At 67.6% G+C, this 99,658-nt stretch carries 90 protein-coding genes, 1 tRNA gene and 2 pseudogenes; 56 read left to right on the top strand and 37 right to left on the bottom strand.

Translation table 11 applies throughout. The features are described from left to right. The 3 genes from AKJ13_RS19140 to AKJ13_RS19130 all read left to right on the top strand — a co-directional run. On the top strand, nt 1–626 hold a 626-nt coding region (locus AKJ13_RS19140; RefSeq protein WP_200905664.1), incomplete at its 5' end, for a CoA transferase. A 336-nt stretch (nt 627–962) separates the two neighbouring features. Beyond that, entirely contained in the window at nt 963–3,347 is a 2,385-nt protein-coding gene (locus AKJ13_RS19135) for a hybrid sensor histidine kinase/response regulator (protein WP_050734790.1), read from the top strand. 397 nt (nt 3,348–3,744) lie between these two features. Then, the gene (locus tag AKJ13_RS19130) at nt 3,745–5,538 is read left to right on the top strand and encodes an EAL domain-containing protein (protein ID WP_050734789.1); all 1,794 of its coding nucleotides are present in this window, start codon (nt 3,745–3,747) and stop codon (nt 5,536–5,538) included. Here the strand turns inward: AKJ13_RS19130 and AKJ13_RS19125 are convergent. Next, nucleotides 5,535–5,792: pseudogene (locus tag AKJ13_RS19125) on the bottom strand (FAD-dependent oxidoreductase); the annotation flags it as partial. The gene AKJ13_RS19130 and the pseudogene AKJ13_RS19125 sit on opposite strands and share 4 nt — an antisense overlap. A gap of 477 nt (nt 5,793–6,269) precedes the next feature. Between AKJ13_RS19125 and AKJ13_RS19115 the strand changes: the two are divergent. Together AKJ13_RS19115 and AKJ13_RS19110 are read left to right on the top strand one after the other, a co-directional pair. Then, nucleotides 6,270–7,217 (top strand): lytic transglycosylase domain-containing protein, encoded by a 948-nt coding sequence (locus AKJ13_RS19115; RefSeq protein ID WP_244471658.1) that lies wholly within the window; start codon nt 6,270–6,272, stop codon nt 7,215–7,217. A gap of 134 nt (nt 7,218–7,351) precedes the next feature. Continuing rightward, nucleotides 7,352–8,254: an alpha/beta hydrolase gene (locus AKJ13_RS19110; protein ID WP_050734786.1), complete on the top strand. Its 903-nt coding sequence runs from the start codon at nt 7,352–7,354 to the stop codon at nt 8,252–8,254. A 19-nt stretch (nt 8,255–8,273) separates the two neighbouring features. Here the strand turns inward: AKJ13_RS19110 and AKJ13_RS19105 are convergent, their stop codons facing one another. Both AKJ13_RS19105 and AKJ13_RS19100 read right to left on the bottom strand, forming a co-directional pair. Continuing rightward, on the bottom strand, nt 8,274–8,894 hold the full coding sequence (locus tag AKJ13_RS19105) for a GNAT family N-acetyltransferase (RefSeq protein WP_050734785.1): 621 nt from the start codon (nt 8,892–8,894) through the stop codon (nt 8,274–8,276). Nucleotides 8,895–8,948: 54 nt separating this feature from the next. Next, nucleotides 8,949–9,968 (bottom strand): NAD(P)-dependent alcohol dehydrogenase, encoded by a 1,020-nt coding sequence (locus AKJ13_RS19100; protein ID WP_050734784.1) that lies wholly within the window; start codon nt 9,966–9,968, stop codon nt 8,949–8,951. Between the two features lie 434 nt (nt 9,969–10,402). Between AKJ13_RS19100 and AKJ13_RS19095 the strand changes: the two genes are divergently transcribed. Next, nucleotides 10,403–11,722 (top strand): O-antigen ligase, encoded by a 1,320-nt coding sequence (locus AKJ13_RS19095; RefSeq protein WP_050734783.1) that lies wholly within the window; start codon nt 10,403–10,405, stop codon nt 11,720–11,722. 25 nt (nt 11,723–11,747) lie between these two features. Continuing rightward, a pseudogene (locus AKJ13_RS19090) lies at nt 11,748–12,134 on the top strand (aldo/keto reductase); the annotation flags it as partial. 73 nt (nt 12,135–12,207) lie between these two features. Here AKJ13_RS19090 and AKJ13_RS19085 read toward each other — a convergent pair. Together AKJ13_RS19085 and AKJ13_RS19080 are read right to left on the bottom strand one after the other, a co-directional pair. Beyond that, nucleotides 12,208–12,639, bottom strand: coding sequence for an acyl-CoA thioesterase (locus AKJ13_RS19085; RefSeq protein WP_050734782.1), 432 nt, complete (start codon nt 12,637–12,639; stop codon nt 12,208–12,210). A gap of 59 nt (nt 12,640–12,698) precedes the next feature. Next, nucleotides 12,699–14,465, bottom strand: coding sequence for a PQQ-binding-like beta-propeller repeat protein (locus AKJ13_RS19080; RefSeq protein ID WP_050734781.1), 1,767 nt, complete (start codon nt 14,463–14,465; stop codon nt 12,699–12,701). A 109-nt stretch (nt 14,466–14,574) separates the two neighbouring features. Between AKJ13_RS19080 and AKJ13_RS19075 the strand changes: the two genes are divergently transcribed. Beyond that, nucleotides 14,575–14,868 (top strand): type II toxin-antitoxin system RelE/ParE family toxin, encoded by a 294-nt coding sequence (locus tag AKJ13_RS19075; RefSeq protein WP_050734780.1) that lies wholly within the window; start codon nt 14,575–14,577, stop codon nt 14,866–14,868. 11 nt (nt 14,869–14,879) lie between these two features. Beyond that, nucleotides 14,880–15,191: an addiction module antidote protein gene (locus AKJ13_RS19070; RefSeq protein WP_050734779.1), complete on the top strand. Its 312-nt coding sequence runs from the start codon at nt 14,880–14,882 to the stop codon at nt 15,189–15,191. A 4-nt stretch (nt 15,192–15,195) separates the two neighbouring features. Here the strand turns inward: AKJ13_RS19070 and AKJ13_RS19065 are convergent, their stop codons facing one another. Beyond that, complete coding sequence (locus tag AKJ13_RS19065) at nt 15,196–15,729, bottom strand: ankyrin repeat domain-containing protein (protein WP_050734778.1); 534 nt, start codon at nt 15,727–15,729, stop codon at nt 15,196–15,198. 140 nt (nt 15,730–15,869) lie between these two features. Here AKJ13_RS19065 and AKJ13_RS19060 point away from each other — a divergent pair, with 140 nt between their 5' ends. After that, nucleotides 15,870–16,088, top strand: coding sequence for a hypothetical protein (locus AKJ13_RS19060; protein WP_050734777.1), 219 nt, complete (start codon nt 15,870–15,872; stop codon nt 16,086–16,088). Nucleotides 16,089–16,099: 11 nt separating this feature from the next. Here AKJ13_RS19060 and uvrB read toward each other — a convergent pair whose 3' ends face one another. Continuing rightward, nucleotides 16,100–18,841, bottom strand: a complete 2,742-nt coding sequence (gene uvrB, locus AKJ13_RS19055; protein ID WP_050734776.1) for an excinuclease ABC subunit UvrB — start codon at nt 18,839–18,841, stop codon at nt 16,100–16,102. A gap of 81 nt (nt 18,842–18,922) precedes the next feature. Between uvrB and AKJ13_RS19050 the strand changes: the two genes are divergently transcribed. The 10 genes from AKJ13_RS19050 (at nt 18,923) to AKJ13_RS19005 (ending at nt 29,516) form a co-directional block, all read left to right on the top strand. Then, nucleotides 18,923–19,408 (top strand): VOC family protein, encoded by a 486-nt coding sequence (locus AKJ13_RS19050; protein ID WP_050734775.1) that lies wholly within the window; start codon nt 18,923–18,925, stop codon nt 19,406–19,408. Nucleotides 19,409–19,566: 158 nt separating this feature from the next. Continuing rightward, nucleotides 19,567–20,184: a hypothetical protein gene (locus tag AKJ13_RS19045; protein WP_050734774.1), complete on the top strand. Its 618-nt coding sequence runs from the start codon at nt 19,567–19,569 to the stop codon at nt 20,182–20,184. Continuing rightward, nucleotides 20,171–20,560 carry a transcriptional regulator gene (locus AKJ13_RS19040; RefSeq protein WP_050734773.1) on the top strand — a complete coding sequence of 130 codons (390 nt, stop codon included), beginning with the start codon at nt 20,171–20,173 and terminating at the stop codon, nt 20,558–20,560. The genes AKJ13_RS19045 and AKJ13_RS19040 overlap by 14 nt, the downstream gene beginning before the upstream one ends. A gap of 77 nt (nt 20,561–20,637) precedes the next feature. Further along, the gene (locus AKJ13_RS19035) at nt 20,638–21,360 is read left to right on the top strand and encodes a di-trans,poly-cis-decaprenylcistransferase (protein ID WP_007564642.1); all 723 of its coding nucleotides are present in this window, start codon (nt 20,638–20,640) and stop codon (nt 21,358–21,360) included. Nucleotides 21,361–21,411: 51 nt separating this feature from the next. Further along, on the top strand, nt 21,412–22,680 hold the full coding sequence (coaBC, locus tag AKJ13_RS19030) for a bifunctional phosphopantothenoylcysteine decarboxylase/phosphopantothenate--cysteine ligase CoaBC (protein ID WP_050734772.1): 1,269 nt from the start codon (nt 21,412–21,414) through the stop codon (nt 22,678–22,680). Between the two features lie 632 nt (nt 22,681–23,312). Then, nucleotides 23,313–24,527: a carbohydrate porin gene (locus AKJ13_RS19025; protein ID WP_050734771.1), complete on the top strand. Its 1,215-nt coding sequence runs from the start codon at nt 23,313–23,315 to the stop codon at nt 24,525–24,527. 355 nt (nt 24,528–24,882) lie between these two features. Beyond that, nucleotides 24,883–26,982, top strand: a complete 2,100-nt coding sequence (locus AKJ13_RS19020; protein WP_050734770.1) for a HAMP domain-containing methyl-accepting chemotaxis protein — start codon at nt 24,883–24,885, stop codon at nt 26,980–26,982. Between the two features lie 94 nt (nt 26,983–27,076). After that, nucleotides 27,077–27,493 carry an FKBP-type peptidyl-prolyl cis-trans isomerase gene (locus AKJ13_RS19015; protein ID WP_050734769.1) on the top strand — a complete coding sequence of 139 codons (417 nt, stop codon included), beginning with the start codon at nt 27,077–27,079 and terminating at the stop codon, nt 27,491–27,493. A gap of 33 nt (nt 27,494–27,526) precedes the next feature. After that, nucleotides 27,527–28,897 (top strand): Wadjet anti-phage system protein JetA family protein, encoded by a 1,371-nt coding sequence (locus tag AKJ13_RS19010; protein WP_050734768.1) that lies wholly within the window; start codon nt 27,527–27,529, stop codon nt 28,895–28,897. Continuing rightward, nucleotides 28,890–29,516, top strand: a complete 627-nt coding sequence (locus AKJ13_RS19005; protein ID WP_050734767.1) for a DUF4194 domain-containing protein — start codon at nt 28,890–28,892, stop codon at nt 29,514–29,516. Before AKJ13_RS19010 ends, AKJ13_RS19005 begins: the two co-directional genes overlap by 8 nt. Nucleotides 29,517–29,629: 113 nt before the next feature. On the opposite strand, the gene AKJ13_RS19000 is transcribed toward AKJ13_RS19005, so the two are convergent. Beyond that, entirely contained in the window at nt 29,630–31,306 is a 1,677-nt protein-coding gene (locus AKJ13_RS19000; protein WP_050734766.1) for a HAMP domain-containing methyl-accepting chemotaxis protein, read from the bottom strand. Between the two features lie 174 nt (nt 31,307–31,480). On the opposite strand from AKJ13_RS19000, the gene AKJ13_RS18995 reads away from it, so the two are divergent. Further along, nucleotides 31,481–34,918, top strand: coding sequence for an SbcC/MukB-like Walker B domain-containing protein (locus tag AKJ13_RS18995; RefSeq protein WP_050734765.1), 3,438 nt, complete (start codon nt 31,481–31,483; stop codon nt 34,916–34,918). A 70-nt stretch (nt 34,919–34,988) separates the two neighbouring features. On the opposite strand, the gene AKJ13_RS18990 is transcribed toward AKJ13_RS18995, so the two are convergent. After that, nucleotides 34,989–35,204 (bottom strand): hypothetical protein, encoded by a 216-nt coding sequence (locus tag AKJ13_RS18990; RefSeq protein WP_007569315.1) that lies wholly within the window; start codon nt 35,202–35,204, stop codon nt 34,989–34,991. A gap of 406 nt (nt 35,205–35,610) precedes the next feature. Between AKJ13_RS18990 and AKJ13_RS18985 the strand changes: the two genes are divergently transcribed. The 3 genes from AKJ13_RS18985 to AKJ13_RS18975 are packed head-to-tail and all read left to right on the top strand — an operon-like array spanning nt 35,611 to nt 37,736. Continuing rightward, a complete protein-coding gene (locus AKJ13_RS18985; RefSeq protein ID WP_050734764.1) occupies nt 35,611–36,741 on the top strand; it encodes a trypsin-like peptidase domain-containing protein in 1,131 nt (376 codons plus the stop codon). Beyond that, a complete protein-coding gene (locus tag AKJ13_RS18980) occupies nt 36,738–36,986 on the top strand; it encodes a hypothetical protein (protein WP_144426305.1) in 249 nt (82 codons plus the stop codon). The genes AKJ13_RS18985 and AKJ13_RS18980 overlap by 4 nt, the downstream gene beginning before the upstream one ends. 3 nt (nt 36,987–36,989) lie before the next feature. After that, nucleotides 36,990–37,736 (top strand): DnaJ domain-containing protein, encoded by a 747-nt coding sequence (locus AKJ13_RS18975; RefSeq protein WP_050734763.1) that lies wholly within the window; start codon nt 36,990–36,992, stop codon nt 37,734–37,736. A 110-nt stretch (nt 37,737–37,846) separates the two neighbouring features. Here the strand turns inward: AKJ13_RS18975 and AKJ13_RS18970 are convergent, their stop codons facing one another. Further along, nucleotides 37,847–39,316, bottom strand: a complete 1,470-nt coding sequence (locus tag AKJ13_RS18970; RefSeq protein ID WP_050734762.1) for an SPOR domain-containing protein — start codon at nt 39,314–39,316, stop codon at nt 37,847–37,849. 821 nt (nt 39,317–40,137) lie between these two features. On the opposite strand from AKJ13_RS18970, the gene clpS reads away from it, so the two are divergent. The 4 genes from clpS (at nt 40,138) to AKJ13_RS18950 (ending at nt 44,821) form a co-directional block, all read left to right on the top strand. After that, the gene (gene clpS, locus AKJ13_RS18965; protein WP_007566913.1) at nt 40,138–40,539 is read left to right on the top strand and encodes an ATP-dependent Clp protease adapter ClpS; all 402 of its coding nucleotides are present in this window, start codon (nt 40,138–40,140) and stop codon (nt 40,537–40,539) included. A 37-nt stretch (nt 40,540–40,576) separates the two neighbouring features. Continuing rightward, nucleotides 40,577–43,069, top strand: coding sequence for an ATP-dependent Clp protease ATP-binding subunit ClpA (clpA, locus tag AKJ13_RS18960; RefSeq protein WP_050734761.1), 2,493 nt, complete (start codon nt 40,577–40,579; stop codon nt 43,067–43,069). Between the two features lie 91 nt (nt 43,070–43,160). Next, nucleotides 43,161–43,445 (top strand): hypothetical protein, encoded by a 285-nt coding sequence (locus tag AKJ13_RS18955; RefSeq protein ID WP_007566909.1) that lies wholly within the window; start codon nt 43,161–43,163, stop codon nt 43,443–43,445. Nucleotides 43,446–43,522: 77 nt separating this feature from the next. Beyond that, nucleotides 43,523–44,821 carry an NAD(P)/FAD-dependent oxidoreductase gene (locus AKJ13_RS18950; RefSeq protein WP_050734760.1) on the top strand — a complete coding sequence of 433 codons (1,299 nt, stop codon included), beginning with the start codon at nt 43,523–43,525 and terminating at the stop codon, nt 44,819–44,821. Here the strand turns inward: AKJ13_RS18950 and AKJ13_RS18945 are convergent. Genes AKJ13_RS18945 through egtB form a run of 3 tightly spaced genes read right to left on the bottom strand, consistent with a single transcriptional unit; the run spans nt 44,818 to nt 48,137 of the window. Further along, complete coding sequence (locus tag AKJ13_RS18945) at nt 44,818–45,834, bottom strand: adenylate/guanylate cyclase domain-containing protein (protein WP_050734759.1); 1,017 nt, start codon at nt 45,832–45,834, stop codon at nt 44,818–44,820. The genes AKJ13_RS18950 and AKJ13_RS18945 overlap by 4 nt on opposite strands. Before the next feature lie 41 nt (nt 45,835–45,875). Further along, nucleotides 45,876–46,850, bottom strand: coding sequence for an L-histidine N(alpha)-methyltransferase (gene egtD, locus AKJ13_RS18940; RefSeq protein WP_050734758.1), 975 nt, complete (start codon nt 46,848–46,850; stop codon nt 45,876–45,878). Between the two features lie 18 nt (nt 46,851–46,868). Continuing rightward, nucleotides 46,869–48,137 (bottom strand): ergothioneine biosynthesis protein EgtB, encoded by a 1,269-nt coding sequence (gene egtB / locus AKJ13_RS18935; RefSeq protein ID WP_050734757.1) that lies wholly within the window; start codon nt 48,135–48,137, stop codon nt 46,869–46,871. A 260-nt stretch (nt 48,138–48,397) separates the two neighbouring features. Between egtB and murI the strand changes: the two genes are divergently transcribed. Together murI and AKJ13_RS18925 are read left to right on the top strand one after the other, a co-directional pair. Beyond that, on the top strand, nt 48,398–49,273 hold the full coding sequence (gene murI, locus AKJ13_RS18930; RefSeq protein ID WP_050734756.1) for a glutamate racemase: 876 nt from the start codon (nt 48,398–48,400) through the stop codon (nt 49,271–49,273). A gap of 154 nt (nt 49,274–49,427) precedes the next feature. Continuing rightward, complete coding sequence (locus AKJ13_RS18925) at nt 49,428–49,649, top strand: hypothetical protein (RefSeq protein ID WP_050734755.1); 222 nt, start codon at nt 49,428–49,430, stop codon at nt 49,647–49,649. 29 nt (nt 49,650–49,678) lie between these two features. Here the strand turns inward: AKJ13_RS18925 and AKJ13_RS32300 are convergent, their stop codons facing one another. After that, entirely contained in the window at nt 49,679–49,840 is a 162-nt protein-coding gene (locus tag AKJ13_RS32300; protein ID WP_200905663.1) for a hypothetical protein, read from the bottom strand. A gap of 363 nt (nt 49,841–50,203) precedes the next feature. Between AKJ13_RS32300 and AKJ13_RS18920 the strand changes: the two genes are divergently transcribed. After that, complete coding sequence (locus tag AKJ13_RS18920) at nt 50,204–50,416, top strand: hypothetical protein (RefSeq protein ID WP_050734754.1); 213 nt, start codon at nt 50,204–50,206, stop codon at nt 50,414–50,416. A 132-nt stretch (nt 50,417–50,548) separates the two neighbouring features. Next, nucleotides 50,549–50,818, top strand: coding sequence for a hypothetical protein (locus tag AKJ13_RS18915; protein WP_050734753.1), 270 nt, complete (start codon nt 50,549–50,551; stop codon nt 50,816–50,818). Between the two features lie 52 nt (nt 50,819–50,870). Here AKJ13_RS18915 and mqo read toward each other — a convergent pair whose 3' ends face one another. The 5 genes from mqo to AKJ13_RS18895 form a co-directional block, all read right to left on the bottom strand. Next, nucleotides 50,871–52,601 (bottom strand): malate dehydrogenase (quinone), encoded by a 1,731-nt coding sequence (gene mqo / locus AKJ13_RS18910; RefSeq protein ID WP_050734752.1) that lies wholly within the window; start codon nt 52,599–52,601, stop codon nt 50,871–50,873. Nucleotides 52,602–53,098: 497 nt separating this feature from the next. Further along, complete coding sequence (locus AKJ13_RS18905) at nt 53,099–53,620, bottom strand: lipocalin-like domain-containing protein (protein ID WP_050734751.1); 522 nt, start codon at nt 53,618–53,620, stop codon at nt 53,099–53,101. 549 nt (nt 53,621–54,169) lie between these two features. Next, nucleotides 54,170–54,403 carry a hypothetical protein gene (locus AKJ13_RS31425; RefSeq protein ID WP_144426304.1) on the bottom strand — a complete coding sequence of 78 codons (234 nt, stop codon included), beginning with the start codon at nt 54,401–54,403 and terminating at the stop codon, nt 54,170–54,172. A gap of 82 nt (nt 54,404–54,485) precedes the next feature. Next, nucleotides 54,486–55,502 (bottom strand): transporter, encoded by a 1,017-nt coding sequence (locus AKJ13_RS18900; RefSeq protein ID WP_050734750.1) that lies wholly within the window; start codon nt 55,500–55,502, stop codon nt 54,486–54,488. 471 nt (nt 55,503–55,973) lie between these two features. Beyond that, a complete protein-coding gene (locus AKJ13_RS18895) occupies nt 55,974–56,900 on the bottom strand; it encodes a hypothetical protein (RefSeq protein ID WP_050734749.1) in 927 nt (308 codons plus the stop codon). A gap of 146 nt (nt 56,901–57,046) precedes the next feature. On the opposite strand from AKJ13_RS18895, the gene AKJ13_RS18890 reads away from it, so the two are divergent. The 7 genes from AKJ13_RS18890 (at nt 57,047) to AKJ13_RS18860 (ending at nt 60,025) form a co-directional block, all read left to right on the top strand. Next, nucleotides 57,047–57,301, top strand: coding sequence for a hypothetical protein (locus tag AKJ13_RS18890; RefSeq protein WP_050734748.1), 255 nt, complete (start codon nt 57,047–57,049; stop codon nt 57,299–57,301). Next, complete coding sequence (locus AKJ13_RS18885) at nt 57,301–57,693, top strand: hypothetical protein (protein WP_050734747.1); 393 nt, start codon at nt 57,301–57,303, stop codon at nt 57,691–57,693. Before AKJ13_RS18890 ends, AKJ13_RS18885 begins: the two co-directional genes overlap by 1 nt. 231 nt (nt 57,694–57,924) lie before the next feature. Further along, nucleotides 57,925–58,122, top strand: coding sequence for a hypothetical protein (locus AKJ13_RS18880; protein WP_144426303.1), 198 nt, complete (start codon nt 57,925–57,927; stop codon nt 58,120–58,122). Nucleotides 58,123–58,519: 397 nt separating this feature from the next. Next, nucleotides 58,520–58,711 (top strand): hypothetical protein, encoded by a 192-nt coding sequence (locus tag AKJ13_RS18875; RefSeq protein ID WP_050734745.1) that lies wholly within the window; start codon nt 58,520–58,522, stop codon nt 58,709–58,711. Between the two features lie 44 nt (nt 58,712–58,755). Then, a complete protein-coding gene (locus AKJ13_RS18870; RefSeq protein WP_050734744.1) occupies nt 58,756–58,947 on the top strand; it encodes a hypothetical protein in 192 nt (63 codons plus the stop codon). Continuing rightward, entirely contained in the window at nt 58,944–59,330 is a 387-nt protein-coding gene (locus AKJ13_RS18865) for a hypothetical protein (protein WP_050734743.1), read from the top strand. Before AKJ13_RS18870 ends, AKJ13_RS18865 begins: the two co-directional genes overlap by 4 nt. 59 nt (nt 59,331–59,389) lie before the next feature. After that, complete coding sequence (locus AKJ13_RS18860) at nt 59,390–60,025, top strand: hypothetical protein (RefSeq protein WP_144426302.1); 636 nt, start codon at nt 59,390–59,392, stop codon at nt 60,023–60,025. A gap of 599 nt (nt 60,026–60,624) precedes the next feature. On the opposite strand, the gene AKJ13_RS18855 is transcribed toward AKJ13_RS18860, so the two are convergent. Further along, on the bottom strand, nt 60,625–61,245 hold the full coding sequence (locus AKJ13_RS18855) for a recombinase family protein (RefSeq protein WP_050734741.1): 621 nt from the start codon (nt 61,243–61,245) through the stop codon (nt 60,625–60,627). 430 nt (nt 61,246–61,675) lie between these two features. Between AKJ13_RS18855 and AKJ13_RS18850 the strand changes: the two genes are divergently transcribed. The 6 genes from AKJ13_RS18850 (at nt 61,676) to AKJ13_RS18830 (ending at nt 70,066) form a co-directional block, all read left to right on the top strand. After that, entirely contained in the window at nt 61,676–65,524 is a 3,849-nt protein-coding gene (locus AKJ13_RS18850) for a phage tail tape measure protein (RefSeq protein WP_050734740.1), read from the top strand. A gap of 706 nt (nt 65,525–66,230) precedes the next feature. Continuing rightward, nucleotides 66,231–66,797 (top strand): hypothetical protein, encoded by a 567-nt coding sequence (locus AKJ13_RS18845; RefSeq protein ID WP_050734739.1) that lies wholly within the window; start codon nt 66,231–66,233, stop codon nt 66,795–66,797. A 553-nt stretch (nt 66,798–67,350) separates the two neighbouring features. Further along, entirely contained in the window at nt 67,351–67,875 is a 525-nt protein-coding gene (locus AKJ13_RS18840) for a hypothetical protein (protein WP_050734738.1), read from the top strand. A gap of 281 nt (nt 67,876–68,156) precedes the next feature. Beyond that, nucleotides 68,157–68,297, top strand: a complete 141-nt coding sequence (locus AKJ13_RS31940; protein WP_160320616.1) for a hypothetical protein — start codon at nt 68,157–68,159, stop codon at nt 68,295–68,297. A gap of 366 nt (nt 68,298–68,663) precedes the next feature. After that, the gene (locus AKJ13_RS18835) at nt 68,664–68,900 is read left to right on the top strand and encodes a hypothetical protein (protein WP_050734737.1); all 237 of its coding nucleotides are present in this window, start codon (nt 68,664–68,666) and stop codon (nt 68,898–68,900) included. A gap of 53 nt (nt 68,901–68,953) precedes the next feature. Further along, complete coding sequence (locus tag AKJ13_RS18830) at nt 68,954–70,066, top strand: hypothetical protein (RefSeq protein ID WP_144426301.1); 1,113 nt, start codon at nt 68,954–68,956, stop codon at nt 70,064–70,066. 337 nt (nt 70,067–70,403) lie between these two features. On the opposite strand, the gene AKJ13_RS30585 is transcribed toward AKJ13_RS18830, so the two are convergent. The 6 genes from AKJ13_RS30585 to leuC all read right to left on the bottom strand — a co-directional run bounded on the left by AKJ13_RS30585 (nt 70,404) and on the right by leuC (nt 79,273). Continuing rightward, the gene (locus tag AKJ13_RS30585; RefSeq protein WP_082317020.1) at nt 70,404–73,712 is read right to left on the bottom strand and encodes a type ISP restriction/modification enzyme; all 3,309 of its coding nucleotides are present in this window, start codon (nt 73,710–73,712) and stop codon (nt 70,404–70,406) included. Between the two features lie 721 nt (nt 73,713–74,433). Further along, nucleotides 74,434–74,853, bottom strand: a complete 420-nt coding sequence (locus tag AKJ13_RS18825) for a hypothetical protein (RefSeq protein WP_050734735.1) — start codon at nt 74,851–74,853, stop codon at nt 74,434–74,436. 361 nt (nt 74,854–75,214) lie between these two features. After that, on the bottom strand, nt 75,215–75,670 hold the full coding sequence (locus AKJ13_RS30580) for a hypothetical protein (protein WP_082317019.1): 456 nt from the start codon (nt 75,668–75,670) through the stop codon (nt 75,215–75,217). Nucleotides 75,671–75,804: 134 nt separating this feature from the next. Next, nucleotides 75,805–77,613: a tyrosine-type recombinase/integrase gene (locus AKJ13_RS18820; protein WP_050734734.1), complete on the bottom strand. Its 1,809-nt coding sequence runs from the start codon at nt 77,611–77,613 to the stop codon at nt 75,805–75,807. 81 nt (nt 77,614–77,694) lie between these two features. Further along, nucleotides 77,695–77,779 (bottom strand) — tRNA-Leu (locus AKJ13_RS18815). Nucleotides 77,780–77,860: 81 nt separating this feature from the next. Next, entirely contained in the window at nt 77,861–79,273 is a 1,413-nt protein-coding gene (leuC, locus tag AKJ13_RS18810) for a 3-isopropylmalate dehydratase large subunit (RefSeq protein ID WP_050734733.1), read from the bottom strand. 242 nt (nt 79,274–79,515) lie between these two features. Between leuC and AKJ13_RS18805 the strand changes: the two genes are divergently transcribed. Both AKJ13_RS18805 and AKJ13_RS18800 read left to right on the top strand, forming a co-directional pair. After that, complete coding sequence (locus AKJ13_RS18805; protein WP_050734732.1) at nt 79,516–80,481, top strand: 2-hydroxyacid dehydrogenase; 966 nt, start codon at nt 79,516–79,518, stop codon at nt 80,479–80,481. Next, entirely contained in the window at nt 80,478–81,377 is a 900-nt protein-coding gene (locus AKJ13_RS18800) for an AprI/Inh family metalloprotease inhibitor (protein WP_050734731.1), read from the top strand. The genes AKJ13_RS18805 and AKJ13_RS18800 overlap by 4 nt, the downstream gene beginning before the upstream one ends. Here the strand turns inward: AKJ13_RS18800 and AKJ13_RS18795 are convergent. The 4 genes from AKJ13_RS18795 to AKJ13_RS18780 form a co-directional block, all read right to left on the bottom strand. Then, nucleotides 81,374–81,988 carry a cytochrome b gene (locus AKJ13_RS18795; protein WP_050734794.1) on the bottom strand — a complete coding sequence of 205 codons (615 nt, stop codon included), beginning with the start codon at nt 81,986–81,988 and terminating at the stop codon, nt 81,374–81,376. The two genes, AKJ13_RS18800 and AKJ13_RS18795, sit on opposite strands and share 4 nt — an antisense overlap. A gap of 148 nt (nt 81,989–82,136) precedes the next feature. After that, nucleotides 82,137–82,709: an NAD(P)H-dependent oxidoreductase gene (locus AKJ13_RS18790; RefSeq protein ID WP_244471657.1), complete on the bottom strand. Its 573-nt coding sequence runs from the start codon at nt 82,707–82,709 to the stop codon at nt 82,137–82,139. A 239-nt stretch (nt 82,710–82,948) separates the two neighbouring features. Then, nucleotides 82,949–83,608: a methyltransferase gene (locus AKJ13_RS18785; RefSeq protein ID WP_050734792.1), complete on the bottom strand. Its 660-nt coding sequence runs from the start codon at nt 83,606–83,608 to the stop codon at nt 82,949–82,951. Nucleotides 83,609–83,610: 2 nt separating this feature from the next. Continuing rightward, entirely contained in the window at nt 83,611–84,735 is a 1,125-nt protein-coding gene (locus tag AKJ13_RS18780; protein ID WP_244471656.1) for a glycosyltransferase family 4 protein, read from the bottom strand. Nucleotides 84,736–84,908: 173 nt separating this feature from the next. On the opposite strand from AKJ13_RS18780, the gene AKJ13_RS18775 reads away from it, so the two are divergent. Next, nucleotides 84,909–86,174, top strand: coding sequence for a DNA topoisomerase IB (locus AKJ13_RS18775; RefSeq protein ID WP_050734791.1), 1,266 nt, complete (start codon nt 84,909–84,911; stop codon nt 86,172–86,174). A 36-nt stretch (nt 86,175–86,210) separates the two neighbouring features. Here AKJ13_RS18775 and AKJ13_RS18770 read toward each other — a convergent pair whose 3' ends face one another. Both AKJ13_RS18770 and AKJ13_RS18765 read right to left on the bottom strand, forming a co-directional pair. Further along, on the bottom strand, nt 86,211–86,882 hold the full coding sequence (locus AKJ13_RS18770; protein ID WP_050734729.1) for a response regulator transcription factor: 672 nt from the start codon (nt 86,880–86,882) through the stop codon (nt 86,211–86,213). A 214-nt stretch (nt 86,883–87,096) separates the two neighbouring features. Next, entirely contained in the window at nt 87,097–87,993 is an 897-nt protein-coding gene (locus AKJ13_RS18765; protein WP_050734728.1) for a diguanylate cyclase, read from the bottom strand. A gap of 77 nt (nt 87,994–88,070) precedes the next feature. Between AKJ13_RS18765 and AKJ13_RS18760 the strand changes: the two genes are divergently transcribed. Beyond that, entirely contained in the window at nt 88,071–88,424 is a 354-nt protein-coding gene (locus AKJ13_RS18760) for a hypothetical protein (RefSeq protein ID WP_050734727.1), read from the top strand. Here AKJ13_RS18760 and AKJ13_RS18755 read toward each other — a convergent pair. Then, nucleotides 88,399–88,776, bottom strand: coding sequence for a hypothetical protein (locus tag AKJ13_RS18755; protein WP_050734726.1), 378 nt, complete (start codon nt 88,774–88,776; stop codon nt 88,399–88,401). The two genes, AKJ13_RS18760 and AKJ13_RS18755, sit on opposite strands and share 26 nt — an antisense overlap. A 119-nt stretch (nt 88,777–88,895) precedes the next feature. Next, nucleotides 88,896–89,135, bottom strand: a complete 240-nt coding sequence (locus tag AKJ13_RS18750) for a hypothetical protein (protein WP_050734725.1) — start codon at nt 89,133–89,135, stop codon at nt 88,896–88,898. Between the two features lie 253 nt (nt 89,136–89,388). Between AKJ13_RS18750 and ruvB the strand changes: the two genes are divergently transcribed. From ruvB to ybgC, 3 genes are all read left to right on the top strand, one after another. Continuing rightward, entirely contained in the window at nt 89,389–90,438 is a 1,050-nt protein-coding gene (gene ruvB, locus AKJ13_RS18745) for a Holliday junction branch migration DNA helicase RuvB (RefSeq protein ID WP_050734724.1), read from the top strand. 368 nt (nt 90,439–90,806) lie between these two features. Further along, nucleotides 90,807–91,532, top strand: coding sequence for a DUF4142 domain-containing protein (locus AKJ13_RS18740; RefSeq protein ID WP_007566860.1), 726 nt, complete (start codon nt 90,807–90,809; stop codon nt 91,530–91,532). A gap of 140 nt (nt 91,533–91,672) precedes the next feature. Continuing rightward, the gene (gene ybgC / locus AKJ13_RS18735) at nt 91,673–92,101 is read left to right on the top strand and encodes a tol-pal system-associated acyl-CoA thioesterase (protein WP_050734723.1); all 429 of its coding nucleotides are present in this window, start codon (nt 91,673–91,675) and stop codon (nt 92,099–92,101) included. Here ybgC and AKJ13_RS18730 read toward each other — a convergent pair. Beyond that, the gene (locus AKJ13_RS18730) at nt 92,098–92,886 is read right to left on the bottom strand and encodes an aldolase/citrate lyase family protein (protein ID WP_050734722.1); all 789 of its coding nucleotides are present in this window, start codon (nt 92,884–92,886) and stop codon (nt 92,098–92,100) included. The genes ybgC and AKJ13_RS18730 overlap by 4 nt on opposite strands. A 316-nt stretch (nt 92,887–93,202) precedes the next feature. Here AKJ13_RS18730 and tolQ point away from each other — a divergent pair, with 316 nt between their 5' ends. From tolQ to tolB, 4 genes are all read left to right on the top strand, one after another. Beyond that, nucleotides 93,203–93,919 carry a protein TolQ gene (gene tolQ / locus AKJ13_RS18725; RefSeq protein WP_007566854.1) on the top strand — a complete coding sequence of 239 codons (717 nt, stop codon included), beginning with the start codon at nt 93,203–93,205 and terminating at the stop codon, nt 93,917–93,919. 25 nt (nt 93,920–93,944) lie between these two features. Next, nucleotides 93,945–94,391, top strand: coding sequence for an ExbD/TolR family protein (locus tag AKJ13_RS18720; RefSeq protein ID WP_050734721.1), 447 nt, complete (start codon nt 93,945–93,947; stop codon nt 94,389–94,391). 10 nt (nt 94,392–94,401) lie between these two features. Further along, on the top strand, nt 94,402–95,688 hold the full coding sequence (tolA, locus tag AKJ13_RS18715) for a cell envelope integrity protein TolA (RefSeq protein WP_050734720.1): 1,287 nt from the start codon (nt 94,402–94,404) through the stop codon (nt 95,686–95,688). A 65-nt stretch (nt 95,689–95,753) separates the two neighbouring features. Beyond that, nucleotides 95,754–97,100, top strand: coding sequence for a Tol-Pal system beta propeller repeat protein TolB (gene tolB / locus AKJ13_RS18710; RefSeq protein ID WP_050734719.1), 1,347 nt, complete (start codon nt 95,754–95,756; stop codon nt 97,098–97,100). A gap of 24 nt (nt 97,101–97,124) precedes the next feature. Here tolB and AKJ13_RS18705 read toward each other — a convergent pair whose 3' ends face one another. Further along, nucleotides 97,125–98,090, bottom strand: coding sequence for a nucleotidyltransferase domain-containing protein (locus AKJ13_RS18705; RefSeq protein WP_244471655.1), 966 nt, complete (start codon nt 98,088–98,090; stop codon nt 97,125–97,127). A 280-nt stretch (nt 98,091–98,370) separates the two neighbouring features. After that, a complete protein-coding gene (locus AKJ13_RS18700) occupies nt 98,371–99,603 on the bottom strand; it encodes an MFS transporter (RefSeq protein WP_050734718.1) in 1,233 nt (410 codons plus the stop codon). Between the last annotated feature and the right edge of the window lie 55 nt (nt 99,604–99,658).

Genomic DNA, 99,658 nt, shown 5'->3' with positions numbered 1-99,658 from the left:
ACCTGCGGCGGGCCGCCGACCGGGCCACCTTCGAGGCGCTGCTGGCGGGGGCGGACGTGCTGGTCCACGGCTACCGTCCCGGCGCCCTGGACGGCCTCGGCTATGACGCGTCGGCGCGGCGGGCGCTCGCCCCCGGCCTGATCGACGTGTCGCTGGATGCCTATGGCTGGACCGGCCCCTGGGCCGGACGGCGCGGCTTCGACAGCCTGGTCCAGATGAGCTGCGGCCTCGCCCAGGCCGGCCAGGCCTGGCGGCAGGCCGAGGGGCCGGTGCCCTTGCCGGTCCAGGCGCTCGATCACGCCACCGGCTACCTCATGGCGGCTTCCGTGCTCCGCCTGCTGGCCCGGCGCCTCTCGGACAGGACCGGCGGCCAGGCCCGCCTGTCGCTCGCCCGGACGGCGGCGTTCCTGATCGCGGCCGGCCCGGCCGAACCGGAGCCGGCGCTCGCCCCCGAGACGCCGGAGGATCACGCCCCGGAAGTCGAGCCAACCTCCTGGGGCCCGGCCCGTCGCCTGCGCCCGCCGCTGACAGTGGCCGGCGCCGCGCTGCGCTGGGACCGGGCCGCCCGCAACCTCGGGGATGACGCGCCGGCCTGGGCGTCGGAGCCGGGGAGCCGCGTGCGGTAGACAGCGGGTTCGCGATGAATCGGGATCGGGCCGATGGCGCAAACGGGTCTACTGCTCGGCCGCGCCCGGTTCCGGCCCGTTTCGCGCAATCCGAGGATCGCCCGGGCTAACCGAACGCGGCCATCGGTCGGTGGCCCTCCCGTGGCCGCACGAGGCGACGCGCCGTCGTCAGATCCCGGTTACGAAATCCAGCCTTCGCTTCTCGGCTCCCCCGGAGAGACCCGAGGCGGACCGGACGGCGCTGGGAATGGGCCTATTCGCAAGAATTTCGGGGCGCGGAGAGTTTCGAATTAACCGCCTCGTGCCATCACCGCGCGTCTCAGGTCTGTTGTCGTCATGCGGCTGCGCACGCTCCTTGCCCTCATCTTCGCAGTCGGAGCCCTGCTGCTCACCGCTGCCGCCACGACCGTGGTCTCGCAATTCGTCTCCGCACGTGTTCAGATCCGCGCCGAGGCTCACGCGGCCGAACTCGCCGAGCACCTGCGCCAGATCATCGACGCGAACATGACCGAGCGGCTCGGCGACATGGCCGTGCTGTCCTCGGTCGCGCGGACGAACGCCACGGCGCCAGAGACACGGCGCGCTTGGGTGGATGCCCTGCACCAAAGCTACCCGGCCTATGCCTGGATCGGTTTCGCAGACCAGGCCGGCACGGTCGTGGCCAGCACCGGCGGCATGCTGGAAGGCGAGAGCGTCGCGGCGCGCCCGTGGTTCCAGCAAGGCATCCGGGCGCCGTCCGTCATCGACATTCATGAGGCCAAACTTCTCGCGACGCGGTTGCCGGCGCTGCTCTACGGTGAGCCCCGACGCTTCGTCGACGTAGCGGTGCCGCTGCGCGATTCGACCGGTGCCCATGTCGGCGTTGTCGGCGGGCATCTCAGTGTGACGTGGATGCGCGAGATGAGCCGGGCAGCTATCGCCACGGCCCTGAAGCGCGAGCCGAGCGTCGAGGTGCTCATCCTCGCGGGTGACGGGACCGTCATCCTCGGCCCCGGCGACCAGGCGGGACGGAGGATCGAGGCCGAACTGCCGACGCTCCCAGCCTTGACCGCCGGCGCCGAACTCACGAGTACCCGCGGCACATGGCCCGAAGGCGGCGATTACTTCATCGGCGCGAGTCGCGCACGACCATCCGTCGATCGACCGACGTTGCCCTGGACCGTCCTCGTCCGTCAGCCCGTCGAGGTCGCCAAGGCGATCTCCAGTCCGATCGTCAACCGGCTGATGCTCGGCGGCGCGGCCTTCACGCTGCTGTTCGCGTTGCTCGGTTGGTGGGCGGCCGAGTGCCTGGCCGAACCGCTCCGCGCCCTCGCAGGCGCTGCCAGCACGATCGGCCACGACACCGCCGAGGCTCGTCTGCCGAAGCCGCACGGGTATCTGGAGATCTCCGAGCTGACGGGCGCTCTGACCGGATTGCTGACGCGCTTGGGCGAACGCGATCGCGCGCTCGCACAGGCCAATTGTGATCTCGAACGGCGGGTGTCCGAACGTACCGCGGAGTTGGCCCAGGCACGGGACCGGGCCGAAGCGGCACAGGCGCGCGCAGAAGCCGGTGAACGGGCCAAGAGCGATTTCCTGGCGACGATGAGCCATGAGGTGCGCACGCCGCTGAATGCCATCGTCGGGTTCGGTGACCTGCTGCGCGACGAGACCAGCCTTACCCCGCACCAGAAACGCTGCATCGATCAGATGCGCGTGGGTTGCGAGGTTCTGACGAGTGTCGTCAACGACATCCTCGACTACGCCCGCATCGCAGCAGATGGCGTCGTGCTCGAGGCCGAGCCGTTCTCGCCGCGCGCGCTCGTGGAGGAAACCGTCGCGCTCGTGGCCGGCACCGCCGAGCGCAAAGGGCTCGACCTGCGATGCGAGGGCGACGCGAACGACGAGCCGCGCGTCATGGGGGACAAGACCCGGCTGAGGCAGGTGCTTCTCAACCTCGTCAACAACGCGGTCAAGTTCACGCAACATGGCGCCGTGACCGTCGTTCTGACACGGGCCACGACGGCGGCGGGGATCGATCTGCGCGTCGCTGTTCGCGACACCGGCATCGGCATCCCGGTCGAGGCCCAGGCGCGGCTCTTCACCCGCTTCGTACAGGCCGACAGCAGCACGACCCGGCGCTTCGGCGGAACGGGACTGGGCTTGGCCATTGCCAAGGGCCTGATCGAGGCGATGGGCGGCACCATCGGCCTGGAGAGCCGGGATGGCGAGGGCTCAACGTTCTGGTTCAGCGTCACGCTTCCGAGTGAGCCGGTGAGCAGTCAGGCGCTCGATCACGTCACCGGCACGGCTCCGCCTGTTACAAGCGAGAGCGGCACGCCGCGGCGCGCGCACCTGCTGCTCGTCGAGGACGGAGCGATCAACCGTGAGATCGCCCAGATGGTTCTGGAGGCGATGGGCTATCGCATCTCCACGGCCTGCGACGGGCAGGAAGCCGTGACCATGGTCCGGGAGCAGGCCTACGATCTGGTTTTGATGGATGTCGAGATGCCTGTGATGGACGGCATGACTGCCATTCGGCACATTCGTGATCTGGATGGGACGGCGCGCCATGTGCCGATCATCGCGATGACCGCGCACGTCCTCCCGGAGCAGGTCCAGAACCTTCTGGCAGCGGGCGCGAACGGGCACGTTGGAAAGCCGTTCGATCGCGCCCATCTGTGCGCCGTCATCGAGCGCAGCCTCGGCGCGGTGCCCCTTCAGGAACGCTCGGCCGCATGACCGCGCGCCGGAGCCCGAGCGATCCATCCCGCGGCTCTCTCACCCGTCCCCTCGTCTTCAGGGGGCAAAGCCAGCGGTGCCCGCCCAGGAGCCCTCCAGGGAGCGCGTGGCTGGCCGGAGGGCGCCCGCGAGGCGCGCGGGTGTTCGCGGTCGCGTGAAGGGGGTTCGACGGACCACGTCAGGTTACTCAGCTCCCCCGCAATGCTGCCTCGAACCAGCGATCCGCTTTGGGGAGATCAATCACAAATTACGGAATTTTCAGCCTCTTCGGCGGCTGTTCTCTCGAAAACAGGATTTGGCAACGTCTGGGCCGTCAGATGGACCTGGGCGAGCCGAGGCCGGGACCTGGAGACAATCCCGCCCGTCGCTTCGCCGCACGGAGGCACGCCGTCGTTCGATGTCCCAAACCCTGTACCGAGACCGTCGTGAGGACGCGCGCCTGGGCGCGCTGCTCCAGCTCGACCTCCTCGACACGCCGCCGAGCGAAAGCTTCGACCGCATCACGCGGATGGCGAGCCAGATCTTCAATCTGCCGATCTCCGCGGTGTCGCTGACGGACCGCGACCGGCAATGGTTCAAGTCGCGCGTCGGCGTCGACCATGGGTCGATCCCGCGGGAAGGCGCGCCCTGCGCGCAGGTGGCCGAGACCACCGACGTCCTGGTGATCCCCGATTTCCGGCAGGATGCCGATTACGCCGACAGCGTGCTCGGCGTCGCCGGCATCCGCTTCTATGCCGGCGCGCCGCTGGTGACCCGCGACGGGTACGGGCTCGGCGCCCTGTGCGTCCTGGGAACCGAGCCGCGCTCCGTGGTCGAGTCCGAGATCGTCGCCCTCAAGGATCTCGCCGCGATGATCATGGCGCAGATCGAGCTGCAGCACGCCTTCGGGCGGATCGACCCGCTGAGCGGCCTGCCGAGCCGGAATCAGTTCCTGGATGACCTCGCCGATCTGGCGGCCGAGCGCCCGGACGAGTCGCGGCTCGCCGTGCTGATCGATCTCGCGCGTCCCGAGCAGATCAATGACTATGCCCGCGTCATGGGCCTCGGCCGGATCGACGATCTGATCCGGGACGCGGCGCTCGGCATACCGCGGGCCATCGGCTCGGAACTCAAGCTCTATCACACGGCGGCCACGCAATTCGCCTTCCTGGCGCCCCGGGGCGTCGTGCAGGACGCGTATGTCCGTTACCTCACGGAGGGACAGCGGCAGGAGCAGCAGCGCTCCATCACTGGGATGCTCCTGACCAGCGCCATCGGCGTCACCGCCTTCGTGCCCCGCGCGACGGGACCCCAGGACGTGCTGCGCGCCCTCTACGGCGCGGTCCAGGAGGCGCGCTCGTCGCCCGATCTCGTCGGTGTCTATTCGTCCGTGGCCGATGCCGCCTATCGGCGCCGATACCGCCTGCTGCGGGATTTCGGGCCGGCTCTGCTCGCCGGCGACCAGCTGCGCCTCGTGTTCCAGCCGCGGATCGATCTGCCCACGGGTCGGTGTATCGGCGCGGAGGCGCTGCTGCGCTGGAACCACCCGGATTTGGGGGCCGTGTCCCCCGGCGAGTTCGTCCCGGTCATCGAGCATTCGCCCCATGCGCAGGCCATGACGGCCTTCGTCCTGGAGACGGCCCTGGCGCAGGCGCGCCGCTTGCGGGCGGTAGGCCGCGAGATCGTGATCTCGGTCAACGTCTCGGCGGCCAACCTGCACGAGACGGATTTCGGCACCTCCGTCCGGGACGCCTTGCGGCGCCACGATCTCGAGCCGGCACAGCTGGAATTGGAGATCACCGAGAGCGCGATCATGCAGGATGCCACCCATGCGCGGCGCCAGCTGGATGAGCTCGCCGCCGCCGGCATCCGCCTCGCCATCGACGATTTCGGAACCGGCTACAGCAGCCTCGCCTATCTCCAGGACTTGCCCGCCCATGTCGTGAAGATCGACCGCAGCTTTGTGCTGAAGCTCGGTGACGGCGAGAAGGAGGTGTCGCTCGTCCGCTCGATGATCGGCCTCTCGCACGATCTCGGCTACCGCGTGGTCGCGGAAGGCATCGAGACCGCCGAGGCGGTCGATCAGCTCCTGGCGATGCAGTGCGACGAGGCGCAGGGCTACTTTTTCGCGCGCCCGCTGGAGGCCGAGCCCTTCCAGGCCTGGCTTGTCGACCACGAACGGGTCGCCTGGGCGCGGCGTGAGGCGACGTAGGTGTCGCCGCCGCGCAGCGACCAGTTCCGGCCGCCGGCGCGGGTGTTGTACTCGAGGATCTGCACCCGGTACCCGGCCCGGTGCAGCTCCAGCGCCGCAGTCATGCCGGCGAGCCCCGCCCCCAGGATCAGGACCGAGGCGCCCTTGGGGTCGCCGTCGAGCCGGATTGGCCCGCGATACGGCGATTCCTCGGCAAAGCCGAGGCTGGTCATGACCTGATAGGCGGCCGCGCTCCCGGCCGCGGCGCCGACCATGGCGATCAGGTTGCGTCGACTGAATTCCGATCCCTCTGCTATCTAGCTCTCCATCCCCCGATCCGGATGCGTTAAGGACGCGGTCGGCTAAGAAAGCCCGGGGCCAAGGCAGAGAGCGGCGAGGAAAAACGTGCCTTGCACTGTTGAGTTAAAGATAAGCCTATGCGGTCGGGTCAGATATATTCGGATCATTATCTAGGTGTTTGCTTCGGATCGCGGCTTTGCGCGCAGGATTTGTCTATACCGGCCCAGGCCTGATCCTGAGATGACGAAGCGAAGCGGCGACCGCGAAGGAGGGCTCCAGTCGGCTGCGCGGTTCTCGGCGGGTTCGTTCGAGGCTGCGGCGCAGCACCTGAGGATGCGGGAAGCGCCTGGGAGAGGCGTGGCGCTCACCGCGCGGGCCGGCTCTGCCCGCCGCGTCATCACCCCCCAACCGTACGGATTGATCCGCCCGTGCGTCCCGCTACAAGCGGTTGTGTGATTAACCCTCGCCTGCGCTTCGGCGCGCTCCTCGCCCTCCTCCCGCTCCTCTGGGCCGGACCGGCCGCCGCCGCCCCCTCCGAGGGCGCAACCGAGACCGTCGAGCAGGCGCTCTGCCGGCTGATCGACAATTCCGCCAAGGCGCGCGGGCTGCCGGTGCCGTTCCTGACCCGGCTGATCTGGCGCGAGAGCAGCTTTCGTGTCGGCGTCGTGAGCTCGGCCGGCGCGCAGGGCGTCGCGCAGTTCATGCCCGGCACGGCGCGGGAGCGCGGGTTGCTCGATCCTTTCGATCCCGAGCAGGCGATCCCGCACGCCGCCCATCTGCTGGCCGACCTGAAGCGGCAATTCGGCAATCTCGGTCTCGCGGCCGCCGCCTATAACGGCGGTGCCGCCCGCGTGAGCAAATGGCTTACCGGCGAGGGCGGCCTGCCCGCGGAGACCCGGGCCTACGTCGCCGCCATCACCGGGGCGCCGGCCGAAGATTGGCGCGGCGGCGCCGCTGCGACGGTCACCGATCCCGAAAGCGGGGCGCCGGAGGCGAAGGCCAAGCCGGACGTCAAGCCCGAGCCGAAACCGGATGCCAAAGCCGAGACCAAGCCCGAGGCGCCGGTCACCTGCATGCAGGTCACCGCCAGCCTGCGCATCCCGTCCCGCGGCGACCGCTTCGCGCTCGGGCCGAACGAGGGTCCGGCGGCGCCCTGGGGCATCCAGCTCGCCGGCAACTTCTCGAAGGCGCTGGCGCTGCAGAGCTTCAACCGCGCCCGCAACGCCTATGCCGGGGTGATCGGCGAGGCGCGGCCGATGATCATCGGCACCCGCCTGCGCAACCGCGGCACCCGGGCGTTCTACCGGATCCGCCTCCCGGCCCAGAGCCGGCAGGCCGCTGACGATCTGTGCGGCCGCATCCGCAAGGTCGGGGGCGCCTGCATCGTTCTGCGAACCTAGCGCCGCCTCCAGCCCGAAACCCGGCCTCCACCCTTCGCGCGGCGGCGCTGATTTTTTACCTGTCGCCCCGCTCCCGTCATCAAACCGCCCCGAGCGACGCCTTGAATGGACCAATCGGGGCAACCGGACGGGATATGACACGACTCCTCATCGCGCTCGCCAGCCTCCTCGGCCTGGGCCTGGCGGCGTTCGGCTTCACCGCCGCCTCGCCGCTGACCCTGTTCGACGCGATCGGCCCGCGCGATGCCGGCGGCCGCCTGGCGGTGCGCGACCAGGCCTTCGGCGAGGGGCAACGGCGCCGGCTCGACGTCTACGTCCCCACGGTCGCGGCCGAACGGGCACCGGTGCTGGTGTTCTTCTACGGCGGCTCCTGGCAGAGCGGCTCCAAGGACGATTACGCCTTCGTCGGCCACGCGCTGGCCGCGCAGGGCTTCGTGACCGTGCTGCCGGATTACCGCCTGTTCCCGGAGACGGCCTTCCCGGGCTTCCTCGAGGACGGCGCCGCCGCGCTCGCCTGGGTGCGCGACAACATCGCGGCCTATGGCGGCGACCCGCGCCGCATCGTCCTAGCCGGCCACTCGGCCGGGGCCTACAATGCGGTGATGCTCGGGCTCGACCCGCGCTACCTCAATGCCGCCGGGGTCGACCCGAAGGCGATCAAGGCGGTGGCCGGCCTGTCCGGTCCCTACGACTTCCTGCCGCTCGATCAGGACACCACGGTCAAGGTGTTCGGCAAGGCCCCGGACCTGCCGCTGACCCAGCCGACGACCTTCGCGGGCCCGCTCTCGCCCCCGACCTTCCTGGCCACCGGCGACGCCGACACGGTGGTGAAGCCCCGCCATACGGTGAGCCTCGCCGCCAAGCTGCGCGCCGCCCACGTGCCCGTGCAGGAGCGGGTCTATGCCGGGCTCGACCACAAGGACACGCTGCTCGCCCTCTCGGTGACCTTCCGCTCCAAGGCTCCCGAACTCGCCGAGATGGCCGCGTTCCTGATGCGCCAGGCGGCCGGGCGGTCGCAGTACACGATGCGGCGGTAAGGGGTTCGACGCGCGGCGGTCACGCCAGCAGCGGCACGTGCGGGGCGCATGTCCGGGGCAGGAGGCCTGTGAGCCGGGGATCGGCGGCCACTTCGACCGCGGCCGCGCAGGGCGTGAAGCCAGAGCGCCGATAGAGGCCGAGCGCCCCGGGATGGTCGAACGTGCAGGTATGCACCCAGAACCGCCGGATCGGCCGCGACCAAGCTTTCTCGATCGCCGCGTTGACCAGGGTGCGGCCGAGCCCATGCCCGACTGCGCCCGGGATGAGGCCGAGGAAGGCGAGCTCGCAGGTCTCCGGCTCGCGGAAATCCAGCTCCAAAAGGCCGAGATCCGCCCCGTCCCGGCGGAGCGCCAGAATCTCAACCTGCGGGTCGTCGAGAATCGCTTGCAGCGTTTCGTCCGACAGAGTCAGGCGCGAGAACCACAGCCAGTCGGCTCCCGCCGCCCGATAGAGGGCGCGATAGGTCTCGCAATCGGGTCGGACGAGCGGGTGCAGCGCGATCCCGTCCGGGAAAGGTCTGGCCGGCCGCAAAGCCGGCCGGCCCAGCATCTCAAGGCTGGTGACGATGGCGGCGATCCGGCCCGGCGGGACGGCCGAGAAGCCAAGGGGGAGCGCCGGGGCGGCTGGGTCTGTGGGCATCGGCTCGGAGGGGTGGCGACCGCGGAGGCCACCACCCTACCTGATCCCGGCCCCTCAGATCTGGACGCAGATCTTGCCGAAATGCCGATTGCTCTCCTGGTGCCGGAACGCCGCGACGAGTTCGTCCAGCGGGTAGACGCTGTCCACCACCGGCCGCAGCCCGCAGGCCTCGATCCCGCGGATCATCGCGATCTGCTGGCTGCGGCTGCCGACCAGCACGCCCTGGAGCCGGATCTGGCGGATCAGCGCCGGGACCAGCGGCAGCGGCCCGGCCACGCCGGTGAGGATCCCGATCACCGAGATGTGGCCGGCGACCCGCACCGCCGCCATCGACTGTTCCAGGGTCCCCGGCCCGGCGACATCGAGCACGTGGTCGACGCCCCGCCCGTCGGTCAGGCGCCGTGCGGTCTCGCCCCAGGCCGGATCGGCGCGGTAGTTGATCAGGTGGTCGGCGCCGAGGCCGCGCAGGCGCTCGAGCTTGGCGTCGCTCGACGAGGTGGCAATCACGGTCGCGCCGGCCGCCTTGGCGAATTGCAGCGCGAACAGCGAAACGCCGCCGGTGCCCTGCACCAGCACAACGTCGCCGCTCTTGAGCCGGGCATCGTCGTGGAGCGCCCGCCACGCGGTGAGCGCCGCCGTGGTCAGGGTCGCGGCCTCGGCGTGGTCCCAGCCCCGGGGGGCGTGGGTGAAGGCGGTCTCGGGCGCCGTGACGCGCTCGCGGGCATAGCCGTCGATTCCGTCGCCCGGCACGGTGGCGAAGCCCTCGACCTGCGGCGTGCCGTCGAGCCAGGTCGGGAAGAAGGTGCTGACCACCCGGTCCCCGACCGCGAACCCGTCCACCCCGGGGCCGATTGCCTCGACCTCGCCCGCCCCGTCGGACATCGGCACCCGCGCCTCGCTCGGCCCCCAGGTGCCGCTGACCACGGCGTAGTCGTGATAGTTGAGCGAGCTTGCCCGCAGCCGCACGGTGATCTCGCCGGGGCCCGGTGCGGGCACGGGCCGCTCGCCGAACCCCACCTTGTCGAAGCCGCCGCCGGGCTGGACGATGACCGCCCGGGATACCGATTGGGTCATGATGCACCTGTTTCTTGCGCGGGACCGGGTATGCCCCGGTGTTTCGCGAGCGCAGCCATGGAGGGCCGCGACGAGGCCGTCCCGCATCCGCTGCAGCCCGGCGTCGTCTGTAGACGCGACGCCGCCGTGATGGTTGCAGGGCGGCCCGGCACCTCGCCGTCATTGCGAGCGCAGCGAAGCAACCCAGGGAAACACCACATTCGGAGAACGCGCGCCGCACTGGGTTGCTTCGCTGCGCTCGCAATGACGGACTGAAAAATTCGGCATTCGTGCGGCGCCCAAACGCGCGGGACGCGGCGCATGCCTGGATCCGGCCACGCCGCTAAGGTTATCGCCAGATCCTCCGCCGCAATTGCGGATCCCCCCATCGCCCCGGCGGCCGCAGCCGCTACAATGAGGAGCGCCGCATCCCGCGGCTCCGGCGGTGGGACGGCATGGCTTCGGCGGACGCGGCGATCGGGATCCCGGCCGGGAGGGTTCGGCCCGGCGCGGCCTCGCGCGACGTGCCGGATGTGCTGCGCGTGCTCCTGAACGGGGCGGTGTTCGTCCTGCTGTGGAACCATGTCTGGTTCGAGGACCTGTCCGACCGCTCCTCGCTCGCCGCCTCCGAGGCGGGCAGCCTGCTGACCCAGATCCTGTTCGTCGCGGCCGGGCTCGGCATGGCGGCGGCGATCCACCGGATCGGGTTCCGCCACCTGCGCCCGCTGGCGACCTGGCCGATGATGCTCTGCGCCGGCTGGCTCGGGGTCACCGCGCTCCTGTCGGTCGAGCCGAGCCTGTCGCTGCGGCGGCTCGTGCTGTTCGTCATCGCGGCGATGCTGTCCGCCGGGGTGCTGCTGGTCGCCCGGTCGCCGCGGCAGCTGGCGCTGACCCTGGCCGGCTCGGCCCTGGTGATCCTGATCTCGTCCTATCTGTCGGTGGCCCTGGTGCCGAACCTGGCGATCCACTCGGCCTTCGACGTCAATTCCGATCCGAGCCATCCGGGCCTGTGGCGGGGCATCTTCCCGCACAAGAACGAGGCCGGGGCCGCCATGGTGATCCTGGTGATCGTCGGGCTCTACGTCGCCTCCGCGGCGAGCCGCGTGCTCGGCTGGACGATCGTTGCTCTGGCGATCGGCCTGCTGGTGGCGAGCGGCTCCAAGACAGCAATCCTGCTTCTGCCGGTGATCCTGGCGGTCACCGGCCTGTGCCGGGTCTTCACCGGCGGCGGCCTGCGCGGCCTGCTGCTGCTCGGGCCGATCCTCGGGTTCTCGCTGATCTCGATCGGCTCGATCCTGGTCCCGGCGATCCAGGACGCGATCGGCGCGCTCCTGACCGACGCGACCTTCACGGGCCGTAGCGAGATCTGGCAATTCGCCCTCGACAACATCATGGTCCGCCCCTGGCGGGGCTGGGGCATCGGCGCCTTCTGGATGACCGAGCGGACCATGTATGGCGGCTCCGAAGCGCTGACCTGGGTCAACACCGCCAACCACTCGCACAACGCCTATCTCGACACGGCCTTAATCGGCGGCTTCCCGTTCCTGGTGCTCACCGTCTGGGCCTTCGTGCTGGCCCCCGTGCGCGACCTGCAGCGCGGCGGCCGGGAGCTCGACGCCGAGACGCTGCTGTTCCTGCGCCTGTGGTTCCTGGGGCTGGTCTCGGCCTCGTTCGAGACCGTGCTCTACAACGGCAACAACGCCACCTGCTGCATGTTCATGATGGCGGTGTTCGGCCTGCGGTTGCGGACGCGCTACGCGATCGCGCGCGGGTGAGGTCGGGACGCCCTACGTGACCCGGCCGCGCGGTTGGGGCCGTCTGACCGGGAAGATCCGGCGGGGCTTGGAGCTGCCCGAAGGCAGCCGGCTGCACGAGACGGCGCGTTTCGGGCCCCCGGTCGATGACGAGCATCTCTACCGCGTGGTCGCGGCGCTGGACCGGGTCGCCGCTGAGACCGGCAGGACCGTGCCGCAGGTGGCGCTCAACGGGCTGATCCAGCGGCCGACGGTGTCCTCGGTCATCATGGGTGCCCGCGACGAGGCGCAGCTTCGCGACAATCTCGGCGCCATCGGGTGGACGCTCACCGCCGCGCTCGACGCCGCCAGCGCCGTCACCGCGCGCTACCCGCACTTTCCCTCTTACCGGCAGGAGGGGTTCGCCCGCCTGAACCCGCCGCTCGTAGCGTAGGCCGCCATGCCGGTGCCCCGCCCCGGTAGCACGTCCCTGGCATCGTAAAGCCCTGACGCACCACGCAGGCGAATCACATCCCGCCCGCTTCCGGCGGCACCGGGCGCGGGCGGCGGTCGTCGCCGATCGCCACGAAGGTGAAGGTCGCCTCGGTGACCTTCATGGTGGTCTCGCTCGCCCGCTCCCGTCGCCAGACCTCGACCTGGATGCGCAGGGACGAGCGCCCGACCTTGATCAGCCAGGCGTAGAGGCTGACCTCGTCGCCGACGAAGACCGGGTGGTGGAAGGTGATCGCGTCGACCGCAATGGTGGCGCAGCGCCCGCGCGAGCGCCGCGCCGCGACGTTGCCGGCGGCGAGATCCATCTGGGCCATCAGCCAGCCGCCGAAGATGTCGCCCGCCGGGTTGGTGTCGGCCGGCATCGCGATGGTCCGGATCACCGGCGCCCCGCGGTGGGTCGGCTGGCCATCCGCAATCCCGCCGCCCCTGCCCTGCTCGTGCATCATCGTCCGGACGAATCCCCGCCGCCAAAGGCTGGAACTCCTCCAGTCAAGCTCGGCGGGCGTCAATCGGGCAGCGCGAAGACCAGCAGTGCGTCGCCGGTGCCGAACCCGGAAGCCTTGGTGAAGGACGCGCCGCCCGCCGCCACAGCCAGGTACTGCTTGCCGTCGAGCGCGTAGGTCATGGCCGGGCCGCTGATGCCGGCGCCGCACTGGAAGCGCCAGAGCAGCGTGCCGTCGCGGGAATCGTGGGCATCGAGATGCCCGTCCTCCTCACCGGAGAAGACCAGGCCGCCCGCCGTCGCCAGGGTGCCGCCGGAGAGCCGGCTGCCCGAGCGCATCGTCCAGGCGATCTTGCCGCCATCCGCGAGGTCGACCGCCGTCAGGGTGCTGAAGGACGGCTCGCCCTTGGCCTCGCCGGTCTCGGTGTAGCGGATCTCCGGCCTGTCCCCGGCGGCCGGCACGGTCTTGACCGTGTAGGTCGTCGCCCCGTGGCGGACCTGCACGTAGGCGAGGCGCCCGTCATAGGCGGTGGGCGGCCACGAGACGGCGCCTAGCGGCCCCGGCGCCACCACGGTGCCCTGCGGGGTCGGCGGCGCGAACAGGTTCTTCTGCTCGATCAGCGGGGCCGAGCGGGTGAGCAGCTTTCCGGTGGCACGGTCGTGGACGTAGATCCAGCCGGTCTTGCTGGCCGAGGCCACGGCCTTGGCGCCGTTCGGCCCATCGAGCAGGAACGGCGGCGCGGCGACGTCGTAGCCCCATTCGTCATGCGGCACCTGCTGGGAATACCAGCGCAGCTGTCCGGTGCGGACGTCGAGGGCCACCAAGCACATCGTGTAGAGGTTGTCCCCCGGGCGCGAGAGGCCGAAATTCTGCGGCGCCGGGTTGCCGGTGCCGAGAAAGATCAGGCCGAGATCCGGATCGTAGGCCGGGGTCATCCAGAGGGAGCCGCCGCCCACCCGCCAGGCCTCGCGGTTGGCCGGCGCCGCCGCCTTCTCGGCGGCGATGTCCCGCTGGAGCGGCACGCCGTCCACGGTCTGCGCGACGAAGCCGCCCTCCCAGCCCTCCGACGGGGTGACGTACCAGCGCCAGCGCTCCGCGCCGGTCTTGGCGTCGTAGGCGGCGAGCCAGCCGCGCCGGCCGTAGCCGCCCTCGATCCCGACCACGGCGCCGCCATCGAGCCCGCCGGCCTCGTCCTCGACATGCAGGCCGTAGCCCGCCCCGGTGACCCCGACGATCACCAGCCCCTCGGCCACCAGCGGCGGCATCTTGAAGCCGAGCCGGCTCGAGCCCTGCACCGCCTTGCCGCCGAGCTTGCCCGCGAGATCCGAGGCGGTCTCGCTCTCCCCCTCTTCCGGGCGCACCGCCTCCTTGTCCCAGACCACCCGGCCGGTCTTGGCATCGAGCGCGATCAGGCGCCCGTCCATGGTCGCCTCGAACACGAGGCCGTCCGACACCGCGACCCCGCGGTTGGAGGGCGGCCCGAAGATCTTTTCCGTGCGCGGCTTGTGCGTGTAGGTCCAAAGCGGCCGGCCGGTGCGGGCATCGAGCGCCGCGACGTTGTTCTGGGTCGTGGAGAGGTAGAGCGCGCCGTCGACCATCACCGGCTGCGCCTGGAAATAGCCGGTCACCCCGGTCTGGAACAGAAAGGCCGGCCGCAGCCGCCCGACGTTGGCGCGATCGATCTGGGTCAGGTCGGAGAAGTTACGGTTGCTGTGATCGTGCCCGAAGGCCGGCCAGGGGGTCTCGGCGGCGATGACCGGGATGGGTGCCGCGACCAGTGCCGCGCAAGCAACACGGAATCCTTTGTCGATCCAGACGGCGTACGGCATGGCGTTTCGGTTCCCGAATGTCTTGTGACCGCCCGTTCTGGTGACGGGCGCGATTTGGCAAGGGATCGATCCTGCTTGCCACCGTTGTATCTTATGGGATACGAGCGCGATGGCTGAGGTCTCCACCACGGAGATTTTCGACCGATGGATCAATAACCTGCGCGACCTCGCAGGTCGCTCCCACATCCTGAGCCGGATCGTCCGTCTTCAGGAGGGCAACCCCGGTCCTGTTGTACCGGTCGGCGGCAGTGTCCGCGAAAGGAAGATCGATACCGGGCCCGGGTATCGTGTGTATTTCGTCGAACGCGCCGATGGCGCCATCGTGATCCTGCTCTGTGGTGGCGATAAGCGTTCGCAGGTTCGAGACATCGCCCGTGCTCACAAACTCGCGCTGACGGTTTGAGGAGGCCGCCTATGGCTGGTTCCGAGACTTCCACCCGGCCCTTCGACGTGGCGACGTATCTGCGCACGCCCGAAGATGCTGCCGCCTACCTGTCCGCCGCCCTGGAGGAGAGCGATCCCGCCGCCTTCCGGCGCGCCTTGGGTGACGTGGCGCGGGCCCGGAGCATGGCGGCCGTCGCGGAGGCCAGCGGCCTCGGCCGCGAGAGCCTGTACAAGGCACTCTCGCAGACCGGGAATCCGAGCCTCGACACGGTTCAGCGCGTGGTCTCGGCCCTCGGCCTGACCCTCGCGGTCCTCCCCGTAGCGCCCGCCGAAAACTCCTGACCCCTCACCCCGCCTTCCGCGCCGCTGCGTCGAGCTGGCCCGGGGTCGCCTGCGCGCCCATGGCCCGGGCCATGTCGGCGGCGCTCTGGCCGGCGGCGTCGCGAAAATCCGGGTCGGCGCCGTGCTCGAGGAGCAGCGTGACCATTTCGGTGCGGTCGAACATTGCCGCGGTCATCAGGGCCGTGCGGCTGCCGGTGCCGGTGCCGTCTACCGCGGCGCCGTGCTGGAGCAGCAGCCGGGCGACGGCGAGGTCGTTCTTGAAGGCGGCGCCGGCCAGCGGGGTCTGGCCGCGGTCGTTGGCGAGTTCGGGGTCGCCCCCGGCCTCCAGAATCACCCGGGTTGCCTCCGCCTGGCCGTTATAGGCTGCGAGCATCAGCAGGCTGTCGCCCTTGTCGTTGCGCAGGTTCGCCGGAAGGCCCTGCCCGAACAGTTCGGCCAGCTCATCGGCATGGCCCATCCGAGCGAACTGGAAGACCCGGCCCGCGAAGGCCAGGGTCGCGTCGTCGAGGACCGGCGGTGGATTCGTCTCGGAAGTCATCGTCGCTCGCCTGCTTCAACCGAAGCCGATCTGGGACGCGGCCGCGGCCCTGTCCAGCGTCAGCGGGAACACTTTTGCCCGCAAGGCCGTTGCAGCCGCCACCCGGGCCATCATGGCCCGATGCCGCCGGAGCGACGACCATGCCGCGCCCCTATGAGCCGTTTGCCGATGCCCTGCGCATCGCCCGTGAGATCGTCCGCGACCGGGTCGGCGCGGTGACGCGGGCGGCCGTCCAGGCGGATCCCCACGCCTATGACGAGGCCTGCAACGCCCTTGCCCTCCGGATCGCCGAGGCGATCGTGGACGAGGGCGAGGCGGTGGCGAGCCGCTATGGCGGGCGGGACGACCGGGCTGCTTGAAGCCCAAACGCTCAGCCGCGCTTGCGGCCGCCCCCGCCCTTGTATTTCGGCTTCTGGCCGCCAAGGCCCTGGGTCGAGCGCGGCTTGGGCCGCTCCTGCCACGGTACTGCACCGGCCGGCATCTCGCGGTCGGTGCCCGGGCCCATATTGTCGAGGTCGGGCTTCGAGATCCGGGTGGGGCCGGCGCCACGGGGCGCCTTGCGGCCGTACTTGCCGGCTTCGCGCTCGACATCGCCTTGCCGGGCCATGGGATCGTCCGAGACCAGCAACTCCGTGGCCTGGAGCCGCTTAAGCTCGTCGCGCAGGCGCGCCGCCTCCTCGAAGTCGAGGTCGGCCGCAGCCGCACGCATCCGTTTCTCCAGGTCGGCCAGCACCGCCTTGAGATTGTGGCCCACCGTGATCGCGTCCTTGGCGAGGCCGGTATCGACCTGCACGTGGTCGCGCTCGTAGACGCTGTTGAGGATGTCGCTGATCCCGCGCTTCACGCTCTGGGGCGTGATGCCGTGCTTCTCGTTATAGGCGAGCTGTTTCGTGCGCCGCCGCTCGGTCTCGGCCATCGCCCGCTCCATCGAGCCGGTGATGGAATCCGCGTACAGGATGCAGCGCGCGTCGGCGTTCCGGGCCGCCCGGCCGATGGTCTGGACCAGGGAGGTCTCGGAGCGCAGGAACCCCTCCTTGTCGGCGTCGAGGATCGCCACCAGGGCGCATTCCGGGATGTCGAGGCCTTCCCGGAGGAGGTTGATGCCGATGAGCACGTCGAAGGCGCCGAGCCGCAGGTCGCGGATGATCTCGATCCGCTCCAGCGTGTCGATGTCGGAGTGCATGTAGCGCACCCGCACGCCGTTCTCGTGCAGGTATTCGGTGAGATCCTCGGCCATGCGCTTGGTCAGCGTGGTCACGAGCGTCCGATAGCCGGCCTGGGACACCGCCTTGACCTCGCCCAGCAGGTCGTCGACCTGAGCGCGGGCCGGGCGGACCTCGATCACCGGGTCGACCAGGCCGGTGGGGCGGATCACCTGCTCGGCGAAGACGCCGCCGGTGCGCTCCATCTCCCACTTGCCGGGCGTCGCCGAGACGTGGACCGTCTGGGGCCGCATCGCGTCCCATTCCTCGAAGCGCAGCGGCCGGTTGTCCAGGCAGGACGGCAGGCGGAAGCCGTACTCGGCCAGCGTTGCCTTGCGGCGGAAGTCGCCCCGGTACATGCCGCCGATCTGGGGCACGGTGACGTGGCTCTCGTCGGTAAAGACCAGGGCATTGTCGGGCAGGTACTCGAACAGGGTCGGCGGCGGCTCGCCGGGCCGGCGGCCGGTGAGGTAGCGCGAATAGTTCTCGATGCCGTTGCAGGCGCCCGTGGCCTCGATCATCTCGATATCGAAGGTGCAGCGCTGGTCGATGCGCTGGGCCTCGATCAGCCGGCCCATCTTGGTCAGCTCTTCGACGCGCGCGTTCAGCTCATTCTTGATCCCCTTGATCGCCTGCTGCAGCGTCGGCCGCGGCGTGACGTAGTGGGAATTGGCGTAGACCTTCACGAATTTCAGCTCGGCGATCTTCTTGCCGGTGAGCGGGTCGAACTCGACGATCGACTCGATCTCGTCGCCGAACATCCCGATCCGCCAGCCGCGATCCTCCAGGTGGGCCGGCCAGAGCTCGATCGAATCGCCGCGCACCCGGAAGGTGCCGCGGGCGAAATCCGCCTGGATCCGCTTGTACTGGAGGGCCACGAGATCCGCCACGAGCTGGCGCTGCTCGATCTTCTCGCCCAACGTCACGGTGAACGACATCGCCGTGTAGGTCTCGACCGAGCCGATGCCGTAGATGCACGAGACCGAGGCCACGATGATCACGTCGTCCCGCTCCAGCAGGGCGCGGGTGGCGGAGTGGCGCATCCGGTCGATCTGCTCGTTGATCGAGGATTCCTTCTCGATGAACGTGTCCGAGCGCGGGACGTAGGCCTCGGGCTGGTAGTAATCATAGTAGGAGACGAAATACTCGACGGCGTTGTCGGGGAAAAACGCTTTGAACTCCCCGTAGAGCTGCGCGGCGAGCGTCTTGTTCGGCGCCAGGATCAAGGCCGGCCGCTGGGTCTCCTCGATGATCTTGGCCATCGTGAAGGTCTTGCCCGAGCCGGTGACGCCGAGCAGCACTTGGTCGCGCTCGTGGGCCTGCACGCCCTTCACCAGCTCGGCGATGGCGGTGGGCTGGTCGCCCGCGGGCTCGAACTCGGATTTCAGCGTGAACCGGAGCCCACCCTCGGATTTCTGCGGCCGGTCCGGCCGGTGCGGCACCCAAGTCTGGCCGTCCTTGAACAGCGGGTTGCCCTCGGTGAGCAGCCGCTCCAGGGCCGTCACCGTGGCCGAGGCGCCGCCGTCGCCGCCCGGATCCGGCAGCTCCGCGCCCTCGGGCACCGGACCGTCCTCGGGCGGGGTCAGCCCGAGCGCCTGGGCGAGGCGCGGATCCACATCGGCCGCGTCGCCGAGCGCGTAGCCGGCCTGGGGCGCCTCGGCGAAGCCGTCGCGGGCGATCTCGACCTTGCGGGTGGCCGCCTTGCTGATCGGCTCCTTGGCGGGTCGGCCTTTCGGCTTGCCCGGCCGCGGCGTCTCCGGCTCCGGCGCGATCGGCGGCGGCCGGTTGCGGTTCAGCGCCGGGTTCAGCAACGCGGCCAGATAGGTATCGAGCGGCTTCAACTCGGGCTTCGACGCCTTGGCGGAGGAGGCCGAGACGGAGGCGGCGCGCGGTTTCTTCGGAGCGGGCATGGGATCAATATGGGCCCCGCACGTCCCGCGAGAAACCCTCTGCGGCGCGGAGTTTTCAAGCTTTCACGGACGGGACCGTCGATGACCGCACCGATCCATCCTGAGACCCGCATCGGGCATGTCCACCTGAAGGTCGCCGACCTCGACCAGGCGCTGGGCTTCTATTGCGGCGTGCTCGGCCTCGGCCTGACCCAGCGCTACGGCGAACGGGCCGCCTTCGTGGCGGCCGGGGGCTACCACCATCATATCGGGCTCAACACCTGGGAGAGCCTCGGCGGGTCGCCGCCGGCGCCGAGCACCACCGGCCTGTACCATCTCGCCCTACTCTACCCGACCCGGGCCACCCTGGCGGACGCCCTGCGCCGGGTCGAGGCGGCCGGCATCCCGCTGGACGGCGCCAGCGACCACGGCGTCAGCGAGGCCCTGTACCTGCGCGATCCCGACGGCAATGGCGTCGAGCTGTACCGGGACCGGCCGGAGGCGGAGTGGCCGCGCGATCCGGATGGCGCCCTGCGGATGGTCACGGCGCGGCTCGATCTCGATGCTCTCCGGCGTGAAATCGGGTAATTACAACTCTTAGGTAGAATTCACCCGGCCTTGGCCTCGACCAGGCCGTCCGATGCTGAGAAAAAACGGTATCATCACCCGGCGAATTGGCTTGCGGTGGCCGGGGCCCACCGGTACTTTGCAGTGCAAAGCATGATGCAGCGCGGGGGCTGGAGCTCATGCAGGATCTGGACAAGGCGTTGGCCGACATCGTGGCGATCCGCTCGCAGATCGCCCGCGACACGGCGTTCCGCGGGTTGGGGGCCGCCACCGTCGCCGGGACGGGCGGCCTGGCGCTGGCCTGCGCGGTCGGCCAGGCCCTCTGGCTCGGCGACCCTTCCGCGCGGCCGGTCCTGTTCTTCGGCCTCTGGATCGCCGCCGCCCTGGTGGCCTTCGCGCTGATCGGGGTCGAGGCGGTCCGGCGCAGCCGCCGGCTCCATTCCGGCCTCGCCGACGCGATGGTGTGGAACGCCATCGAGGTGTTCCTGCCGGCCGCCGGCGCCGGGGCCTGCCTCGCCCTGGTCATCGCCCGCTTCGCGCCGGCCGAGATCTGGATGCTGCCCGGCCTCTGGCAGGTCCTGGTCGGCCTCGGCCTGTTCGCCTCGGCGCGGATCCTGCCCCGGGCGGTCCAGGGGGTCGGCGCCTGGTACCTGCTCACCGGCCTCGCCGCACTCGCCGTCTCGGCCGAGAACCATGCCCTGTCGCCCTGGACCATGGGGCTCCCCTTCGTGGTCGGCCAGATCTGGCTGGCCGGCATCATCCATCGCGGCGCCCGGGCCTTCGATGATGATCTCTGACCGCGACGACGGCCGCTTCTCCTACGAGGGGCTCGACCGGATCATCCACGAGCGGGCCCGGCTCAGCGTGCTGACCTCCCTGGTGGCCCATCCCAAGGGCCTGCCCTTCCCCGACCTCAAGCGCCTGTGCGGGCTGACCGACGGCAATCTCAGCCGGCACCTCGCGGTGCTCAGCGAGGCCGACCTGGTGAGCCTGGAGAAGGGTTTTGCCCTCAACCGCACACAGACAATCTGCCGCATGACGCCAACCGGGCGCAGGCGTTTCATTGGCTATCTCGGCGTGCTCGAGCAGGTCGTTCGCGACGCCGCCTCGGCGGCGGAGCGAAGTCCCGAGGGCGGGGTGCGCGGCCTCGATCCGGCCACGAAACCGGCCTGAGACCGCCGGATCGCGCAGAGATTGTCAACGCAAACCGAATAAACCTCAGCGATACGCCCATGCCGGGAGACTTTACGATGCAAAGCGAAGCGGGGCCGGGGGGGCTGCACGCCGCGATCATCATGGACGGCAACGGGCGCTGGGCGACGCAGCGCGGCCTGCCGCGGCTCGCCGGTCATCATCGCGGCGTCGAGGCAATCCGGCGCACCGCCGAGGCCTGCCCGGATCTCGGCATCGGCACGCTCACGCTCTACGCCTTCTCGGCCGACAACTGGCAGCGGCCGGACGACGAGGTCGGCGGCCTGATGCGCCTGCTGCGCTCCTACCTGCGCAACGAGACCCAGCGGCTCGCGCGCACCGGCACCCGGCTGAGCGTGGTCGGCCGGCGCGACCGCCTGCCCCGGGGGATCCCGGAGGCGATCGCCGCCGCCGAGGAAGCCACGGCAGCCGGCACCCGCCTGCACCTGCGGATCTGCGTCGACTATTCCGCCCGAGACGCGATCATCGCGGCCGCGCAGGCCCTCCAGGGCGCCGACGCCACCCGCGAGAGTTTCGGTGCCCTGGTCGCCGGACAGATGCACGGCTCGCCGGTGGATGTCGATCTCGTGATCCGCACCGGCGGCGAGCAGCGCCTCTCGGACTTCCTGCTCTGGGAGGCGGCCTATGCCGAGCTCCACTTCACCGACCGGATGTGGCCCGATTTTGGCCCGGACGATCTCGCCGCCGCGGTGGCCGACTTCGCCCGCCGGGATCGGCGCTTCGGCGGCCTGAAGACGGCGGCGGTCCCGGCGGCGGCCTGATCCTCCGCGCCCGCTTGACGGGCGCGCCGCCTCAGGCAGAGGCTTCCCGCCATGACCGAGACCCTCGCCCGCCGCCGCATCCTGCTCGTTATCGGCGGCGGCATCGCGGCCTACAAGGCCCTCGACCTGATCCGGCGCCTGCGTGAGCGCGGCGCCAGCGTCTGCCCCGTGCTGACCGCCGGCGCGCAGGAATTCGTCACGCCCCTGGCCGCGGCGGCGCTCGCCGGTGAGCGGGCCCATACCGACCTGTTCGACCGGGCCGAGGAGGCCGATATCGGCCATATCAAGCTGGCCCGGCAGGCGGATGCCGTCGTGGTGGCGCCGGCCACCGCCAACCTGATGGCCCGCATGGCCGGCGGCCACGCGGCCGACCTGGCGACCACGATCCTGCTGGCCACCACCCTGCCGATCCTGATCGCCCCGGCCATGAACGTGCAGATGTGGGCGCATCCGGCGACCCGCCGCAACCGCGCCACCCTGGAGGGCGACGGCGTGCGCCTCGTCGGGCCCAATGCCGGCAAGATGGCCGAGGCGGAGACCGGTCCCGGCCGCATGGCCGAGCCCAACGAGATCGCCGACGCCCTCGAGCGGATGCTGGACGCGACCGGCGCGGAGGCGCCGGGTCTCGGCTTCCTGTCGGGCCGCCCGGGTACGGCGGCGCGCCCGCTCGCCGGCCGGCGTGTGCTCGTGACCTCCGGGCCGACCCACGAGCCGATCGACCCGGTGCGCTACCTCGCCAACCGCTCCTCCGGCCGCCAGGGCCACGCCATCGCGGCCGCCGCCGCCGAGGCCGGCGCGACCGTGACGCTGGTCTCCGGGCCAGTCTCGATCCCCGATCCCGCGGGCGTTCGCGTCGTCCGGGTCGAGACCGCCCGGGAGATGCTGGTCGCCGTCGAGGCGGCCCTGCCCGTCGATATCGCGGTCTTCGCCGCCGCGGTCGCCGACTGGCGGCCGGAGGTCGAGGCCGGCTCGAAGAAGATCAAGAAGGACGGCACCGGCCCGGCGCCGCTGCCCCTGGTCGAGAATCCCGACATCCTGTCCACCGTGTCGCATCTGGAGGCCGGGCGCCCGCCCTTGGTGGTCGGCTTCGCCGCCGAGACCGACACGGTGCTGGACCACGCCCGGGCCAAGATCGCCCGCAAGGGCTGCGACCTGATCGTCGCCAACGACGTGTCCGCCGCGGGCGGCGTTATGGGCGGGACCGACAACATGGTCCACCTGATCCATCGCGACGGCGCGATGGAGACCTGGCCGCGCCTCGGCAAAGATGAGGTCGCGCGCCGGCTCGTCGCGCATTTAGCTGGCATGCTGACGCGCTGAGTCGTCCTCGGAAGCGCCGAACTCACCGATCGCCGCCGATTTCGCCGCGGGTGTTGCTGCGAATCCTCGCTTGTTGCGAGGCTCTTCGAGCTTCGTAAAGCCGGCTGCCGATCGGGGCGGTGCGAGCGATGTCCGATGTGAATGCGGTCGAGGCCTGCATTGTCGCGGGAGAATGATCGTCTCGAATCCCTATCGGCGCGCGCGGGATTCGTATTGATTGAAGAAATTGTATTGAATATCGTTTGTTTGTGCGCACAATCTGCCGATCTTCCCAAATAAGAGTACGACGTCGAATTCTAATGCTGTGTCGATCGAAGATAGGTCAACAGTAAAAGCTTGAAATCTGCTGTTTTACGAGGCTGTAAGCCCGTGGTGCCGAACGGAAAATTGTCGGCTCGGGGGCGTTATGGATCATGAACCGTAGACTTCTTTCGGGATGGGCAGCCGCTTTGCTGGTCATCGGTGCGAGTCCGTGTATCGGACTGGCTCAGGCACAGCCTTCGGCGCCCGAAAACGCGGACGAATCAACGATCATACCGGAGCCGAACGCACCCCAGCGGCTGCCCCTCGATCGGCCATCGACGCCCGCGCCGACTACGCAGCCCGCCGTGGGATCAGCAGATCCGCGGAGCGTGAGCCCGAAATTCGGCCTGCTCGGCAATCTCGGCGGCGTCCGCGATCGGCTCTGGGAGCACGGCATCCTGCTCAACCTAGGTTACGTCTACGAGGGCGCCACGAACGCGGCCGGCGGGGATCGCACGCTGGCGCGCGGGGCCGCACAGTTCACCGCCAAGGGCCTGTTCGACTTCGAGCGGATGTTCGGCCTCGAGGGCGGGTCCGGCGTGGTCACGCTCACCCACCGCCACGGCCGCGACCTGACCCTCGACGCACATCTCGGCACGCAGACCAGCGTCGAGGAGATCTACGGCCGCAGCCGCATCTGGCGGTTGAGCCAGTTCTGGTACGATCAGAAGTTCGGTCCCTGGGTGGACCTGAAGATCGGCCGGATGCCGTCGAGCGACGACTTCGCCGGCTTCGCCTGCGAGTTCCAGCTCAATGCGCTGTGCGGCGCCCCGACTGGCAAGATCGCCGGCAACTACATCTACAACTACCCGGTCAGCCAATGGGCGACCCGCTTGCGGGTCGGTACCGCGGACACCGCCTACGTCCAGGTCGGCGCCTACCAGGTCAATCCGGACAACCTCGTCGACGGCTTCAGCTTCAACGTCAGCAAGGGGACCGGCGCACTGATCCTGTCCGAGGCGGGCTGGTTCCCGAAATTCGGCGGCTTGGGCTATGCGGGCAGCTACAAGATCGGCGGCTGGTATGAGACCAGCGGCGGCAACGACGTCTACCTGAACAACCGGCGCCTGCCCTCCGCCCAGTACGGCGGCGACCCGCTGCACCATGACGGCCGGACCGGCCTGTATGTCGTCGGCGTCCAGGAGGTCTATCGCCCGGATCCCGCCAACACCGTTCGCAACGTCTCGGCCTTCGTCCGGGCCGTCGCCAGCGACCGGGACACGTCGGTGTATTCCGCCCAGGTGACGAGCGGGCTCGTCTACAAGGGCTGGTGCGTGGAGCGGCCGAATGACTGGATCGGGCTCGGCGTCGGCCAGACGACTCCGAATCCCCGGGCGGTCGAGGCCATCGAGCAGCGCAACCTGATCGGTCGAACCAGCCGCCGGATGCCGGCGCAGGAACGCTTCGTCGAGGCCTTCTACAGCATCGCCGTGACCGACAACGTCGTCGTCCGGCCCAACATCCAGTACATCGCCCGACGCGCGACGCCGGAGCACAAGCCCGACGTCGTGGTGTTCGGCCTGACCTCGCTCATCACGTTCTGACCCGTCGCCCCGCGAGCCGCCCGCCGGTTCGCGGGGCGATCGATCCCACGAGGCATCGTCGCGGACCGGACATCCGCAACGCTGGTTTCGTGGGCGAGGTTTCGCGTGTCCCGTCAGCACGATGAACAGTAGCCGGCCGACTTGTGAAGGGAATGGTCGCGTTAAATGGCTTTTGAAAAAAGCAAAGATGGCAAAATTTCTGGCAACAGTCTTATGATTTCCACAAAATACTATAATAAAAGATCGCCAGCCGGGCCGTTCCGATACAGATCAAGCAGGTCGCGTGTCGTAGAGATCGACAAATGCAGTCGTATAAGATATCGCCGCACCATCATCAGGCCATTGGAGTTGTGCGATGAGCCGCCTGCAGAATATTTCGATCCGAACGACGATGAGCGTCGTGTTCTTCGTCTTGGGTCTGATCATTCTCACGTATGCGACCAACGCGCTCATCGCGGCGCGGACGGAGGCGGCTCAGGCCGAGGCCGGCATCTCCCTGGTGCGGGCGAGCCGGGCGCTGCTTCAGACCCTGTACGCGACGCGGCTGGAGCGGGGCGCCAGCCTGCAATTCCTCGCCGCCGACCAACCCCTGGATGCCGACACCCTGTCGGGGCTCTACGCGGAGCGGCAGCGGGCGGTAGCCGGCATCGCCGAGGCGACGGCCCTGGTGGACGACCTGGATCTGCCCTCCGTGAAGGCGACGCTCGGTCCGCTCCAGGCAGCCCGCGAGCGCGTGGAACGTCTCCGCCCCCGGGTCGATGCGGCCCTACGGGTGTCGAAGGCCCAGCGCGACACCGGCACCGTCCCGGAGGCGCAGACGGCCTTCCAGGCCATGCTCGACACCCTGACGGCGACGACCGACGCGGTGGATGCCGCGATCCCGCGCACGGACCTCGTTCTCGAGCGTGATCTCGCCCTCAAGCGTTCGGCTTGGGCGACCCGAATGGCGGTCGGCGCCGTCGCTCTGCGGATCCAGACCTCCCTGTCGGCCGGCACCCCCTGGTCGCCCGCCGAGACCGTAGCAGCCGCCGAGGAGCGCGGACGGCTCGACGCCACGTGGAACGCGGCCACGGAGACCGCTTCCAATCTGTCCGACAAGGTCCGAGCCGCGTTCGAGAAGGCCCGCGCCAACAATTTTGAGGGAGCGCCCCTCGCCCGGCGTCTCGCCGTCTCGAACGCGTTGGCCCGGAACGAGCCGCCGCGGATCACGCTGCAGGAGGCGCGCAAGCTCGACACGCCGGAACAGGCCACCATCGTCGATCTCGCCAACGCCGCCCTCGACGAGATGATCGCACGCGCCGAGACCCTGGCCCAGGAGGCACGCAGCGTCCTGATCCGCAATGTTGCGGCGCTGCTGGTCTCCGGCCTGCTCGTCGCCCTCGCTTTGGTCGCGCTGTTCCGCTTCGTGCTGCAGCCGATCCGGACCATGACCGGGACCATGCAGGCCCTGGCCGACGGGGACGCATCGGTGGAGGTGCCCCTGCGCGACCGCGGCAACGAGATCGGCGCGATGGCGCGGACGGTCCAAGTGTTCAAGGACAATCTGATCCGCGCCCATGCGCTGGAAGAGGAGACTGCCCGGGCGCGGCGCGCCGCCGAGGAGCAGCGCAAGGCCGGTATGCGCCAGATGGCCGAGGCGTTCGAGCAGGCGGTCGGCGGCATCATCGGTCAGGTGTCGTCCTCGGCGACCGAGCTGCAGGTCACCGCCCAGGCGATGACCGCGACCGCCTCGCAGACTGCCAGCCAATCCACCACGGTGGCGGCCGCGGCCGAGCAGGCGGCCAGCAACGTCAACACCGTGGCGGCGGCCGCCGAGGAGCTGGGCGTGTCGGTGCAGGAGATCGGCCGTCAGGTCGACGGGTCCGCAAAGCTGGCTGTGGGTGCCGCTGCCGAGGCCGGGCAGACCGGCGCGTTGGTGCAGGAACTGAGCACGGCGGTCGGCCGGATCGGCGACGTGGTCGGGCTGATCTCGTCGATCGCCGGGCAGACCAACCTGCTGGCGCTCAACGCGACCATCGAGGCGGCCCGGGCCGGGGATGCCGGCCGCGGCTTTGCCGTGGTGGCCTCCGAGGTGAAGGCGCTGGCCGAGCAGACTGCCAGGGCCACCGAGGAGATTTCCGGCCAGATCGCCGGGATCCAGGCCTCGACCGGCGGCGCCGTGACGGCGATCGGCGCGATCACGGCGCGCATCCAGGAGATCAGCGGCGTGGCGACCACCATCGCCGCGGCGGTCGAGCAGCAGGGTGCGGCGACCCAGGAGATCGTGCGCAATGTCGGCCAGGCGGCGGCGGGCACCGGTGAGGTGACGAGCAACATCGCGGGTGTCGCCGGTGCCGCGGACGAGACCGGACGGGCGGCGGGCCAGGTGTTGAGCGCGGCGACCGAGCTGTCGCGGCAATCCGAGCATCTCACCGCCGAGGTCGCCCGCTTCCTCGACACCGTCCGGGCCGCCTGATCGCCCATCGCCCGCCTCCCTGGCCTGGACCGGCCCGAGTCGATAGAAGGCCCCCGACGGCCGGCGCGGACGGCGCCGGCTCCAGGGAGAAACCATGCCTCGCCTGTCCCTCATCGCCGGAGCCGCGTTCATCGCCATGACAGCAGCCGCGAATGCCGAGATCGTCACCCTGCCCTCGGGCCTGAAGTACCAGGACGAGGTCGTGGGCACCGGGCCCGAGCCGAAGGCCGGCCAACAGATCACCGTGCAGTACACGGGCTGGCTCGATGAGGGCGGCAAGAAGGGCAAGAAGTTCGATTCCTCGCGGGACCGGAACCAACCCTTCAGCTTCCCGCTCGGCGCCGGCCAGGTCATCAAGGGCTGGGACCTCGGCGTCGCCACGATGAAGACCGGGGGCAAGCGCACCCTGATCATCCCGCCGGAGCTCGGCTACGGCGCCCGCGGTGCCGGCGGCGTGATCCCGCCGAACGCCACGCTGATCTTCGACGTCGAGCTGCTCGGCGCGAAGTAAGATTTCGGCTGCGCGAGCGCGAGTTCCGAAAACATGCTGTTCGCGCAGCTGCCCGATGAGCTGTTCAAGCCCCTGGCGTCCCCGAGCCGTGGCTTCAACGCCGCCCTGCTGCTACACCTGCACCGGCGCGTCCTCGGGGCGGAGCCAGTGCGCAAGGCCGAGTTGCTGGCTGAGATCGGCGATTTCGCCGCCGGCTGGAGCGACCCCGAAATCCTGGGTGACGAGCCGATCTCGGCCGATCCTGCCGAGCGCCGCAACGCCCTCTACCGCCGGCTCCTGGACACCGGCTGGCTGATCGAGCGCCGAGAGCGCTACGTGCCGGTGGTCGAGTTCGACCCCGAGGCGCGCCTCCTGCTTGAGGAGCTGTCGCGCCTGGAGCGCGGCGAGACCCGCTCGTATGGCGGCGCAGTGCTGGAAGTGCTGGGCGGCCTGGAGAGCGCCGTCTCCGATCCGGCCAACCGCTCCGAGGCCCTATCCAACGCCGCGCGGGCGTCCGCCGCCTTCCTGGCCCATGTCCGTGGCCTCGCCGCCGGCATGCGCAAGGTCGAGGAACGGATCCTACGCGAGCCCGACCGGGCCAAGACCTTCCGGCTGTTCTTCGAGGATTTCGTCGAGCGCCACCTGATCAGCGACTACCGGACGCTGCACACCCGCTTCAACCCGTTCCGGTTCCGGGCCAGCGTGGTCCGCGAGGCCGGCCGGGCCCTGCGCGACGCCCTTACGGTGCGGGCGCTGGCCGAGGGCCTGATCCGCGAGGGCCGCAGCCCCGATCTCGACACCGCCCAGCGGGCGGTCCGGGCGGATCTCGCCCAAATCCTGTCGGTGTTCGAGGGGCTCGACAACCATCTCGACGCGGTCGATGCCGTGGTGGCGCGCCTGGAGCGGCGGATCGGCGCCGCGCTCCACGCCATGGACCGGCCGGACCCGACGGGAATTGAGCGCACCGCCGCGATGCTGCGCGCCGTCGGCGCCGCCGAGGTGGCGCCCGACGTGCCGCCGGTGGTGTCGCTGCTGCGGCCGCCGATCGGCCAGGCCCACCTGCAGACGCCCCGCGCCCGCCGCAGCGCCATCGATGTCGAGCCGCTGCCGGATGTCGATTACGACCCCGCGGTCGACGCCTTCGCCCTCGCCAAGGCCGAGTTCCGCCGCCGGACCACGGTGACGCCGGAGACCATGACCGCCTTCGTCGAGGCGCGGCTCGGCAAGGCCGTGTCGCTGCGCGGCTCGCAGATCACGATCGAGGGGGTCGACGACTTCGTGGTGTTCCAGCGCCTGCGCGAGATCGACGTGCTGTTCGATGCGCGGCTGCGCGACCGCTACGCCGTGGTCCGGCTGCCCGAGCGGCTGGCCAATGGCTGGCTGGATTGCCCGGATTTCGTGTTGGAGCGTCGCGTCGGTGCTTGAGGGGTTTCGCGCGATCATCGACGGCGACGAGCCGCCGCCGCCGGGGGCCCGGGCGCCCGATGCCGAGGAGCTGTGCCGCGCCCTGCAGGTGATGCTCAAGGGCCAGGTGATCTACGCCGACACGCCCGGCATCGGCCGCTCCTACGAGCTCGCCCGGCACTACGCGCCGTTCTTCGCCGACTACTTCGCCTGCCTCGGCTACGCGCTCACGGTCTCGCACCGCGACCAGATGGTCTCGCTGAGCCCGGCCGCGGACGCGCCCCGGCACGACATCGCCTCCGAGCGCCTACGCAAGGATGAGACCCTGGTGCTGCTGGCGCTGCGGCTGCTCTACGAGGAGGGCCTGCGCGACAACCGCGCCGGCACCGACGGGATCGTCGAGTGCACCACCGACGAGATCGTGGAGAAAATCCGCGCGGCGGCGCGCAACGAGCCCCCGGAAGAGGGCCGGCTCGCCGACATCCTGCGCCTCTATGCCCGCCGCGGCGGCCTCAGGATGGGCGAGCGCGACCGGGTCGAGCGGGTGACGCCGCTGTCGCTGCTGCCGGGTCTGGCGGTGCTCGCCTCCGACGCCTGGCTGGAGCGCCTGCGGGCGTGGTCGGAAGCCGGGGAGCTCTGAAACCAGCCCTCTCCGTCATGCTGAGCGCGGCGAAGCAATCCAGGGCGGCGCGCGATCTGAGAAGGTGGCGCTTCTGGGTTGCTTCGCTGCGCTCGCAATGACGGTGTGGTGGGTCAAGCCGCCCGCACGGTCGCCAGGAATTGCGCCACCTCGTCCCCGAGCTGCGCTGCCTGGCGGGCCATCTCGGAGGCGGAGTCGAGCACTTGGCCCGCTGCGTTCCCGGTCGCCTCGGCGGCGCCGGCCACGCCGGTGACGTTGGCGGTCACTGCCTCGGTGCCGGACGCCGCCTGCGTGACGTTGCGGACGATCTCCTGGGTCGCCGCGCCCTGCTGCTCGACCGCCGCCGCGATCGCGGTCGCCATGCCACTGATCTCGCGGATGCGGGTGGCGATGCCGTCGATCGCGCGCACCGCCTTGTCGGTCGAGCCCTGGATCGCGCCGATCTGGGCTGCGATCTCGGCGGTGGCGCGGGCGGTCTGGGCAGCGAGCGCCTTCACCTCGGTGGCGACCACCGCGAAGCCGCGCCCCGCCGCGCCGGCCCGGGCCGCCTCGATCGTGGCGTTGAGCGCCAGCAGGTTGGTCTGGTCGGCGATCGAGGAGATCAGGGTCACGACCTCGCCGACCCGGTGCGCCCCGGCGCTCAGCGCCTGGACCAGCTGCGCGGTCGCGGCCGCCTCGTGGACGGCGGTCTGGGCCAGATCCGCCGAGGACCCGACCTGGCGGCCGATCTCGTCGACCGTGGAGCCGAGCTGCTCGGCCGCCACCGCCACGGTGGTGACGTTGGTGGAGGCCTGCTCGGCCGCCGCGGCGGCGTTGGTCGACTGGCCGGCGGTCTGCGTCGCCGTGGCGCTCAGCCCCTGGGCGGTGGCCTGCAGCCGGGTCGCCGCCGCCGCGACCGAGCCGACGATGCCGCCGATGGCGGTCTCGAACCGGTCGGCGAGCATGTGCGTCGCCTCCCGGCGCTGGGTCTCCGCCTCGGCGCGGGCTCGGGCCGCCTCGGCCTCGAGGGTGCGGGCGTGCAGCAGGTTCTGCCGGAACACCGCGACGGTGGCCGACATGGCGCCGATCTCGTCCCGCCGGGCCGCGTAGGGGATCGCCGTCTGCGTGTCGCCGTCGGCCAGGCGACGCATCGCCCGGGTCATGATGGTGATCGGCCGCGACACCCCGACGAAGCTGTAGAGCGTCGCCCCCAGTGCGATCAGCAGCGTGACGCCCAGCATGATCACGGTCGAGCGGACGGCCTCCGCCTGGCTCCGGCGGGCGTCCCGGCCGGCCTCGTCGCCGGCCTTGATGTTCATCTCGGCCAGCGCGTGCGCGGCTCCCGCGGCGGCGGCGTAATGGCCGTTCATGCTGCCGCGGAAATACGCCATCGCGGGTTCGCGCTGCTCGAGCGTGAAGCCGCGCAGGCGCTCCCAGTCGTAGTGCTGGATCTTGAGCTTGGCGAGCAGGTCGTCGAACAGGGCCTTCTCCTCGGGCGAGGCGATCAGCGCCCGGTAGGCCTCGACCTTGGCGTTCCGCTCCCGAGTGAGCGTGTCGACCTCCTTCACGGTCAGGTGCCGCTCGGTCTCCGCCGCCGCGGTGACGAAGCGGACCTGCGCGAGCCGTGTCCGGATCACCAGGGTCTCGATCGCCTGCGCCTCGTTCATCGACAGAACCGCGTGGTCGAGCAGCGTAGCGAGCTGCCGGTCGAGGGCGATCATCTTATGGATCGCGAATCCCCCCTGAAGCCCGGCGGCCAGGAGGAGCAGGGCGAATAGGCCGCTCAATTTGAGCTTCAGACTGGCGCGCATGATTTTTATCGACCCACCCGGGACGGGAACGATACAGGCGGCGAATTGTCTGACAAGTGGTTGATCGCGTCGGCGGTGACAAGCGGGCGCCGGCAACGCCGAAGCTTGCATGCGCGGCCGAACCCGGCCAACTGAGCCCCGCATCTTCCTGCAGCGGCCCGGCCTCCCGACATCGTGTACGTCCTCACCGATATCGCCATCTCCAATTGGTACCTGATCCGCCGCGAGCAGATCCGCCTGCGGGGCGCCGCCGCCCTGGTGGGACCGACCGGGGCCGGCAAGTCCACGATCTTCGACGCGGTCGGCACGGTGCTGGCCGGCAACAATGCCAGCCGGCTGGCGCTCAACGCCTCGGCCTCCGGGCGCAGCGCCCGCACAGTGCGCGACTATTGCCTGGGCTGGATCAGCGACCCGGCCGAGGGCGGCCGGCCGACGCGCGAATCCTGCGAGACCGTGCTCGCCCTGGTGTTCGAGAACCCGGCCTCGGGCCGCACCGTCACGGTCGGGCTGGCGCTCGCCGCCCGGGCCGTGGAGCCGCGCGAGACCGTGCTGTCGCGCTTCATCGCGGTCGCCCATCGGTTCGAGATCGCCGATTACACCCGCACCGCCCCGGGCGGCAGCTACACGGCGCCGTGGAGCGAGATCGCCGCAGATCTGCGCGCCCGGGCCGCGAGCTTCACCGAATACCGCACCTCCGGCGAGCGCTTCACCGCCGACATCCTGGCGACCCTGCGGGAGGGCGCGCCCTCCCCCGAGCCCCGGCACTTCCTGCGCAGCTTCGCCAACGCGGTGGCGTTCAAGCCGATCTTCGATACCAGCGCCTTCGTGCGCGCCTTCGTGCTCGACCCGGAGCCGCTGGATGTCGAGCGGGTGCGGCTCTCCATCGCCAATTGGCGCCGCCTGCTGGAGACGATCGGCGAGCTGGAGAGCCGGCTCGCCCGTCTGCGCCGCCTGCGCGACCGCTACGATGCCTGGAGCGAGGCGGTGCTGGCCGCCGCGACCCATGATTTGCGGGCGGCTTGCGCCGAATTGCGCCGCCGCAGCCTCGACCTCACCGCGGTGCGGTTGCGGCTGCGCGAGGGCGCCGACACGCTGCGGATCGCCCGGGAGCGCGTCGCGGCGAGCCGCGGGCACGTGCGCGAGATCGACGGCGAGATCGCCGAGAAGAAGGCCCTGCTCGCCGGCAGCGCCGCGGAGGGGCGGCTGGCCGCCTCGACGCTCGGCCTGTCGATGCTGGAGCGGGACCGGAAGGAGCTGGCCGCGCGGGTTTCCGACCTCGTCGGCCTCGTGGGCCAGATGGGCAAGCTCCAGCCGGTCGCCCCGATCCTGCGCCAGGCCTGCCCGCCAGCGGCGCGGCTCGCCGAATCCTGTGCGCGCGCCGGCCTGCGCCGGGAATCCTCGCCCGAAGAGATCCTGCGCCCGGACGGGCCCCTGGCCGAGCTGATCGACGGCCTGGCGCGCCTACCCGAATTCGACGAGGCCCTGGAGCGGGCAGCCGAGGACGCTGCGCTCAAGGCCCGCGCCCAGGAGAGCGAGGCCGAGCGCACCGCACCCCGCACCGGAGGCGGCTCGGCCGCACGCTTGTCCTCCGATACGGTGGCGTTCCGCGGCGAGCTGGAGCGGCGCGGGATCGAGGCGCTGCCGATCTGCGAGCTGGCCGAGATCGTCGATCCGACCTGGGGGCCGGCGCTGGAAGGCCTGCTCGGCCGCGCCCGCGAGGCTTTGGTGGTCTCCCCGGATCGGTTGAGCGAGGCCCTGGGCGTGCTTCAGTCGGGCCGCGACCGGTTCCACCGCTGCATCCTGGTCAAGACCACCGACACCGCCAAGCAGCGGTCGCGCCGCTACGACGACGGGCCGCTCACCGTGATCGAGACGAGCGACCCGCACGCGGAGGCGTTCCTGGGGGTGCGGCTCGGCGGTTACGACCTCGCCCGGGACGATGCCGAACTGGCCCGGCTGTCCCGCGCCGTGGCGCCGAGCGGCCGGACCACCGCCGGCATGGCCTATTCGGTGACCCGCAACGTCGACCTGCTGATGACCCGCGGCCATCGCGGCCCCACGGTCGACAGCCGCCGGGCGCACGAGGCCGCGGTCGCAGAGGCACGGCGCCTGCGCGGGGAGGCCGCGGTCCTGCGCGAGGCCGCCCGCACCGCCGCGGCGGTACGGGCGCGCATCGCCCGTGGCCTCGACGACATCGACGCCCTGCGCAGCGAGCTCGACGGGCTGGAGGGACGGCGGCGCACGCTCCAGACCGAGCGCGAGGGCATCGAGAAGCGCGACAATGCCGGCCTCACCGCCGAGATCGCGGCGCTGACCACCGAACGGGTCGGCTATCTGCGGGAATTGTCCGAAGAGCTAGAGCCGAAGCTCGACCGCTTGCTCGCCGACGAGGCGGCTTTGCGGGCGCGCCTTGGGCCCGTGCGCGAGGCGGCTCGGGCCGCCCTGGCGGCGCGGCGCTCGGCCCTGCGGCAGGTCATGGGCGGCGACGCGGCGCGGGTGCGCCTCGCTCGCTCAGAATCGTTCAGCGTCGGCGTGATCGCGGAGGCACGGGGCGCCCTCGCGGGCCTCGACGCCAAGGCCGCCGGCACGCGGGCTGCGACGGAGCGCGGCCTCGCCCGGGAGGCCGCCGAGGCGGCTCGCTCGCACGGTCGGATCGCCGAGCGCGAGCTGACCGAGGCCTGCTCGGCTTGGCGGGTCGAGAATCCGTTGAATGCCGGCGACGCCCCGGCGATCGACGGCTATGCCTGGGTCCGGCGGGAATACGAGGCCGTTGAGGGCCACGAGCTGCGCCGCTACCGCGCCCAGGCCGAGCGGGCCGAGGTCGAGATGCGCCGGCTCATGACCGAGGATCTGCTGACACGCCTGGCCGACCGGTTCGAGCGGGTCCATGCCCGGCTCGCGGCCCTGAACGAGCGGCTCTCGGTGCGCAGCTTCACCGGCCAGACCTACGCCTTCGAGGCGGCGGTGGACCGCCGCTACGCCGCCGTCCACGCGCTGGCCACCGAGACCGCCCGCTCGCCGGAGGCCGCGCAGGCGCTGCTGGCGGGCGAGACCGAGGGGCCGATGGCGGCGGCTCTGGAGGAGATCACCGCGCTGATCGCCGGCCAGGAGGATGCGGCCCGCCTCGCCGATTACCGCAACTACTTCGTCTACGAGATCGGCATGAAGGACGCGGCCGGCAACCGCACCACCATGTCGGCGCGGGCCCTGCGCGGTTCGGGGGGCGAGGCGCAGGCGCCGTTCTACGTGGCGATCGCGGCCTCGCTCGCCAGCGCCTATTACCCGGGCGACCGGCCCGGCGACGAGAATCCGGGGCTGGGGCTCTGCCTGCTCGACGAGGCGTTCTCGAAGCTCGACGTGCGCAACAGCCAGGCGCTGGTCGATCTCTATCGCGCCTGGGGGCTGCAGCTGCTGATCGCCGCCCCGGAGGACAAGCGCACGACGCTGACCGAGGTGATGGACACCATCGTCACCGTCTACAAGAGCCCGGATCTGACGTCGGTGCGGATCGAGGCCGAGCATCCGCTGGAGGCGGCGCGCCGGGCGCTGCACGCGATCAATCCGGAGCAGGTCGGGATCGAGGGCTACCGCCGCTCGGACGCGGCGGAGTGAGCCGGCGGGGTACCGGGGCGAAGCCTGAGGCCGCCTTCCCCGGTATCCCCGTTGTTCTCGGTATCGCGTCTCAGTTCAGGTAGGTGCGGATCCAGTTCGGGGAGAGGATCTCGCCCTCCTCGGTGATGATCCAGGGCTGCTTGGCCGGATCGGTCAGGGCGCCGGCGGCGGCGGCGATCGCCTCGCGCAGGGTGCCGTACCGCTCGGGCTGAGCCAGCGGAGTGCTCGCCGGGGCCGTGCGCCAGATCGTGAGATCGGCCGGGCGTTCGAGAGCTTCGGTTTCCATGAGTCCTTATCCTTCCGAACCGTTTGGGACCGTTCAGATCCCCACCATCCGGTCGAGCCGGCCTGCTGCGGGGAGTGAAAGGCTGAGCGTCAATGCAAGCATCTCTGCGGCAGCTTTGCGATCAATTTGGGCATTTGAGGCACCAGCATCTAGTCCTAACGCGCAGGAAAAGGTGCGGTACCGTGTTCCATGTCCAAACCGGTCGTGTCTGATCCGCCGTGAACTTGCGAGAATTGTGGCCATCGATAGATGACCATTCCGTTAGCCAATGCGCGGCGGTGTCCAAGGTGCGCCAGAACACGTCAGGAGCACCGTGGCGACCGCCCAGTATCCGTGTTGACGCCCTGATCCTGAACGCGCACTTAAGACCCGCGCCCGCCCCGGGGCCCTGACTGGAGACTCGCCCTTGCCGGACCGTACCGTGCGCATCCTGGCCGCCGCGGTTCTGGTCCTTCTGGCCCTCTACGTCGCGCAGCCCTACCTGCAGCCGCTGCTCTATTCGGCGGACGCGCCGCGGGTGATCGCGGCCCGGGGCGATCTGGCACAGTCCGAACAAACCACCGTGGCGCTGTTCGAGCGGGCGAGCCCCTCCGTGGTCCATGTCTTCGCGCAGAGCGCCGCCACCGGCCGCGACCTGCTCGACCCGGACGACGAGGGCGGCGAGCAGAGCGGCACCCAGACCGGGACCGGCTTCGTCTGGGACGGCGCCGGCCACGTCGTGACCAACACCCATGTCGTGCAGAACGCCGCGCGCTCGGGCGGCTCGGTCTCCGTGCGGTTGAGCGACGGCGAGGTCGTGTCCGCGACCCTGGTCGGGCTGGCGCCGTCCTACGACCTGGCGGTCCTCCGGCTCGGGCGCGTGACCAAGATGCCGCCGCCGCTGGCGATCGGATCGTCGGAGGATCTTAAGGTCGGCCAGTCGACCTTCGCGATCGGCAACCCGTTCGGCCTCGACCACACGCTCACCACCGGCGTGATCAGCGCCGTGCGCCGACGGATGCCAACCAGCGCCGGGCGGGAATTGTCCGGCGTCATCCAGACCGATGCGGCGATCAACCCCGGCAATTCTGGCGGCCCGCTGCTCGATTCCGCCGGCCGGCTGATCGGCGTCAACACCGCGATCGTGTCGCCCTCTGGGGCCAGCGCCGGGATCGGGTTCGCGATCCCCGTCGACGTGGTCAACCGCGTCGTCCCGGAGCTGATCCGGGTCGGCCGGGTGCGCAATCCCGGCATTGGCATCATCGCCGCCCAGGAGGCGGCCTCAGCGCGCCTCGGGATCGACGGCGTGGTCGTGCTGCGGGTCCTGCCCGGCTCCCCGGCCGCGCAGGCGGGCTTGCGCGGCGTCGATCCGCAGACCGGCGACATCGGCGACGTGATCGTCGGCGCGAACGACCGGCCGGTCCATCGTCTCGCCGACCTCACGGCGGCGATCGCGGAGGCCGGGCTGGGCGCGCCCGTGACCCTCAAGGTCGAGCGCGACGGCCGGATCCGGGAGATCCGGATCACAACCGCAGAGGTTGCGGAGAACCGCCGGTGAGACGCCTCGCGTTCTTCGCTCTCGCCTGGCTGATGGCCGCCGTCGCCGCGGCCGCCGAGCACCCGGTGCGCGCGCGCCTCTGCCCGGAGGACCTGCCCGAGGGCGTGCGCCTGCCGCCGCGGCCCGGATGCGACGCGGCGGCTCCCAAGCCGACCCCGGCCCGGCGCGGCTTCTACGACCTCGGCGGCGGCACGACGGTTCAGATCGGTGGCCGCGTCGGCGCCGAGTTCGGCGCGCGGCGATAATTGATGGTCCTGTTTGCGGTCCTTCTGGCCGGCCTCACGCTCTGGTGGCTCTCGAAGAACGACGACGGCCTCGGCCGCCGGCTCGGACGCGCCTTCGGCAAGGGCCTCGGCGCCCTCGTCGGTACGGTCCGGCCCCAGAAGGTCGGCGGCGTCCTCGCCCTCGCGGCGGCGGGGTTCCTGCTGCTGCACGGGAACGTCGTGCTCGCGGCCCTGCTCGGCCTCGGCGGCATCTGGATGATCGAGGGTCAGGCGGCGATGAACGCGCGCCTGATCCCGCTGCTCAGGCCCTTCGTCGACCGGGGGCGTCGGCACCGGACGGCGCTGATCGACATCCGGGTGCGGGCGGACGGCAGCCTCAGCGAGGGCCGGGTGATCGCCGGGCCCCGGGCCGGGGCCTGGCTCGACGCCTTGACGGTGGAGGTCGTGATCGAGCTGCTCGCGACCTGCCGCCAGAGCGACCCCGAAGGCGCCGCCCTCCTAGAGCCGTATCTCGACCGCCGGGCGCCCGGCTGGCGTGTACACGCTGAGGGCGATCGTGACCCGCGGCCGGGACGCCCGGCGTATCCAGGGGCGATGACGCAGGAGGAGGCGTACCAAATCCTGGGGCTTCAGCGCGGGGCGACCGCTGAGCAGGTCCGGACGGCCCACAGGTCGCTGATGAAGCTCACCCACCCCGATCAGGGCGGAAGTGCCGAGAGGGCGGCGCGGGTTAACGCGGCCCGAGACAGGCTTTTGAACCGACATCGCTGAACTCCACGCGCGTTGTCAGATACTTACTGATTCGCAGCCGCGGGCAAACACAGCCGCGACTCCGCCGTGTCGGCGCACCCATCGGGCGCGACGCTGGTTGTTGAGTTGGTTTAGCTGCGGGTCGCGAAGCAGCTGAAGCCGCTGCGCTTCAGGGCCGTGCAGGCATCCTGCGCGGCGTCCTGCTCCGAGAAGCCGGAGAAGCGGGCGCGGTAGAGCGTGGTCCCGCCATGCTCGACCTTGACCGTGTAGGGCGCCGCCTTGGACAGGCTGCCCCCGACCTTGGCGCGCGCTTCGGAAAGCATCGAGCGGGCCTTGGCCTCGTCGTCCATGGCCCCGAGCTGGATCACCCAGGCGGTGGGGACGACGCGGGTTCCGGTGATCGCCTTCGGCGGCTCGTCGCGCTCCGAGGACGCCATCCGGGCCACGGTCTTCGACGCGCCGGGGAACGGCGCCTGAGCGCTGCTGGTGCCGGCATAGGCCTGAGCCGCCTTCGGCAGGGCCTGCGGGCCCGGCTTCCAGGTGCCGCCCGGCGTCGTGGTCGCCCGGGAGGGCGTGATGTCCAGGGGCTCGCCGGTGGTGCCGGTGGTCTCGACATCGTCGTCGTCGGCCGAGGCGACCTGCGTGCGGGTGCGCGAGACCGCGTCCGCCACCACCGCGGGCCGGGCGCGCTCGGCGACCTCGGTGACCGGCGGCGCCTGGCGGGCGCCGGCAAAGGCCCGCGGCAGGCTGGAGCGGACGAGGTCGGCCATGATCCGGTCGCGGCTGGCGCCGGACTTGCCGCCGAGCACGATCGCCACGATCTGGCGGCCCTCGGACTTGGCCGCCGTCATCAGGTTGAAGCCGGAATCGCGGGTGTAGCCGGTCTTGATCCCGTCCACGCCCTGGACGTTGCCGAGCAGGTGGTTGTGGTTGCCGATCACCCGGCCGCGGAACGCGAAGGAGCGGGTCTGGAAGTAGCGGTAATAGTGCGGGAACCGGTCCTGGATCGCCCGGGCCAGGACGGTCAGGTCCCGGGCGGTGGTGAGCTGGTCGGGATCCGGCAGGCCCGACGCATTGGCGTAGCGCGTCCGGCTCATGCCGAGCGCATGCGCCTTTGCGGTCATCATCTGGGCGAAGCGCTCCTCGGAGCCGGCGATATTCTCGCCGATCGCACAGGCCACGTCGTTGGCCGACTTGGTGACGATCGCCTTGATCGCGTCCTCGACCGTGATGGTCTGGCCGGGGCGCAGGCCCAGCTTCGACGGCGCCTGGGCGGCGGCGTGGGCCGAGATGGTCAGGTCGGAATCGAGGGCGAACTTGCCGCGCTCCATCTGCTCGAACAGCATGTAGAGCGTCATGACCTTGGTGATCGAGGCCGGGTGGCGCAGCGCGTCCTCGTTGACCGCGTGCAGCGTCTTCCCGCTCTTCACGTCCACCACCATGGCGGCGTAGGGCGGGTTGTAGCCGCCGCTTGACGCGTGGTGGTGATGCCGGCCCCGCCGGGCCTCGGCCGGGGCGGCCAGGGCGGTCAGGACCGCGGCGGCCGCCAGGGCGGCCGGCAGCGCGGGGATCGTCCGGGAGCGGCCTACAACGCTACGCATCACGCCTGATTGCCTCGCGAGACCGGCTTTGGCCGGTCGTATCTCTGGTGCTGGCCGGCGCTGACTGCGTGGCCCCGCTGCATCGTTTGAGAATTAGGCGGGTGCAGTTACAGGCCCGTTAATGCGAACCCCGCGACTTCCGAATCGTGTCGTTCCGGGCGCGGCTTGACGATGGCGGATGCGACGCACAATCTTCGGGCAGACCCGGTTTCGCCGCCGGTGTCGGTCGAGTCAGGCCGGCCCGGCGACGGCAAGCTGGAGGCCGGCCATGCAGCGATCCTCCGCCCTCCCCGCCACCCACGCGATTCACACGCCGCGGGCCGGGTTTTTCGCGCGGCAACCGTCATCCCACATCGTGCGGGCTGGGCAGGCTGCACCCTGGTCGGGATCTCGTTCGCGCCGGCGGCGAGATGGCCCAATCCGTACCCCCATCCGTACGATGTCAGATGTGGCGCGGGTCCCCTCTCCCGTGCGGGAGAGGGGGCGCGTCGCGGCCTGCACAGGTCTTTGTCTGACGATCGGATACGGGCAGGGAGAGGAGAGTCCGATCGCCGCCATCGCCGAGGCGTGACATGCCTGACGCCCGCGGCCGTTCCGATCAGGTGAGCCCGTCGCCCTCCTCTTCGCTCAGCGGTGCAAGGGCGATGCACCTGGCGCAAGCTTTGCGGGGCGGACAAGTGCGCGCAGGCGTCTGGCGAAGTGGCCTCACGGTCTGTAGATTAATGTCCACTGGCCCAGACGCCGCTCCCGGCAGGGTCGTGACAGGATCGGTATTGGGGGCCGGCGACGCCCGCTCCAATCGAGGGATCGGTTCGACGCACATGACACAGGTCCCCCTGCAGGGCACCGCGATATCGACGACGCTTCAACGGCCGGCGCGCTTGGCGATCACGGCCTCCGGTTCGCGCGCCCCGGGCGGAGACGACCGGTCCAACACCGCGATCATCACCCGCACCAAGCCGAAGACCAAGAAGCCGAGCCTGTACCGGGTACTCCTTCTGAACGACGACTATACGCCGATGGAATTCGTCGTGCTGGTGGTCGAACGTTTCTTCAACAAGAGCCACGAGGACGCCTACCACATCATGATGCACGTGCATCAGAACGGGGTCGGTGAGTGTGGGGTCTTCACCTACGAGGTGGCGGAGACCAAGGTGACGCAGGTCATGGACTTCGCGCGCAAACACCAACATCCTCTCCAGTGCGTTATGGAAAAGAAATAGGCGCCGTTCGCGGTAGGCACCCACACAGAGGCCAGCTTTGCCAAGCTTCTCACGCAGCCTAGAACAAGCCCTCCACCGAGCCCTGGCGCTCGCTGGCGAGCGACGGCACGAATACGCGACGCTGGAGCATCTCCTGCTCGCTCTTGTGGATGACCAGGATGCGGCCGCTGTCATGCGCGCCTGCAACGTCGAGATCGACACGCTCAAGCGCAGCCTGGTCGATTACGTCGACACCGAACTCTCGAACCTGACCGGCGACGGACGCCAGGACGCCAAGCCAACGGCCGGCTTCCAGCGCGTGATCCAGCGCGCAGTGATCCATGTCCAGTCCTCGGGCCGCGAGGAGGTCACCGGCGCCAACGTGCTGGTCGCGATCTTCGCCGAGCGCGAGAGCCACGCCGCCTACTTCCTGCAAGAGCAGGACATGACCCGCTACGACGCGGTGAACTACATCAGCCACGGCATCGCCAAGCGCCCCGGCGCGTCCGAGGCCAAGCCCGTGCGCGGTGCCGAGGAGGAAGGGGCCGCCGAGCGCCCGAGCGACGAGGGCGATCCCCGCGGCGGCGCCAAGAAGAAGGGCGACGCGCTCGACGCCTACTGCGTCAACCTCAACAAGAAGGCGCGCGACGGCAAGATCGACCCGCTGATCGGCCGCCATTCCGAGGTCGAACGCACGATCCAGGTGCTCTGCCGCCGCCAGAAGAACAACCCGCTGCTGGTGGGTGATCCGGGCGTCGGCAAGACCGCGATCGCGGAAGGGCTCGCCCGCAAGATCATCCAGCACGAGGTGCCGGAGGTCCTGGCGGACGCCACCGTGTTCTCCCTCGACATGGGCACGCTGCTCGCCGGTACCCGCTACCGGGGCGACTTCGAGGAGCGCCTCAAGCAGGTCATGAAGGAGATCGAGGCGCACCCGAACGCGATCATGTTCATCGACGAGATCCACACGGTGATCGGCGCCGGTGCGACCTCGGGCGGCGCCATGGACGCGTCGAACCTGCTCAAGCCGGCCCTCGCCTCGGGCACGCTGCGCTGCATCGGCTCGACCACCTACAAGGAGTACCGCCAGTACTTCGAGAAGGACCGCGCCCTGGTGCGCCGGTTCCAGAAGATCGACGTCAACGAGCCGTCGATCCCGGACACGATCGAGATCGTGAAGGGCCTGCGCCCGTATTTCGAGGAGTTCCACAAGCTCAAGTACACGACCGAGGCCGTGAAGGCCGCGGTGGAGCTGTCGGCCCGCTACATCAACGACCGCAAGCTGCCCGACAAGGCGATCGACGTGATCGACGAGACCGGCGCCTCGCAGATGCTGGTGCCGGAGGCGCGCCGCAAGCGCACCATCGGGATCAAGGAGATCGAGGCGACCATCGCCACGATGGCCCGCATCCCGCCCAAGACCGTCTCGAAGGACGACGCGGTGGTGCTCCAGCACCTCACGGAGAACCTGAAGCGGGTGGTCTACGGCCAGCCGAGCGCCATCGAGGCGCTGACCTCGGCGATTAAGCTGGCGCGCGCCGGGCTGCGCGACCCGGATAAGCCGATCGGCTCGTACCTGTTCGCGGGACCGACCGGCGTCGGCAAGACCGAGGCCGCCAAGCAGCTCGCCGCGTCGCTGGGCGTCGAGATGCTGCGCTTCGACATGTCGGAATACATGGAGCGCCACACCGTCAGCCGCCTGATCGGCGCGCCCCCCGGCTATGTCGGATTCGACCAGGGCGGCCTGCTCACCGACGGGATCGACCAGCACCCGCATTGCGTGCTGCTGCTCGACGAGATCGAGAAGGCTCACCCGGACCTGTTCAACATCCTGTTGCAGGTGATGGACCACGGCAAGCTGACCGACCACAACGGCAAGCAGGTCGATTTCCGCAACGTCATCATCATCATGACGTCGAACGCAGGTGCCTCGGACCTGGCGAAGTCGGCCTACGGCTTCACCCAGGCCAAGCGGACGGGCGACGACGTCGAGGCGATCAACCGGCTGTTCGCGCCGGAATTCCGCAACCGCCTCGACGCGATCATCTCGTTCGGTCACCTGCCGAAGGAGGTTGTGGCCAAAGTCGTCGACAAGTTCGTCCTCCAGCTCGAGGCGCAGCTCGCCGACCGCAACGTCACGATCGAGCTCTCGGACGAGGCTCGGGCCTGGCTGGTGGAGCATGGCTACGACGACGCGATGGGCGCCCGCCCGATGGCGCGGCTGATCCAGTCGACCATCAAGACGCCGCTCGCGGACGAGGTCCTGTTCGGCAAGCTCAAAGATGGCGGTGCCGTCCGGGTGGTGGTGCGCAAGCCCGAGGACGAGGAGGCCAAGGCCGGCGCCAAGGACAGTCTGGGCTTCGACTTCCCGGCCGGCCCGGTCACGCCGAAGCCGGAGGCGGACGTCACCAACGCGGCCAAGCGGCACAAGCGGGCCAAGCCCCGCGCGGCCACGCGCAAGAAGACGCCGAAGGACGACAAGGGCGGGGGTGGTGGCGGCTCGGGCGGCGGCGTCCGCACCGTGCCGAAGGTGCCACTCGTCCGCGCATAAGGGCGCGCACGCCGGCCGGCAGGCTTCCGGACAACGGCCTGCCGGTCTATGACCGCCGCGACGCGAACGCGCCGCGGTGAGGAGGCGCCTGATGACAGAAGACCTGCACGAGGGGCCTCTATCCCCCGTCACGCATCCTGCGCCTGCCCAGAAGCTGACCCGGCGCGAGGAGCGCCGTCGGCGTCGCCAACGGCGTCGCCGCGGCGAGGAGGTGCTGGCCTGGGTGCTGGTGCCGCTGATCTGCGTCGGGATCTATCTCGGCGTGAATGCCGGCTTCGACTTCTTCGGGACCTCGCCAGGCCAGGTTTGGGACCAGCTGATGCAGGTCAAGACCATGATGGAGAAGCGCTCCGGTACGCAGGGCGCGCGCGGCTAGCGCATCCGGGATCGGCGCGGGCGGCCTGCCCGCTTTGAGACGAGGCCCGGCCAAAACGGCATCCGAGCGGGTACGCCATGAGTCCGACCCGACGCACGATCCTAGCCTCGGCCGTTCTGTCGGCCCCTGCCCTGCGGGCGGTGGCGCGGGGCGGAACCGTGGTCGTCATCGGGGCCGGCGCGGCCGGGTTGGCGGCGGCGATGGCGCTGCGGGCGGCCGGACAGGATTTCCTGCTGATCGAGGCGCGGGACCGGATCGGCGGACGCGCCTTCACCGATCGGTCGCTCGGCCCGAATTGCCGCTTCGATGCCGGTGCCGAGTACATCCACTGGGCCGAGCGCAATCCCTGGGCGCCGGTGGCGCGGGCTGCCGGCGTGCGCTTCGCGCAGGAAGGCGGCTGGGCGCGCACGCTGACCATCGATGGAAGGCCGGCGACCGAGGCCGAGAATGCCAGCCGACGCGCCGGCTTCTCCGGGCTCGACGCCCTGCTGGCGCCGAAGGGCGGCGACCCCTCGCTGGCCGAGGCGGCCCGGGCCGGCGGCCCGAATGCCGAGCTGGCGGCGGCCGGACTGAGCCGGCTTTCGCTCGGCGAGGATCCCGAGCGGGTCTCGGCGGTGGATTACGATCGGCTCTGGTCCGGCACCGACCTCTGGGTCGACGGCTACGGCGACCTCGTGGCGCGGCACTTCGCCGATCTGCCGGTGCGGCTGGGCTGTCCGGTCCGGGCGGTCGACTGGTCGGACAGGATCGTCCGGATCGACACCGAGGGCGGTACCCTCGCGGCGGCGGCCGTGATCGTCACGGTGCCGGTTGGCGTGCTGAAATCCGGTGCGCTCACGTTCACGCCGCGCCTGCCCGATACCGCGCAGGCGGCGCTGGATGGCCTCCACATGGGCGCCTACACCAAGATCGGTCTGCGCCTTGACCCTGCGAAGGTCGACCCGGCGGCCCTGGGTGACGCGGTGTCGGTGATCACCCGCGGCCCGACGCTGTATTTCGAGATGGGCCCGTTCGGACGCGCCATCGCGGTGGCCAATCTCGGCGGCGACCTCGCCCGGGACTTGTGCCTGGCGGGCGAACCCGCTGCCATCGCCCTCGCCACCGAGCGGCTCGGCGCGATCCTGGGGTCGAAGGCGCGAGGTGCGGTCCAGGCTGGACGGCTCGCCGGTTGGTGGACGGACCCCCATGCCCGCGGCTCGTATTCGATCGTCGCGCCGGGCCATGCGGAGGCCCGTGACCGCCTGCGCGATCCGGTCGGCGAGCGGGTGTTCTTCGCCGGCGAGGCCTTGGCCGGCGGCGGCGCGATGACGGTGGGCGGCGCCACCCTCGACGGCGAACGCGCGGCGCGCGACGTGTTGAAGGTGCTGGGCGCCTAGTCCCGCTTACGGATCGCCGCCACCGCCAGGGGAGCGTCGCGGCCCCGCAGCGAATGGGCGCCGAGATCCTCCGCGATCAGGTCGGGCGGCAACGGACCGATCCGGTTGAGGAGATCGGCCGAGACCAGCACGTGCACGCCGAGGTTCTTCGAGAGGCTCTCCAGCCGGGCGGTGGTGTTCACGACATCGCCGAAATACGCGATCTTGTGCCGTTCGAGCCCGACCTCGGCCGTGACCACCGACCCGCAATGCAGAGCCGCGCGGAATTCCGGGACCTGCCCGAAGCGCTGCGTCCAGGCCTCGGATTCGTCGGCGAGCCGGGTGGCGAAATCGAAGACGCAGCGCAGGCAGGCCGCGTCCCGGATGCCCCGCTCGATCGTCCAGGTGACCAGGGCCATATCGCCGATATAATCGTCGATCGAGCCCCGCGCGTGCGAGACCGGCAGCGCCAAGGCGTTGAAGACCTGGCCGAGATAGGCCTGCGCCGCCCGGTCGCCGTGGCGGTCGGCGAAGCGGGTCGAGCCGGTCACGTCGAGGAACAAAAAGATCCGCTCCTCGCTGATTGGACGATGGTAGCGGCCGATCAGCAGGTTGGCGAAGACGCCCGGGCCGATCAGGTCGCGCACGCGGAACACGAAAACGACCAGGGCCGAGATCGCGAGCGCGTAGAGCAGGCCCGATTGCGTCATCAGCATCGCGTTCCGCTCGCTGTACATGAAGCGGAAAAGGCGGTTCAGCACCGTGCTCGCGAGCGCGTTGCCGACGACAATCATCGCGATGTAGAGCGCCACGGTGGCGAGCAGGAACAGCGGCGTCGCCAGTTGGCGCACCTGCTCGCGCATCCGCGGCCACAGGAGCCGCCGCTCATAGAGCAGGATCGGCGTGCCGATGATCGCGCCGCGGATCGCCGAGCCGAGCAGCGGACCGACCGGGAAGATCGATCCGTAGAGTAGGCCAGCCAGGGCGCCGAGCCCCGGGGCGACGAGATAGAACCAGCGTGGGCTGAAACGCATCCGGGCGTCCTCACCCCACGCGCCGGTTCGCGGCGCCGATGTCAGTCTTGCCGGAGCGCGTGGACCGAGAACAGACCCTCCGGGTCGGTCCAGACCTGGACCCAGGTCCAGCCGGCCCGCTCCACGAGAGCCCGGAAGGTCTCGACCGTGTACTTGTAGCTGCTCTCGGTGTGGATCGTCTCGCCGGCCGCGAACGCGAAGGTCTCGGACCCGATCGCCACCTCCTGCGCGCCGTCCGAGACGAGATGCATCTCGATCCGCGACGCGTCCGCGTTGAACACCGCGCGATGGGAGAAGGCGCCGAGGTCGAAGCGTCCGGCGAGTTCCCGGTTGATCCGGGTCAGCAGGTTGAGGTTGAAGGCCGCGGTGACGCCCGCGGCGTCGTCGTAGGCCCGCTCCAGGATCGCCGCGTCCTTCACGAGGTCGACGCCTACGATCATGTGCGCCCCCTCCCCGAGGATCCGCCCGAACCGCCGCAGCAGCTCCTCGGCCTCGCTGGGCTCGAAGTTGCCGATGGTCGAGCCCGGGAAGAAGCCGGCCCGGGGCATGCCGGCGAGGCTCTCGGGCAGATCGAAGTCACGGGTGAAATCGGCCACCACCGGCTCGACCCGCAGATGCGGAAAATCGCCGCTCAGCACCTCTGCCTGGGACCGCAGGAACTCGCCGGAGACGTCCACCGGCACGTAGGCGGCGAGTTTGTCGAGGTGGCGCAGCAGGCGCCGCAGCTTGTTGGTCGAGCCGCTGCCGAATTCGACCAGCGCGGCCCGGGCCGGCAGCAGGGCGGCCATCTCCGGGCCGCTGCGATCGAGGATGCCGATCTCGGTGCGGGTCGGGTAATATTCCGGCAGCCGCGTGATCGCCTCGAACAGGTCGGACCCGGCGGAATCGTAGAAGTATTTCGGCGACAGCGCCTTCTGCGTCTTCGAAAGGCCGTCCTGCACGTCGGCGAGGAAGGCGAGTTCGGGTGTGTCCAGGGCGACCGGGGTCGCGTCGGAAAAGCTGGGCTTGACGGTCAAGGGAGGCTCCGGGGCGCGTCAGGCGGCGTCGGCGAGGCGCAGGCCGGTGAACTGCCAGCGCTGATGCGGATAGAAGAAGTTGCGGTAGGGCAGCCTCGCATGGCCCTCGGGCGTGGCGACGGACGAGCCGCGCAGCACGAACTGGCTGACCATGAACTTGCCGTTGTACTCGCCCAGGGCGCCCGGCAACGGCCGGTAGCCCGGATAGGCCGCGTAGGCGCTGCGGGTCCATTGCCAGACGAGGCCGAACGCGTCCGGCAGGGCACCGTCCCGAGCCGCGACCTCCCACTCGAACTCGGTCGGCAGGGTCCGGCCGGCCCAGCGGGCATAGGCGTCCGCTTCGTAGTAGCTGATGTGGGTGACCGGCGCGTCGAGCTCCACGGGCCGGATGCCGCCGAGCGTCATCGTCGCCCAGCCCTCCCCGTCCCGGCGCCAGTAGCCCGGAGCCTCCCAGCCCTCGGCCTGGCCGGCATACCAGCCGTCGGAGAGCCACAGCTCGGGCTTGGCGTAGCCTCCGGCCTCCATGAAGGCGAGCCATTCGCGGTTGGTCACCAGCGCCTTGTCGATCCGGCCCGGCAGGATCAGCGCCTCGTGGCGGGGCGATTCGTTGTCGAACAAGAAACCGTCGCCCTCGTGCCCGATCCAGGCGATGCCGCGGGCGAGCTGGGCCTGACCGCCCTGCCCCGAAGCCGCCGGGAAGCGCCACGCGGAATCGTAGACCGGCCCAAGCGGGTTCTGCGCGAAGGCGTGCAGGATGTCGGTGAGCAGAAGTTCCTGGTGCTGCTGCTCGTGATAGAGCCCGATCTCCAGGATCGGCAGCACTGCCTCCAGCGCGCTCTCCGCGGCCTGGCCGAGCAGCGATTCGACCGCCCGGTCGACATGCGCCCGGTAGGCGCTCACTTCGGCCATGGTCGGGCGGGTGATCATGCCCCGCTGGATGCGCGGCTGCCGCGGGCCGGCCGCCACGTAATACGAATTGAACAGGTAGTGCAGGCGCTCGTCGTAGATGGCGTAGCCCGGCAGGTGCTCGCGCAGCAGGAACTGCTCGAAGAACCACGTCACATGCGCCCGGTGCCACTTGGTCGGGCTGGCATCGGCCATCGACTGGACCTGCTGGTCCTCCGCCGAGAGCGGCGCGGCGCGGCGCTCGGTCTCGCTGCGGACATGCCGGTAGGCGACGATCCAGGCGGCCCGGTCGACCGGCCGGGCCGTCACGGGGGGCGGCGGGAACGCCGCTGCAGTTTGCGCGCGCGTGTCGCCGGAGCGGAGTGCCGCCGTCGCTGCCATGCGGATCTTCCCCTATTGATGCGCACCTGGAACCGTTTTGTCGGCGCCAGGCTTGGTCGCAGAAGATATGTCCCTGCCGAGGTCAGACAACCGCCGCTGGCCAATCCGCTTGCGCTTGGGTTCACCGGCCCATTCGCAGGCGCGGGCCCGGGGGTTAACGGGGAGAACAAAAGATCGCGGGTCTTTCTTGCGCCGCAGTGAGGAGGCCTTAACCCTCGGCACCGAGATTCGAGGCGCTGAGTGCGGAGTCCAGAATTTCCATGCGGATCGATCTGATGGCCGGGGCCAGCCTGTCCGCCGCGGCATTCCGGGTCTCGCCCGAGCCGACCATCCTGGTCTTCGACTCGGGGCTCGGCGGCCTCACCGTCCTGGATGCCGTGCGCCGGGCCCGGCCCGATGGGCGCTACGTCTACGCCGCCGACGACGCCGCCTTCCCGTATGGCCGGCTCGCCGAGGCCACCCTGGTCGCCCGGGTGCTGGCCGTGATGGAGCAGCTTCTCGAGACGCACCGGCCCGACCTGGTCGTGATCGCCTGCAACACCGCGTCGACCCTGGTCCTGCCGGCCCTGCGCCAGCGCTTCGCGACGCCGTTCGTCGGCGTGGTGCCGCCGATCAAGCCGGCCGCCGCGGCGACGCGCTCGGGTCTGATCTCCCTGCTGGCCACCCCCGGCACGGTGGCGCGCTCCTACACCCACGACCTGATCGCGACCTATGCCGGGTCCTGCGCGGTCACCCTGGTCGGCTCGCCGAACCTTGCCGGTTTTGCCGAAGCCGAACTCGCCGGCACGCCGATCGACGACGCGGCCCTGGCCGCCGAGATCGCCCCCTGCTTCGTCACCGATCCCGACGGACGGCGCACCGACGTGGTCTGCCTCGCCTGCACCCATTATCCGCTGCTGTTGGCGCGCCTCGAAGCCCTCGCACCCTGGCCGGTGACCTGGATCGACCCGGCTCCAGCCATCGCCCGCCGCGTCGTCCAGCTGATCGGCCCGGCTCGGCGGAACGCGGACCATGACGGATCCGTGCACGGCGCCTTCACGGCCGGCATTTCCCTGTCCGCACCGCTGCGCGCATCCCTGGCCGCCCGGGGAATCGGCGAGATCGCCGTCGAGGCGATGCCGCTCACGATGCAGTAGCTGATCGCAGGCGGGTTGCTGGCGGCGAGATCCTGCCAGTGCGGCGGCCATCGCGCAGGCACGGCCCGAGATCCGGGCCGCCACGGCCGCGCTGGATTCCGCGGGCTTGCGATCGGCGGGCGCCGCGTAGGCATCTGGATCCGGACGGCCGCGCGTGGATCTGGTGCAACTCCTGACCCTAACGGAGGCGGCGACCTTCACCGTCGGCTGCGTCGTGCTGCGCTCGGCGCGGATCCATCCCGAGCGCGTCGCGAACGTCCTACTCCCCGCAGCTGTCATCCTGGCGGCCATCCTGCTGATCGGGCTGACGCCGACGGAGTTCGCCGACGCCGTGCTCTCCCTGGACCCGGGCGAGATGTGGCCGCCGCTCCCCTGACGGGCGGCGCGGGCCGTGCCGGGCGCCGGCTACCGGATGGTGGTGACGGCGCCGCCCGCCTGACCGGCGGCTTCGGCCTCGGCCGGCACGATCAGGTGAACGAACAGCATCCCGGCGGCGACGATCAGCGCGAGCGCCAGGATCCGCCACAGCTCCATGATCGGCTCTTGGGTCTCGGTCTCGCGCGGCATCGCTGGCATATCCCTGTTTCGCGGTCGGTCCTGCGGATTGGGCCTCGGCCCGTCGAAGAAAGCACGGTTCGCCGGAGGTCTGGAGCGTCTTCCGGCCGCTTCAGGGGACACCTGCAAGATGAACGCTTCGTAAATGATACAACCCGTATTGCCGTTGCGCGTCGGGCGTCCGTCTCCGGGATGCGCCGGCTTCCGGTACCACGCGGCTGCCCGGTGTGATCGGAACACCGGGCCATGCACGATCGCTCAGGCGAGACCAGCGGATACTGATGAATGTGCAAAATAATCCGTGGTGCCTAGGTTTTGCCGCAATTTAGATCAGACATCATGCCTATAAGAGGATAGAGCGATCGGGAGAGCTAGATGTTCGAGAGTCTCTTCTGGGGTGCCGCGATCATCGCCCTGGTCGGATCGGCCGCGCTGGTCGCGATTGGAGCCGCCGTGCAGCCCCGGATCATCCAGAAGGATGACCTGGCATCCGGCGTCCTGGACCCGCGCAGGCGGTTCGGGCGCAAGCGGCGCTGGCGCCGCCCATCCCGCGTCGCGCAACGCCTCGGCTCACTCCCGCTGCGTTAGGCGGTGCGCTTTGCGGCATCGATCAGTGAACCTGTCTGCACGAAAGACGTACATCTCCCGTCGCCATCGCGAATGCTAGGTCGTCGTGACTGCAGGACGGCAGTCAAACGGCAGCGAGAGGGCTCAGGACTGATGAGCGTGCGTCAGATTTGCGATCAGGTGCGGGTCACCGAACGGGCCTTCACGGCGGCGCTCGGCGCCATGAAGGCGGCGGGGCTGCGCGAGGAGCTGACCCGGGAGCTCCAGGAGATGGAAGCCGCGGAGATCGAGGCCGGACAGAACGAGGCCTCGGCGCGCGCAGCCTCGTGGAAGCGGGTGAAGATGCTCCACGGCTTGGGCTATCCGGTAGATTTCGGCTGGCTCCACCTCGCGGGCGCCGCGGCCGCGGTTCGATCCGCCTGATAGGCCGATCCCGAGCCTCGCGGTTGCGCGAGACCCGGGATCGCGACAATGCTCAGGGAGCCAGGTCGTGGACCGGCGCCGGAACCGGCGTGTTGCTGCTGTTGAGCACATTGCCGCTGGTCGGGACGGCCTTGAGTGCCGCCTTGTCGATCTGCGGCGGGGCCGGCAGCTGCAGCTGCTCGCTGGTATAGGCCCACTCCTCGGCGACCCGATCCGGATCGTCGTTGAGCTTGGTGCCGTAGCTCGGGACGATCTGCTTGATCTTGGCCTGCCATTCGGGCGTCGCGACGTTCTTGGCGAACACCTTCTCGAGCACCTGCAGCATGATCGGCGCCGCCGTCGAGGCGCCCGGTGAGGCGCCGAGCAGGGCGGCGATGCTGCCGTCCTTGGCGTTGACGATCTCGGTGCCGAGCTTCAGCACGCCGCCCTTATCCTTGTCGCGCTTGATGATCTGCACGCGCTGACCCGCCTGCCAGAGGCGCCACTCCTCCTTCTTGGCCTTCGGGAAGTACTCGCGCAGGGCCGCGATCCGGTCGTCGTCCGACAGCATGAGCTGACCGGCCAGGTACTCGACCAGGGGATATTCGTCGATTCCGACCCGGACCATCGGCCAGATATTGCTGGTCGTGGTCGAGCTGAGGAGGTCGAGATACGAGCCCTCCTTCAGGAACTTGGTCGAGAAGGTCGCGAACGGGCCGAACAGGATCACGCGCTTGCCGCCGAGCACGCGGGTGTCGAGGTGCGGTACCGACATCGGCGGGGAGCCGACCGAGGCCTTGCCGTAGGCCTTGGCGAGGTGCAGCGTCGCCACGTCCGGGTTCTCGTTGATCAGGAACGAGCCGCCGACCGGGAAGCCGGCGTAGTCGTCGCCCTCCGGGATGCCCGACTTCTGCAGCAGGTGCAGAGCGCCGCCGCCGGCGCCGATGAACACGAATTTGGCGTCGACGCTGCGCCGCGACCCGTCCTTGGTGTTGCGGGAGGTGACGCGCCAGGAGCCGTCCGCATTCTTGGTGATCCCCTCGACGTCGGTGGAGAGGTTCAGCTTGAAGGTCGGCTGGCCCTGCAGATACGCGACGTACTGACGGGTGACCTCACCCCACTCAACATCGGTGCCGAGCGGCGACCAGGTGGCGGCGACCTTCTGGTTCGGGTCGCGCCCCTCCATCATCAGGGGCACCCACGTCTTGAGCTGCTCCGGATCGGTGGAATATTCCATGCCGGCAAACAGCGGGCTGGCCTTCAGGGCCTCCCAGCGCTTCTTCAGGTAGGCGATGTTGTCGTCGCCCCAGACGAAGCTCATGTGCGGGGTGTAGTTGATGAAGGCGTGGGGGTTCTTCAGGACCCCGGTCTTGACCAGCGAGGCCAGGAACTGGCGCGTAACCTGGAAGGCCTCGTTGATCTCCACCGCCTTGGCGATCTCGACCTGACCGTTCTTCTTCTCGGGGGTGTAGTTCAGCTCCGCGAGGGCGGAATGGCCGGTGCCGGCGTTGTTCCAGCCGTTCGAGCTCTCCAGGGCGACCTGATCCAGGCGCTCGACCATCTGGATCGACCAGGTCGGCTCCAGTTGGTTGAGCCATACGCCGAGGGTGGCGCTCATGATGCCGCCGCCGATCAGCAGCACGTCGACCTTGCTGTCGGCGCCGTCAGCGAAAGCGAGGCTGCCGGGAAGCGCGGCCACGGCGAGCCCGGTCGCCGCCGTTCCGAGAAGCTGCCGCCGGCTGAAGGCGAGCGTGTCCTGCGGCGAGCGCTCGGACCGGGGCTTGTTCTTATCGTCGGCACGCATCGCCAAATCTCACGGTTGCGAACCGGGCAGGCGCGTCTGGCACTCCCCGGTACAGAAGGCGTCGGAGCGACGCGCCGGGAGCCCCGCGCGTCCAGCCTTCCAGAACGTTCCCCCGCAGATGGCGCGGCACGCGAAGCGTGATCGATCGATCTTGTGCGATCGTTTTTTGTCTAGCGGCCGATCAGGCGCCCCGATCACTGACAAAATCAGAGGCCGGAAGCTCTAGGCCGAATGGAAACGTCTTTCATCAACACGCGGCCGAGTTCGGAGCACCCGTACCGAATATAGAGTCAGGACCCGATACGGAGATCGCACGATGATCGGCGACGGCGAATGGTGGAAAGACGCCGGCCGATCTGGCGCAGCGGCTTGTTGCACGCCTCTTAGAGGATGAGGTCTGAAAGGACAATCTGCGGTGTCGGACAATCACCCGGCTTGTGCTCGGCCCGGACATGCGGGGCGTGCGCACGTGGCATGCCGGCGCCCACCCGCGGTCTCTAGCGGGCGCGCCGGAACCGGATGATGCTGCGGGACAGCCGGCCGGCATCCCAGTTGGGCATGATCCGCCAGGGTGTCATCACGTCCGCTTCGTCCCCGTGCAGCGTGATCGAACGCCGCTGCTCGGTGTTGACCCATTCCGGCGCCCAGGCGGTCTGGACATGGGTGATCCACTGGTCGCCCTCGATCCGGTACCGGCCGATATAGGCGACCAGGGTCTTTATCAGGGCTGCGCGGTCGGCATCGGTTTCCGCGGGCCGGCGGTCCGTGCCTTCGAGGTTGAACGCGACCCATCCGTCCTGAGTGAAGATCACCCGGCCCCGCGGTGCGCTACCCATCGCGTCGATGAGCGCCCCGGTCTCCTTGTCCTCGACCTTGTAGGAGACGAGCTCCCAGGTGCCGACGATCTTCTTCGCGAGATCGCCCTCGTCCGTATGGGCCGGGGGCTGATTCTCGGCCCCGATCCCGGGGGACGCCGCCATGAGCAGGGCGGCCGCGAGCGTCGCGGAGAATTTCGTCATCCGGGGATTCCCCTTCCGGTCCGCCGGGGATCGGGAGCATGCCGCCGCAGGGGCATGCCATCCGCCCGACGCGGGCGCCGTGGGAGTACAGCGCGCGATCCTGCCGTAACAGGGTTCGGTCGCGCGAAGCTTGTATCGGAGGGGTGATTGCGCCGTATCGGTCAAGGCGGACCGGAGGGCGACTTCGACCGGCTCTCGGATCCGGTCATTCGTGAAAGTCAGGGAGAACGTGTTGTGCGGATCAGCGCTTTAGGCGGCTGATGGTGCCCAGGAAAGGACTCGCCCATCTGAACGCTAAGTCACTGTAATTGCTGGACACGGTTGGCCGCCGTCGCGGGACTTGTATCACGGTGCTGTATCTCGGGCAAAGTCGGCTATGCCTGTCAAATTTGGACGATCGGTTTGCATGTCCAATTTGGACAGCAGCTAGTCCGCGGCGCCCCGGTCGAGAGCTGCAGATCTAACTTCGAGTCCAGATGCTGCTGCGGTCGAAGAGGACGCTGGCGGAGCCCAACCTGTCGAGGCTTGGTTTGGGTGCTGTGCGTGCCCTTATCGTTGAGTCCAATCCGCCCGCTTTGGTGCTTCTATGCGTTCCTTCGGCCGCTTATCAAACCGAAGCACCTCGATCCATGTCCACTCGCCACCGCGCAGATCCTGAATCCCACGAGCATTTAAGGCGGCAGCGATTTCTTTGGGATCCGAAATACCCGCCATCCGGATTTCTTGGATCACGAAGGAGATCCGCGCCGCTCGGTCGATTCGATCTCTCCGGTTCTTTTCCATGAGATAGATCCAATCTCTTAAACAGAGAACGGCCCTCACTGTCTCCAGTGCGGGCCGCCCTTTCGATGCTGAGATCTCTAGATCAGTACTTGCGGACCAGAGGGGTCGGGACCGCCGCCGCAACGGGGGCCGGCGAGTACAGCGGCACGATCAGGCGCAGCCAGCCGTCCGTCGAGTAGTTGTCGCGGGTGCGGCCGAAGGCGGTCGTGTAGGTCGCGCTGGTGACGACGTCGCGGGCAACGTAGGCCTGCACGGTGAAGACCTTGAAGTCGTAGCCGATCAGGCCACCGACGGCGAACCGGCCGCGGTTGCCAGCGGCAGCGCTGAACTGGCCGATGTCGAAGTTATAGGTGCCGTAGGCGATCGGGCCGATCTCGAAGTTGCCGAACTTCTTCGTCGCGGTGAGGTCGAAGTTCAGGGAGTCGGACAGGTACTGCGGACCGAGCACCGCACCGACACGACCGCCGAAACGGCCGGGCGAATCATAGATGTTGGCGGTCAGGTTGCCGGTGATGTTCCAGCCGTCACCGGTATAGCTGGCGGCCACGCCCATGCGGTAGGTATTCGAGGAGAGCTGCGGCAGCACCGGAGTAGCAGTCGGGCCGTTGACGCTGACGAGCGAACCACGGTCTCCGTTCAGGTCGTTCAGGTACGCGCCGCCGAGCAAGCTGACGCCGAAGTTGTTGCCCAGGTCGAACGCCCAGATGCCGCCGACGAAGGTACCGACGTTGATCGAGATGTCCTTGTTGCCCCGGCCAGCACCGTTACGGGTGAAGGCGAATACGGTCGGAGGAGCAACGAGCAGCTCGACGCGGCCGCCGAACGGCACGAACGGCGTCGACCAGACCAGCACCGGAATGTTGACGGCCGTATCAAGGGCACCGGCGTTCAGGCCCGTGTTCGGATTGATCGCGCTCGACGGTGCATCGGCGCGGCGGTAGGTGAAGGTGTTGATTGCGTAGATGCCCTCGGGCAGCGGCGCGCCGACGGCGAGACCGACCTGCTCGCCCGGGATAGTGGTGGTCTGCGCCTGAGCGATCGTCGAGGTCATGCCGACCGTTAGCGCGACCGCGCCGGCCGCGAGCCAGTTCTTCATCATTGTTTCATTCCTTCCCAAGGTCTCAAGGCATCCGTCCCGCATTCGGCACTACCCTGCCGGTCTGCTCGCCCTTGGCGGCTGCCAGCTTCTGGTGTGCCGAGCGCCCCCACGGAGCCTGCCCGTCTCAACGCAGGAACTATCCTACGGTTAGCGGATGATTGGTAGCCGAAACGTCGGGAGGAAGTAGCAACTGGACACTCTAGTGGCAGAAATGCACCAATTTTGACGCGCTGCAATATGCCCTGTCGAAATCCAGTAATAGCGATGCGACGCAGACTATAGAGCCGTCGCGGAAGCCCGTCCGATTGGTTACTAAATCGCTAACGAAATCGAATTTCCTCGATTCGTTCGTGTGATAGGGCAAGGTGACCTGTAGGAGCTGGTGTGCGACGGGCTGCGCGTGCAGCCTAACACGTTGGGGCGCGGCTTAGCCCTAAAGGGAATGGTTGGGGCTGGTGCGGGTTCTGACCTTTAGTTCCTAGCCCCCCTCACGGCGCGGACTGTTTCCGGCGAGACCCCTGCCCGCTCAGCGATCTCGCGCAGTGACAGCGAATCTGCGCCCGGCTCGCGCAGCACCGCCTCGACGGCCGTGCGTTTGGCGCCGTTTGTGCGCCTGATCGGTTTATTGATCGCGGTCGCCAGCTTCTCCTCGAGCGCGCGGTTCTCCAACGTCAAGGCTCGCACACGCTCAGCCATTCGTTCGAGATCGGCCAGAACGGTCTTCTGTCCATCTCGTACCTCGGATTCCGAGATGCACTCGTTCTTTCCGCGGTTAAGTAGCCACCACGCCCTCGCCACTGCATCACCGACAGAGGCTACTCCATCCTGCAGGACGTGGTCCCGCAGCATGAGCCTGCGCAGCAGCGCCGCATCACCAAGCTGGTAGCCCTTTGCGATCTTATCGCGCTCCGAATTGAGCCGGTCCCAGGTGGCAATCTCGTCGACGGCCGCGCGCAGCGTCCTCGGCCACGGGATCGCGGTTCTGATCAGCGTCATCGCCGCGTCGGGCACGGCTTCCGAGAAGAGGCCGAGTCCGGTGATGTCGTAGTCGACCAACGCTTCCCGAAGCGCCCATTCCATGGCGTGTTCGGAAAAGGGATGCCGCGACGCGCATTCTCGCTCCTTGAAGATGTCGCTCATGAAGTCGGAGAACCAGCCGTTGGCTTTCTGCCTCGGCTGCTGTTCGGGCTCCTTCTGCCTGCTCCTGCCCTCGGCGAGATCGACAACCGCCTCGAAGGAGAGCCTGGCATCAGCCGCCAACTCCTCGGCCTTCTTCCTGGCGAGGTCGCGCTCCGGATCGGCGCCGCCACCGTGCAGAACGCTGCGCGAGCGGGCGAGGAGCTTGCGGAAGAGATCAAAGTCGAGGGGCGCAGCGGCGGTTTCCATGTTGGGCAGCATGCCCGTTAGAAGATTGGTGTCAAGTATTGACGCGAGCGTTCTGTGCCTTTGCATTCATTGAAAGCTCTGCTGCGAGACGCGTTTGCTTGACAAACATGCGGCACGTCCACAGGATAAGGCGAGGGCTTGAACTGAGGACTGAATCCGTGGCCGATCCCGATTTCCAGAGGCGCGTCCGCCGCCTGCGCGTCTGTGCCGCCCTGCGCGGCATCTACGTCCCGACCGCCTGTCAGGCCGTGTCCCCGGACAACCTCGGCGGCGTCATGCTCACCAACATCGCCGGCAACACGGTCCTGGCCGGATCGCGCTTCGATCTCAGCATCGGCGATGCCGAACATCGCGTCCCCGAAATGGTGGCCGACTTCGAGGCTAAGAGCCTTCGCTTCGGTGGGGGCCGGTGATGCCGTTGATCGCCACGTTGACCGACCTCGAGCGCACGGTTCTGGGCCCCTTCCAAGCCAAGTTGCACCCAGACCACCTGTCTCGCCTCCTTACCCAGGCACGCAATATCGGCATGTCTGCTCAGGCCGACCGGCGCACACGCCGTCGCCCGCGCCAGCGCTTCAAGACGACCGACCGCGAGTGGGACGGCGTCAGGGAAGGCCACCACGATGCAGGCGCCATCCTATACTTCTCCCTGCATCCAGGCGGCCCTTCGTTTGCGGCCGATGAGTATGGCGAGTGCTATGCAGAAGCCGTTCAGGCGTTGCGTGTCCTCTACCTCGACGACCCTGACCGGGCTGACGCTGCACTCAAGGCCGTCGAGGCGCAGGGGTTCGCCGATCTGCCCTGATGTCGATCTGGCCTGATTCGGCCGCCTGGCCGCCATCCTCCTCAGCCTGATCGGAGACATCGATCCCGCGGCTGCAGTGTTCGTACTCGAGCACAGGTTCTTCGTGTCGGTGCCCCTGCCTGAGGGCGTGCCTCCCATCTATCTGCCGGATGACAGTGACTGTTGTCCGGTGCTTGATGACCCCGACGACCTGGAGGCCGCGCGCGAAACCAATCCGGCTAAAGCTTGGTGGTGAGCAACCAGAACCCCGTCCAGAAGATCGACCTTCAGGTTGAGCCGGAGGATCTTCTGTGCCTCGCTTTCGACAGCACCGACACGGAGCGGTTGCGCTGCCTGATCCAGTTCCTGGTCCTCCGGCAGGATCCGCGCGGCGACGCCGACCGTGTCCGCCTCCGCGACGCCATGGCGGCCATCTTCCGGACAATCTAGGTATTTCATCGAATATCGGGGGATTTTCGGAGCCGAGCGGCAATGTGGATCGACCGTCTCGCCGGTCCTCGTTTCAAGCGATGTAGTGTATCCCGCCAGTGATGCGGGATCATGGGGTTGACTTTTGCCCCATTTTGTGTCATAAGAATGGTACACTGCAAATTCTTACTCCTGCCGCAGCCCCACCGGTCCGCCGAATGGGGTTTTCGGCGTTTATTCTGGAGCATATAAACACCATGACCCCAATTTCTCTTCGGCTGCCGCCCGCCCTGATCTCTGCCTTGAAGGCACAGGCCAGAGACCGTGGGCTCGACATGGCCTCATACATTCGATCGCAACTGATCGCCACATTGGAGAGGCCCGCCAACGTGTTGAACTACACCCCGAAGGTGTCGGCATGAACGGCCGTCCCACCATCGCTCCAGCCGGCGAGAAGGCTGTCGAGATCAAGATCTTGATCTCCAAGGACATGCACCGCGCCATCACCAATATCAGCCAAGGTCTCGGCACCAGCGTGGCGGGATACATCCGCATGCTGGCCTATAATCATGTCGCCCGCATACGTGCCAATATCGAGATCGACAAATGAACTACCCTAACATCCTCAGACAAATGGATGCACGATACGCCAAAATGGTCGCCGCCGCCATGGCGAACCGCACGGACAACAGTACGCCACGCGAGATGTGGGCCGTTCTTCAAGCCGAGATCGCAGCGGCAAACCTGATCGGTCAGAAGATCTTGGCCGCCGACATTGTGCACCAGGTCGTGGCCGAAACCCTGGCCGAGATGCTGGACGAGATGAACGAGGAAACCACCCGATGAACGCCTTGAATGCCCTGAAGGCACAGACGATCCGCGCCGAACTCGCCCGGCGCAACGCCTCCGATGTGGAAGCCGCCGCCCTGATCGAGGCCCAAACGACGGTTTCGGACGATGGCAGGATCCTCGCCGTCGAGCCGAACGGCGCCCTGTCGATCGGATCCGGCCCCGGCGCCACCAAGCCGCTCTCCCAAGTTCTGGACGAACTAGAGCGCACCAAGCCTGCTCTGTTCGGTGCCAAGGCCGCCCCCAAGGCTGCGGTGATCACCGATCCGGCCAAGCCCGGTTTCAACCTATCCAAGGCGCTGATCGCAGCGCGCAACGATCCGGCTCTGCACGCGGAGCTTATGGATCGCCTTGCTCCGAAGCCGATGCGGGTCCCGTGATGCGTGGCTATGTTCCGAATCCTAGCGGCCTGAACACGCGGAAGGCAGACCGCGGGTGGTTGGAGCGCCAGCGGGCCGCGCAGGCTCGCATGGCCGGCGCTTCCTTCGACGGCGCCGACACTGAGTGGCGCGAGAAGGATGAGATCCGCCGCGCTGCCTATGCCGAAAAGGCCCGGCTCGATCAGCTCGAAGTCGAGCGGCGCCGGGAAGCGAACAAGCAGCTCCGGGTCACATGCCCGTGTTGCGGTTCGGGCGCCGTGTCGATCATGACCGCCGAGCATGTCCTAGCGGCCTTCGATCGATCGCGGGTGGACGAAAACAAGCAGCTCCGCGCCCGCCAGGAGCAGGATCACCGCGTCTGCCCGATCTGCGACGCCGGCCGAGTCGACGGCGAAAAGGCGGACCGCATCATCGCGGCCCTGGCCGCGCTCCCGGCCGATTGCGAAGCCTTCCCGGACTACCTGCGCATCCTGCACGGCATCGCATCGGATCTGCCGTATCATGGCGTCTACGCCCTCCGGGTCGCGAACGGTGCAGTGTGGCCCCGCCGTGCCGATGCCGTCTCGCCCATGGCTGCACAGACCGCCCCAGCCGCCGATCTGCGGGAGCCCGCGAAGGCTGCCCCGGTGACGACTGGTAAGACTGTCCTGCCGTCACCGCCGTGGTTGGACGACGACGCGTCGCTGGAGGACTGAGCGTGACCATTGCCAGCCTCCAGCCTGTGCCGGAGGTTATGATGCTCGCCGGGACGGTTCGGGTCCTGTGGTTGTGGCGACTCTAATCGCCGGACCGCCGAACACTCTATTAACCAGAAACCCAGGTCGGAAATAGGGGACGGATCGATCGCTGTGCGTGTGGTTTAGACCGATAGACGCTCAGAGGTTGCAATGACCCTGCTAGAACTTCTGCCGATCCTGATGTTCTCGTTCAGCACCTTGTGCATGCTGATGGCTCTGGCTGGTTGAGGGGCCGCCGATCCGGATGCGCTCCAATCCCTGAACTGGTTAGAGGGAACACGAGAAGGCCCACGTCCTTTCCAGGGATGACGGTGAAGTGTTCGCTCAACACCCTGTCGCGGCCACGATCATGCAGACGCTGGACCTCGTGTGAAGCTGAATATGTTGCCGCCTCTCGATCTCTGAACGGACAAAAAGGGATATTTGATTTATCCGAACGCCGTTCAACAAAAAACCCCCGAGTCCGTGGACCCGAGGGCTTGGCGCCTGCTGTCTCTCACCTAAGGGGCGACAGCAGGTGCTACCTCTAACCTACGTGTGACCTGTGAGGGCTCTGTTCAAGCCGCTGTGGAGCGCTTCGCCACTTTCGCGACGGTGGCACGGCTGCACCCGGTAGCGTCGATGATCGCAGACCATGACATGCCGCGACCGAGCATACCGGAGATCGCCGCGTTACGCTTCACGTCCTCGGGGCGGCCCTTGTAGCGGCCTTCCGCCTTGGCCCTAGCCTGTCCCTGCTCCTGCCGACGACGGCGGTCCAGGTAGTCCTTGCGGGATACCGCGGCGGTCACGTCGAGCAGCATCGCGTTGATCGCAGCGAACAGTCTGGCAGTGAAGTCGTCGGGCTTCGGGGTGCCAAGCATCATGTGCGAAGTCGGCAGATCCATCGACACGATCCGCAGACCGTGGGCGTTGATCCGTCCCTTCAGCTCCTCCCACTGTTTCTCATCCAAGCGCGACAGTCGGTCCACGCCCTCAATCAGCAACACGTCGCCGGGATGGCTGTCCGCCAGAAGCCGAGCCAGACCGGACCGCTCCAGCTTCGCCCCCGAGACGTTCTCCACGTAGAACGCCGCGATCTTCTGGCCGTGCTCCGCGGCGAACGCCACCAGCTCGTCACGGGCTCGGGTCGCATCCTGCTCATCGGTAGAAGCGCGGAGATAGGCTCGCACGAACATCGGAACCACCTGTCGGTCTAGTTTGGTTGGTTCATAAAATAGCAGTCTGCTTTGGTTGGTCAAGTGGTACTTATCAGACCAGCCACAGACCAGTGCGGAATAAGCATGCCCTATGCAGACCGGACGATTGTCCACGATGTAGGATCACAAGCCTACGTCTCGACGCTGCTCAAGATTTTCGCAGTCCCCACCCCTCCGGGATTTAGATAGCTAAACCCCTGGCCATGCATGTAGCGGGCTAGAATATGGAGGGGAGTGTCTTTTTTGTGAGAGACAGGCCGCCCCCTGAGCAAGTGCCCATATGTCAGAAATAATTTTTCGCTCAGATTTAACCTGAGCTGACCTTCCTCGTCCCGAACACAAGCGCACCTGATCCGTAGCAACGGCCTCTGAACTGCTGCGCTGGTCCTCCCATCCAAGATGAACAGAGATGTCTGACGATAAACTGAAACTAGAGATCGGCGTGCAGGTCACGTCGGAAGGCACCGATAAGGCCGAGAAGCTCCGTCAAGAGTTCGCTCTACTGAACCGTGAGATCCTGTCCTCTGCCAAGGCGATCAAGGATGCGTTCTCCGCCCTCAATTCCTTCTCTGGCCGGTGGAGGACCGCCGGTTCACCCGCCACCGAGGAAGCCCGAGCTGGCCGCGACGCCCTCGCCGTTCAGGGTGACCTGTACGCGCAGCTCCGCAAGCGCTGGACGTTCGAGCGCAGGATGAATGCGCAGCGCAAGGCCGAAGAAGCCGACGCCGCCCGACAGATCAAGCAGGATCAGGCCGAAACTGCTCAGGCTCTCCAGCGTCAGATGCAGTTCTCCGCACGCATCGCCCGACAGCGCGCCCAGGCCGAGGCCGAGGCGGAACGCGAGACGCGACGCGAGATCCTCGAAACTGGACGCATGCGCGACCGCGAGAACCGGAAGGCGCTTGCCGACGCCAAGGCGATCCAGCGCGCGCAGCAGCAGGCCGCGCAGAGAGTTGCCGCGGGTGCCGGTCAGGTTCGATCAGGCGGTACGCGCGCCGTGGTCGGTGCCGGTGCCGCCGGTCTCGCGATTGGCTATGGGACGAAGCGGGCGCTCGACGCCCTGACCCGATCGGGCGTGTCGGTCGACTCGGCCTTGAACCAGAACATCCGCCTATCTGGTCTGTCGCCGAAGGATGCCCAGGCCAAGGGCGTCGAGATCCGTAAGAAGGCGATGCCGATCGCCCGGTCCCTCGGGATCAAAACCTCGGAGTACCTGAAGGCCAGGGCCGAGGCTATCCAGGCCGGCGTGGAGGACGAGCTGGTCGACACAGTCACCGAGTTCGGATCCAAGTACGCCCGGTTGAACGACTTGGCGCCGAGCGAAGTCATGGAGTCTTCTGGCTACGGTATCACCGCGCTTGGTGCTTTCGGGAAGGTGACGGCCGAGAAGGTCAAGCAGCTCTTTAACCTCCAGCAGCACTTGGCTGCCACGACAGCGGCGTCACGCCAGGGCCTGAACAGCTTTGTCCGTCGGGGTCTCTCTGCTGGTGCGGCGGCGGGTTTCTCTGTCGAAGATACGTTGGCCTACGGCGGCGCCGCGACCAGCTCCGGTGCGGACGGCGAGTCAGCGGCTCGGATGCTCAGCTCGACCACGGAGCGCCTCGCCTCGATGCCGACGCGGGCCGCAGGCATCGCGAGGAAGAAGCACAAGTCGCCGAAGGATATGCTCATCCTGCAACTGCCGCGCAAGCTAGGGTTCAACAGTTGGACCGATCTTAAGAAAGCATTCTCGGTCGACTCGGCCGGTACTGTCGAGAAGATCTACGAAGGGTTGGCTGGCATCACCGATCCGCGAGCCCGACTCGAGGCCAGTGAGGAGATTTGGGGGAAAGAGTTCGGCTCGGTCCATGCGGCTATGGCGGTCGGACACCGCTTCCGTGCCATGCGGCAATCTGTCCGGTCTCGCGATGCGGGCCGCGCGATCGATCAGGGCATGTCGATCCGATCCGGATCATTCGATATGATCATGGATCAAATCGGTTCTACGATCCAAGATCTCAAGGAATCACTCGGTCTAGTCTTAAAGCCGCTGTGGGCTGACTTGCGAGACTACGCGCTCCAGGCGCCCGTAGCATTCCACGCCTTCGAGGATGCGTTCCGGATGGGCCTCCGGGGCTTCATGCAGGGCCTTGGCTCGCGCGACGGCACCATGGCCGGTCTGCTCCGTCAGTGGTTCGGGGACCCCGGCGCGTTCAAGCTCAACGCCTACGGGATCGGCGACTTTGCACGCGGCTTCGCGCAGGGACTCCGTGATGTCGGCGGGGCGATCGTCTCGTTCATCAGGATCTTCGCGGGTCAGAACGCCACCCCGGCCGAGATGGGCCGGTGGACGGCGCGCATCCTCGGGTTCTCGGCCGCGCTCGTGGTCGCCGCACCAGCCATCGCGGTTTTGACCGGACTCGCGGCCGCCGTGGCCGGGTTCTCTCGGATCGTCCTATCGACTTGGGGGCTCATGAAGGCCGCGGGTCTGATCGGTGCGACCGGTGCCGGCGCCGCACCCAAGGTTCCGACCGGTCCCGGCGCTGGAGCTGCTGAAGGCATCATGGCCCGGCTCGGCCGACTCCTCGGGATCGCGGCGTTCGCGCCCACGGCCAGCCTGAGCAAGCCCGACCAGGACGCGATGATCAAGCGTCTCGGGGACTACGCGGAGCAGTTGGAGAAGGACCGTCAGGCGCAGCGTGGGTGGGCCGATCCCCCGCGTCGCACGAAGGCGCTCGAGAACCTCCAGAAGCCGCTGGAGCAGCTCAACGAGTCGATGGAGCTGAACGCGAAGATCCAGAAGCAGAGCGCGGAGGACCAGGACTTCCGGTCCCTGATCCATCCGGCCAGCCTCGGCAATGCCGCCCGGTCGATCGGCGACAGCATCCGGAACAACGCCGCGCGCGCAGGTGGTAGCGCCCTGTCCGGCTCTGTCGGGAACGGCCCGCTCATCGGTTCGTCCGCTCCTGGCGGGTCGATCGGCAACGGTCTGACCGGAATGCGGCGCCGCGGCATCATGGGCGGTGGCTCAGGCGTCGGCGCTGGTGTCGGATCGGTCGGCGGGAGCGGTGTCACGAACTCGCGTCTCGCTGGTGACGTGGCGGCCAGAGCTAAGATCGCGCATGACTTTTTCCGGTCCAAGGGGCTGAGCGAAGAGGCCACGGCCGGCGTGCTCGCCAGCATGCAGCGAGAGTCGAACTTCACCCCTAACGCACGAGGCGACGGCGGCCGGGCGCATGGCCTGTTCCAGCACCACGCCGATCGACGGGCGCAGATCCTCGCTGGCACGGGTATCGATATGTCCACCGCCAGCTTTGAGAAGCAGCTTGAAGGCGCTTGGTGGGAGATGAACCACGGCGACCGGGGAGCTCAGCGCGCGCTCCGGATCCTGAAGACTCCGGGGATCTCAGCTCGGGATGCTGGCGGCGCCTTCGTGCAGCATTTCGAACGTCCGAAGCGGGATGAGCGAGCGGAACGGGGCGCTCTGGCGGAAGGCTTTCATCGCCAGTTCGACAACGGATCGTCCGGCGGGAGCGCATCCGTTACCCCCGGACAGGGCGGTCGATCAGGCGGCCACATCGCCGGCCAGATCAACATGGAGGGCAAAGCATACGATTTCGGTTCGGGAGGAAACCGCGGCGCCAACAGTATTCCGAGCGGCGTCTATTTGATCACGCCAAATACGATCGGACCTTGGGGTCGGAGAAACAACGCCATCGGCTTGAATAACAATGCAATCTTGGACGATACACTTGGGAGAATGCGAACGGGCATCGAGTTTCACGCTGCAAGCAACGCTCGAATGCTTACTTCTGGTTGTCTCGGGATCGCGAAAGACCAGTACGGCGCCTTCCGGGCGCACGTCTTGGACATGTACAAGCGCCACGGCCAAGCCTTTTTGACCGTCGACCAGAACGGCGCCGCTTCGATCACGGCTGAACGGCCGATCGCCAAGGCGAAGGAAGCTGCAAAGTCGTTTGAGCCAAAGCTACCGCCCTCAGTCAGCGGGGGCTCGGACAATCCTGCGGGTGCTGGCCTCGGAGCTGGTGATGCTGCAACGTCGGCGCCGACGCGCACTCTCGGATCGGACGCGCCTCTAAGCAATCGGTCACAAACCGGTGGCGCCGGGGCCAGCTACGGCAGGACGGGGCACAACATCAACGCCCCGATCCAAATCAACGGTCACAACAAGGATCCGCAGGCGCTCGCCGGAGAAGTCCAGCGTCACCTGCAAGATTCAATGAACCGCCGGACCCACGATTACGACGGTTTCGCCTGACCTGGAGCTATGCATTAAGAAAGCAATAATCATGCGCTAAGAACATGAGTCCGCTCTCCGAGCATCGAGACACGCAATCAGAGCATGCTGTGACAACCCGGACACGGTTTCAGTGCCGATCCATGCTCTACACGCAGTTGACATCGGATCAACAGATGTGGCGCATTGGTTACAAGCACAGGCTCGTGTTACGGTTCCCTTGACAGACGAGTCATGGTGTCTCGTCGCACGGGTTTCTGGAGATACGGCCGACCGGAAGGTCTGACGGATTTCGATAAATGCAAAAAGGGAAGCCCCAACCCTGCGGCTCAGTTTCCGAGGCCGTGACGCAGGAGAAGGGGCGCTGAAACAATGGACTTGTGTAACACTGCGCTCGACTTCTGTCCAGACGATGCCGAAGACTCCAGGGATTCGTTCTCGAACGTCTCGACTCTGGAGCTGCTGTACCAGCGCGGCTACGTCGAGGCGGTCTCGCGCAAGCCTGCGGCACCACGGCAATGCCCGATCAAGCGGGCGGCGCTGATCGATCAGGCGGACGTGGCTCTGACCGCGCTGTCCGACGCCCAGGCTCAGGCCGGAGCAACGGCGCTGGCGCGGATCGACGACGCGCGCAGGATCAGCACCGCGCCCGACGTGCGGAGGGATAGGAAGACCATGACCCGTATTCTGTGCCGGACAGCGCGCCGGCCTCATCAGGGCTCTGCGTGTGCTGGAGCAACAGGACCAGATTTTCGAATTGAACGAGCGAGTCCGCCGAACGGTCGATTTCGTTCTCGATCTCTCAGCCAACCTGTCGGTGCTGTCGGAGTCCGGGTGGCCGGAAACGCACCTATGGCTTGAGCGGGCGCTTCCGATCATCGCTCACGACCACGTCGATTGGCTCGAGTCGCGGTTCAAGACCCATTTGAGAGCCGCGGAGGCTACGCTGGCGCGCCAGGTCCCGATCCGGCTTTCCGATTACCGGACGGCGGCTTCGCCGAGAGACATGGCGCATAGCATTGGCATCACCACACACGTCCTGCGGGTGGCGAAGGCGAACAAGTGCGGGCTGACCTCCATCGACCCGGAGCCGAAGAAAGAGCGCGACCGCCGCAACGCCGAGAAGGCCCGCCGTGACCGGGGACAGAAGCTGCGGACGGAATGCACCAAAGACGCCGAGTTCCGGGAGCTGGCGCAGGATCTCGACTGCCACGTCAGCACTCTGTACCGCCACGATAAGGCGGGGAACCTCGACGCCTACGTAACCAAGCGCCGGGCCAAGCTGGGGCTGTAGGAGGCTCGATCCGAAAGTGAGAGAAACTCGTCGCGTTGCTAAAGAATAAGAATACGCGCGATCAGTTTCTCGCATTCTGACCATGCCTCTCGCAGAGCATGGCCCACGTCATGCGGCGCGATGGAGCAGACGCAGGTCCAGGGCAGGCGTGGGATCATATCCGGGAGCGGGGCGGGCAGCCCTGCGGACGGATAGGGAGCCGACCTGATGGGCGGGATCATCCCTCGGATATCTGCGGACCCCCTACGTCACAGGTATCTGCACAACGATATCCTGTGCGTGTCCGTATCGGAGGAAGACCCGGCCATAGGATAGATGACGGCCCCCGATACACACGTTCGCAGCAGTATCTGAAACGGTCGCGGTTGATGATCCGACCCGATCGATACTATCTGCAATCTTCTGGAAAGGTCATGAAACCTTCAGGATTTGAGGCAACCCCTACCATCTTGAATAAATCGACCAATCTAGGACGGATCTACTAGCATAGTCCAATCAGATGTGCTATGAAGATCACACCAACAAAGGAGTCGTAACATGATCTGGATCGCCGATGTCTATCACCGAAGTCGCGAAGCGCACGTCTGCCGCTAAGTTCACCAGTCCGCAAGGATTCCTCTCTCACCCGCACCTCGACCAGCCCGATCGCACCCATGACGCGAACGGTGTGTTCTCTGCTGGCATCCATCTCACTGTTGCCGAGCTTGCCGCCGTTGAGGCCGAGCTGCGCGCGATCTTCAGCGCCGCATATCCTGACGAGACCCGCGAGCCGCGCCTGCCGCTCTGGCGGCACCCGGATGGCCCGATCACCCTGTTCGCCAAGTCGCGCCAGCGGCCCCGTATCGTCAGTGAGGCTTTCCGTCCGATCCTTGGTGTGAATGCCGGCGCCCGCGTTCGCCTGCTCTGCAACGCTAAGCCTTACCGCTTCGGAGAGCGTGTCGGGGTCTCGCTGTTCCTGAACATCGTCCAGGTCGTCGCTCTCGACGCCCGTGATCCGCGCCGGGAGCGCAAGCGCCAAGAGACCGAGGCCCTGCGACAGGTCGTGGCTATGGCCCGCTCTCGCACGGGGGCAAGGTAATGAGCCGCCGCACCCGCCGTCCCCGCCGCATCCTCCGGCGAGCTGATCTGCTCCGGTGCCCGGTCCTCGATCTCCGCGAGATCGGTGACACCGTGGTGCTGATCGTCGCTCTCAACGCCTAGCAGGCCATCCTGGTCCGGGTCGGCTCCGAGGATGCGGTCCGTGATCTCAATCAAGACGCCGCTGACGGGATCGCCCTTCCGCTCGTACCGTACGAGGGTAAGCCGGCGCTGATCCTGCGTGTAGACGATCTGCCCGCCGGCATCGCCATTGGCGCGGTCGTGGATCTCCAGATCAAGTTCGTGATCGATCCCGCCGTCGATCTTCCTCTGGTAGAGGCTGCGGCAACCCGGATCACTCGGCGCCCGATCCGCGTCCCGGCCGGTCAGATCACCCTGCCGCAGATCGGCATGCCGCGATGACCGCGCTCGACGCCCATCTGATCGATTGGGGAATCTGGTGGCAGCTGGTTCGGCAGAATGCTCGATCCCGGTTCCAAACTTTCGGGGGGACCTCCCCGAATTTAACGCCCCTTCAGACAGCCGAAAGCGGCTCCGGCATCACGGGCTGCCTGCCAGCTCGACAGGTCAATACAACGCATCACCCGCCACAAGGTTCCGGGCCGCTCACGATCTTTCTGACTACAAATCGCGATGGAAGCCCAAGGACGGCCGTCGTGTCTGCCGGGGCATCCGACGTGCTGAATTTGGCTAACCGCCGCCTGCGGCCCTCCCACTCAATCCGTGGCTGAGATCAGAACGCTTCAGCCTCCAACCCCGAGATCCACGATGCCCCGCCCCCTCCAGGACGATCCCTACCTAACAATCTCGCTTTCGATCGATTCGGATCTGCTCGCCCGGCTCAACACCGCCGCCCGGCTCAGCCCGGAAGTAGCCTCGCGGTCCGAGCTGGTCCGCGACCTTCTGAATCTATCGCTCGACATACTGCTGGAGCCCGTCGAGACCCTTCCGTACGTCGTCGCCGCCTTGAGGGAGCACTATGCGTCCGACCCCGAGACTTCGTGATCAACCTACCCTCGCCCGCCCGACGGCCTTAGGTTAGCGTCGGCGAGGTACGGATGAACGAGTTCCTAAAGTGGGCACAAGCGCTTCTCGGGCCCACCGTACCAGTTGCTGTGATCGGCGCTAGCGCGATTGGTCTCGGACATTTCCTCGATTCGCATCTGAAGCCAACAGTGCGGACGGCCTATCTTACGTATCTACGAGAAGGCCGACTCAAGGACGGCTCACACGCCGTCCTCGATGCCGCCGCCGATGCGATGAACGTCATCTTCGGTCCGCGCCATCTAAGCTGGCGATGCTTCCTCGCATCTGCCGCAGTGACGGTCTCCAGCATCGTCCTGCTGGTCGCGCTCTCCGGGATCTTCTCGTTCTGGGTGAGCCGATACCTGGACGGGCAAACCCGCGATTTCCTGAAAGCCTATTGGTTCGCCGAGCCTGAAGGCCGCCTCAAGGCCGCTCTTTCCTGGGTGATTTGGAGCGTAACGGTGGATTACGTCTCGCTCTACAAGACTCGGGTCGTGATCAGGATCCTGCGCCGACACACCCGGTGGGGCCCGCTCGTTTGCCTTGGTGACTTCGCGGTGGGGTTCTTCGTCTATGTCGCCGGGGTCATGATCCTGTCCGTGCTACCGCTCGTGTTGGGCACAAGTTGGATATCGCCGCCTGCGGTCTCATTCGAGATGGCGATCGTGTTCATGTTCGTCGGCGCTCTATGGGCCATAGCGTTCATCCCCGGCCTGGAAGCAAAGGTCATGGAACAAGGGTTTTCGCCCGATCAGGTGGCAGTCTTCCTACACGGCGACGTGCTCCAGACTGTGCTGGGAATGTCCTTCCTGGTGCAACTGATCCCGTTCCTGACGGTCGGATCAGACCTGTTCTACGCATCCATGATGCCGTCGATCTGGCTATGGTTGTTCGTGGCGTCCGTGTTCCTGGCCAAAATCATCAGCGGAGTCGGCGCTTACCTCCAGTTCGCTCTGACGCGCTTCCGGAAGCCGAAGCGTACCTTCGCCGTAACCGGCAGGCTGTTAATCCCGGTGATCCTCGCGCTGATCTATTTCGTGACGCTCTTGCCCTACGCTCTGGAGGGACTTGGCCTTCTCGCAGAAGCAGTGCTCGGTTTAATCGGACTGCTCGGAGATCACCTACCCTCGCCGCCGCCTCGATAGCCGTGAGCGCTGTTGTGCTCGCAGCCATCTGAACAGCTCCGGCGATCTTCGGCGCAAAGACGATCGTCCTCCGCTGGCGAATCGACTGCGCCTCCTCATCGGCGGCAGTGATCGACGCCGTGAGCTCGACTGCTCCGTCACACATCATGGAAGGGGCGGGAACGGGGAGCTTGCACACCGCAGCATGCAAGATCGTGAATGAGAATGTCCACCAGCACTCGTCCGGCACGTCCTCGAAGGTATAGCGTAGTTAGAACCGCTAAACTATGGGCAACCAAGACTTGAACGAAGTTTGTGCCGGTGAAAGGCCGACGCCCAACTGAACTTAAGTATTGGGCTACGCTGTCAGTTCCGTCTCAGATAAATATAGTTCATCAATCTCGTCAGTCGCTGATATCGTACGGTTAATGGCATTCAACATATTCTGGTACCGGCCGAGTTCATCGAAGTCTAAAGCGCGCCCAACCCGATCTTTCAACCACTTGTCTGCAATTTGAAATCCACCGACCTCGTACTCCCAGACCTCGACAGGGATTCCCTCGAAATATTGAGTGTCATTTATAAAGATCCGCCCGATGCCATCAGAGTCCGATAATATGTACCGCCGCTTCTGTTTAACGACGACATTATCACCTGCCACAGGATAGCGAAGCGGCAGCGTCTGAGGCGCTGGATTATTCATTGTATGTAGACCAACCAGCTCGCGACCTAAATCAGCGAGATGACAGAAGATTGTTCCAGATGAAGGAAGCGGGATCCGCGGAAAATCTATTTTCAAATCCGGCGCATATGCGGCTCGATAAGTCGGAGCATTTAGGACGGCATAAATGTATCCTAAAACGTCCTCAGGGCCAAAAAACTCCCCATCGCGCTCAATCAACTTAGGGTCAAATTCCATTCCAATCATTGCAGTAAGAGCGTCAATGAATCCATGAGAAATATTGGGAGCGCGATCGCGATTCTGTGAGTCTCGTGGCCAAACCCGCTCAAGATCTAGCACCCCGGACGTCCCGGCTACCGGGTAGACGTAAAGTGGAAACACGTAGTTCTGCTCTCGAGTTGTAGAAGAAATTACACAACTTTCTGCTGGGTTCGTAGAGACCCAAGCGTGGCGAAATCCCACAATTGCCTGCTGACGAGCCGCCAGCAAGCAGATGTTCTCTTTCCCCGCAACATGCTCGATAAGCTCTCGCCGAGGATAATCCATCACATCGTAAGAAAAATAACAATATCTCCTATCGAACGGCCTGTAGTCGCACTCGACAATATATGCCATCCAGTCGTCCCGAGATTGGAGCGCCTTCCTGCTTGCACTTAGCTGCCAATCACGATTGTCCTTAAGGCCGTAGCGCTCGTGCAACACGGCATCTTGAATATTTGTGTCGCGCATCTCGCCGATCCGACGCTCTATCTGAGCCGCGTCAAAATCAATAGCGAACCTGTCTCTGTGCGTCTGAAATCCGAGGACGTTGACCGGAAAAATATCGGTCAACTTCCACCCCAATTGATATTGTTCTGTGAATTTGCCTTCTTGCGGTCGGAAGAGATAAAATGGAGCCTGGGGCGTAACCGACTCCCATTTCGTGGATTTTAAAGAGTTTGCGGCTAGCCAATCATATTTCTGTGATCTCAAACCCCAAAGATCTAGATGGAAGACTTTCGCCGGCCCCATGACGTCACGGCGCTTTATGAATATAGCGATCGACACGCCTTGCATGATATCGAATACGTTCTCGTCAATCCCGCCATCCGGCGTTTTTTCTTTTTTCTTTGCCCCACCGTGTAGATCAAGAACGTATATCTCAGAAAATGTCGAGAGCAATGACTGACGCATACCTCTGAAGGTTGGGTTGTCGATGTATCCATGGTCTGTGATGAATGCGAGAACACCTTCTCCATTACGCGCGATGCGCCACTGACCAAAGGAGAGGAATTTCACATAATCGTTCTTCAACCACTTTGAGTTCCGCTCCTTGAGCGGCTGGCCATCGACCATGTAGTAACTCGGCACTCCAGCAGGATCAATTTTTCCTTTCTGTAGATCATCCATCCAGTCGCCGCGATTTGCGGAATGCCCTGAATAAGGCGGATTGCCCATGACAACCAGAACTGGACGATGAAGTTTTATTTCATTCGCCGCGCTGCTTTCTTCTGCAACGTATTGTGTAAAAAGTGGCATCGGCGTTTCTGGATGCGCCTCATCCAATGTGTTAGTTAGATATACGCCTATCCGCTCCCCATCTTGGGGCTCATAGGCCCACTGTAATCGTTCCTGTTCAGGTAAATCGTAGCCAAGAAGCTGTAGCGAGATTTTGAAGTGAGCGACGGCGTACGGGGCAACCATAAATTCGAAGCCGAATAAGCGCGGGAGCAGATGTTTGCTCACGTAGCCGCGCCATAAACCGGCGTTGCCGGCATCAATGAACTGCTGACGAATAAAATCGATGACGCTGTACAAAAATGTCCCAGTACCCACGGCAGGATCAAGAATCAGGACTTTGTGGCTCTGAGTAGTCTTGCGAACGACGGTGTCCTTTCCCTTGACCCTCAGACTGGTATCCAAGTTTTTTACAGTAATGTACGTCTGGTCTGCCAGACCTTTTGGGCAGTCAAAGTCTCGTTTCAAAATTTCGTCAACTGATCTGACTATGTAGCTCACAACGGGCTCAGGAGTATAATAAACACCCCGCTTTTCTCTCAAAGAAGGGTCGTAGGCAGCAAGAAACGTTTCATAAAAGTGGACAATAGGGTCTTCCTGGCGAGTCCGACGTCCGAAATCCGCAAGCACTTTTTGCATGTCGGTGTGCGTCAGCAACCGAACAAGATCTTCAACGAAGCTTGAAAACGGCTCGTCATCGAGCCTCAAGCTGGAAATATCCATGAAGAAATTTCTGAGAAACGGATTCGATCTTGGGATTAAGCGTTGCGCTTGGGTGCGATTAAAAACTGTAGACTTATCTGTCATCACACGCGCGGTAAATAATCCATACGATAAAGTTTGAGCGAACATGTCCGCAAACTCAGATGTTCGCTTTGGCTGATTAAGATCAGCGATAAGAACATCCGCGAACGCCTTGCGCCATTGCCTGATCCACGGTGTCGCCTCATTATTTTCGAAAGACGTGACGATGACATCGCGGATTATATGCGTCAGCCGCGCCATCCTCTCTGCAAGGCTTTTGGGGGAAGTAATCGTCTGCGGCTGCCGAGTCCTAAAATTAGACAGCATATTCAAAAACTCGGAACCGACATCTTTTGCTGGCGTGATTTTTCCGTCTGGTGTAACAGTACCGAGTCTAACAGTTGCGCGGTGCTCCCCGCCCGTAAACCATCGAAATTCAATATAATCTGTAAGAATTATGTTATCCAGAGATCTTAAATAGCGCTTGAGCTGGTCGGTTCTAAGTGTGTCAGTAAGAAAGATACCAACATCTTTCGCTTCGATGTACCCAAGAACCAAATCATGCTCAGAGATTACAAAATCGGGCGCGCCACAGGCGATTCGCTTTGGCTCGTTGGTCGCCAGGATGTCGGGATCGAAAGTTTCGAGCAGGGTCTTAAGGGCCGGGCGGTGAGTATGTTCGGTCGCGTCGCCCTTCACCAAGGCTTTCTGGATGGCGTCCAGGTATGCCGTGATCATTTTCATTCGCTGGGTGCCCGTCTACGTGGCGCTAATAACCTGTGGTTAGCACGCCAGGATGGAAGCTGCCGAGTGATCAGTTCGTAGGTTGCCTGGGGATCCTTGTTGAAAGAATCTAGGGTCTATGATCGAAGCGGCGATTCTCCTGCCCATCAGGTCGGTGAGATGCCTTGCCGCATCTCAGTTCATCCCGAGAGGGTGGATCAGTTTCCTATCATCGCCTGCGGTTGGTCCTAGCGCTTCCGCGGCTTGGCTGTCGGAAGAAGCCACCGCCCTTGGACCGATTGGCGCTGCGAACAAGCTCCAAAACGTAAGCCGACAATCTTGAGCCTTCTGCAGGCAGACTATAGCTTGGCTGTTATGAGCTTTGCGGCAGGCCCGATCTGCCTGGTAAGCGGGAGCAGGGATCGATGTCGAGATCAGCCATCTTTGCCGTTGTGGCCTGCCTCACCGTAGCGACCTCGCAGCCATCATGGTCATACTCCTTTAAGGACTATGTATCAGCTCAGGGTGGCTGTGGAGCACATAGATCAATTCTCGATATTCAGCTTGATGGGATTGCGACAGATTCGGGAGAGCTGCATACGTTAACCGTCCATTTGCTGTAGATCTGTTCGGTCAAGCAGCGGCGGACTGGACGGACAGCGATATAAAAGAAGCAGCGGCTATCTGGCGCGACTGCGAACAACGCATCGCAGCCCGCGCCTACAGTGGGCCGCTGAGTTCGCTACAGGCTTCGGCCGTCAGGCAGCAGATTGACGCCGATATCGAAACCCGTTGGCGGCCTATTGAGGGAAAACTGCGTCAGGTCATCGCCATTAGTCTGGAGTTCGTCGACCGCCAGAAGGCTCAGGAGCAAGCGGTAAAACGCCAGCAGATGGAAGCCGAGGCCCGCATAAGGCAGGTCCAGGAAGCGCAGGAACTGGCCGCTCGCCGCGATTCGGAGCGCCGCGTCGATGAAGCACGTTCGAAGGCGGAGAAAGATCGCGCTGAGGCGGCGAACATGCGTCGACAGGTCGAGCTTGAGCGGCAGCGTCTCGAGCAAATCGAACAGATTGCCGGTGATGCGGAACGTGAACGGCGTGAGGCCGAGGACGCGCTCGCAAAGATACGGGCAGCGCGTCAGGCGCAGGAGCGCCGCGCTCAAGCCGAAGAGGTTCGCCGTACCCAGAGCACTGAAGCTACAGCGATCGAGAGCAAGCCGGTCGCATCGCGGGACGAGTGCGCTATCCCGCTCGGCACATTCAACCAGATCCGGTCTGGAATGACTTTGGCCGAGATCGAAGCAGTCATGGGGTGCAAGGGCACGCTTAACAGCAGCTCAAATATTCAGGGCGTCGGCCTAATGGAACTCTATTCCTGGACAAGCCGTGACTCTGGCGGAGTTGTGACGATGCAGTTCGTTCGTAGAAAATTGCAGACGAAGTCGCAAATCGGCCTGAACTGAGCGTGGGTGAGCACACCATCGCCGCTTGGTTTGCACCTCCGACTTCGCCGCTCGCAAAGTCTCACCTTCCCATCAAAGGATCCGGTCGCTCTCGCTTCCGAACGACCCGGATACCTTGGCGCAGGGTGATCTCGTTGCGCGGGTAGGCTCCCTCAACGACCTCAAATGCCGCCAAGGCGCCGTCGATCGGATGGATCACAGCCAGACGCATCTCGACACGGCCTCGATCGTCCCACACCTCTAGCGTGAACGGTCGCTCTGGCGGCACGGGCGGTTCAAGACTGGCTGGCTTCGGCGCGTTCAAACTCGCATTGCAGGCCGAGCCCGCAGCGTCCGCAGATGCGCCCACGGTACCCCGGTATCGGCACGACGCCGTGAGCGTGGATAGCAGGTCGGGACCGGTGATCTCGTAGCCGAACCGCTCGGCCAGATCGGTAATCCGATAGCTGCCGTAGCGTTTGCAGATCGGGCATTCGACCGTGATCCGGTCACCTGAGACATGGCCGAGCCGATGCACGTGTCCCCTCCCCCTCTGAAACGAAAGAGAACAAGCCTGATGGGGTCTCAGGGTTCAAGCGCGGGTTGAGTCGCTCTCGAAATCGCCGGGGACGGGTGTGGATGACCCTTTGGAAAGCATGGCACCGTAGAACGTTAGGCTGCTCCTTCGGCCTCGCCGGCGTCCTCCAGACGAACTCGTCGAGACCGGGCCGGTGCCGGTTCCACAATTGGGCCATCGAGCATCATCGCTCCGTGGTCTTCTTCCTCGGCAAGGGCCGGGATCGGGATCTTAGCGACCTCTCCGGCTAGAAACCCGATATCTTCATGATGCCGGTATCGGCCCGCTACGCCGGTCGCAGCGTGACCCTGCAGATAATCAGCGACAGAATCGGCGATGCCTGCCCTGACTGCGACGGATTTCCACCAGTGTCGCAGGCTGTGTGACGGCGCCTTACGCTCGTCGTCGAAGCCGTCGAGGGTCCGAATCCAGTCCGCTAGGCGGTTGCTCACTGATTTCGAAGCGTGCCTCCCCTCCCCGTCCGTACGCACCTGACGCCGTGGATGAGAGCCGTAGAACAGCGGCCCCGTCTTGAACCGGGCGAAGTCTAGGAATCCGCTGCTGAGCAGCGATGGGTGCATCGGCACCGTCCGCTCTGAACCCTCGTTTTTGAGGCTACCGCCGTCCGCGGCAGGTTCTAGCCGGAGGACGTGGACTCCATCCTCGATCCGCACGCGATCGCCCGAGAGCTGCGCGAGTTCACCGACCCGCGCGCCTGTGGTCACAAGAAGGATTGGGAGCCACCGCCGATAGGCCACGTTCTCGCCCTCGGCATGCTTGAGCAAGCGCGCGATATCGTCGTTCGAGTACGGAAGCCGACCCTCTCCTGCCCGCTTCTTTGCCGATACCTTGATCCCTTCCGCCGGATTCCGAGGCAAGACCTTGTTCGTCACGCCGAATCGGAAAAGCGCCCGCAGGCATGCCAGATCCGAGTCGTTGATCGTTTTCGATGAACGGCCCGCTGCAACCCTGGCATCCTTCCACGCGACCACGTCCTGATCGGTCACCCGCGCGGCGTCACCATGCTTAAGATGCTTCTCGAAATCGGCGACGATGCCCTTCCATGTTGTTACGGTCGATCCGGCCGGCTTGGTCTCTTTGCGCCAACGGTCGAATAGGTCGGTGAGACTGATGCCTGCCGCTTTGTTCTTCTCTTGGAAGGTTGGGAATCGCTCGGCCGCAGGATCAAGCCGGTAGTCCCCGCCAGCCCGCCGCTTGAGGACGTGTCCCGCCTCCAGGGCTGCCACCGCGATCCGGCGCAGGAGAACGAGTCGCGTCTCATCATCCACCTCGATCCCGCGCCGCTGCAACGTCCAGAACGCCAGCCGACCAACCCGCTGTTCGAGCGCACGAGTCTCATCACTCCGTGCGATACTGTTGATGATCTCGGTGAGAGCCTCGCCTTCGACCTCCCCGAACAGCAGCTCCCGCATGATCTCGTCATCCGACCGCCCGCGCTCCGGAATTGCTGGAGCCCCCGGAATGCGCCCTTCCACGGCTGCGCGGGTCAAACTCTTGAAGCTCTCCCACTCCCGAACGGTGCCGGGGTTCTCGCCATGTTCGGCAATCAGGAGGCGGTACACGTCGCCGGCCAACGCCTCGATCTGCCGCTGAGTGATTGGCGCCGGACCGACCTTCACAGCAGCGTACAGCTTCGACAGGTGCGCGCGAATTAGCAGATGACGTGTGTCGGCCGTCTCGGTGTTGCAGGTGTGAAGCGAGCCCCGGACGAACTGCCCGAGCTTGGCCTCAAAAACCGCGGCGGGCTCGGTCCCATGGGCCGGAAGCTCGATCGTGATGACACGACCTTGCACGTGCTCGCGCACCGATTCCGGTACGCGCATATAGAACTGAATGTATCGGGAATCTGACCGTCTAGCGTGGCGCTTCATCGAGAGGTGCATCGGCCGGTGTATCCCGTGTTTGTATCACGGTCGGCCTCGAAAACCCTAACGATCTCAACGCTACAACGACTTAGCGGGCGGTGGTGCCCAGGAAAGGACTCGAACCTTCACCTCTTGCAAGACTGGTACCTGAAACCAGCGCGTCTACCAATTCCGCCACCTGGGCTCGCCGCCGGCCTTGGCCGGCGACGGCTTCGTTTATTCGGACCGATGGTGTCCGTCAATCGCGATTTCAGCCTTTATGGCCTCAACCACGCGGCCAGTCCCGGATGTCAACGAACCGGCCAGCCACCGCCGCGGCTGCCGCCATGGCCGGTGAGACAAGATGCGTGCGTCCGCGATGGCCCTGGCGGCCCTCGAAGTTGCGATTCGACGTCGAGGCGCACCGCTCCAGCGGGTTGAGCCGGTCGGCGTTCATCCCGAGGCACATCGAGCAGCCCGGCTCGCGCCAGTCGAAGCCCGCCGCCTTCAGCACCCGGTCGATGCCCTCGGCTTCCGCCTGCGCCTTCACCAGGCCGGAGCCCGGGACCACCATGGCCGAGACGCTCTCGTGCACCTTGCGGCCCTCGACCATCTGGGCGACGACCCGAAGATCCTCGATCCGGCCGTTGGTGCAGGAGCCGATGAACACCCGGTCCAGGGTGATGTCGGTGATCGGCGTGCCCGGGGTCAGGCCCATATAGGCCAGCGCCTTCTCCTTCGACTGCCGCTTGTTCTCGTCGGCGATCGCGGCCGGATCCGGCACACGGCCGCGCACCGAGATCACGTCCTCCGGGCTCGTGCCCCAGCTGACGATCGGCGGCAGGCTGGCGGCGTCGAGCCGGACCTCGCGGTCGAAGAACGCGCCCTCGTCGGTGAGCAGGCTCTCCCAGTAGGCCCGCGCCTTGTCGAAGGCCGCGCCCTTGGGGGCCTTCGGACGGTCCTTCACGTAGGCGTAGGTGGTGGCGTCCGGCGCGACCAGGCCGGCGCGGGCGCCGCCCTCGATCGACATGTTGCAGATCGTCATCCGGCCCTCCATCGAGAGGGCGCGAATCGCCTCGCCGGCATATTCGATCACGTGGCCGGTGCCGCCGGCGGTGCCGATCTCGCCGATGATCGCCAGGATGATGTCCTTGGCGCCCACGCCGGGCGGCAGCGCGCCGTCCACCGTGACGCGCATGTTCTTGGCCTTCTTCTGCACCAGCGTCTGGGTGGCGAGCACGTGCTCGACCTCGGAGGTGCCGATACCGTGCGCCAGCGCCCCGAAGGCGCCGTGCGTCGAGGTATGCGAGTCGCCGCACACGATGGTCTGACCGGGCAGCGTGAAGCCCTGCTCCGGACCGATGATGTGGACGATGCCCTGGCGCCGGTCGAGGGCGTCGTAGAACTCGATGCCGAAATCGCGCACGTTCTCGGCCAGCGCCTCGAGCTGGGTCCGGCTCTCGGGATCGTCGATGCCCTTCGAACGGTCGGAGGTCTGAACGTTGTGGTCCACCACCGCCAGCGTCTTCTCGGGATGGCGCACCTTGCGGCCGGCCACGCGCAGACCCTCGAACGCCTGCGGGCTCGTCACTTCGTGAACGAGGTGCCGGTCGATGTAGAGGAGGCTGGTGCCATCCGGCTGGACATCGACGACGTGGTCGTCCCAAATCTTGTCGTAGAGGGTGCGCGGGCTGGTCATCGGTTTTCGTCTTCGGATGGGATCGCTGCAAAACTCTCGCGATAATGCAGGTTCCTTAGTAGGCATCGCGCGCCGTTTTCGGAAGGGGCGAGTCTCGTCCCTGTCAAATGGCTGCTCGGCGTTTGGCCCCCGGATGTCACCGCGGAGGCCGGGGGCGGCTGGCGCCGCACCGGGCGCAGGCCCTATGCCGGATCAAACCCGTGCCGGCCGCAGCGGCGGCCGGGCGAACGAGGGAGTGTGAGATGCCCGAAGCGCCGCCCGAGATCCTGCTCCTGAAGACAATGCATCCGCTGGTCGAGACCGCCTTCGAGGGGCGGTTCACCGTGCATCGACTTGCAGGCGCTGCGGACCCGGAGGCGATGCTCGCCGAGATCGGACCGCGGATCCGGGGCCTCTGCGTCGGCGGCCAGGTCGACGCCGCCCTGATGGACAAGCTGCCGAAGCTCGAGCTGATCGCCAATTTCGGCGTGGGCTACGACGCCGTCGACGCCGTCGAGGCGCATCGGCGCGGCATCACCGTCACCAACACGCCGGACGTGCTCACCGACGAGGTCGCCGACCTCGCCGTCGGCCTGGTTCTGGCGACGATCCGGCGGCTGCCGCAGGCCGACCGCTACCTGCGCGAAGGCCATTGGCCGAAGGCACCGTTCCCGCTCACCGCCTCGTTGCGCGGGCGGCGGGTCGGCATCCTGGGGCTCGGCCGGATCGGGCGGGCGATCGCCCATCGGCTCGAGAGCTTCGGCGTTGCCATCGACTATCACGGCCGCAGCCGGAAGGCGGACGTGGCCTACACCTACCATGACAGCCTGATCGGCCTGGCGCGGGCGGTCCATATCCTAATCGTGGTCGCGCCCGGCGGCGACGACACCCGCGGCCTGGTGGACGCGTCCATCCTGGAGGCTCTGGGGCCCCAGGGGATCCTGATCAACGTCGCCCGGGGCAGCCTGGTCGACGAGACCGCTCTGATCGCGGCGCTTCAGGCGGGCACGATCCTGGGGGCCGGGCTCGACGTGTTCGAGAACGAGCCGCACGTGCCGGCGGACCTCGCGGCCCTCGACAATACCGTGCTGCTGCCGCATGTCGGCTCTGCCTCCGAGCATACCCGCACGGCGATGGCCCAACTCGTCGTCGACAATGTCGTGTCGTGGTTCGAGGGGCGTGGCCCGCTGACCCCCGTTTCCGAGACACCCTGGAGCCCACCCGCGTGAGACCCGTACAGGCCGCGCTGCTCGCCGCTTTGGCCCTGATCCCGTGGCCGGCGGCGGCGCAGGACGATCCCGCGGCCTCTTCGGCGGCGCCCGAGCCGAGCCTGCTGAATCCGGGGGCGCTGGCCGCGCCTTCGATCGCGACACCCGCGGCGCCCCCTGCCCCTCCGAGCCTTCCCGAACGGCTCAGCGAGGTGCCCGGGACCTGGGACCTGTCGCGCGACGGCACCAACCGCCGCTGCGTAATGACTCTGCGGAGCGAGAACGGCGATGCCGGCCAGAAGCTCAGCTTCCCGGCCGGGTGCCGGCGCGCCCTGCCGATCGTGAACGGGATCGCCGGCTGGCTGTTCAGCGACCGGGGCGTGCGCCTGGTGGACCGGAACGTCCGCCCGATCCTCGAATTCGTCCGGCGGCCCGACCAGCGCAGCCTGGTTGCCAAGCTCGAGGGCGGCGAGACCTACAGCCTGGTGCCGCTGGATATCGCGGCGATGCGTCCGGCCGCCTCGGCGGCGCCCGACATTGCCGGTGTCCAGACCGCACCCGCGCCGTCGCCGCTCCGGACGGCGCCGGCGGTGCCGGCCGAGCTGCAGCGGACCACGGCCGCGACCGCCCCGGCAGGACCGGGACCCGCTCCCGGCGTCTACGCTCTCGACCGCTTTCAGGAGCGGGACACCTGCCGGATCACCCTCGACGGGGCCGGCGGTGGCGTCCATGTCGTCCCGGGCTGCCATGACGGCGGCCTGGAGGTGTTCGATCCAGTGCGCTGGCGCTACGCCAACGGCCGCATGACGCTGACCGCCAAGCGCGGCCACACCATCGATCTCGTGCCGAGCGGCGACGGACGCTGGCGCCGGGAGCCGGAGGTCGGCACCACCTTCGTGCTGCGCCGGGTCGATTAATCCGCGCGGGATCCGCGCCCGTCCTGGACCGGCAGCATCCGCTCCAGCAGGCCGTCGCGCCGGATCACGAGGTGCCAGACGGTGCCGGCGATGTGCAGCAGCACGAGCGCGTAGACGAACCATTGCCCGACGAGGTGGATCGACTCGGCGATCTTCTGCGGGCCCTCGTCCTTGGTCAGGCCCGGGATGGTGAACAGCCAGAAATACGGCGTGTCCCGCCCCGACAAAGCACTCAGCAGGTAGCCGCTGACCGGCATGATCAGGAAGATCGCGTAGAGCAGCCCGTGGTTGACGCGGCCGATCAGCGTCAGCAGCCGCGGCGTCTGGGGATCCGGCGGCGCCGGCCGGACCATGCGCCAGACGATCCGCAAGACCACGATCGCCAGAATCGTCAGCCCGACCGACTTGTGCAGCACGAACAGGGTGCCCTTGGCGGGCGCCGGCGGCAGGCTCACCGCCACCCAGGCCAGCGGCAGCACCGCCAGCGCCAGGGCGGCCGTCACCCAATGCAGCGCCTGCGAGACCGGGTGATAGCGCGGCAGGCCCGAGGCCGTGACGTAGGTGGCGGGCAGCGGTGCCGGCCTGCCGGTCTTGACGGTTGAACCTGGCATGATCCCTCGCGGATGGGCGTCGTCCACCGCGCAGCTAAACAGATGGCCATCGGCGGACCAATGCCGGGCCCGATCAAGTTTTGGAATGATCCCGGATTATTGTCGCGAAACCGGCCCGCGTGGGCTGAGGGAGCGGGCGCGTGCTGCGTCAGGCGGCCGCGCCGGCCCCGATCACCCGGGACACGTCGAGCAGCGCGGCCAGCTCCACCGCCGCCGCCGCGAGCCGCGCCGCCACGAGCACGTCGGTGATGCGGCCATCGGCCATGTCGTCGGGGCCGGCATAGACCGAGGTCGGCGCCATGTGGGCCGCGAAGAAGCCGAAGAGCGGCCGCAGGCTGTGCTCGACCACCAGGGCATGGCGCAGGCCGCCGCCCGTGGCGGTGAGCACCACCGGCATGCCCGCCATCTTCGCCGGATCGACGAAGTCGAACACGTGCTTGAACAGCCCGGCATAGCCGCCCTGATAGACCGGTGTCCCGACGATCAGGGCGTCCGCTCCCTCGATCGCCGCGACCAGATGCGCCGCCGGCAAGGGCAGATCCTCCCGCAGCGCCGCGCCGAGGCCCGGCCCCGCATCGATCAGATCGTAGACTGTGAGGTCGATCCGGCGCAGGCGCCCGAGCTCGGCGCCCACCGCCGCGACGAGGTCGCGGGTTCGCGAAGGTCGCTTGGCGCTCCCGGAGAAGGCGACGACACGGGGCAGGCTCGGCTTGACGCTCACGACTCGACGCTCACCAAGAGCGCTCGCCGAGAGGGATACCGGTTCGGCATCAGCGAGCGCGTTGAAACAAAGGCTTTGTGCCGTGCCAGATCGCGACGCGATCGGGCCTGGCGCGGGAATGGTCTGTCAGCCGCCATCCGGCGATCGTGGTCCGGCCGCAAGGTAGCGCATTCCGGCCGCGGATGAAGCCTCGATGCCATAGCCGGATCGATTGGACGCGTCATGGCCGGACCAGCGTCTCAACCGTGCAACCGCCAGACGTGGCTCTGCTTGATCTCGGCATCTTCCAGGGCGCGCGAGACCGGCACCGCGTAGGTCGCTAGGCATTCGAGTCGCGCCCGCGGCAGGTAGGTCCGCCCCGGATCGCCGATCAGCACCGTGAGCCCGCGCGCCTGCAGATCGGTCAGCCAAGCCGTCACCGCCCCGGCGAGGTCGCGCTCGTAGAAGACGTCGGCAGCGAGCACGAGATCCGCCTCTGGCACCGTGCCGAGAAGGTCGGTCGAGACCGCCCGGATCTGGGTGGCGACGCCGTTGGCTGCGGCGTTCATGCCGATCGCCGCAACCGCGAACGGGTCGAGGTCGCTGGCGACGACGCTCCGGGCGCCCGCCCGGGCGGCCGCGATCGCCACGAGGCCCGAGCCCGAGGCGAAATCCACCACCCGGCGCCCCTTGGTGACCGCGACATTGTCGAGGATGTAGCGGGCCATCGCCTGCCCGCCCGCCCAGGCAAAGGCCCAGAACGGCGGCGGCAGCCCGATCTCCTGCAACTCCTCCTCGGTCTTCTGCCAGAGCTCGGTCGCCTCGTCGGCGACGTGGAGCTGGATCTCCGGCGCGTAGGGAACCGGCAGCAGCCTTGTATGGGCCTGAATGAAGCCGAGCGGATCGTCCGGGGCGCGCATGATCAGGCGTCCAGCAGCGCGCGCCACACGGCGCAGACCTGATCGGTCACGGCGGATTCGGTAAAGCCGCCCGTCGCGATGCGGGTCCGGGCCGCGGCGCCGAGGACCGCGACCAGGGCTGGATCGCCGCTCAGGCGAACGAGCGCCTCCGCCAGGGCCGGGGCGTCGCCGGGCGGCACGAGGAGGCCCTCGATCCCGTCGCGCACGAGGCTGCGGCAACCGGGGACATCGGTGGTGACGAGCGCCCGTCCGCAGGCGGCGGCTTCGAGCAGGCTGCGCGGAAGCCCCTCCCCACCCCGGGACGGCAGGCAGGCGACGTGTTGGTTCGCCCAGACGGCCGCGACCTCCTCGGTTGGTCCGTGCCAGGCGACACCGTCGCGGCTCCAGTCGCGCAGGGTCGCCGCGTCGATGGAGCGGCGGTTCGACGGGTCGGGCGCCCCGAACAGGGCGAGCTCCACGGCCGCGCCCCGGCCCCGGGCTAGGCGGGTCGCCTCGACCGCCACGTCGATGCCCTTCGACCAGAGCATGCGCGCGACCACCGCGACCTTCAGCGGCGGCATCGGCGGCAGCGGCTGCGGCGCGAAGGCGTCGCAATCAACCCCCGCCCCGCCGATCACCGTGACGGAATGCTCGGAAGGATCGAGGCCCAGCGCCAGCGCATCGTCCGGGTTCTCGAACAGGAAGCGTGTGCGGCCGGAGGCCAGCGGCCCGCGGATCAGCGCCCGGAGCCCGAGCCGCGCCGCGCGCCCGATCCGGTCGGTACGGGCGCCGACCAACCCGAGGCCGGTCAGCGCGTAGACCCGCGCCGGGATGCCGGCCATGGCGGCGGCGGTCCCGCCCACCAGGATGCTCCGCAGGGCGATGCAGTGGACGATATCGGCGTTCAGCGCCTTCAGGATCCCGGCCAGCTGCCCGGCCGCGTAGCCAGCCGCCATCGGGTTGAGGCTCGCCCGCTCCGCCTCCAGCGGAACGACGCGCGCGCCGGTGGCTTCGATGACGGCGCGATGCGCCCGCACCCGGGTGACCACCGTGACCGCGAGCCCGATGGCGATCGCGGCCCGGGCCATGGGCAGGAAATGCGAGGCGAAGAACCAATCCTCGGTGACGACGAAGACGAGGTTCCGCATCGGAATCGGAGCGGTTTCACGGGCGGGTTCGGAATCCATCCGCCCCCTCTAGCACGTCGCCGCGGATCGGCCTGCGGCGGATGCGCAGATCCGGAACGGTGGTCGAGCGCCGCCGGTTGATCTGGGCCTTCTCGCCGGGTGGTACCCCGGCGGCGTATCCGGGAGGGGCGGCCATGGCGGATGTCGAGACGGACCAGAACGGTGGAAGCCTACGCGCAGCGGCCGAGGAGGCCGGTCTCGTCTATGTGGACGACGGCCGGCCGGGCCTGACGCGCAAGCGCAGCGGCACGGGCTTCCGTTACATCGACGCGAAGGGGGCGCCGGTGCGCGACAAGCGGATCCTCGCTCGGATCCGCGCCCTCGCGATCCCGCCGGCCTATACCGATGTCTGGATCTGCGCGCGCAGCAGCGGCCATATCCAGGCGACCGGGCGGGACGCCAAGGGCCGCAAGCAGTATCGCTATCACCCCGATTTCCGGCAGGCGCGCGAGGCCAACAAGTTCTCGCGCATCATGGCTTTCGCCGATGCCCTTCCGGGGATCCGCCAGCGCGTCGATGCCGACATGAAGCGTCCGGGCCTATGCCGCGAGAAGGTGCTGGCCACGGTGGTCCACCTGCTCGAGACCACGCTGATCCGGGTCGGCAACGACGATTACGCCCGCACCAACAAAAGCTACGGCCTGACCACCCTGCGCGATCCCCATGTCCGAATCGCGGGCGCCGAGCTGTCGTTCCGGTTCAAGGGCAAGAGCGGGAAGACCTGGGACGTGTCGCTCAAGGACCGGCGGGTCGCCCGGATCGTGAAGGCCTGCCAGGACCTGCCCGGCCAGGAGCTGTTCCAGTATATCGATGCCGACGGCGTCCAGCGCGACGTCACCTCGTCCGACGTGAACGCGTATCTGCGCGAGATCGCCGGCGAGGATTTCACCGCCAAGGATTTCCGGACCTGGGCGGGGACGGTCCTGGCTGCGCTGGCGCTGCGCGAGTTCGAGAGCTTCGACAGCGCGGCGGGGGCCAAGCGCAACGTTCGGGCGGCGATCGAGAGCGTCGCGGGGCGCCTTGGCAACACGCCGACGATCTGCCGCAAATGCTACATCCACCCCCAGATCCTCGATTGCTACCTGGAGGGGGATCTCCTCCTGCAGGTCAAGGATGCCGTCGAGACCGAGCTGAGCGAGGATCTCGGCAAGCTCCGCTCCGAGGAGGCAGCGGTGCTCGGGTTGCTCCAGGCGCGGCTGGCCGCGTCGCAGGATGAGGCGCTTGCCGGCAAACGGGTCAAGCCCGCCTCGGCTTCGGCCCGCAAACGCAGCAAGCCAGGCGGGACGGCGTCCCGGGCCAAAGCGGCCGCTAAGACCGCGATCGAGTCCGCTTCGAGCGGGAAGACGCGATCGTCGGGGGCTGCGCGGACCCGCGCCGGGGCGCAGGCCGGCGTCGCGTGAGCGGGGCAGCCCCGCCAGGGCTGCCCGCTGGCCCGGTCAATGCCGGGACTGGTTGCTGCTGCCGGACCCGCCGCGTCGGTTCTGCTCGCTGTCGACCACCGGAGCCAGGCCGAGCTGGCGCGCCAGCGAGACCAGATCCTTCAGCCGCCCGGTCTGCGTCTTGCGGCGCAGGTTCAGCCGGTGGGTCTCGACCGTCCGGACGCTGAGTGCCAGGCGGCGGGCCACCTCCTTGTTGCTGAAGCCCGAGCTGAGGAAGCGCAGCACCTCCGCCTCGCGCGGCGTGAGCCCGAGGCTGTCGCCCGGCTCCGCCGGCAGGGCAGCTTGCTGGTCCGGCGGCACGAGGCAATCGGATCCCTCGGCCAGGGCGAGCAGGGCCGCACACAGCTCCCGCGGCGACTTCGACCGCGCCACGAAGGCATCCGCGCCTGCCGCCAGCAAAGCCCGGAGGTCGTCGGCGGTCAGCGCCCCGAAAGCCACGAGCGTGCGCAGGTTCGGCTGCCGCTCCTTCAGGCCGACGAGGCGCGCGATCCCATCCGCCAACCGGATCTCGTCGAGGAAGATCAACGCGACCGTAGAGCCGGCATCGGCCTGGCCCAAGTGCTCCTCGCCGATCGTATGGAACTCCGGCATATGCTCCAGAGTGGCGCGAACAGTCGCGCTCAGGTCCTGCGGTTCATCCAGGATCAGGACGCCAACGGCCGTACTCATGACCTCGCACCTTTCGTCTCCCGCCGATACAAAGGGGCCGGGATCGGATGCGTAGTTCCAAGATCCATTCCACGAGTTTGGGGCGAATATTAAGCTTTATATTCGCGTTATCGGTCGATTCCTGTCTTCGCCCCGCGAATTGGTGTGCCAATATGGGGCGCGGTCGCGCGCCGTCCCGCTTCTGGCCGTGCCAGACCGGAGCGGCTTGGCTGTCTCAGCTTGCAACGGCCAAGCCTGCATCGCCCTGGTACGGCACGACGCGGTTGCGGCCACCGCTCTTGGCGGCATAGAGGGCGATATCGGCCCGCTTGATCAGGGCGTGGACGTCGTCGCCCTCGACCCAGGTGCTGACGCCGAAGCTGCAGGTCAGGCCGATTGCATGCTGGCTGCCACGGATACGTAGGGCCTGGACGCGTTCCCGCAGGCGTTCGGCCCGGGCGGTCGCCTCGGCGAGGCTGCAGCCCGGCAGGACGATACCGAATTCCTCGCCGCCGAGACGTCCGCCGATACCCTCCCCGGCGATCAGCTCGGCCACGGCCTTGATGGCGACGTCGCCGACATCGTGTCCGTGCTCGTCATTGATCCGCTTGAAATGGTCGATATCGGCCAGGATCGCCGAGATCCGGCCCGGGCGCGCGTCCTGCTCGGCGGCGATGCGCGCCCGGTCGAAAAACGCGCGACGGTTATAGGACCCGGTCAGCGGATCGGTCTCGGCCAGCCGGATCAGCTCCTCCTGCAGGGTGATCAGACGCTCGGCCGCGCGCAGCCGGGCGTTCAGCTCCTCGGCGCTCGGCGGCTTCTCGATAAAGTCGTCGGCGCCGCTGTCGAGGGCCTCGGCCAGGCTGCGGACGTTGCGCGCGGACGACATGGTGATGACGTGCAGCGGCCGGCGTTCTTCCGCCAGGAGCCGCGCGGACCAGCAGAGTTCGAGGCCGCAGAGGGGGCGGACCTCGACGCTGGTGATCAGGACGCGGACGGAGGGCGTCGCAGAGAGGTACTGCAGCGCCTGCGCCGAGTCCGTGAACGCGTGCACCGCATGACCGCGCGGCTCGATCAGGGAGGCGATGATCTGCAGGACGACACGGCTCGAATCGACGACAACGATCTGCATGGCATGGTCCGGCCCGGGTCTCGGGTGTCTACCGGACAAGACTTAACTTCGACCCAACACCGGAGCCGAATTCCAGCATGAGCGCGGTCATCACCACGCCCGACTTACGCTATATCGTCGTCCGCGGTCGGCTCTGGCGGCGGGCCAATCCCGACCTGTCGGCAGAGCGGCGCGAGGCCCTGGTCGGCCGGCTGATGGATGCGCGCCGTGCCGTGAAGGCAGCCAAGGCCGCCGAGCGTGCGGGCGAGCCCGAAGCCGCCGCCGCGATGAAGGCCGCCCGGGCCGAGGTCGACGCGGTCAAGATCGGCTTGGGTGAGCGTGGCCCGGTCTGGTGGTGCGACGGCGCCCCCGATCTCAACCGACACCTCGTCCGGAACACGCCCTACGCCGCCTGGTTCGCCACGCTCAGCGACGGGGAACCTGAACCGTGATGATCTGGGCGCCGGCCGTGCGGCCGCTCTCGATCGTCCGCTCGGCCCGGCGCTCGCGCGTGGACCGGGGCGCGGGGTTCGTCGCGTTGATCACCGTGATCGTCGGCGCTTGCGCGGGCGGGGCCGCGATGCCGGTCACGGTCGGGACCCCGTAGGTGCCGTAGCTCCAGGGCGACGGCACGATCTCGGTCGGCCGCGGCACCCGGGTCAGCGGAGCACCGATATAGGTTCCGCGCACGAACGGTCCGGCAAAGTCGCCCGCCCCGGCCGTGCCATAGGGATAGACGCCCTGTGCGCAGGCTGGTCCCGCGAGAAGCAGGCCTGCGAGGGTGGCAGCTTTCCGGGATATCATGCGGCCGGCTCCGATACTCGGGGGGAACACGTCAGGAACGACCCCAGGGAACACACACGATCACCGGCCGTTCCGACCGGCCAGCCGCGCAGAATGCGTATGGTTGGCGACGCGCTATCTCAACGGCAGGTCGTGATCCGGCGGACCACCCAGCCCTCGCCCTCGATCCACAGGCGCCGACGCGCCCGGCTGCAGCTGGAATCGTCGTCGCGCTCGACGGCGGCGACTGGGTGAACCTGCGACGCGGCGGCCTCGGCCACCTTGGTCTCGTTCGTGCCCGGCGCGGCCTGGGCGGTTGCCATGCCGGCCAGAAACAGGAGGGCGCTGGCCGCGCCCAATGCGGTCGATCGGATCATCATCGTGGAACAGCGCCCTGCGGCCGAGTTTTAGGGATTCCTCAACGGAATGCGCGGCGCAGCATTTCGGTTTCATCCGTTGCGACGGTTCTTGGCGCCTGGCCCACGGCGATGGGCGTGACGGTGTGCTGCGGCACGCGCCGCACGACGCGCTTAGACTTCGCCGGCTGCGCGTATTAGGAGAAGCGGCCGGACGCGACGGCTCCCGTAGACCCTCGATCAGCGGTCAGGCGGGCCGGTCCACGAGCGAAGGTCCATGAGCAAGCCGAAGCCCCCGACCAACGTGCTGCTGACGCCGGAGAAGCGCGCCGAGGACGTGGACCAGACGATCCGGCCGCTGAGCCTGTCCGAGTTCATCGGGCAGAAGGCGGCGCGCGCCAACATGCAGATCTTCATTGAGGCGGCCAAGATGACCGGCCAGGCCCTCGATCACGTCCTGTTCGTCGGGCCGCCCGGCCTCGGCAAGACCACGCTGGCCCAGATCGTGGCGCGGGAACTCGGGGTCAACTTCCGCTCGACCTCGGGGCCGGTGATCGCCAAGGCGGGCGACCTCGCCGCACAGCTGACCAATCTCGAAGAGCGCGACGTGCTCTTCATCGACGAGATCCACCGCCTCAACCCGGCCGTGGAGGAAATCCTCTACCCGGCCATGGAGGATTATCAGCTCGACCTCATCATCGGCGAAGGCCCGGCGGCCCGCTCGGTGAAGATCGAGCTGCCGAAATTCACGCTGGTCGGGGCCACCACCCGAGCGGGGCTGCTGACGACGCCGCTACGCGACCGGTTCGGCATCCCGATCCGCCTCGAATTCTACGAGATCGACGAACTCGAGAAGATCGTGGCCCGCGGCGCCCGGGTGCTTGGGCTCGGTATGTCGCCGGAAGGCGCCAACGAGATCGCCCGGCGGGCGCGCGGCACGCCGCGCATCGCCGGCCGGCTGCTGCGGCGGGTGCGGGACTTCGCCGTGGTGGCCGAGGCCGAGACGGTGACGCGCGCCATCGCCGACCGGGCGCTGAAGCTGCTCGACGTCGACTCGGTCGGCCTCGACGTGATGGACCGCAAGTACCTGACGCTGATCGCAACCTCGTTCGGCGGCGGGCCGGTGGGCATCGAGACGATCGGCGCCGCCCTGTCCGAGCCGCGCGACGCGATCGAGGACATTATCGAGCCCTACCTGATCCAGCGCGGCTTCGTGCAGCGCACGCCCCGCGGCCGGGTCCTCACCAGGCACGCCTTCCGGCATATGGGCTTCGCCGAGCCCAAGCGGGAACAGAACCTGCTCTTCGATGACGGCGACGCCGTCTGACCGGCTGTTCGTAACCGTCCATGCGGTCGGAACGGGGCTGGTTCACGCCTCCCTCATAGGATGCCACATCGATATCGGGTCGCAGGCTCGCGGCCGGGCCGGGCTGCTCAGCCGGCAAAGGCTTGTCCGATCACGGTTTTCGCACCGGATGTGCTGAGGCTATTGCCAAGCCGTTACGTAGTCGCGCCCCGGGATCCGATCACGCAAAAGCGATCCCGGCTGTGGAACAGTGGGGAAACGCGACAGTTGTGCTCGCGACCGCGCCCAGTCCGCGTGGCGCTGGCAAGATTGCGGGACTGTGGCAGCGGCCATGGAATCTCGAGAGATCTTTGAGCCATCAAGAAGAACACCAAGGATCACCTTCTGATATGAAGACACTCACGCTCGCCGTGCTCGGCCTTTCCGCTGCTGCGCTCACGACGCCGGCTTTCGCGCAGGATGCGCTTCCGATCCGCATCCAGCCCTTCGCCAACCAGCAGGATGTCGGCGCTGCCGCGACCGAGACCCCGGCCTTCCGCGCCGAGGCGCTGCGTTCGGATGCCACCAGCATCGAGGCGAGCCGCATCGCCCTCCAGCGTTCACGCAACCCGCGGGTCCGCAACTACGCCAACCGCGTCCTGGTCGAGCGTAAGGCCACCACCGACGCGCTGCTGCCGCCGAACACCTCCCTGTCGCGCAACGGCACGGTGGTCTCGGACAACCAGGGCATCAAGACGGATCTGAGCAACCCGGTCGGCTTCGTGCTGGCCCCGGTGACCATCGCGGCCAATCTCGGCACCAGCATCGTCGGCGGCGCGCTCGGCGCGGTCGGCATCGTCGATAACAGCCCGACCGAGCCGGGACGTCGCGTGGCGCTGGGCGAGCGCGGTCAGGCCCGCCTGGCCCGGCTGCAGTCGGCCCCGAACGGCCGGTCCTTCGATCGCGCCTATATCGACCAGCAGGCCCGGTCCGACGCGCAGACCCTGGCGCTCTACGACGCCTATGCCAAGTCGGGCGACAGCGCCCAGGGCCGCCGCTTCGCCAGCGAGGCCCTGCCCTACATCGCCGACGAGCACGCCCATTCGGCGAGCCTGGCCGCCCGCATCGGCGGCTGATCCAACCGCACGGGCCTGACCATGCGAGGGCCGCCCCAGGGCGGCCCTCGTCATGTCGGCCCCTGCCCGAGCGGCGAGCCGACGCGACTATTCCAGCGATGGGGTTTCCCCGCCTCCGCGCAATGCCGTAGACGACGCCGATGAGCGAAGCGAACCCTGCCGGTACGGAGCCTCACCGCTTGGCAGTGCGGGTCTATTATGAGGACACCGACTTCTCGGGCTTCGTCTACCACGCGAGCTATCTGCGCTTCCTGGAGCGGGGCCGGACCGAATTGCTGCGCGGTTTGGCGGGGGACCAGTCCGATCTGCACCGGGAGGCGAGCGGCCTCGTCTTCGTGGTCCGGCGGATGACGCTGGACTTCATCCGGCCCGCCCGCATGGACGATCAGCTCACCATCGCGACCCGCACGCAGCAACTGCGGGGCGCCTCGATGCAGCTCGCCCAGGAAGTCCGCCGGGGCGACCAGGTGCTGGTCGCCGCCGAGGTCACAGTCGCCTGTGTGCGGGACGGCCGTGCCATCCGCCTGCCGGAGGTCCTGCGGCGACTCCTGACGCCCGGCGAAACCTAAGCGACCCGCGTCGCGTCCGTGTCACGCAGGAGCTTGGCGAAGGCGTTCACGATGGTCATCGCGTCGTACTCGACTGAGACCAGCTGGAAGCCCATCGCAACCATCTCCCGGGCCCGCAGCGGCGACGGTGAGAAGGCACAGGGCAGCTTGCCGGCCGCCCGGGTCTTGCGGACGATCTCGCCCAAAGCTGCCGTGACGGCCGCGCCGGACGGGTCGATGACCGTGCCCTTGGACAGCGCGATCGACAGATCGGCGGGCCCGACCAGGATGCCGTCGATGCCCGGCAGGGCCAGGATCGCTTCCAGCGCATCGATCGCCTCGGCCGTCTCGCACATGGCGATGGTCAGCGCCCGGGCGTTGGCGCCCGCGAGGAACTCGGTCGCATCGCTCTGACCCGACATCCACATGGCGCGGTCCGGCCCCCAGCTCCGCTGACCGACCGGCGGGTACTTGGTGGCGGCGGCCAGCGCCTGCGCGTCGGCCACGCTGTTGATCATCGGCGCGACGATGCCCGAGGCGCCGGCATCCAGCATCCGCGATGCCATGGCGAAGTCGCCCACGGGGATGCGGACCAGGCTCGGCTTGCCGGCGAGCGCCACCTCGGTGATCGCCGCGCAGCACGAATGGTAATCGTGCGCGCCGTGCTGCTGGTCGAGGAGCACGGCGTCGAAGCCCGACCGCGCGAGGGCGCCGGCGATGGCCGGGTCGGCGATACAGGACCAGCCGAGGAATCGGGCGGGCTCGGCGGGTAGGAGGCCGTGGAGGCTCGGGACGGGCAGGGTCATGGCGCTTCCTGTACTGAGACTCGCGGTGCGCGCGGCACTCTGACCCCGAGAGAATAAGGGCGTCGGTTTCGCCAGGTCCAGCCTCGCATTGTGCCGCCCGGCCGATACGTCCGACTGCCTTGGGATCGCCCGGATCGAAACCGATCCTTAACCCTGTCGCGGCCTTAACGAAGACCGCGCGATGCCGTGAGTCCCGGCGCGAAGACGGCCCTTACTTTCGACAGATTCGCGGGCGATAGCATTGATATCGCTCACGGATCCGGCGGACGCGGGCCTCGCCCGGCGCATCGCGATCCGGAGCAGGAGATCTCGACGGATGAACCCAGCCGACGCGATGCAGGCCGCGCCTGTCGCCGACATGACGTTGCTCGGGCTGTTCCTGCAAGCCCATTTCGTCGTGAAGATCGTGATGATCGGGCTGCTCAGCGCCTCGATCTGGTGCTGGTCGATCATCGTCGACAAGACGCTGCTGTTCCGCCGTACCAAGGCCGAGATGGACGCGTTCGAGGATGCGTTCTGGTCCGGCCGCTCCCTCGAGGAGCTGTTCCGCTCGTTCAACGACCGCCCGGCCACCGGGCTCGCCGCGGTGTTCGTGGCCGCCATGCGGGAGTGGAAGCGCTCGTTCGAGGGCTCGGGCCGTCAGGTCCAGTCCCTATCTCAGCGCATCGAGAAGCAGCTCGACGTCACCATCCAGCGCGAGGTCGAGCGGCTCGAATCGCGTCTGCTGTTTCTCGCTTCGATCGGCTCGGCCGGCCCGTATATTGGCCTGTTCGGCACGGTCTGGGGCATCATGACCGCCTTCACCTCGATCGCGGCCTCCAAAAACACCTCGCTCGCCGTCGTGGCCCCCGGCATCGCCGAGGCCCTCTTCGCCACCGCGATCGGCCTGTTCGCCGCGATCCCGGCGGTGCTCGCCTACAACAAGCTTCAGGCCGAGGTCTCGAAGTCGCAATCGCGGCTGGAGGGTTTCGCCGACGAGTTCTCCGCGATCCTCTCCCGCCAGATCGACGAGCGCCTCTCGCTCGCCGCCTGACCGGGTCGATCCAGGAGAGTGATCCATGAGCATGGCGGCGGGAGCATCCCACGGCGGCAAGCGGCGGCGGCGCAGAGGCCGGCGCGGCGGGCCGATCAACGAGATCAACATGACGCCGTTCATCGACGTCGTGCTGGTGCTGCTGATCATCTTCATGGTCGCGGCGCCGATGATGACGGTGGGCGTGCCCCTCGATCTGCCGCAATCCAAGGCGTCGCCGCTCAATTCCGACGTAAAGCCGGTGACGCTCTCGATCCGGCAGACCGGCCAGGTCTTCCTCGGCGAGGATGAGCTGACCGACGACTCAATCATCCCGAAGCTGCTCGAGACGGCCAAGACCGGTACCGAGGAGCGCGTGTTCGTACGCGGCGACAAGCGGGTCGATTACGGCCGCGTCGCCCAGGTGATGGCGATCGTGACCGGCGGCGGCTTCAAGAAGGTCGCCCTCGTGACCGAGCCTGAGCATCAGTAGGGTCTGAACCGTGGAGTTCCACTTCGACCGCAAGGAACCGGGTGTCTGGATCTCCGCCGGCACCCACGTGGCGCTGCTGGCCTTCGCGCTGTTCAGCGTGGCGGCTCCGGCCCTGCCCGAGGCGCAGGAGGGCGTGCCCGTCGAGGTGATCACCGAGAACCAATTCTCCGAGATCACCAAGGGCGAGCGCCAGGCCGACAAGCCGATGCCGAACGCCCAGCCGCGGGCCGACCGCCAGGCCGAGAAGGTCGAGGATCGCGAGCCCGAGAACGCCAAGACCGACGCGCCGACCGCCCCGACCCGCACGGCCGAGATGAAGCTCGCCAACGCGGAGGAGATGCCCCTGCGCGCTGAGCCGGATCCGCAGGAGACGGCCAAAGCCGCCAAGGCCGCCCAGGAGAAGCGCGAGGCCGAGAAGGCCGCCGCCAAGGCTGCCGAGAAGGCCGCAGCGGACAAGGCTGCTGCCGCCGAGAAGGCCGCCGCCGCGAAGGCCGAGGCGAAGGCGGCCGCGAAGGCCGAAGCCGAGAAGCGCGAGCAGCTCGACAAGCTGATCGAGCGGCAGGAGGCCGAAGCTGCCGCCGCCGCGAAGGCTGCCGCCGCTAAGGCCGAGGCCAAGGCCAAGGCGGATGCCGCCAAGGCCGAGGCCGCCCGGGAAGCGGCCCGGAAGGCAGCCGAAGCCAAGGCCGAGGCGGAAGCCGAGCGGCAGAAGGAGATGGCCGAGGCCAAGGCCGCGCAGGAGAAGGCGGAAGCCGCCGCCAAGGCCGAGGCCGCCGCCAAGGCGAAGGCCAAGGCGATGGCGGATGCGAAGGCCAAGGCCGACGGCGAGGCCAAGGCGCGCAAGCAGGCCGAGCTCGCCAACAAGTTCAACGCGGGCGACATCCGCTCGATGCTGGCGTCGAAGGTGCCGTCGCAATCCACCGGCGCGACCGGCCACACGGTGCAGAAGGTGGCGGCCCTCGGCGCCGCGACCGGCACCGCGCAGCGCCTGTCGCCGTCCCTGCGCGACGCCCTGGTCGGCCTGCTGCAGCAGCAGATCGAGCGCTGCTACTCCGCGCCCCCCGGCGCCGCCCAGGGGGTGGTCCTGCCGGTGCTCGACATCCGCCTCAACCCGAACGGCTCGCTCAGCACCGAGCCGCGGATCATGCGGGGCGGTTCCAGCACCGTGGACCAGTCGATCGCGCAAGCCGCGCTCCGGGCGGTGCGCCGCTGCGCGCCGTATAACATTCCGGCCACCTACGCGCCGTATTACAACGACTGGAAGGCCATCAACGCGGAGTTCGAATTCACGGCGACCTGAGGTCGCCGTCCGCGCCGCCAGCCGTCATCCCCCCTCCCCGTCTGATCGTCACTCGGATCCGACCCATGCAGAACCTTCCCTCCGCCGGGCCTCTTCCGGCGCCCCTCGCCGCGCGCCTGGTCGCGCTGCTGGCCTTCCTCGCGGTCGCCCTCGGCTTCGCGGCCCCGGCCCAGGCGCAGCTGCAGCTGCGCATCGGCGGCGGCAACTTCCAGCCGATGCCGATCGCGATCGCGGATTTCGGCGGCGATCCGAGCCTCGGCGGCCTCGTCTCCGGCGTGGTCACCAACAACCTGCGCCGCTCCGGGTACTTCACGCCCCTCGACCATGCGCGCTTCCCCGAATCGCCGAACTTCGACGCTGCGCCGAACTTCGAGAAATGGCGCGCCACCGGCGTCCAGGGTCTGGTGACGGGCCGTGTCTCGCGCGACCCCTCAGGTAAGCTGAAGGTCGAGTTCCGCCTCTGGGACGTGACCTCCGGCCAGCAGATGACCGGCCAGCAATACGGCACCGACACCGCCAATGCCCGGCGCACCGGCCATCTGATCTCTGACGCGGTCTACACCAAGATCACCGGCCTCGGTCCGTGGTTCGACAGCCGCATCGCCTTCGTGGACGAGACCGGCCCCAAGGAGAACCGCCGCAAGCGCCTGATGGTGATGGATCAGGACGGCGCCAATGTCCGGGCGATCACCAGCGGCGAGACCTCGATCGTCGCGCCGCGCTACTCGCCGGCCACGCAGGACATCGCCTTCATGTCCCAGGCCACCGGACACCAGCCCCGCGTCCAGGTGATCAATCTCGAAACCGGCGCCCGACAGGCGTTGGGCAGCGTCGACTCGATGAGTGCCAGCCCGCGCTTCTCGCCGGACGGCCGCCGCCTGGTGATGAGCGTGCAGCAGGGCGGCAACGCCGATATCGTGACGATGGACATCGCCACGAAGGCCCAGCACTCGGTCACCAACGGCATGGCGATCGACACCTCGCCGACCTACTCGCCGGACGGTTCGCAGATCGCGTTCGAATCGGATCGCGGCGGCTCGCAGCAGGTCTACGTGATGGGCGCCGACGGCTCGAACCCGCACCGGATCACCTTCGGCACCGGCTCGGCCTCACAGCCGGCCTGGTCGCCGCGCGGTGACCTGATCGCCTATACCCGCCAGCGCAACGGCGGCTTCGCCATCTGTGTGTCGAAGCCCGACGGCACCGGCGAGCGCGTCCTCACCGAGGGCTACCACAACGAGGGCCCGACCTTCGCGCCGAACGGCCAGTACGTGCTGTTCTTCCGCGATCCGGGCGGCCAGGGCGGCGGCAAGCTGTTCATGGTCGACATCACCGGCAAGGTGGAGCAGCCGATCCCGACCCCCTCCTACGCCTCCGACCCGACCTGGTCGCCGCTGCTCGCGGGCCGCTGAGTCGTTTGGGATTTTGGAGCCCGGCTACCAGTCGGGTTCCAGGGCGTCGTTCGTTTCCCGGCCCGTGTCGGCAGATGTGAGCGTCGCGGCTTGATCCCGCAGCGCTTTCGGCAGAGCCCCGAGGGCGGGATCGTCGAAGGCGAGATGCGGCAGGTAGCGGGCGACGAGTTCCGCAATGAGCCGAGCCTGCGCTCCATCGCGGCGACGCTTCTCGGGATTGCGATCCGGTCTTCCCGAAAGCCATGCTTTGTGGAGCGCGAAGGCTCGCGGATCGGGCACGGTCATCTCGGCCGGGTAGCCGCGCAGATCGAGCACCGTGACCCGGACCTTGGGACTGTTCACGAGCCAGGCCAGACCGACGATCTCGCCGGCGACGAGATCGTCGGGGTCGCGCCCGATCTGCCTCGCTTCGCTCGGCCGAATGGGGTCTTTCGGAGTGGGTGTGATCAGATCGACAGTGTAGCCGTCGCGGTTTGCCGCACGAAACCCGCGCTTGCCCATGACCTCGAAGGAATGATCGACCTTCCGGAGCAGGCCGACGACTCCCGATGCCGCCACTTCCGGGACGATGAGTTTCAGGCTGGCCCGCGCGTCGTCCATCAGGTCGAAATCGGCTGTTTCGAGGACCGCTTGGTCGATCTGGACGCCGGCCATCCGCTCATAGGCGAACAGCGCATTGGTCCCGACTGTGGCGACCACCGGTTCCGTGAGGCGGGCGTCGGACAGAGCCCGCAGGATCCGGGCGGCGATCACCGGCATCCGGCCGAGTCGCTGCGCGCGGCTGACGGCCGCGATCCTGTTCAGCCGTTGTGCGAGCGCGGTGCTGCGCACCTTCGCGTGCGAACGGCCGTCGACGAAGCGTTGGTGGATGGCCTCCGTCTCCTCCGAACGAGGACCGAGGGATTTCCAGACGCCATCCTTGAAACGATAGAGGTAGCTGCGCCCATCGACGGTTTTCCAGGCCATCGAACCGGCGAAGCGGCTCTGCAAGGTCGAGCGCGCCGCGCGATAGGCATCGAAGACCTGCTCGGCGTTGTTGAGTTGCCGTGCCTGTTCGTCGTCGAGTTCTCAGTAAGGCATCGTCCCCGTCCCTGCAGACGTTCAGGGCTTGGTACGTATCATCTAAGTCCATGATTAGAAACAAATTATCCATTTTCTGATCCGTCGGAGGCGCGAAATGGATAATCGAGCGCGGCTTCGCCGGAGCCGCCCATAGGCCTGAAAAATCCGGTTGTATGCCGTGCCGTGCTTCAGACGGGGTGCACTGCCGCTACCCCTGCACCAGCAACCGATCCCGCGCCTTCAGGGCCGGGAAGAACCGGCCCCAGAGCAGCGCGACGGCGATCGTCGCGGCACCGCCCGCCACCACCGCCGGGACCGCCCCGATAGCGGCGGCGAGCAGGCCGGATTCGAACTCGCCGAGCTCGTTCGAGGCGCCGATGAACACGGTGTTCACCGCGGAGACCCGGCCGCGCATGGCGTCCGGGGTCTCGCCCTGCACGAACGTCTGGCGGACATAGACCGAGATCATGTCTGCGGCGCCGGTGACGAACAGGCAGGCCATCGACAGGGGTAGCGAGGTCGAGAGGCCGAACACGACCGTGGCAGCGCCGAACACGGCCGCCGCCCGGAGCATCCGCACCCCGGCATGGCGCCGGAGCGGACGATAGGCGAGCAGCACCGCCGTGGCGACGGCCCCGAAGGCCGGCATGCTCCGCAGCGCCCCGAGGCCCAGGGGCCCGACATGCAGCACCTCGCCGGCATAGATCGGCAGGAGCGCGGTGGCGCCGCCCAGCAGGACCGTGAACAGGTCGAGGCTGATGGCGCCCAGCACCACCGGCTGCGAGCGGATGTAGCCGATGCCGGCCGAGAGTGCCGCCCAGGTGATCGGCGGCCGTTCGGTCACGGCGGCGGGCCGGAAGCGGATCAGGGCCGTCAGCAGGCTCGCTACGGCGAAGCTCGCCGCCGCGCCACCGAACACGACCGACGGCCCGAGGGCGTAGAGCAGCCCGCCCAGTGCCGGGCCCATCACCGAGGCGCTCTGCCAGAGCGAAGCGTTCCAGGCGATTGCCGAGCCGAATTGCAGGCCCGGCACAAGGGTCGGCAGCAAAGCCTGCAGGGCCGGATTGGCGAAAGCCCGGGCGGTGCCGACGACGATCACCAGGGCGTAGATTGGCCAGACCGCCTGGAGGCCGGCGAGCGCATAGGCGAGGAGGCCGAAGCTCGCCAGACTCTGGAGGCCGAAGGCCGCGGCGCCGACCAGGCGCCGGTCATAGGCATCCGCCACATGGCCGGTGATCAGGGCGCAGACCACCGCGGGCAGGAAGCCCGCCAGCCCGACGAGGCCCAAGGCCAGGGCGGAATGGGTCAGGTCATAGACGAACCAGCCGATCGCCACCGCCTGCATCTGGTAGGCGAGACCCGTGAGGAAGCGGGCCGAACCGAACAGGCGGAAATCGCCGATGCCGAAGACGGCCCAGCCGGAACGATCATGCGCGGACATACTCCCTGCTGATCCCGGCCGGGGGATTAATCAAGCCCGCCGCAGGGGCCGGCTC

Source organism: Methylobacterium sp. ARG-1 (genome assembly GCF_001262595.1).
GTDB classification, from domain to species: Bacteria; Pseudomonadota; Alphaproteobacteria; order Rhizobiales; family Beijerinckiaceae; genus Methylobacterium; species Methylobacterium brachiatum.
This window is presented reverse-complemented; position numbering and strand designations above follow the sequence as displayed.

Excerpts from the sequence above, each read along its gene's own strand:
- AKJ13_RS18895 (WP_050734749.1), bottom strand. The coding sequence starts at position 56,900 with ATGCTGCCCAACATGGAAACCGCCGCTGCGCCCCTCGACTTTGATCTC.
- AKJ13_RS18990 (WP_007569315.1), bottom strand. The coding sequence starts at position 35,204 with ATGGAAACCGAAGCTCTCGAACGCCCGGCCGATCTCACGATCTGGCGC.
- AKJ13_RS19035 (WP_007564642.1), top strand. The coding sequence starts at position 20,638 with ATGCAAAGCGAAGCGGGGCCGGGGGGGCTGCACGCCGCGATCATCATG.
- AKJ13_RS19085 (WP_050734782.1), bottom strand. The coding sequence starts at position 12,639 with ATGATGCACGAGCAGGGCAGGGGCGGCGGGATTGCGGATGGCCAGCCG.
- AKJ13_RS19100 (WP_050734784.1), bottom strand. The coding sequence starts at position 9,968 with ATGACCCAATCGGTATCCCGGGCGGTCATCGTCCAGCCCGGCGGCGGC.
- leuC (WP_050734733.1), bottom strand. The coding sequence starts at position 79,273 with ATGACCAGCCCGCGCACCCTCTACGACAAGATTTGGGACGACCACGTC.
- ruvB (WP_050734724.1), top strand. The coding sequence starts at position 89,389 with ATGAGCAAGCCGAAGCCCCCGACCAACGTGCTGCTGACGCCGGAGAAG.
- AKJ13_RS18780 (WP_244471656.1), bottom strand. The coding sequence starts at position 84,735 with ATGCGGAACCTCGTCTTCGTCGTCACCGAGGATTGGTTCTTCGCCTCG.
- AKJ13_RS18835 (WP_050734737.1), top strand. The coding sequence starts at position 68,664 with ATGCCCCGCCCCCTCCAGGACGATCCCTACCTAACAATCTCGCTTTCG.
- clpS (WP_007566913.1), top strand. The coding sequence starts at position 40,138 with ATGACACAGGTCCCCCTGCAGGGCACCGCGATATCGACGACGCTTCAA.
- AKJ13_RS18975 (WP_050734763.1), top strand. The coding sequence starts at position 36,990 with ATGGTCCTGTTTGCGGTCCTTCTGGCCGGCCTCACGCTCTGGTGGCTC.
- uvrB (WP_050734776.1), bottom strand. The coding sequence starts at position 18,841 with ATGCCCGCTCCGAAGAAACCGCGCGCCGCCTCCGTCTCGGCCTCCTCC.
- tolQ (WP_007566854.1), top strand. The coding sequence starts at position 93,203 with ATGAACCCAGCCGACGCGATGCAGGCCGCGCCTGTCGCCGACATGACG.
- AKJ13_RS32300 (WP_200905663.1), bottom strand. The coding sequence starts at position 49,840 with ATGCCGCGCGAGACCGAGACCCAAGAGCCGATCATGGAGCTGTGGCGG.
- AKJ13_RS30585 (WP_082317020.1), bottom strand. The coding sequence starts at position 73,712 with ATGAAAATGATCACGGCATACCTGGACGCCATCCAGAAAGCCTTGGTG.
- AKJ13_RS18785 (WP_050734792.1), bottom strand. The coding sequence starts at position 83,608 with ATGCGCGCCCCGGACGATCCGCTCGGCTTCATTCAGGCCCATACAAGG.
- ybgC (WP_050734723.1), top strand. The coding sequence starts at position 91,673 with ATGAGCGAAGCGAACCCTGCCGGTACGGAGCCTCACCGCTTGGCAGTG.
- AKJ13_RS18865 (WP_050734743.1), top strand. The coding sequence starts at position 58,944 with ATGAACGCCTTGAATGCCCTGAAGGCACAGACGATCCGCGCCGAACTC.
- AKJ13_RS18740 (WP_007566860.1), top strand. The coding sequence starts at position 90,807 with ATGAAGACACTCACGCTCGCCGTGCTCGGCCTTTCCGCTGCTGCGCTC.
- AKJ13_RS18920 (WP_050734754.1), top strand. The coding sequence starts at position 50,204 with ATGTTCGAGAGTCTCTTCTGGGGTGCCGCGATCATCGCCCTGGTCGGA.
- coaBC (WP_050734772.1), top strand. The coding sequence starts at position 21,412 with ATGACCGAGACCCTCGCCCGCCGCCGCATCCTGCTCGTTATCGGCGGC.
- AKJ13_RS18970 (WP_050734762.1), bottom strand. The coding sequence starts at position 39,316 with ATGCGTAGCGTTGTAGGCCGCTCCCGGACGATCCCCGCGCTGCCGGCC.
- AKJ13_RS18885 (WP_050734747.1), top strand. The coding sequence starts at position 57,301 with ATGCCGTTGATCGCCACGTTGACCGACCTCGAGCGCACGGTTCTGGGC.
- AKJ13_RS18955 (WP_007566909.1), top strand. The coding sequence starts at position 43,161 with ATGACAGAAGACCTGCACGAGGGGCCTCTATCCCCCGTCACGCATCCT.
- AKJ13_RS19010 (WP_050734768.1), top strand. The coding sequence starts at position 27,527 with ATGCTGTTCGCGCAGCTGCCCGATGAGCTGTTCAAGCCCCTGGCGTCC.
- AKJ13_RS19060 (WP_050734777.1), top strand. The coding sequence starts at position 15,870 with ATGCCGCGCCCCTATGAGCCGTTTGCCGATGCCCTGCGCATCGCCCGT.
- AKJ13_RS18950 (WP_050734760.1), top strand. The coding sequence starts at position 43,523 with ATGAGTCCGACCCGACGCACGATCCTAGCCTCGGCCGTTCTGTCGGCC.
- AKJ13_RS18750 (WP_050734725.1), bottom strand. The coding sequence starts at position 89,135 with ATGATGATCCGATCGACCGCATTGGGCGCGGCCAGCGCCCTCCTGTTT.
- AKJ13_RS19130 (WP_050734789.1), top strand. The coding sequence starts at position 3,745 with ATGTCCCAAACCCTGTACCGAGACCGTCGTGAGGACGCGCGCCTGGGC.
- AKJ13_RS19065 (WP_050734778.1), bottom strand. The coding sequence starts at position 15,729 with ATGACTTCCGAGACGAATCCACCGCCGGTCCTCGACGACGCGACCCTG.
- AKJ13_RS18875 (WP_050734745.1), top strand. The coding sequence starts at position 58,520 with ATGAACGGCCGTCCCACCATCGCTCCAGCCGGCGAGAAGGCTGTCGAG.
- egtB (WP_050734757.1), bottom strand. The coding sequence starts at position 48,137 with ATGGCAGCGACGGCGGCACTCCGCTCCGGCGACACGCGCGCGCAAACT.
- AKJ13_RS19040 (WP_050734773.1), top strand. The coding sequence starts at position 20,171 with ATGATGATCTCTGACCGCGACGACGGCCGCTTCTCCTACGAGGGGCTC.
- AKJ13_RS19105 (WP_050734785.1), bottom strand. The coding sequence starts at position 8,894 with ATGCCCACAGACCCAGCCGCCCCGGCGCTCCCCCTTGGCTTCTCGGCC.
- mqo (WP_050734752.1), bottom strand. The coding sequence starts at position 52,601 with ATGCGTGCCGACGATAAGAACAAGCCCCGGTCCGAGCGCTCGCCGCAG.
- AKJ13_RS18720 (WP_050734721.1), top strand. The coding sequence starts at position 93,945 with ATGAGCATGGCGGCGGGAGCATCCCACGGCGGCAAGCGGCGGCGGCGC.
- AKJ13_RS18900 (WP_050734750.1), bottom strand. The coding sequence starts at position 55,502 with ATGATGAAGAACTGGCTCGCGGCCGGCGCGGTCGCGCTAACGGTCGGC.
- AKJ13_RS18945 (WP_050734759.1), bottom strand. The coding sequence starts at position 45,834 with ATGCGTTTCAGCCCACGCTGGTTCTATCTCGTCGCCCCGGGGCTCGGC.
- AKJ13_RS19075 (WP_050734780.1), top strand. The coding sequence starts at position 14,575 with ATGGCTGAGGTCTCCACCACGGAGATTTTCGACCGATGGATCAATAAC.
- AKJ13_RS18820 (WP_050734734.1), bottom strand. The coding sequence starts at position 77,613 with ATGCACCTCTCGATGAAGCGCCACGCTAGACGGTCAGATTCCCGATAC.
- AKJ13_RS18855 (WP_050734741.1), bottom strand. The coding sequence starts at position 61,245 with ATGTTCGTGCGAGCCTATCTCCGCGCTTCTACCGATGAGCAGGATGCG.
- AKJ13_RS18760 (WP_050734727.1), top strand. The coding sequence starts at position 88,071 with ATGAGCGCGGTCATCACCACGCCCGACTTACGCTATATCGTCGTCCGC.
- AKJ13_RS19110 (WP_050734786.1), top strand. The coding sequence starts at position 7,352 with ATGACACGACTCCTCATCGCGCTCGCCAGCCTCCTCGGCCTGGGCCTG.
- AKJ13_RS18830 (WP_144426301.1), top strand. The coding sequence starts at position 68,954 with ATGAACGAGTTCCTAAAGTGGGCACAAGCGCTTCTCGGGCCCACCGTA.
- AKJ13_RS18775 (WP_050734791.1), top strand. The coding sequence starts at position 84,909 with ATGGCGGATGTCGAGACGGACCAGAACGGTGGAAGCCTACGCGCAGCG.
- AKJ13_RS19015 (WP_050734769.1), top strand. The coding sequence starts at position 27,077 with ATGCCTCGCCTGTCCCTCATCGCCGGAGCCGCGTTCATCGCCATGACA.
- AKJ13_RS19135 (WP_050734790.1), top strand. The coding sequence starts at position 963 with ATGCGGCTGCGCACGCTCCTTGCCCTCATCTTCGCAGTCGGAGCCCTG.
- AKJ13_RS18905 (WP_050734751.1), bottom strand. The coding sequence starts at position 53,620 with ATGACGAAATTCTCCGCGACGCTCGCGGCCGCCCTGCTCATGGCGGCG.
- murI (WP_050734756.1), top strand. The coding sequence starts at position 48,398 with ATGCGGATCGATCTGATGGCCGGGGCCAGCCTGTCCGCCGCGGCATTC.
- AKJ13_RS18870 (WP_050734744.1), top strand. The coding sequence starts at position 58,756 with ATGGTCGCCGCCGCCATGGCGAACCGCACGGACAACAGTACGCCACGC.
- AKJ13_RS19020 (WP_050734770.1), top strand. The coding sequence starts at position 24,883 with ATGAGCCGCCTGCAGAATATTTCGATCCGAACGACGATGAGCGTCGTG.
- AKJ13_RS19000 (WP_050734766.1), bottom strand. The coding sequence starts at position 31,306 with ATGCGCGCCAGTCTGAAGCTCAAATTGAGCGGCCTATTCGCCCTGCTC.
- AKJ13_RS31425 (WP_144426304.1), bottom strand. The coding sequence starts at position 54,403 with ATGGAAAAGAACCGGAGAGATCGAATCGACCGAGCGGCGCGGATCTCC.
- AKJ13_RS19050 (WP_050734775.1), top strand. The coding sequence starts at position 18,923 with ATGACCGCACCGATCCATCCTGAGACCCGCATCGGGCATGTCCACCTG.
- AKJ13_RS18915 (WP_050734753.1), top strand. The coding sequence starts at position 50,549 with ATGAGCGTGCGTCAGATTTGCGATCAGGTGCGGGTCACCGAACGGGCC.
- AKJ13_RS19095 (WP_050734783.1), top strand. The coding sequence starts at position 10,403 with ATGGCTTCGGCGGACGCGGCGATCGGGATCCCGGCCGGGAGGGTTCGG.
- AKJ13_RS18730 (WP_050734722.1), bottom strand. The coding sequence starts at position 92,886 with ATGACCCTGCCCGTCCCGAGCCTCCACGGCCTCCTACCCGCCGAGCCC.
- AKJ13_RS18840 (WP_050734738.1), top strand. The coding sequence starts at position 67,351 with ATGTCTATCACCGAAGTCGCGAAGCGCACGTCTGCCGCTAAGTTCACC.
- AKJ13_RS19070 (WP_050734779.1), top strand. The coding sequence starts at position 14,880 with ATGGCTGGTTCCGAGACTTCCACCCGGCCCTTCGACGTGGCGACGTAT.
- AKJ13_RS19080 (WP_050734781.1), bottom strand. The coding sequence starts at position 14,465 with ATGCCGTACGCCGTCTGGATCGACAAAGGATTCCGTGTTGCTTGCGCG.
- AKJ13_RS18755 (WP_050734726.1), bottom strand. The coding sequence starts at position 88,776 with ATGATATCCCGGAAAGCTGCCACCCTCGCAGGCCTGCTTCTCGCGGGA.
- AKJ13_RS18850 (WP_050734740.1), top strand. The coding sequence starts at position 61,676 with ATGTCTGACGATAAACTGAAACTAGAGATCGGCGTGCAGGTCACGTCG.
- AKJ13_RS18770 (WP_050734729.1), bottom strand. The coding sequence starts at position 86,882 with ATGAGTACGGCCGTTGGCGTCCTGATCCTGGATGAACCGCAGGACCTG.
- AKJ13_RS18765 (WP_050734728.1), bottom strand. The coding sequence starts at position 87,993 with ATGCAGATCGTTGTCGTCGATTCGAGCCGTGTCGTCCTGCAGATCATC.
- tolB (WP_050734719.1), top strand. The coding sequence starts at position 95,754 with ATGCAGAACCTTCCCTCCGCCGGGCCTCTTCCGGCGCCCCTCGCCGCG.
- AKJ13_RS18700 (WP_050734718.1), bottom strand. The coding sequence starts at position 99,603 with ATGTCCGCGCATGATCGTTCCGGCTGGGCCGTCTTCGGCATCGGCGAT.
- AKJ13_RS19045 (WP_050734774.1), top strand. The coding sequence starts at position 19,567 with ATGCAGGATCTGGACAAGGCGTTGGCCGACATCGTGGCGATCCGCTCG.
- AKJ13_RS18795 (WP_050734794.1), bottom strand. The coding sequence starts at position 81,988 with ATGCCAGGTTCAACCGTCAAGACCGGCAGGCCGGCACCGCTGCCCGCC.
- AKJ13_RS18805 (WP_050734732.1), top strand. The coding sequence starts at position 79,516 with ATGCCCGAAGCGCCGCCCGAGATCCTGCTCCTGAAGACAATGCATCCG.